We start from the raw sequence: 110494 nt of genomic DNA, 5'->3' as shown, positions 1-110494 counted from the left end.
GCCGGTGAAGCCGAAGGTCGCGCTGGAGCCCTACGGGTGCCGCTGGCTGCGCGCCTGGGCGGACGGGGCTCAGGTCAACCGGTAGCCGTGGGCGGGGCGGTTGGCCATCCCGTAGCGGGGTTGGACTTCCGCCTTGCCCACCGCCACCAGGTGTTCCAGGTAGCGGCGGGCGCTGACGCGGGACAACCCGGCCCGCTCCCCGACCTCCTGCGCCGACAGGTCCGTCGGGCTGTCCCGCAGCGCCTCGGTCACCAACCGCAGCGTCACCGCCGACAACCCCTTCGGCAGGCCCGACCGCGGCCGGTGCTGCAACAGTTGGTCCACCTCGTCCTGGTCCAGCCACTGCCCGAGCCGTTGCACCTCCAGCCGCCGCGCCAGGTACTCCCGCATCCGATCGAGGAAAGCCGTGCGGGTGAACGGCTTGACCAGGTAGTGGTCCACGCCCCGGGACATGGCCTGCCGCACGGTCTCCCGCTCCCGCGCCGCCGTCACCGCGATGACGTCCACCGGCGGCCCCGACCGCGACCGCAGCCGCGCCAGCACCTCCAAGCCCGAGATGTCGGGCAGGTGGATGTCCAGCAGCACCAGGTCCGGCCGCAACGACTCCACCGCCCGCAGCGCCTCACCGCCGCCGTGCGCCTCGCCCACGACCGTGAACTCCGGCAGCGCCTCCAGGAACGCCCGGTGCACGGCGGCCACCGCGAAGTCGTCGTCCACCACCAACGTCCGCACGGTCATCGGACACCTCCATCCGGCAGCCACACGTCGAACGACGCGCCGCCCAGCTCCGAGTCGGAGATCTCCACCCGACCACTGCGCCGCGTGACCACCCGGGACACCAACGCCAACCCGATCCCCCGCCCGTGCGCGCCCTCCGGCGCCTTCGAACTCACGCCCAACGTGAAGATCCGCCCCCGCTGCGAGTGCTCGACCCCCGGGCCGTCGTCGTCCACGACCATCCGCACCCCGTCCGACGACGACCGCACCAGCACCCGCACCGTCCCGCCCGGGTCCACCGCGTCGACCGCGTTGTCCACCAGGTTGCCCAGCACCGTCAACGCGTCGTCACCGGTGCGGGCCGCGACCGCCGAGGACGGGTCCAGCCGCAGCGCCACGCCCCGCTCGTGCGCGGTGGACGACTTGGCCAGCAGCAGCGCCGCCAGCGCCGGGTCGGCGACCGCGCCGGAGATGATGTCCGAGGTCAGCGAGCCCGTCCCGCCGACGCGTTCGATGTAGGCCACCGCCTCCGCCCGCCGGTCCAGCTCGACCAGGCCGCCGATCACGTGCAGGTGGTTGGAGAACTCGTGCGCCTGCGCGCGCAGCACCTCGGTGACCGTCCGCTGCCCGTCGAGCTGCCGCAACGCGTCGTGCAGCTCGGTCCGGTCGCGCAACGTCAGCACCACGCCCACCGGGCGGCCGTGGGTCTTGGCGGTCATGCGGTTGGCGACCAGGACCCGTTCGCCGGCCAGCACCAACCGGTCGGCCACGTCGTCCACGCCGCGGGCCAGGTCGAGCAGGCCGCCGTCCTCCAGCACCTCGGCCGCGGGCCGGCCGGTCGGGTCCTCGGTCAGGCCGAGCAGGCGCACCGCCTCGTCGTTGACCAGCGCCAACCGCTCCCGGTCGTCCACGGCGACCACGCCCTCGCGGATGCCGTGCAGCATCGCGTCGCGGGTCTCCAGCAACTGCGCGATCTCGGCCGGTTCCAACTTGAACGTCCGCCGCCGCACCAACTGGGTCACCAGCGCCGCGCCCAGCACGCCCACCAGCGCCGCGGCGGCCAGCCAGCCGATCAGCTCGGGCAGGTCCTCGGCCAGGTCCGCGGACAGCTCGCTCTCCAGGATGCCGACCGACGCCATGCCGATGATCTGCCCGTCGGCGGCGCGGATCGGCACCTTCGCCCGCAGCGACGTGCCCAGCGTGCCGGTCTCGGTCCCGACGAACACGTTGCCCGACAACGCCGAACTCGGATCGGTGGAGACGCGTTCCCCTATCCGCCGCGGGTCCGGGTGGGCGTAGCGGACCCCGTTGCGGTCGGTGACGACCACGTAGGTCACGCCGGAGGCCTTGCGGATCAGCTCCGCCAACGGCTGGATGGTGGCCGACGGCTCGGGCGCGCCGAAGGCCTCCACGACCGTGGGCAGCCGCGCCACGCTCTCCGCGACCGACAGCATCCGGTCCTTGTAGGCCTCCCGGATCCGGTCGGACTGCAACTTCGCCGCCAGCAGACCCGCCGCGCACGTCGTCACCAGCACGATGACCACCTGCAACACGAGCAGGGACCACCCGAGGGGGACGGTGCGGCGACGCATGGCAGGCATTCTGGCGCACGCCGTGTGAGACCGGCCACGACCTAAACGACCAATACGGCCCTTACGACCGATGCCTTACCGCGCCGGCGCGCCGCTCCTACCGTTCCCGCCCAACCAGGGCGACGACGCCCCGGTGGGAACGTGGAGGCATTCGATGGCAGCACAGCACACCCGACTGGTCGCGGCGGTCGTCGCCGCGGGCCTGGTGCTCGCGGGGTGTGGGGGAGGCGCGAAGTCGGCGAGCGGGGAGATCACCAAGCTGGAGATCATGGCCCCGGCCGACCCGGGCGGCGGCTGGGACCAGACCGCCCGCGCCATCCAGGCCGCGGTCACCGGCGGCGGGCTGGTCAAGTCGGCGCAGGTCAGCAACGTCGGCGGGGCGGGCGGCACGGTCGGTCTGCAGAAGCTGGCCACCGAGAAGTCCGAGTCCTACCTGATGGTCACCGGCCTGGTCATGGTCGGCGCGGTGGAGACCAACGGCGTGGACAAGCGGCTGGAGGACACCACCCCGATCGCGCGGCTGACCGCCGAGGAGGAGGTGGTCGTCGTCCCGGCCGACTCGCCGCACCAGAGCATCGAGGACCTGCTCAAGGCCGTCGAGGAGAAGGGCCAGGGCGTGTCGATCACCGGCGGCTCGGCCGGCGGCACCGACCACATCCTCGCCGCGATGCTGCTCAAGGCCAAGGGCATCGACCCGGCCAAGCTCAACTACGTGCCCTACTCCGGCGGCGGCGAGTCGCTCGCGGCGCTGCTGGGCAAGAAGGTGGACGCGGGCATCTCCGGCGTCGGCGAGTACAAGGAGCAGATCAAGGCGGGCAAGCTGCGCGCCCTGGGCACCTCCGGCGCGAACCCGCACCCGGACCTGAACGTGCCGACGTTCAAGAACCTGGGCACCGGCGTGGAGCTGATCAACTGGCGCGGCGTGGTGGCGCCCGGCTCGATCTCGCCGGCGGCCAAGGAGCGGCTGGTCAAGCTGATCACCGACATGCACGCAGGCCCCCAGTGGCAGGAGGAGCTGAAGAAGAAGGGCTGGACCGACACGTTCCTGACCGGCCACGAGTTCTCCAAGTTCCTCACCGTGGAGATCGGCCGCATCAAGCCGGTCCTCCAGGACATCGGCCTGGTCAAGTGACCACCGGCACCGCACCGCGGGAGGCCTCGGCGAAGGTCGAGGAGTACGTCTTCGGCGGCCTGGTCGCGGCGCTGGGCGTGTTCACCCTGGTGGACGCGGGCACCATCGCCTCGACCCGCGACGCCGTGGGCGCCCGCGCGTTCCCGTACGCGGTGGGGGTGTTGTTGCTGGTCACGGGCGTGGCGGCGATCGTGGCCACGGCCCGGGGCCGGCTGGGCGAGGCAGAGGAGGGCGAGGACGTCGACACCGCCGTGCGCACCGACTGGCTGACCGTGGCCAAGCTGGTGGCCCTGCTGGTGGCGCACCTGGTGCTGATCGACGTGGTCGGCTGGCCGGTCGCGGCGGCCGTGCTGTTCTGCGGGGCGGCGTGGGCGTTGGGCGCGGTGTGGTGGAAGGCGCTGGCGGTGGCCGTGGTGCTGGCGCTGGTGGTGCAGGTGGTGTTCGCGTCCGGGCTGGGCCTGTCGCTGCCGGCGGGCGTGTTCGAGGGGGTGCCGCTGCTCGATGGGTAGCCTCACCGCCCTGCTGGAGGGCTTCGCGACCGCCGCGCAGCCCGAGTACCTGCTCTACGCCCTGCTGGGCGTCACCCTCGGCACCGCCGTGGGCGTGCTGCCGGGCATCGGCCCGGCGATGACGGTGGCGCTGCTGCTGCCGCTGACCTACTCGCTGGAGCCGACCGCCGCGTTGATCATCTTCGCGGGCATCTACTACGGCGGCATGTACGGCGGGTCGACGACCTCGATCCTGCTGAACACGCCCGGCGAGTCGTCCTCCATCGTCACCGCCCTGGAGGGCAACCGGATGGCCCGCGCCGGCCGGGGCGCGGCGGCGCTGGCCACGGCGGCGATCGGGTCGTTCGTGGCGGGCACCATCGCGACGGTGCTGCTCACGGCGTTGGCGCCGACCATCGCCGACGTCGCGGTGACGCTGGGCCCGGCGGACTACGTGGCGCTGATGGTGGTGGCGTTCGCGACGGTCGCGGCGCTGCTGGGCTCCTCGCCGGCGCGCGGGCTGGCGTCGCTGGGCGTCGGCCTGTTCCTGGGCCTGGTCGGGACGGACACGTTGTCCGGTCAGTCGCGGTTCACCCTCGGGGTGCCGACACTGGCCGACGGGATCGACGTCGTGGTCGTCGCGGTCGGCGTGTTCGCGGTCGGTGAGGCGCTCCACGTGGCCTCCCGGCTGCGGCACGGCCCGGTCGAGGTGGTGCCGGTGGGCGGGAAGTGGAACACCGGCGAGTTCTGGCGGCGGTCGTGGAGGCCGTGGCTGCGCGGCACGTTCATCGGGTTCCCGGTCGGCACGGTGCCGGCGGGCGGCGCGGACGTCTCGACGTTCCTGTCCTACGCGGCGGAGAAGAAGCTGTCCAAGCGGTCCGACGAGTTCGGCAAGGGCGCGATCGAGGGCGTGGCCGGGCCGGAGGCGGCGAACAACGCGGCGGCGGCGGGCGTGCTGGTGCCGCTGCTGACGCTGGGGCTGCCGACGACGGCGACGGCGGCGGTGATCGTGGCGGCGTTCCAGAGCTACGGCATCCAGCCCGGCCCGCTGCTGTTCACCACCAACTCGGCGATGGTGTGGGCGCTGATCGCGTCGCTCTACATCGGCAACGTGATGCTGCTGGTGCTCAACCTGCCGCTGGTGAAGATCTGGGTGAAGGTCCTGCAGATCCCGCGCCCGTACCTGTACGCGGGGATCCTGCTGTTCGCCGCGCTGGGCACCTACGCGGTGAACTTCGTGGTGGACGACCTGGTGGTCCTGTTGATCATCGGTGTGGTCGGGTTCTTCATGCGCCGGCACGGCTACCCCGTGGCGCCGCTGGTGGTGGGCCTGATCCTGGGGCCGATGGCGGAGGAGCAGGTGCGCCGGACGCTGCAGATCAGCGAAGGCGACCCGACCGCCCTGGTGACCAGCCCGTTCGCGGCGGCGGCCTACGTGCTGCTCGCCGCGGCGCTCACCGTGGCGGCGGTGCTGCGCCGACGCCGGCCGCGCGTGCCGGCGACGACGGGCTGACCGTTCCGCCGCCGGGCGTGCAGGCGCGTGCGCCTGGCGGCGGAGCGGGTCCGGCGTGTGCGCCCGGCGGCGGAGCGCGGTGCGGCGTGTGCGCCTGATGGCGGAGCGGGTCCGGCGTGTGCGCCTGGCGGCGGAGCGCGGTGTTCGGCGTGTGGGCCCGCCGGCGGGGCGTGGTGTCGATCGCTCGATCGGTTGGTTTGCCGGGCCGGCCGGTGCGCGCATGGCGGCGTTGCTCCCAGGATGGGTCTTCCCGCATCCACGAGCACCCGGAGGACCCTCGTGTCCACGTCGTTCCTCGACCGCAAGATCCGCCACGGCTTCGACCGCTTCGACGGCGACCGGGACGGCCGGCTCACCTGGCACGACCACGTCGTGATGGGGGAGCGGACGGCGGCGGGGCTGGGGCACGAGCCGGGGTCGCCGGTGGGGCACCGGATCATCGAGGCCTACTGCCGGATCTGGGAACGGGTGCACCGGCCGCACGACCTGGACGGCGACGGCAGCCTCACCCGCGAGGAGTTCGCGGCGGCGGTCGCCGGGGCGGCGGGGCGGGCCGGGGCGATCGCGGACCTGGCGGTGACGGTGTTCGAGGTGGCCGACGCCGACCGGGACGGCCGGATCGGGTTCACCGAGTACCTGGCGTTCCTGCGCGGCCACCAGCCCGACGTGTCGGAGGCGGAGGCGGCGGAGGCGTTCGCCCACCTGGACCGGGACGGCGACGGGTGGGTGGCGCGGGCGGAGGTGGCCACGGCGATCGTGGAGTACTGGACCAGCGACGACCCGGCGGTGCCGGGCAACTGGTTCTACGGCCGCCTGCCCCGGGCCTGACGCCGGTTGACAAGTGGTGGCGGCTCGACGCGGTCGAGGCGGGGTTCGCGTGACCGGCTTCCCGAGGTGCACCGCCCGGCCGGGGCCGCCGACCCGTGACTCGTCCCGCTGTCCGCGGCCTGAGCGACTGATACTTGCGCAATCTTGACGTGCCACGTGAAGATATTCGCGTCCAGCAGTCGCCCAGCCGAAGGATTTCCATGACGTCGCCGTTCGGTCTGCACCGTGTCGTCGAGCCGGCGGGTGTCCTGCCGCAGCAGGCCCGGCGGTTGGACCCCACTCCGCGGTGCGGTGCGGACGAGGTCGTCGTGGACGTCGAGCGGCTCAACCTGGACGCCGCGTCCTTCCGGCAGCTGCGCGAGGAGCACGGCGACGGGATCAAGGCCGCCGTGCTGGACATCGTCGCCGAGCGCGGCAAGATGCAGAACCCCGTCACCGGCTCGGGCGGCATGCTGCTGGGCACCGTCCGCGAGGTCGGCCCGGACTCGCCGCTGAACCTCAAGCCCGGCGACCGGATCGCCACCCTGGTCTCGCTCACCCTGACCCCGCTGCGCATCACCGACGGCCTGGCGGACTGGGACGGCGCCACCGAGCAGGTCCCGTGCGCGGGCACCGCGGTGCTGTTCGGCCGGTCCATCGCCGCCGTGCTGCCCGCCGACCTGCCCGACGAGCTGGCGCTGTCCATGCTGGACGTGTGCGGCGCGCCCGCGCTGACCGACCGGGTCGTGCGGCGCAAGAACGCCGGGTCCGTGCTGGTGCTGGGCGGCGGCGGCAAGTCCGGGTCGCTGTCGCTGGCCGCCGCCCGCCGCGCCGGCGCGACCCGGCTCGTGGCGCTCGTGCCGACCGAGGCGGAAGCGCGGCGGGTGCGGGCGTCCGGGCTGGCCGACGAGGTGGTCGTCGCCGACGCCCGCAACCCGGTCGCCGTCCTGGAGGCGGTGGGCAAGCCCGCCGACGTGACCGTGGTGTGCGTGGACGTCCCGGGCTGCGAGCACGGCGCGATCCTGGCCACCGCCGACGGCGGCACGGTCGTGTTCTTCTCCATGGCCACCTCCTTCTCCGCCGCCGCCCTGGGCGCGGAGGGCCTCGCGGCGGACGTGGAGATGCTGGTCGGCAACGGCTACGTGCCCGGTCACGCCGAGTTCGCCCTGGACCTGCTGCGCGCCGAGCCTGCCGTGCGGGCGCTGTTCGACCACCGGCAGACTGCACAGGCGTGACTACCGTGAACAGGACCCAGCTGCTGGTGGGTGGCCGGGTGCACTCCCCGACCTCGCCGGACGCCACCGCGATGGCGATCACCGACGGCACCGTGGTGTGGCTGGGCCAGGACTCCGCGGGCCGCGCCCTGCACCCCGACGCCGAGGTCGTCGACCTGGCCGGCGCGTGGGTCGCGCCCGCGTTCGTGGACGCCCACGTCCACGCCACCTCCGCGGGCCTGCTGCGCACCGGCCTGGACCTGACCCGCTGCCGGTCGCTGACCGAGCTGCTCGACGCCGTGCGCGCCGCCGAGGGCCCGCTGGTCTGGGGCCACGGCTGGGACGAGACCCGCTGGCCGGAGCACCGCCCGCCCACGCGCGCCGAGCTGGACGACGCCGCCCGCGGCAAGACCGTGTACCTCTCCCGCATCGACGTGCACTCCGCGCTGGTGTCCACCGCCCTGGTGGACCTCGCCCCGACCGCCCGCGCCGCCGACGGCTGGTCCCCGGACGGCCCGCTGTCACGCGCCGCGCACCACCTCGTGCGGGGTGCGGCCAAGGACGCCATCCCCGCCGAGCAGCGCCGCGCCGCCCAGAGGGCTTTCCTGGACCACGCCGCCTCGATGGGCATCGCCTCGGTGCACGAGTGCGCGGGCCCGGACATCTCCAGCCGCGACGACCTGGCCGACCTGCTCGCGAGCACCGACGGCCCCGAGGTCGTGGGCTACTGGGGTGCGCGCGAGCCGATCGACCTGCCCGTGCGCGGCCTGGCCGGCGACCTGTTCGTGGACGGCGCGCTGGGGTCCCGCACCGCCGCGCTGTGCGACCGCTACGCCGACGCCGACACCTCCGGCGCGCTGTACCTGTCCGCCGACGAGATCGCCGCGCACCTGGTCGCGTGCACGCGGGCGGGGTTGCAGGGCGGGTTCCACGTCATCGGCGACGCCGCGATGGCCGCCGTGGTCGAGGGCTTCGAGAAGGCCGCCGCGACCGTGGGCGCGCCCGCCCTGGCCGCGCGCCGGCACCGCTTGGAGCACGTCGAGATGATCACCGCCGAGCAGGCCGCGAAGCTCGGCTCGTGGGGCGTGGTGGCGTCGGTGCAGCCGCTGTTCGACCACGAGTGGGGCGGCCCCGAGGGCATGTACGCGCAGCGCCTCGGGGTCGAACGCGGCACCGCGCTCAACCCGTTCGCGCGGCTCGCGTCCGCCGGCCTGGTGCTGGCGCTCGGCTCGGACGCCCCCGTGACCGCGGTGGACCCGTGGGCGGCGGTCCGCGCGGCCGTGCACCACCGCACCGACGGGTTCGGCATCTCCCCGCGGGCCGCGTTCAACGCCCACACCCGCGGCGGGTGGCGCGCGGCCGGCGTGGACGACGGCATCACCGGCACCCTCCAGCCCGGCGCGCCCGCCACCTACGCGGTGTGGGAGGCGGGGGAGTTGGAGGTCACCACCCCGGACTCCCGCGTGCAGCGCTGGTCCACCGACCCGCGCTCGCGCGTGCCCGGCCTGCCGTCCCTGGACTCCACCCCGACCTGCCTGCGGACCGTGTTGCGCGGCAAGACCATCTTCGAAAGGGAGTGACAATGGCGTTGCTCGACCTCGACCCCGGTGTGGTCGCCACGGCGCGCGGGCTCGCCGCCAAGGCGGCCGAGCCCGTGGTGGCGATCGCCAAGGCCCACACCACGGTGGCGGTCGAGCGCGCCACGCTGCGGCTGGCCGGGATCACCGGCGCCGACTCCACCCACCGCGCGGGCGACGTGCCGTGGGTGAACCGGGTGATCGACACCGTGCGCGAGCACTGCGGCCTCGAACACGGTGTCGCCCTCCCCGCTTTCCACGCCCTCAAAGAGCACAACCTGGGCACGCTGACCGAGCTGGCCGAGGCCACCGCCGCCGGGCAGGTCCGGTTCACCGTGCCGACCGGCCGCGACCGCACCCGCGCCGAGAAGGCCGCCCGCACCGCGATCGCCCGCGGCGTCAAGACCGTCGACAAGAACAAGGCGCAGCGCGAGAAGCTGGTCGCCAAGTGGGGCGACCCGGCGCAGCGGCCGTGGATCTACCTCATCGTCGCCACCGGCGACATCGACGAGGACGTGGTCCAGGCGCAGAACGCCGCCCGCGCGGGCGCGGACATCATCGCCGTGATCCGCTCCACCGGGCAGTCGCTGCTGGACTACGTGCCCGAAGGCGCGACCCACCACGGGTTCGCCGGCACCTACGCCACGCAGGAGAACTTCCGCATCATGCGGGCCGCGCTGGACGAGGTGTCCAAGGAGGTCGGCCGGTACGTGCGGCTGACCAACTACGCCTCGGGCCTGTGCATGCCCGAGATCGCGGTGCTGGCCGGGTTGCAGCGGCTGGACATGATGCTCAACGACTCCATGTACGGCATCCTGTTCCGCGACATCAACCCCATCCGCACGTTCGTGGACCAGCGGTTCTCCCGCCAGGTCCACGCCCGCGCCGGCATCATCATCAACACCGGCGAGGACAACTACCTCACCACCGCCGACGCCGTGGACGCCGCCCACACCGTCACCGTGTCGCAGCTGCTCAACGAGCACTTCGCGCACGAGGCCGGGCTGCCCGACCACCTGCTGGGCCTCGGGCACGCGTTCGAGATCAACCCGAAGGTGCCCGAGTCGTTCCGGCTGGAGCTGGCGCACGCCCTGCTGGCGCGCGAGCTGTTCCCCGACGCGCCGCTGAAGTGGATGCCGCCGACCAAGCACATGACCGGTGACGTGTTCAACGGCTACCTGCTCGACGGGTTCTTCAACCTCGCCGGCGTCCTGACCGGCCAGTCGATCCTGCTGGTCGGCATGATGACCGAGGCCGTGGTGACGCCGTTCCTGTCCGACCGGGACCTGGCGCTGGCCAACGTCCGCTACGTCCTTAACGCCGCCGGCGGGCTGGCGGAGGACTTCCGGCCCGCGCCCGACGGGTTCATCGTCAAGCGCGCCCACCAGGTGCTGGGCGAGGCCGTGGACCTGCTGGAGCGCATCGTGGACGACGGGCTGCTCAACGCCATCGCCGACGGCACGTTCGGCCTGATGAAGCGGCCCGCCGACGGCGGCAAGGGCGCGGACGGCGTGGTGGAGAAGGCCGACGGGTACTGCAACCCGGCCTCGGAACTGCTGGAATCCGGGCTGCTGGAGGTGGGGGCGTGACCAAGCGGCACGTGCGTCCATACGGTGACACCACCGGCGACGGGATGGTGCAGACGTCGTTCACGCTGCCCGTGCCGTTCGGGCCCAAGGCCGACGGGGCGGCGCAACAGCTGGCGAACAAGATGGGCATCGACCCGGCGATGGTCGTGCACTCGCACCCCATCGGCGAGGACTTCACGTTCTTCGTCGTCTACGGCTCGGTCAAGCACATCGTGGACCTCGACGAGGTGCGGGTGGTGGAGCGGGAGTACCCGCTGCTCTCGCCCGCCGAGGTCAACACGACGGTGAAGAAGTTGTTGCGGCGCAAGCTGGTCGTGGTCGGCGGGTGCATCGGCACCGACGCGCACACGGTCGGCATCGACGCCATCCTCAACATCAAGGGCTTCGCCGGCGAGAAGGGCCTGGAGTACTACCGCGAGCTGAAGGTCGTGAACCTCGGCGCGCAGGTGTCGGTGCCCGAGCTGGTGCGGCGGGCGCGGGCGGAGAAGGCCGACGCGGTGCTGGTGTCGCAGGTCGTCACCCAGCGGGACGCGCACATCCTCAACACCCAGGAGATGTCCGCGGCGTTCCGCGAGGCGATGGGCGAGCGCCGCCCGCTGCTGATCGCCGGCGGCCCCCGCTTCGACCCGCTGATGGCGGGGGAGCTGGGCGTGGACCGGGTGTTCAGCCGCGGCACCACGCCCGGCGAGGTCGCCAGCTACCTGGTGCACGCGATGCAGGAGAGGAAAGGGGCAGCGTGAGCCTGACCGAGGGTTTCTCCGTGACACACCGCCGCTACGTGCCGCACTCGCACGCCCACTACGGGGGCAACCTCGTGGACGGCGCGTACGGGCTGGGCATGTTCGGCGACGTGGCGACCGAGCTGCTCATCCGCACCGACGCCGACGAGGGCCTGTTCGCGGGCTACTCGAACGTCGAGTTCGCGGCCCCGATCCAGGCCGGCGACGTCATCGAGGCGACCGCGACCCTGGTCCGCGTCGGCACCCGCTCCCGCGAGATCGAGTTCGAGGCCCGCGTGGTGTGCCGGTCGGCCCCGGACCGGGGCCCGTCGGCGGCGGACGTGCTGGACCCGCCGATCGTGGTCACCCGCGCCCGGGGCACGGTGGTGGCGCCCAAGAAGGGCTAGAGAGCCTCAGGCGGGTTCGCGCAGCAGCTCCACCAGCGCGGCGATGCTGTGGTCGCGGTGGCCCCGCGCCACGGCCCGCCGCAGCAGGTCGTGCATGGGCTCGTGCCACGCGACATCCAGGCCGGCCTCGGCGGTGACCTCGTGGTCGTACGGGACGGCGTCGTGGAACAGCCCGATCGAGGACTGCGGGTCGGTGTACTCGCCCCGGTCGATCTCGTCGGCCAGCGTCGGCAGCACCGAGGCGATCATGGCCAGCCACTTCGCCGTGTGCGGCACCAGGGATGCGGCCGTGCGGCCCCGGGCGGTGACCAGGGCCGCGCCCTGGAAGAAGCCGAGCAGGGCGGGCAGCAGGGTGCCGCCGACCGCGTACTCGTGGAGCTTGGCCAGGTCGACCTCCGCGCCGAGCCACGACGTGTCGCCGCCCAGGACCCGCAGCGTCGCCTCGTGCTCGGCGTACACGGTCTCGTCGCCGCTGTAGTAGAGCTGCGTGTCGGCGGCCCCGATGGCAGCCGGGACGTTCTTGATCGCCCCGTCCAGGTGCCGCGCGCCGCGCGCGGTCGCCCAGGCCGCCGTCGAGCGCGCCCCGGACGGGGTGCCGCTGTTGAGCGTGACCAGCGACCGGCCGGTCAGGTCCGCGTCGGCCAACGCCTCGGTGGTGGCGTCGTAGTGCGCCAGGCAGGCGACGACCAGCGGGCCGGCCGCGACGGCGTCGGCGGCGGTGTCGGCGTGCGCCGCGCCGGGCACGACGGCCCGGCCGGGCGTGCGGTTCCACACGGTGGTCGGGTGGCCGGCGGCGACGAACGCCGCCGCCAGGGCCCGGCCCATCGCGCCGAGTCCGATCACCGTGACCGGTGTGCGGTTCATGGGTCCCCCTTGGAGTGTTCGGTTCACGACCGTGCTCGCCAGGACGCCGGCAGTTGATCAAGTACCGTCATTTTTGTCGGGTACTGACCAATTTGTCGGGGGGTGGGCGTGAAGCACCGGACGTACACGTGCGGGCTGGACGCGGCGATCGACGTGATGGGCGGCAAGTGGAAGCCGCTGGTGCTGTGGGAGCTGCACGGCGCGACGCTGCGCTTCGGCGAGCTGCGCCGGGCGGTGCCCGGGATCAGCGAGCGGGTGCTGATCAACCAGTTGCGCGAGCTGGAGGCCAGCGGCCTGGTGCACCGCGAGCTGCACCACGAGGTGCCGCCGAAGGTCGAGTACTCGCTGACCGACTTCGGCCGGTCCCTGCTGGCCGCGCTGCTGCCGCTGGGGGAGTGGGGCGAGCGGCACAAGTCGCGCATCGAGGCGATCCCGCGCTGAAGCGCCCGGCTGGGTACGCGGGTCTTCCGGCGTCTGCCACCATCAACGCGTGATCAGCCTCGACCCGGCCTCCTCGGTACCCCCGTTCGAGCAGGTGCGGTCCCAGTTCGCCCGCAAGATCACCGAGCGCGAGCTGGCCGTGGGCACCCGCTTGCCCACCGTGCGGGCACTCGCCGCCGAGCTGGGCATCGCGGTCAACACCGTGGCCCGCGCCTACCGGGAGCTGGAGGAGGCGGGTCTCATCGAGACCCGGGGCAGAGCGGGCACGGTGGTCAGCGCGGCGGGGGAGCGCAGCCGGGAACGGGTGCTGCGCGCCGCCCGCGGGTACGCCGCCACGGCGCGCGAGCAGGGGCTGACGCCGGAGGAGGCGCTGGAGATCGTGCGCGCCGCGCTCGCCGACTGACCCGCCCGACCGGATCGGGGCCGGGCGTGGGCGGATCCGATCAGTAGGGTGACCGGGTGGCGAGCGAACGCAGTGACCCGGCGCGCACCCTCGCGGTGCTGTGGCGCACCTCCACGCCCGCGCCGCGCAAGGGCCTCGGCCTGGACCGGATCGTCACCGCCGCGGTCGAGCTGGCCGACGCCGAAGGGCTGGCGGCCCTGTCCATGCGGCGCGTCGCGGACAAGCTCGGCGTGGGCGCGATGTCGCTCTACACCTACGTGCCCGGCAAGGCCGAGCTGGTGGACGTCATGGTCGACTCGGTCAGCGGCGAGACCGCCCGCGACCACGTGCCCGGCGGGTGGCGGGCCCGGCTCGCGCACGTGGCCCGGGAGAACTGGGCGCTGTGCCTGCGCCACCCGTGGCTGCTCGACGTCGCCGGCAACCGGGCGGTGCTCGGCCCGAACGTCGCCGCCAAGTACGACCACGAGCTGCGCGCGGTCGACGGGATCGGGCTGACCGACGTGGAGATGGACGCCGTGCTCACCCTCGTGCTCGGCCACGTCCACGCGGCGGCCCGGCTCGCCGTCGAGTCCGCGCGCCTCGAACAGCGCACCGGGTTGAGCGACGAGCAGTGGTGGGCCGCCGCCGCGCCGGTGCTGGCGAGCGTGTTCGACCCGGCGCGGTTCCCCGTCGCGGCCCGGGTGGGCGCGGCGGCGGGGGCGGCGCACGGCGCGGCGTACTCGGGGGAGCACGCGTTCGAGTTCGGCCTGGAACGCGTGCTCGACGGCGTCGAGGCGCTGGTGCGCGGCCGTCAGTAGGGGCGCTTGGGCATCATCACCCACAGCACGATGTAAATGACGAACTGCGGTCCGGGCAGCAGGCAGGACAGCAGGAACAGCAGCCGCACCGTGTTCGGCTTCCAACCGAACCGGGCGGCCAGTCCCGCGCACACGCCGGCGATCACGCGCTGGTTCTGGGGCCTGGTCAACGTGGTCATGCCTCCACCATCCGCCCGCCGGCGCGTTCCCGCATCGGTGGGAACCCTGAGCCGCACCCCGGGACGCGTGCGACCGGGTCCGGGACCGGTGGTCCCGCTCACCCGCGCGCAACCCGGGCGACGCCCGCGCGTCGGGTGGGGGTGATCTCGCATGGCGGGTGTCGGCGCAGGCCGGCGGCCTCGTAGGCTGGTCGGTGTGGTCGCGACCCCCGTGGCGCCGGGACAGCCGGACGCCGTCACACCCCCTGCCCGCCGTCGGGACGTGAAGGGCACGCTGCTGCGGCTCGCGTTCGCGGCCGGGGGCGGCGGGCTGGTGTTCCTGAGCTTCCCGCCGCGCACCCTGTGGTGGCTCGCGCCGCTGGGGTTCGCGGTGCTGGGCGTGCTGCTGCACGGCCGCCGGATGCGCGCGGGCTTCGGGCTGGGCGTGGTGTGGGGGCTGGGCTTCACGGTGCCGCTGCTGCGCTGGACCGGCGAGTTCGTCGGCCTGATCGCGTGGCTGCCGCTGGCGCTGGTGTGCGCGGTGCTGATCGGCGTGGGCACGGCCCTGATGGCGCGGGTCTCGACGCTGCCCGGCGGGCCGGTGTGGATGGCGCTGCTGTGGATGGCCGGCGAGCTGTTCCGCGGCGTGTTCCCGTTCGGCGGGTTCCCGTGGGGCAAGATCGCCTTCGGCCAGCCCGAGGGCTGGTACCTGCCGCTGGCCGCGCTGGGCGGCGCGCCGCTGGTCGGGTTCGCCGTCGCGCTGACCGGCTTCGGCCTGGCCCACGTGGGCCGCAACTGGAAGCTCGGCGCGCCGCTGGTGGTGCTGCCGCTGGTGGCGGGCCTGGCCGCGATCGGGCTGGTGGGCACCGCGCCGGACCAGGGCACGGCCGTGGTCGCCGCGATCCAGGGCAACGTGCCGCGCGCCGGCCTGGACTTCAACTCCCAGCGCCGCGCCGTGCTGGACAACCACGTCAAGCGCACGGTCGAGCTGGCCGACGCGGTGCGCGCGGGCCGGGCCAAGCAGCCGGACCTGGTGATCTGGCCGGAGAACTCCTCCGACATCGACCCGTTCCGCAACGTCGACGCCGCCGCCCAGATCGACCGCGCCGCCAAGGCCATCAAGGCCCCCATCGCCGTGGGCGCGGTGGTCGTCGACCGCACGGACAACCTGCCGCGCAACACCGTCGTGCTGTGGGACCCCGAGCGCGGCCCGATCGACACCTACACCAAGCGGCAGTTGCAGCCCTTCGGCGAGACCATGCCGTTCCGCAGCTTCTTCCGGATCTTCACCAAGACCGTGGACCGGGCCGGGGTGTTCCAGCCGGGCTCGGACCCGGAGGGTTTCGCGATGGGACCGGCGAAGGTGGCGATCGACACGTGCTACGAGGTCGCGTTCGACGGCGTGGTGCGCGACTCGATCACGGCGGGCGCGAACCTGATCGCGATCCCGACCAACAACGCCACGTTCGGCTTCACCGAGATGACCTACCAGCAGCTGGCGATGTCGCGGGTGCGGGCCGTCGAGCACGGCAAAGCGGTGGTCGTGGCGGCCACCAGCGGCGTGAGCGCGATCGTGGCCCCGGACGGCTCGGTCACCCAGCGGACTGGTTTGTTCACCCCCGACGCACTGGTGGCGGAACTGCCGCTGCGCGGGGAGGCTACGCTTGCCACCCGGCTCGGCGCGTGGCCCGAGTGGGTGATGACCGCGCTGGGCCTTCTGGCCGTGGCGTTCGGCTTGACAGTGCAACGACGAGGATCGCGTCCGACCCCTGGTGCGGGTGTCGGCGAGGAGGAAACGGATGGCGGACCAGCAGGCGCAGCCTGACCGCGAGCTCGGGCCGGTGCTGGTGGTGATCCCGACCTACAACGAGCGGGACAACATCGGGAAGATCGTGAAGCGGTTGCACGCGGCGCTGCCGAAGGTGCACACGCTCGTGGTCGACGACGGCAGCCCGGACGGCACGGGGCAGCTGGCCGACGAGATGGCCGCCGCGGACGACCGGGTGCACGTGCTGCACCGCACGCAGAAGGCCGGTCTCGGCGCCGCCTACGTGGCGGGCTTCCACTGGGCGCTGGAGCACGGCTACGAGGTCGTGGTGGAGATGGACGCCGACGGCTCGCACGCGCCGGAGGACCTGCCGCGGCTGCTGGACGCGTTGCGCGACGCGGACCTGGTGCTGGGCTCCCGGTACGTGCCGGGCGGCTCCACGGTGAACTGGCCGTGGCTCCGGCAGCTGATCTCGCGCGGCGGGAACGTGTACTCGCAGATCGCGCTGGGGACGTCGGTCCGGGACATCACCGGCGGCTTCCGGGCGTTCCGGGCGGAGGTGCTGCGCCGGCTCAAGCTGGACACGGTCGCCTCGCAGGGCTACTGCTTCCAGATCGACCTGGCGTGGCGGACCATCGAGCTGGGCCACCGGGTGGTGGAGGTGCCGATCACGTTCACCGAGCGCGAGCTGGGCGAGTCGAAGATGAGCGGCAACATCGTGCGCGAGGCGTTGCTGCGGGTGACCAAGTGGGGCCTGCGCCGCCGCTACACCCAGCTGCGCGACTTCTTCGCGCCGAAGACGAAGGCCGGCGCGCGCCGCTAGCTCGTGCCGCGCGAAAGGGGGCCCGCCGGAGAACTCCGGCGGGCCCCTCGTCGTGTGTGGGGGGGTGTCAGGCGGTGCGGGTGCGCCGACCCCTCAGCTCCTCCAGCCGCTCGTCCAGCAGCTCCTCCAGCTCGGGGATGGAGCGGCGCTCCAGGAGCATGTCCCAGTGCGTGCGCGGCGGCTTGACCTTCTTCGCCTCCGGCTCGACGCCGTCGATGATCTTGGACTCCTGGCCGTGCAGGCGGCACTCCCAGGTGTGCGGGATCTCGGCGTCGTCGGAGAAGGGCACCTCGAAGTCGTGGCCCTTGGGGCAGGCGTACCGCACCGACCGGCGCGGGGCGAGGTCGTGATTGCGGTCGGTCTCGTAGCTGACTGCTCCGAGCCGGCTACCCCGTAGAACGCGGTCGGCCATGGCGGTTCCTTTCGCTCGGCTCAGGGCCGGGGCCCAGGCGGTGTTGCTCACCGAGTGCAACGATCGGACTGCTCCGTTCGTTCCCGGCGTCACGGTCATGGTCGCCCACAGTGACGTCTTTCACTCGTCAACGAAGGCTTCCTCCTAAGGGATGCAATCGCGGCGAGATCGTGACGCGTTATCAAGCTGTCGGGCTACTTCATCACACTGATGGAGTAGTTCCGGCAGAAAGTGTGCGGCTGCGACAGCTTAGACCGACCACGCAGGGCGATGTTAACTCGGGCTTAACTCGCTTGTAGTGACGGGAAGGCTCCCGTCCGGTTACGGAGTGTCATTTCGGCGGTCTTCGTGGAGTCGGCGACGCTGCGTGTCGTTGTAGGTGTGCTCCGTGGCGGCTGCCGAACAAGGGTCACCCGGTCGGCTCGCACCCAAACGTTGGGCGCGGAATTTATTCCACGTAATGATTTCAGTGTGGACTTAAAGATCAGTCTCCGGGTGGTCCAGCCGGTCGAGGAACTCACGCTGAGCCGAGACGAGCTTGGGGCGGGCCTCGGCGAGCGGGAACCAGGCGACGCGGTCGACCTCGGGGTACTCGCGGAAGGTGCCCTTGGGGTGTTCGAGGGTGAAGGTGCCGGGGACGACCCGGTCGGGGTCGAGGTCGCCCTCCAGGGCCCAGACGTGGACGGTCTTGCCGCCGGACTGGCGGACGTGGCCCAGGGGGCGCAGCTCGCCGTCGGGGACGGGCAGGCCGAGTTCCTCGGTGAACTCGCGGCGGGCGGTGTCCTCCAGCGGCTCGTCGCCGTCGGGCTCGCCCTTGGGGATCGACCAGGCGCCGTCGTCCTTGCGCGCCCAGAACGGGCCGCCCATGTGTCCGATGAGCACTTCGAGGCCGTCTGCGGTGGCGCGGTACAGCAGGATGCCCGCGCTGATCTTCCCGGTCACGGTGATCAGTGTGCCGGGTGCCGGCCGCGGGCGCGGCCGGCCGTGGAGTTCGACCTCGTGCGGCCGGCCGGGGCCGCGGGGGTCGGCGGCGCCCGTCCGTGTCAGGTGAGGCTGAGTTGGCGGCTGTCGACGGCGGTGGGGCCGAGGTCTCCGGTGCGGTAGTGGCGGCGGCACAGGACCTGGTAGCGGACTTCCTCGGTCGTGGCCGCCGTGTCGGCCACCAGGACGGTGTCGCCGGCGCGGATGACGTCGCCGTCGTGGACGCGGGCGTTGAACCGGCCGGGGTGGCCGCACCAGCACAGGACCTCGACCTGGATGGCGTTGAGCTCGTCGGCCAGTTCGAACAATCGGGAGGAGCCGGGGAACAGGGTGCTGCGGAAGTCGGTGGCCAGGCCGAAGCAGTAGACGTCGAGTTGGGCGTCGTCGGCGAGTTCGGCGAGTTGGTCGACCTGGGCGGGGTGGAGGAACTGGGCTTCGTCGACGATCAGGTAGTCCACGCGGGTGCCCTGCGACCAGTGGGCGCGTACGAGGCCGCACAGGTCCATGTCCTCGTGGACCTCGATGGCGTGGCGCGCCAGGCCCATGCGGCTGGTGATGCTGGGGGTGCCGGAGCGGTCGTGGCGGACCAGCAGGAGGCCGCTGCGGCCCTGGCGGGCCTGGTTGTGGTCGATCTGCAGGGCCAGGGTGGACTTGCCGCAGTCCATGGGGCCGAAGAAGAACCGGAGCCTGCCGGTGGGGGTGACGCCGCGGCGCGCGCCGGCGGCGGGCACCGAGGACAGGGCGTCGGTGGGGTCTGTGCGGGGGTTCGTCGGCTCCACGGCGGGCCACCTTAGTGCCATCACCGCGCCCGGCGGGTGTTGTTGGTGTTGTGCCTGATCACGTCCTATGAAGAGCAGCATTTGTGTTGTCAATATCTTCAGTGTCACCCGAAAGAGTGACTCTGACCGGACTTGGTTCCGTACTCGACCTTTGGGGCCAGACCACGGCAGAGGAAGCAGAGAACCTTTCGCTGGCCGACATATACCGCTTTGCGATATAACCTGCGGTGTGAGAGGTATGTCGGAGCAGGCGTTCCTGGTGCTGACCGCGTTGGCGGAGGAGCCGTTGCACGGGTACGCGATCGTGCAGTCGGTGGAGACGCTGTCGGAGGGCCGGACCCGGTTGCGGGTCGGGACGCTGTACGGGGTGTTGGACCGGCTGGTCGCCGAGGGGTTGGCGGAGCGGGACCGCGAGGAGGTGCACCAGGGTCGGCTGCGGCGCTACTACCGGTTGACCGACGCCGGGGTGCGGGCGTTGAGCGCGGAGGTGGCGCGGATGGCGGCGAACGTGCGGGCGGCGTCGGCGGTGTTGCGGGCGAGGGAGGCGCGGTGAGCCGGGACGGAGCGGTGAGCCCGGGCGGGGTGTCGGTGCTGGAGGGGCGTTACCGGCGGCTGTTGCGGGTGTTGCCGGCCTGGTACCGGGCCGAGCGCGAGGAGGAGATGGTTGGGATCTTCCTGGCCGAGCGCGCCGAGGGGCCGGACGCGGACCTCGACCTGGAGCACGGGTGGCCGGGGTGGGGTGAGGCGTGGGCGACGGTGGACCTGGCCGTGCGGGTGCGGTTCGGGGCGGCGCGGCGGGCCGGGGTTCTCGCGCGGGTGGTGGCGTTGGCGGGGGTGCTGGGGCACGTGGTGGCGGCCGGGCAGGGGCTCGGGTCGGTGGTGCGGTTCGGCGGGGGCTGGGTGTGGTGGTTCGACGCGCTGGTCGCCGTGGCGGTGGCGGGGGTGGCGTGGCGGCAGTGGGCGGCGGTGAAGGCCGCGATCGGGGTGTTGGGCGTGCACGGGCTGTTGGTGGCGCAGGAGCCGTGGGCGTTGGTGCCGGTGGTGTTGTCGTGGGTGACGGTGGTGGCGTTGGTGTTGGGGTGGCACCGGGAGGCCCCGTCGGTACCACGGGCGCGGTGGTGCGCGGCGGTGGTGGCGGGGCTGGTCCCGGGTGCGGCGTGGGGGTTGGTGGTGCCGTTGTCGCCGGTGGCGTTCGGGGTGGCGGCGGCGGTCACCACGGGTGTGGTGGTCGTGGTCAGACCTTGGCGGGCAGCGGGTTCCCCGCCGCGGTGATGGCCCTGCGGACCGGGACGAAGATCATCAGGACGAAGCCGATGACGAAGAAGATCACCAGGCTGATGATGGCGAGCCGGAAGGAGCCGGTGGCCTGGCCGACGCCGGCGAACACCAGCGGGCCCAGCCAGGAGGTGGACCGCTCGCCGACCTCGTAGAGGGAGAAGTACTGGGCTTCGCGGCCGGGCGGGATCATCTGGGAGAACAGGGAGCGGGACAGGGCGTTGGTGCCGCCGAGCACGATGCCGATGCCGACGGCGAGGGCGTAGAACTGGAACTGCTGGCCCCGTTGGACGAAGTAGGCGGCGGCCAGGACGACGATCCACACGACCAGGCTGATCATGATGGTGCGCTTGGCGCCCCAGCGCTTGGCCATCCAGCCGTGCAGCATCGCGCCGCCGAAGGCGACGAACTGGACGATGAGGATGGTGGCGATCAGGACGGTCTCGTCGAGCTTGAGTTCTTCGCGGCCGTACTGGGCGGAGACGTTGGCGACGGTGGCGATGCCGTCGGTGTAGATGAGGTAGGTGCCCAGGAACGCGAGGGTGAGCGGGAAGCCCAGGGCCAGGCGCATGGTCTGGCGCAGTTCCTTGAACCCGGCGGTGATGACCGAGGCGCCGGATTCGCCGCCGTGGGGTTGTTGGTGGCGCTTGAGGCGGCCCAGCGGGATGAAGGTGAAGGCGGCCCACCAGATGCCGGACAGGACGAAGGCGACGCGGACGGCGGCGGATTCGGACAGGCCCAGGGCGTCGTGGCCGAGGAACAGTCCGAGGTGGACGGCGAGGGCGAGGCCGCCGCCGAGGTAGCCGAAGGCCCAGCCGCGGCTGGAGACGGCGTCGCGTTCGTCGGGGGTGGCGATCTCGGGCAGGAAGGCGTAGTAGACGACGATCGAGGCGCCGTAGCAGATGTTGGCGAGGATGAACAGGACGACGCCGAGTTGCCAGTTGCTGCCGGCGACGAAGGCGAGGGCGGCGGTGGCGGCGGCGCCGGTGAAGGCGAGGCCGCCGAGCATGGCGCGTTTGTTCTGGGTGCGGTCGGCGATGGCGCCCATGATCGGCAGGACGACGACCTGGACGACGGTGGCGATGGAGAGCAGGAAGCCCCACAGGGAGCCGGCGGGGAAGTGGGCGCCGAAGGCGGAGATGTCGCACTGTTGCAGTGAGCTGGTGGCGCAGGCGTCGGGTCCGTTGTGGGCGGTGTCCTCGCGGGCGGCCTGCTTGGCCACGGCCGTGAGGTAGCCGGAGAGGAACACCGTGGTGACGGAGGTCGTGAACACCTGGTTGGCCCAGTCGTACCAGACCCATCCGCGTTGTTCCCGCTTGCGGTCGAGTGCGGGTGCTGGGGTGTCGGCCACGCTCATGGGGGCGGAGCGTACTTCCCCGCCCGGCCGGTTGTGGTGATCATGTCCCAACCTGTTGTGAACTTCAGTGGGCGGGCCACTGGTCGCGGGCTTTGAGGACGTTGCGCAGCCGGTCGGGGCGGTCGGTGACCAGGCCGTCGACGCCCATGTCGAGCAGGCGGGTCATGTCGGTTTCGTCGTCGATGGTCCACACGTGGACTTCGAGGCCGCGGCGGTGGGCGGCGCGGACGAAGCGGGGGTCCACGACGGTGAGGCGGCCCTGGGTGGCGGGGACCTGGGCGATGAGGCCGGCGACGGGCAGGCCGAGCAGGGGGACGCGGCCGGCGGCCCACAGGGCGCCGGCGGAGCGGGGTCCCATGCTGGTCATCAGGTCGGGTCCGGCGAGGCGGCGCAGGCGGGCGAGGCGTTTTTCGCTGAAGGAGGCGAGGCAGACGCGGTGCAGGGCCTTGGTGCGGCGCAGGAGGGTGATGACGGGGTCGACGGCCTGGTCGGACTTGACGTCGATGTTGACGCGGGCGTCGGGGAGTTCTTCGAGGAGGTCTTCCAGGCGGGTGATGGGTTCGCGTCCGCCGACGTTGGCGTTCTTCACGACCGACCAGGGTTGGGTGGCGACGGGGCCGGTGGCGTCGGTGGTGCGGTCGAGGACGTCGTCGTGGTGGACCACGACCACCCCGTCGGAGGTGGCGTGCACGTCGGTTTCGAGGTACCGGAAGCCTTCGGCGGTGGCGCGGCGGAAGGCGGCCAGGGAGTTCTCCATGCCCGTGAGGTCGTCCAGGTGCCAGCCGCGGTGGGCGAAGGCGCGGGGGTGGGGTCCGGAGAGGTAGGGGTGGTTCGTGGTCACAGCGGGAGAGTCTGCCTTGGCGGCGTGGCGTGGGGGTGACCGGTGGGTAGCCGGATACGGTCGCGCGTCATGGAGCTGGTGACCGGGGAGGCTGTGGTGCCGCGCCGGGAGGAGGCCAGGCATTGCGCCTGGTGTGGTCGTCGTCTGCCCGACAGCGGTCGGATCGGCCGGCCGCGGCGGTATTGCGCGCAGCCGTGCCGGCAGCGCGCGTACGAGCGGCGGGCGGCGGTGCAGCGGGGTGGGTTGCCCGAGGACGCGGTGGTGTTGTCCTCGGGTGAGCTGGCCGATCTGCAGGACCGGTTGTTCCAGGTGCGGTGCGCGGCGGAGGACGTGGTGACGGCGGCGTCGGACGGTGCGGGGCGGGCGGAGTTGCGGCGGTTGGCGGAGGAGTTGGTGGAGGCGGCGCGCAGCCTGGAGCGCATCCGCTAGTCGCGGGGCGGTTCGCCGGTGGTGACGGTGTTGTGGTCGAGGTGGACGGTGACGCCCAGCGGGATGGTGCGTTGGGCGGCGCAGTGGCCGAAGGGGATGTCGGCGACGATCGGGACGCCGAGGCCGGCGAGGCGGTCGTGCAGGACGGCGTGGACGTCGGTGAGGTCGCCGCAGCCGGTGAAGGAGCCCAGGGCGATGCCGGCGACGTCGTGGAACCAGCCGCGGCGCAGCAGTGCGGTGAGCATGCGGTCGAGGCGGTAGGGCGGTTCGTCGACGTCTTCGAGCCACACGACGGCGCCGGGTGGTGGTGGGGTGTCCAGGAGGGTGAGGGTGCCGCCGGTGGCGGGTCCGGTGGCGGTGCCGGGGACCAGGACGGTGCCGCGGTAGGGGCCGGGGTCGCCGGTGAACAGGGCGCGGCGCAGGTGGTCGCGGGCGGGTCCGTCGTGGACGAACGCCGGGGTGGCGGGCATGGGGCCGAACCAGGTGCGGCGGCCCAGGCGGGTGAGCGGGTCGTGCAGGACGGTGGTGTCGCTGGAGCCGACGAACACCTTGGGCGGGGCGTTCTCGACGGCGGTCCAGTCGACCAGGTCCAGCACGCGTTGGCAGCCGTAGCCGCCGCGGGCGCAGAACACGGCGGTGGTGGCGGGGTCGGTGAGGGCTTCGGTGAGGTCGGCGGCGCGGTCGGCGTCGGTGCCGGCCAGGTGCGGCAGGGTGGGGTGGGTGTCGGTGAGGTGCTTGCCGGGCACGACTTCCAGGCCCCAGGCCTCCAGCCAGGCGGTGCCGGCGCGGAGCATGCCGGGGGCGGCGGGTCCGGCGGGGGCGATGAGGGCGACGCGGTCGCCGGCGCGCAGCAGCCCGTCGCCGGAGCGGCCGGGCCTGCTCTCGTGGTCGGTGCGGCTGGCGGGTGCGGAGTGGACCAGTCGCAGGGCGCGGGGGCCCGGGGGTTCGGCGGCCCGGACGGTGGTGGTCGGCGCGGTGGTGGTCGGGACGGTGAGAGGCCGGGCCGTGCCCGCCGGGGTGGGGCCGGCGGGCACGGGGTGGCGTGGTGGGGTCACCGGCGCAGCGGCAGGACGGGGACGTCGGGCGGGGTGAACCCGAAGACCTGGCCGTAGAAGGACAGTTCGGCCTCCAGCGCGGCGACGATCGACTCGGCTTTGCGGAAGCCGTGCTGCTCGCCCTCGAAGGTCAGGTAGGCGTGCGGGATACCGGTGCCGTCCAGGGCCGCGACGAACCGGTCGGCCTGGTCGGGCGGGCAGATCTCGTCCTCCAGGCCCTGCAGCAGCAGCACGGGCCCGGCGAGCCGGTCCACGCGGTGGGAGGGGGAGCGTTCGGCGTAGAGGTCGGCGGCCTGCGGCCACGGTCCGACCAGTCCCTCGACGTAGCGGGACTCGAAGTCGTGGGTCTCGCCGCCGTCGCCGGTCCAGCCCCGCAGGTCCAGGATGGGGAAGGCGACCATGCCGCACCGGTAGGTCTTGACGGTGGTCATCGACGCGGCGGAGGTCCAGCCGCCGGCGCTGCCGCCGCGGATGCCCAGCCGGGCGCCGTCGGCGGTGCCCTCGTCGGCCAGGGCCTGGGCGACGGCGGCGCAGTCGTTGACGTCGACCACGCCCCACTGGCCGCGCAGCCGTTCGCGGAAGGCGCGGCCGTAGCCGGTGGAGCCGCCGTAGTTGACCGCGACGACGCCGATGCCGCGGCTGGTGAAGTAGGCGATGTCGATGTCCAGGACGGGCGCGCTGCGGCCGGTGGGTCCGCCGTGGACGTGCACGACGTAGGGCGGGCGCTCGTCGTCGGGGCCCGCGTGGTCGGGGTTGGTGGGCGGGTAGACGTAGGCGGGCACGTCCTGCCCGTCGGGGCCGGTGAAGACGCGTTCGGCGGGCACCGGCAGGTAGTCGGCGTCGGGCAGCGCGGCGGGCGGCTGCGTGAGGCGGGTCAGCTCGCCGGTGGACAGGTCCAGCCGCACCACGGCGGCTTCCTCGCGCGGCCCGGCGGCGCTGCTGACCACGACCCCGTCGTGCGCGGCGAGGTGCGCGCCCCACACGGGCAGGTCGTTGTCGACGTCGGTGACGGTGCCGGAGCGCTCGTCGAGCACCGCCAGCGCGCCGGAGCGCAGCACGAGGTGCCGGCCGCCGCCCAGGGTGGCGAACCAGCGGTTGCCCAGCCGCCACATCGGGCCGCCGAGCTCCTCGGCGCAGGGGGCGAGGTTGGTGCGGGTGCCGTCGGGGGTGATGCGGAACAGGTTCCACCAGCCGTCGGGGTCGGTGAGGGCGAGCAGGTCGGGCCCGTCCCACTCGACCTGGCACACGGCCTCCTCCGGGCCGCCGGCGACGACGCGGTGCCCGGTGGAGCCGACCTCGGCCACGCACAGCTCGGTGCCGTCCCACGGCATGTTCGGGTGGTCCCAGCCGATCCAGGCGAACCGGGTGCCGTCGGGCGACAGGCGCGGCCCGGTCATGAAGTGGTGGGTGGCGGCGAGCACGCGCGGGGCGGAGCCGTCGAGGGGGACGGCGACCAGGTCGCGGCGGATGTCGGTGCGGGCGTCGCCGGTGACGGTCTCGCGCACGCACCACACCTCCGTGCCGCCGGGCCCGGCGGTCAGGTCGGCGTAGCGCACGCCGTGGTGGCGCTGCGGCGCGTCGGTGATGGGCGCCGGGGCGACGGGGTCGGCGTCGGGGTCGAACAGGTAGATCCGCTGGTCGTCCCAGTTGGTGAAGGCCACCCGGGTCCCGTCGGGGGTGTCGAGCACCACCCACGGCCGCCCGCCGTACTCGTGGACGCGGTTGCGCACGTTCCACGGCGGCGGCAGCAGGTCCCGCCCCTCGCGCACCAGCGCCACCCGCCCGGCCTGCGCCGGTCGTCCCTCCGCCCACCACGCCGAACCCGCGTGCAGGTCCACCCAGTGCAGGCCGCCCCCGGCCGCGGCGGCGTCGGCCGCGGCGATGGGCGATGTCCACGTTCCGTACGGTGCGATCTTCACCACGCCCGCGACCCTATAGCGGTGGTGGTCGGGCCGGTCAGCACCGATCGGGCGCGCCGCGGGCTCCACAGATGACGGAAAAGCCGGGGGAGTGTGCCGATCTTGGCGCGGTGGCCTAGGGTCGTTGGTGTCATGGCACGCGTCATCCACGTATTCCGCCAACCCGACCGGTTCGTAGCCGGGACCGTCGGGCAGCCTGGCGAGCGCACGTTCTACCTGCAGGCCGCCGAGGAGGCGCGCCTGGTGAGCGTGGCGCTGGAGAAGCAACAGGTCGCCGTCCTCGCCGAGCGCATCGGGTCGCTGCTGGAGGAGGTGCACCGGCGGTTCGGGGCGGAAGTGCCCGAGTCGGTGCCCGAGGACCTCCGGGACACCGAACCGCTGTCGGTGCCGGTGGAGGAGGAGTTCAAGGTCGGCACGATGGGGCTGGGCTGGGACGCCGAGTCCAGCGCGGTGGTCATCGAGCTGCTGGCGATGACCGAGGAGGAGGTCGACGAGGCGGTGGTCCTCGACGACACCGAGGAGGGCCCGGACGCGGTGAGGGTGTTCCTGAGCCCGCTGGAGGCGCGGGCGTTCGCCGAGCGCGCCGACCGGGTGGTGCGGGCCGGGCGCAAGCCGTGCCCGCTGTGCTCGGAGCCGCTGGACCCCGACGGGCACGTGTGCCCGCGGCAGAACGGCTACCGGCGTTCGGACGAAGGCTGACCGGCTGCCGTGCGGCCCGGTGACGACGGAGTGCTCGACCTGCTTTCCCGCGGCCGGATCGAGGTCGAGGGCAGGCTGGTGGACGCCTCGAACGCGACCCTGTTCTGCGCGATCAGCGCCGACGGGGTGAACGCGCAGTGCGTGTACAAGCCGGTGCGCGGCGAACGGCCGCTGTGGGACTTCCCCGACGGCACCCTGGCCGGGCGTGAGGTGGCGACCTACCTGGTGTCGCAGGCGGCCGGGTTCGGGTTGGTGCCGCCGACGGTGCTGCGGCCGGGCCCGTTCGGGCCGGGCATGGTGCAGCTGTGGGTGGACACCCGCGAGGACGACGACCTGGTCGACATCGTCCCGGTGGACCAGGTGCGGCCGGGGTGGCGGGCGGTGCTGCACGCCCACGACCGGCACGGCGACCCGGCGGTGCTGGCGCACGCCGACCACCCGCAGGTGCGGTTGATGGCGGCGTTCGACGCGGTGGTCAACAACGCCGACCGCAAGGGCGGGCACGTGCTGCACGCCCGCGACGGCGGCGTCTACGGGGTGGACCACGGGATCTGCCTGCACAGCGACGACAAGCTGCGCACGGTGCTGTGGGGGTTCCTGGGCGAGCCGCTGCCCGAGCAGGCGGTGGAGGGGTTGGGGCGGGTGCGGGCGGAGCTGTCCGGCGCGCTGGGCGAGGCGCTGGCCGAGCACCTGACCCGCGCCGAGGTCGCCGCGCTGGCCGAACGCGCCGACAAGCTGCTGGCCGCCGGGGTGTACCCGGAGCCCTCCGACGACTGGCCCGCGATCCCCTGGCCCGCGTTCTGACGTCGTCGCCCCGCGCCGGGCGGTTTCGTGCTGCCGGCGCGACCGCCGATGGGGTGTAATCGGCGGGGTGAGCGGTGTTCAGCTTCGCGACGTGACCGAGGCCGACGTGCTGGTGTTCTTCGAGCACCAGCTGGACCCGGACGCCAACCGCATGGCGGCCTTCGTCGCGGCCGACCCGACCGACCGGGCCGCGTTCCTGGTCAAGTGGGCGCGGATCCTGGCCGACGACAGCATCGTCACCAAGACCGTCGAGTTCGACGGCCGCGTCGTCGGCCACATCTCCCGGTTCACCCAGTTCGGTGAACCGGAGGTGACGTACTGGATCGACCGCGAGTACTGGGGCCTGGGCCTGGCGACCGCCGCCCTGACCCAGTTCCTCAAGCTGGACCGCACCCGCCCGCTCTACGCCCGCGCCGCGGTGGACAACCTCGGGTCGCTGCGTGTGCTGGACAAGTGCGGGTTCGTCGCGGTCGGCGAGGACGTCGGCTACGCGGAGGGCCGGGGCGAGGACGTCGAGGAATTCATTTTGCGGCTCGACGCCTGAGCCGGGCACGCTGGCCGGCGTGACCGCGAAGCTGATCACCCGGTTCGGGCCGGGCGTGCGGGTCTGGATCGACGCGCTGCCCGCCCTGGTCGCCGCCCTGTCCGCCCGCTGGGACCTCGTCCCGGTGCGGCCGATGACCGGCGGCACCTCCCACACCCTGCTGTGCCGCCGCGCGGGCGTGCCCGTGGTGCTGAAACTGACCCCGGAGCCGGAGATCGCGCGGCAGGAGCTGGCCGCGCTGACCGCGTGGGAGCCCTCGCCGCGCATGGTCCGGGTGCTGGAGTCCGACGTGGCGGCGGGGGCCCTGCTGCTGGAAGGCCTCGAACCCGGCACCCCCGCGCGGTGGGACCCGCCCGCCATGTCCGCGCTGCTCGACGCGCTGCACGTGCCGCCGCGCGACGGGTTCCCGACGCTGGCCGCCCGGGTGGACTTCGTGTTCGAGCTGCTGGCCCGCCGACGTCCGGGCGACTACTCCGCGGGCCACGCGGCGGCGGCGCGCCTGGCCCGCGACGGTGTCCCGCCGGCCCTGCTGCACGGCGACCTGCACCTGGACAACGTCCTGGACGCGGGCGCGCGCGGCCTGGTCGCCATCGACCCGCGGCCGTGCGTCGGGGACCCCGCAAGCGACGCCGCGGACTTCGCCTACGCCGCCCCCGACCTGCGCACCGGCGTGGAAGCGCTGTCGGGCGTGGTCGACGGTGACCGGCTGGCCGCGTGGTGCCGCGCGTTCGCCGACTTCTTCCCCGACCGCCGCGAGGAAGCCCTCACCCTGGGGTGACCCGGCGTGGCAGGCGCTCATCCGATGGGGTGAGCCGCTAGCGTCGCGGGTCGTGCGATCACAGGACTACGGGCGGGACGTGCTGGCGGGACCCAAGCGGCGGAAGGTGCGCGAGGTGGCCGCCGAACCCGGGCTGGTCGTGGAGGACCCCGCCGGGTTCTGCGGCGCCGTCGTGCGCTTCGAGCACGGCGGGGTGGTGCTGGAGGACCGGAACGGCCGCGAACGGCTGTTCCCGCTGCGCCCCGCCGGGTTCCTGCTCGACGGGCAGCCCGTCACCCTCGTCCGCCCCGCGCCGGGGGCCGCCGCGCCGACCCGGTCGGCCTCCGGGTCGGTCCGCGTCGAGGGCCTCAAGGCCCGCACCGCGCGCGACTCCCGCATCTGGGTGGAGGGCCTGCACGACGCCGAGCTGGTCGAACGGGTCTGGGGCCACGACCTGCGCGTGGAAGGCGTCGTGGTCGAACCCCTGGACGGGGTGGACGTGCTGGCCGACCGGATCGCCGGGTTCGGCACCGGCCCCGGCCGCCGCCTGGGCGTGCTGGTCGACCACCTCGTGCCGGGCAGCAAGGAGTCCCGGCTGGTCGAGGGCGTCCGCGACGAGCACGTCCTGGTCACCGGTCACCCGTACGTGGACGTGTGGCAGGCGGTGAAACCGGCGTCGGTGGGCATCGCGGCGTGGCCGGTGGTGCCGCGGGGCGTGCCGTGGAAGGAAGGCGTGTGCGCCGCGCTGGGCTGGGGCGAGCCGGCGGCCGGGTGGCGGCGCGTGCTCGCCGGTGTGCGCGGCTTCCGGGACCTGGAGACGCCGCTGATCGGCGCGGTCGAGCGGCTGATCGACTTCGTCACCGACGGGCAACCCGACGGGCAGGACGGGTGAACCGGTCACGCGCCGTGCCCGTTGGTGCGAGGATGGCAGCGTGGCCGCGTTGATCTGGTTGATCGTCGGTGTCGCCCTGGTGGCCGCCGAGATCCTCTCCGGCGAGTTCGTCCTGGTCATGCTCGGCGTCGCGGCGCTGGGCGCGGCCGGGGTGGCGGCGTTGGGCGCGGGCGAGCTGGTCAGCGCGGCGGCGTTCGCCGCGCTGGCGCTCGGGTTGGTGTTCGGCGCGCGGCCGGCGCTCAAGCGCAAGCTCACCGCCGGGCAGGACCACCGCTCCGGGGTGGAGGCGCTGCTGGGCGGCACCGCCGTCGTGGTGTCCACGGTGGACGCCCACGGCGGGCGGGTGCGCATCGGCGGCGAGGTGTGGTCGGCGCGGTCGCTGGACCACAGCGTGCTCGAACCCGGCGCGGAGGTCACCGTGGTGGAGATCCAGGGCGCGACCGCTGTCGTGCTGGGCGTCTAGGAGGGGAGAGCCGTGACCACGACGTTGATCGTCATCGCGGTCCTGGTGTTGTTCGTGCTCATCGTCGCGGTCAAGTCGGTGCTGGTGATCCCGCAGGCCACCGCCGCGGTCATCGAACGGCTGGGCCGCTACCGCACCACCGCCGCGCCCGGCCTGAACATCCTGGTGCCCTTCTTCGACCGCGTCCGCGCCCGCATCGACCTGCGCGAGCAGGTCGTGTCGTTCCCGCCGCAGCCGGTGATCACCCAGGACAACCTGACCGTGTCGATCGACACGGTCGTGTACTTCCAGGTCACCGACCCGCGCGCGGCGGTCTACGAGATCTCCAACTACATCGTCGGTGTCGAGCAGCTGACCACCACGACGCTGCGCAACCTGGTCGGCGGCATGAGCCTGGAGGAGACCCTGACCTCCCGCGACCAGATCAACAACCAGTTGCGCGGGGTGCTGGACGAGGCGACCGGCCGGTGGGGCATCCGGGTCGCGCGGGTGGAGCTCAAGGCGATCGACCCGCCGCCGTCGATCCAGGACTCGATGGAGAAGCAGATGCGCGCCGACCGGGAGAAGCGCGCCATGATCCTCACCGCCGAGGGCCAGCGGGAGTCGGCGATCAAGTCCGCCGAGGGCCAGAAGCAGGCCGCGATCCTGTCCGCGGAAGGCGCCAAGCAGGCCGCGATCCTCGCCGCCGAGGCCGAACGCCAGTCCCGCATCCTCAAGGCCCAGGGTGAGCGCGCCGCCCGCTACCTGCAGGCCCAGGGCCAGGCCAAGGCCATCGAGAAGGTGTTCGCCGCGATCAAGGCCGGCAAGCCCACCCCGGAGGTGCTGGCCTACCAGTACCTGCAGACCCTGCCGCAGATGGCGCAGGGCGACGCGAACAAGGTGTGGCTGGTGCCCTCGGACTACGGCAAGGCCCTGGAGGGCTTCGCCCGCATGCTCGGCGCCCCCGGCGAGGACGGCGTCTTCCGCTACGAGCCGCCCGCCGACGAACCCGCCCGCAGCACCCCGGAGGAAGACGACCCGTCGGTGGCCGACTGGTTCGACACGGCCCCGGACCCGGCCGTCGCCGAAGCCGTCCGCGCGGCGGAGGCGGTGGCCCGCAAGGAGGTCCCGGGCCCGCTGGAGTCCTCCCGCACGTCCCTGACCGAAGCCGCGCCGGACACGACCGCGGCGCTCGGCCCGGGCACGTCCGCACCGGAGGACACCGAACCGCCGCGCTCACTGCACGAGTAGGACCGCCCGGCTTCGGGTCTGGTGGCGGTGTGGCGCTGACGAGACGCGCGTACCGGGTGGCATGGTGCGTGGACGCGGCGATGATCACAGTCGTGGCCACCGAGTGGAGCATCGTCACGTAGGGGTCCGTGCGGTTGGATGTGCCGGTGCCCGAATTACCCGATCGAGTGAAGGCCTGGTTGGGTCGGCCGGACCTGGCGTGGCCGCGGCGGTGGGACGGGTTGGCCGCTGTCGTGGCCGAGCTGTCGGCGCGGGTGCTGGCGGGGCCCGGCGGGCGGGATGCCGCCGAAGGGGTGACCGAGGCGCTGGTGGCCGCGATCGGCGAGCACCAGGCGCACCGGGCGGAGTTGGCCGGGCTGGTCGACCGGGTGCTGGACCTGCACGCCGTGGCGTGTGCCGCCGACCCGCCCGATCCCGACCGCCTCGCCGGGTGGCTGCTGCACCTGCAGACCGGGTTCCCCGAACCGCCCGAGGTCCGGCTCGCGCCCTACGCGGCGGCGCTGGGCGAGCGGGGGTTGGCGCGCTACCGGCAGGAGGCGGTGGCGCGGTTCGAGCGGTTGCCGGTGATCGGGTTCGGGCAGACCGGGCGGTACGACCGCGAGCGGTGGGCGTTGCTGCGGGTGATGGAGGAGTTGGCCGAGTACACCGGCGACGTCGACCTCCAGGTGCTGGTGCTGGCCCGGGACCTGTCCTCGGGGTGGCACTACCTGCAGGTCGCGACCGTGCTGCGGGACGCGGGGCGGTCGGCGCAGGCCCTGGACTGGGTGGCGCGCGGGCTGGCCGCCACCGGTGGGCGCGGCGCGGCCGGGCGGCTGGTGGACCTGGCGGTGGACGAGTGCCTGCGGCTGGGATCGCCGGCGCGGGCGGTGCGGTGGCGGCGGGAGGCGTTCCTGGCGTCGCCGACCCCGGAGAACTACTCCCGGCTGCGCGGGCTGGCCCGCGCGCACGGCGTGTGGGACGCGGTGCGCGACGAAGTGCTGGCCGCGGTCACCGACACCGCGTTGCGCGACGACCTGGCCCGCCTGGGCTGACCGGGGTCTCAGCTGTAGGCGGGCGGGCGGCGGTCGGTCCACGGGCGGGCGCGTTCCAGGTGGCCGGCGGCGGCCAGCACGGTGTTCTCGCCGTGCGGCGGACCGACCAGCTGCACCGCCAGCGGCAGACCGGACGCGGTGTGCCCGGCGGGGACGGCCGCCGCCGGGTTGCCGGCGATGTTCCACAGCGGCAGGAACGTCGTCATGCGCGCCGCCGCCAGCAGCGCCGCCACGGTCGGGCGGCGACGCCACTCCGCGACCCGCAGCGGCGGGCGGGTCAGCACCGGGGTGAGCAGCAGGTCGTGGTCGGCGAAGATCCGGTTGGCGTGGCCGGTCAGCGCCGCGCCCTGCTCCAGCGCCGCGCGGACCGCCTGGCGCGGCAGGGCCCGGCCCAGCGCCGCCACGCGGCGGGTGCGGGGGTCCAGCCGGTCGGGGCGGTCCAGGGTGGCCTCGGTGACGGCCGCGCAGTGCAGGTAGCGGGCGGCGAAGGCGGCCGAGCCGGACACGTCGCGCATCTCCGGGTCCAGGCGCACCACGTCGTGGCCGAGGTCGGCCAGCAGGCTCGCGGTGTCCAGGACGGCGTCGCGGACCTCCGCGCCGATCGGGATGCCCGGCCCCCAGGTGCGCAGCGACACCGCGACGCGCAGCGGTCGGGGGTCCCTGGTGGCGGCGGCGGTGTGGTCGTGGCCGGGGGCCAGGACGTCCAGCAGCAGCGCGGCGTCGCGGACGTGCCGGGTGATCGGGCCCGCCGCGACCAGCCCGGTCCACACCTGCTCGTCCAGCGGCACGTGGTCGCGGTGCGGTTTGAGGCCGAACAGGCCCGTGCACGCCGACGGGATGCGCACCGACCCCGCGCCGTCCGTGCCCACCGCGGCCCCCACCAGCCCGGCCGCGACGGCGGCGGCCGACCCGCCGCTGGACCCGCCCGGCGAGTGCTCCGGCGACCACGGGTTGCGCGTCGCGCCCGCCCAGCTGCTCTCGGTGTAGGGCCACAGGCCCAGCTCCGGCATCCGGGTCCGGCCCACGACCACGGCCCCGGCCGCGCGCAGCCGCCGCACGATCTCGGAGTCGGCGGCGGCGGTCGCCTCGACGCCGGCGGTGCCGTTGGTGGTGGGCAGACCCGCGACGGCCAGGTCCTCCTTGACCGCGACCGGCACCCCCAGCAGCGGCGCGTCCTCGCCCCGGGCGCGGCGGGCGTCGGCCTCGGCGGCGTCGGCGCGGGCCCGGTCGGCGAACACCAGCCGGAACGCGTTGAGGCGGCGGTCGTGGGTGTCGATGCGGCGCAGGCACTCGGCGACCAGGTCGCGGGAGGTCAGCTCGCCCGCCCGCAGCAGCTCGGCTTGCCGGGCGGCGCCCGCGAAGCACGCGTCGGTCAGGTCCATGTCCGAACCCTAGGGCAGGAAGCGGCTCACGTCGGCCGGTGACGCGCGCGGTGGCGCAGCACGAGGTACGCGACCAGCAGCAACGGCCACGGGAACGGCAGCGGCGACGCGATCCACGCCACGACCGCGATCACGGCGACCACCGCGGCGACCGGCGGCCGGCCCCGCCCGACCAGGTGCGCCCGCCCGTGCGGGGTGCCGACCAACCCGGACTGGCCGGCGAGGTGAGGCGGTCCGGCCGCGCCAGGGGGACCGGCCGCACCGGAAGGGCCGGCGAGTGGCGGCAGGTCGGCGGTGAGCGGCGCGAGTTCGGCGCGGTGGACGGCCGTGTAGGCGGCGGTGATGCGGTCCTCGGCTTCGGCCAGGGTGAGCCGGCCCTCGCCGACCGCGTCGCGCAGCCGGGCCGCGACGGCGTCCCGTTCGGTGTCGGAGGCCCGGACGGCGTCCGGCGGGATGGGCTGTGGGGTGGGTTGCGGCATGGGTCGATGGTCGGCGCGGGGCGCGGGTCTCCGCATCGGTCGAGGGGCGGTGACGCGGACTACGTCCACCGACGTACGCGGTGCGGGCATGATCGGTGTCATGCCGACGTGGGTGCTGTGGCTGGCGGTTGCGCTGGTGCTGGTCGTGATCGTCGCGCGGCACCGGCGGCGCGCGCGGGCCGAGGTGCTGCTGGACGAACACGCCCGCCGCCGCACCCAACGGGAGACGCCGTCGCCGGTGTCGGTGTGGCGGGAGGCCAACCGCCTGTTCCGCGCCGGCGACCGGGAGGGGTTGCTGCTGCTGGCCGAGATCGGCCGGGAGCTGCCCGCGCGGCGGCAGGACGTGGTGGACACGTGGCTGGCGGCGTTGCGCGGCGGGGTCAGCCGGGGCCTGGACGCGCGCTGGCGCACGGCGGTGCAGAGCGAGCTGGTCGCCCACCTGCGGCCCGGCGCGGACTACTGGCCGGGCATGGACGTGCGGGCGGCCGGGGCGATCCTGGTGGAGGTGGACCTGTCCGGGTGCCGGGTGGGGCGGGTGGACTTCACCGGTGCGGTGTTCGTCGGCGACGCCCGGTTCGAGGCGATGACGGTGACCGGGGCGGCGGTGTTCGACGGGGCGCGGTTCCTGCGGCACGGGCTGTTCACCGACACGCTGTTCGCGCGGTCGCTGTCGATGGCGGCGGCGGTGTTCACCGGCAACCTGGCGCTGTCGGGGGTGCAGGTGGCCGACGCGGCGCAGCTGTCGGGGGCGAAGGTGTCGGGGCGGGCGGACCTGCGGCGCGCGGAGTTCGGCGGGCCGGCCGGGTTCGAGTCGGTGTTCTTCGGCGGGCGGGCGCTGTTCGGCGAGGTCGTGTTCCACCGGGACGCGCTGTTCACCGGGGCGTGGTTCCGGGGGCGCACGGACGTGACCTCGGCGCTGATCGGCGAGACGGCCGACTTCGCCGGGGCCCGCTTCGGCCGCCGCGTCATGCGCTGACCCACCGTCCCGCGCGGTCGGGTGTCACGCGCTCGGGTGTCACGCGGTGCGGCGGCGGTGGCGGGCCACCTGTTCCCGGTTGGCGCAGCGGGTGGTGCAGTAGCGGCGGCGGCCGTTGCGGGAGGTGTCCACGTAGACCGTGCCGCACCCCGGGCGGGCGCAGTGCCCCAGGCGGCCCGGGTCCTCGCACAGCACGTGCGCCAGGCCCGCGGCGGTGAAGGCGCGCACCCGGTCGGGGGTGGGGGCGTGCTCGGGGGCGAAGTGCAGGTGGGGCGCGCGGCCGTCGTGGGTGGAGACGTACGGGCGGGCCGCGGCTTCGGCGAGCAGCTCGTTGACGTGCGCGACGTGGTCGGCTCCGCCGGTGAACACCGGTTCCAGGCGGCGCGCCCACGCGACCAGCTCGCGGGCCTGCGCGTCGGTCAGGGTGCCCAGGGGCTTGTAGCCGTGGTCGCGCAACAGGTCGAGCAGGTGCGCGGCGGTGGCCGCGCGGTCGGCGTTGACCAGGGACGCGGCCAGCTGCGCCGCCGCCCCTCCGTAAGGGTTGAAATGCACTGAACCATGACACCACGCTGGGTGGCGTGACGACCAGATGCCCTTCCTGCGGGTGGCCCACCACCGACCACGCCCACCCGGCGTCCGTGCACGGCCGCACGGCCTACCTCCGCTGCGTGTGCGGCCTGTGGCTGGTGCTGGACTCCGGGCAGGTGGTGGCCACGGCCGGCGGCGCGAGATCGGCTATCGTCCCGTCCCCGTGACCACCCGCCGCGAGCTGCTGTGCGACACCGTGATCTCCGTGCTGGCCGCCGAGGGCGGCCGGGGGCTCACCCACCGCGCCGTGGACCGCGCCGCCGGCGTCCCGCTGGGCACCACCAAGAACTACTTCCCCACGCGGGAGGCGCTGCTGCGGGCGGCGGCCGAGCGGATGACCCGGCTGCACGCCGAGGCGGTGGCCCGGCTGCGCGACACCACCCCCGCCGACGTCACCCCGACCCGGGTGGCCGAGCTGTACCCGGCGCTGCTGCGCCGCGCGGTGCTGGAGGACCCCGCCCACCTGCTCGCGATGGCCGAGCTGTACCTGGAGGCGGTGCGGCGGCCCGCCGTGCGCGAGGCGCTGGGCCGCATGGTCGTCTCCAACGCCGAGGCGGGCGCGTCGCTGCACCGCGCCGCCGGGCTGCCCTCCACCGCCCGGGACGCGGGCCTGCTCGACGCCTACTTCCTCGGGGTGGCGGTGTCGCTGCTCGCGCTGCCCGCCGACGCCCTGCGCGCCACTGGCCTGGACGACCCCTACGCGCTGGGCCTGGGCCTGTTCCGGGCCGCCGTGCCGCCCACCACCGACTCAGGCCACCGGGACCAGCCGCTGCACGCCGGTCGCGACGAGCCGGGTGGGCACGACGGGGACCGCCCCGCAGCTTCCGGGACGTGCCGGCGGTAGGTCGCGGCTCTCCACCGCCACCCGCCACACCCGCCCGTCGGCGTGCCGCACGGTGGTGCCGTGCACGGTCAGCACGTCCCGGTCTTCGCCGAGGCGTTCCCGCACCGCCAGCTCCGCGACCTGCCCCTGCTTGTCGAACGCCGACCGGCCCCGGCACCGCCGCGTCACCACCCGCCCGTGCGCGGCCTCGTGCAGCAGGTGCTCGGCGAACCCGACGTCCAGCCGCCCGTACAGGTAGCCGGTGGGCAGCAGCACGCCGGTGGGGGAGAAGCGGTGACCGCCGGTGTGCGTGCACTCCCACACCGCCTCCGGGTGACTGGCCGAAAGCGCCGCGACCAGCGGCCGGCCCCACAGGGCGCAGCACACGTCCCGCCGGCTGTTCGTGCACACCATCAGCAGCGGCTCACCGCTCACCTCGCCCAGACCGGGCCGCCGCCCGGCGGCCAGCGCGGCGAAGTCCAGCTCCAGCAGCCGCCGCGGGTCGGTGTCGGCGCGTTCCAGCCAGGACGCGCCCGGCGCCGTGGACGCCACGTACACCCGGCGCGGCGCGGGCCGGTGGGTGTCGGCGTGGTGGCCGGGGCGGCGGATCAGCAGCACCCGCACCCCGGCGGCCTCCGCGCGGCGGCCCAGTTCCGCGCCCAGCTCCGGGTCCAGGTGGCTGCCGGTCAGCGCGTCGCGGCCCCACGGACCCGGCTGTTCCAGGCAGATCCACGCGGCGGCGGTGGCGGCGGTGCCCGCCTGCGGCTCGTGCAGGTCCGCCGACACGGCGGCACAGCGTGGCTCGGTCACCACACCAGAGTGCACCCGTACGGCCGTTCGGGTGACTTCAGGGTTGCCGAACAGCGCGTTTTGCTCACAGCGGAACCCCCGACGGGGCCGCCGGCGCGCCCCGTACGGTGGGCGGCATGATCACCGGAACCGCGGCCGGCGTGCCGTACGTGGCCCTCCCGCCCCGCACCGGCCGGCGACTGGTCCTCGTGTGGCACCTGCTCGGCGAGCCCGGCACCCCGGAGGACATGGCGGCCACCCTGCCGCTGCCCGACCTCGACGCCTGGCGCGTCTACCCGGCCCTGCCGCTGCGCGACCCCGGACCGGACTTCCTGCTCGACGGCTACGCGCCCCTGGTCACCGAGGCCGCCGACGCCGTGCCCGACCTGGTCACCGCGCTGCGCGGCGAACTGGGCTGCGCCGGACCGGTCGACGTCGTCGGCGGCTCCGCGGGCGGGCACGTCGCGCTGCTGACCGCCGTGCGCGGCGAGGTCCCGGTGCGGCGGGTGGCCGTGGTCAACCCCGCCGTGACCGCCGAGTCGGTGGTGGAGGCGTCCGTGGCCGCCGCGTCCCTGCCCGGCTACGACTGGACGCCCGCCGCCCGCGCCGCGGCCGAACCCCTGGACGTCCTGGCCGCCGCCGACCGGCTCACCGCGCCCCTGCTGGTGGTGCGCGGGGCCGACGAGTACCCGGCGTTCCGGCCCGTGCAGGAACAGCTGTGCGACTCGGTGCCCGGTGCCAAGATCGTCGACGTGCCCGGGCTGGCGCACATGCTGGTGACCCGGGTGGACGAGGTGCGGGCGGAGGTGTCGGCGTGGCTGAGCGACTGACCCCGGGCGACCCATCGACCCCGAACGACCGGCCGGCCCCGGACGACCGATCGACCGCAGACGACCGGCCGGCCCCGGGCGACCGGCTGACCGTGGTGACCGGTGGCAGCCGGGGGATCGGCGCGGCGACCGTGCGCCGGCTGGCCGCCGACGGCCACCGCGTCGTGCTCGGCTACCGCGCCGCCCGCGAGGAGGCCGAGCAACTCGCCCGCGAGGTCGGCGGCCTGGCCGTGCGCTGCGAGGTGTCCGACCCCGACGACGTGGACGCCCTGTTCACCGCCGCCGCCCGCCTCGGCCGCGTCACCGGCGTCGTGATCAACGCCGGCGTCACCAGCCCCGCCGGGCCGCTGGCCGACACCGAGGTCGCCGACCTGCGCCGCGTGCTCGACGTCAACGTCCTGGGCGCCCTGCTGTGCGCCCGCCGCGCCGCCCGCGACCTCACCGAGGGCGGCGCGATCGTCTCGGTGTCCTCGGCCGCGGCCACCCTGGGCAGCCCGGGGGAGTACGTCCACTACGCCGCCAGCAAGGCCGCCGTGGACGCCATGACCATCGGCCTCGCGAAGGAACTGGGCCCGCGCGGCATCCGGGTCAACGCCGTCGCCGCCGGCACCGTCCACACCGACATCCACCGGCTCACCGGCGTCCCCGACCGCCCGGACCGCGTCGCCCCGCTCATCCCGCTGCGCCGCGCCGGACAGCCCGAGGAGATCGCCGCCGCCGTCGCCTGGCTGCTCGGCGACGACGCCTCCTTCACCACCGGCGCGATCCTCCGCGTCGCCGGCGGCCTCTGACCAACGCCACCACCCCGCCTCCGACCAACGCCCGCGGCGGCCCCTGACGCGGGGGTCACGCGCCGGCGGCCACCGGCACGCGGGGAGCGGTCAGCACCCGCGGACCCGACTCGGTGATCGCCACCGTGTGCTCGACGTGCGCCGCGCGGCTGCCGTCCACCGTGCGCAACGCCCACCCGTCCGGGTCGGTGGTGTAGGCGTCCCGGCCGCCCGCGTGGAACATCGGCTCGATCGCCAGCGCCATGCCCGCCCGCAGCGTCAACCCCCGCCCCGGCCGGCCCTCGTTGGGCACGCCCGGCGACTCGTGCATCGCCCGGCCGATGCCGTGCCCGCCGAAGTCCTCCGGGATGCCGTACCCGGCCGCGCGCCCGATCCGGCCGATCGCGGCGGACACGTCACCCATCCGCGCGCCCGGCACCGCCGCGGCGATCGCCGCGGCCAACGCCCGCTCGGCGGTCTCGATCAGCGCCACGTCCGCCGGGTCGGCCCGCCCGACGACGAAGCTGATCGCCGAGTCGCCGTGCCAGCCGTCCACGTGCGCGCCGCAGTCGATGCTCACCAGGTCGCCCTCGCGCAGCCGGTAGCCGGCGGGGATGCCGTGCACGATCACGTCGTTGACCGAGGCGCAGATGTGGCCCGGGAACGGCGTCGGCGCGAACGACGGCCGGTAGTGCAGGAACGACGACCCCGCGCCCGCCGCCCGCACCACCTCCGCGGCCACCTCGTCCAGCTCCAGCAGCGACACCCCGACCCGGGCGTGGGCACGCACCGCCGCCAGCGCGTCGGCCACCACCAGGCCCGCCACGCGCATCGCGTCGAACTCGCCGGGGGACTTCAACTCGATCACCGACACCAACTCCCTACCGTGATAACAATACCGGTATAGATATCACAGCAGCGCCGGTATTACCATCACGCCCATGGTGCGACAGCCGCTCACCCAGTCCGACCGCGACCGCGGCGAACGCCTCGGCGACGCCCTGCGCCGCGCCCGCGGCGAGCGCAGCATGGTCCAGGTCGCCACCGCCGCCGGCATCTCCGTGGAAACCCTGCGCAAGATCGAACGCGGACGCATCCCCACCCCCGCCTTCTTCACCGTCGCCGCCCTCGCCGACGCCGTCGGGCTCTCCCTGGACGACCTGTGCCGCCAACTCACCGACGAGCGCCCCGCCGCCTAGATGCCCCGGCTGCCCGACCACACCACCCCCGAGCCCGTCCCGCTCGTCCCCGAGATCACCCTGCACACCGCCACCGACATCACCGCCCTCTGGGAAAGCACCGGCACCCCCGACCCGCCCTTCTGGGCCTTCCCGTGGGCCGGGGGACAGGCACTGGCCCGCCACCTGCTCGACCACCCCCACCTCACCGCCGGCCAGCGCGTCCTCGACCTCGCCACCGGCTCCGGCCTGGTCGCCATCGCCGCCGCCCGCACCGGCGCCCACGTCACCGCCAACGACATCGACCCCCTCGCCGGCGACGCCGCCACCCGCAACGCCCACGCCAACCACGTCACCATCACCGTCGAGATCACCGACCTGCTCGACACCGACACCGACCACGACGCGATCCTCGCCGGAGACGTCTTCTACGACCGCGACATGGCCGCCCGCGTCCTGCCCTTCCTGCACCGCGCCCACCACCGCGGCGCACTCGTCCTCATCGGCGACCCGCAACGCGCCCACCTGCCCCGCACCGGCCTCACCCGCGTCGCCACCCACGACGTCCCCGTCCCACACGACCTCGAAGGCACCACCCGACGCACCACCCACGTCTGGCGCCTCTAGCGCGAACCGCTACCACCGCTCGTGACGGTCAGCGCCGGTGGGCGAACTTGTCCGTCGCCGCCACCACCGCCTCCGTCATCCCCGGGTCCTGCGCGCTGTGCGACGCGCCGGACACCACCACCAACTCCGCGTCCGGCCACGCCCGCGCCACCTCCCACGCCGTCGCCACCGGACCCTGCATGTCCCACCGGCCGTGCACCAACACCGCCGGGATCCCGCGCAACCGCGGCATCTCCCGCAACACCTGCCCGTCCGCCAACCACGCCCCGTGCCGGAAGTAGCGGGCCGTGATCCGCGCGAACGCCGTCCGCCACCGCGGGTCCGACTCACGCGGCGACGGCTTGCGGTCCGGGTTCAACGTCAGGACCGACGACTCCCACGCCACCCAGTCGTCCGCCGCCTTGCGCCGCACCGCCGGGTCCGGGTCGTTCAACAACTCGTCGTAGGCCGCCACCAGGTCCACCGCCCCCTCCGGCGCACCCGCCCGGAACCGGTGCCACTGCTCGGGGAAGAACCGCCGCAACCCGCCGTAGAGCCACTCCAGCTCCTCGCGCCGACTCGTCGTCACCGCCACCAGCACGACCTCGGTCACCCGCTCCGGGAACGTCTGCGCGTAGTGCAACCCCAGCGTCGAACCCCACGACCCGCCGAACACCATCCACCGGTCCACACCCCGGTCCACCCGCAACCGCTCGATGTCCGCCACCAGGTGCGCCGTCGTGTTCACCGACAGGTCGGTCCCGTAGTCCGCCGCGTGCGGCGTCGACCGCCCCGAACCCCGCTGGTCGAACAGGATGATCCGGTAGGCGGCCGGGTCGAACTGGCGGCGCATGTCGGGGGAGCAGCCCGTCCCCGGACCACCGTGCAGGCCCACCACCGGCTTGCCGTCGGGGTTGCCGCACTCCTCCCAGTACACGAGGTTCCCGTCACCGACGTCGAGCATCCCGTGCGCGTACGGCTCGATCTCCGGGTACAGCACGCCGAACCCCCTCCAGAAGCAACAGTGCTGTTACATTAGGGGAGTGGACGACAACCCCACCACCGATTACCTCGGCACCCGCCTGCGCCACCTGCTCGACCTGCTCGACGACGGCGTGGCCCACGCCTACACCCGACTCGGCCTCGCCGGCTTCCGCCCCCGCTACAACCCGATCATCCGCATCGTCCACGCCCACGGACCCCGCTCCATCCGCGACCTGGCCGCCACCATCGGCGTCACCCACTCCGCCGTCAGCCAGACCGTCAACCAGATGCACCGCGACGGCCTGGTCGAACTCCACCCCGGCACCGACGCCCGCCAACGCATCGTCCACCTCACCCCCCGCGCCGAAGAACTCCTACCCGTCCTCGACGCCGAGTGGCACGCCACCACCACCGCCGCCCGCGAACTCGACGCCGAACTCCCGTACCCCCTCAGCGACCTCGTCGAACACGCCCTGCGAGCACTGGGGGAGCGCCCCATGCGCGACCGCGTCCACCCCCACCTGCGCGACGCGTAGCCACCACCCGCAACCGGCCTCACCCGTACCGGGCCACCAACTCCGCCCCCAACCGGGCCAACTCCGCCCGCACCGCGTCCGACTCCACCACCTCCACCAACGCACCCCACCCCGCCAGGTGCTGCGCGACCATCAGGGGAGTGGGAGCGGAAACCCGCACCCGCGCCACACCACCCTCGACACCCTCCACCACGCAGTGCCGCCCGAACTGGCCCCGCAACACCCGCACGTGCCGCTCCCGCACCAGCACCGTCGCGGCCGTCAACGTCTGCCACCCCTCGACCTTCGCCACGACGCCCTCCCACGCGTCCGCCAGGTCGAACCCCTCCGGCCGCACCGCCTCCTCGTCGGTCACCACCGCGTCCACCACGCGATCCACCCGGAACGTCCGCTGCCCGTCCGCCGTGCCCGCGACCAGGTACCAGACGTCGTCCTTGTCCACCAGCCCCAACGGATCCACCACCCGCTCGGACCGCTCACCGGACTTCTTGGCGTACCCCAACCGGACCTTCCGCCGCCGCACCACCGCCCCCTGCAACAACTCCACCAGCCGAGGCCGCTCGTGCAGCTCCTGCCCCCACCGAGCCGAATCCACCACCACCGCGCCCGCAGCCGCCTCGGCCGCCTCCCGGAACGTCTCCGGCAACGCCCGAACCAACTTCCGCAACGCCGCCTTGGCCTCCGCGTTGCCCGCCGCCGCCGGCCCCACCAACACGAACAACGCCTGCGCCTCGGCAGCACTCAACCCGCTCAGATCCGTCCGCGCGCGGCCGACCAGCTCCCAGCCGCCGTTGCGACCGGGCTGCGGGTAGACGGGGATGCCGGCCGTCGAGAGCGCCTCCAGGTCGCGACGAGCGGTCGCCACGGAGACTTCGAGCTCGGTCGCCAACTCGGCAGCCGTCACCCGCCCACGGGCCTGCATCAGGAGCAGGGCCGCCACCAACCGGTCCGCACGCATGGTGAGCAGTGTGCGGGGTTAAGTGCGCACCTGGTGAGCACTTTCGCGCGATTCGAACACCGGTTCGAACGGCGTGGGGGAGAGGTGGAGCGAACGGGCCGGGCGCGCTGGAGCCGAGCCGGCTGCGGCCTCCGGCCCCCGGAACGATCATCTCACGAGACACCGACAATCCCGGCGACCAACCGTCGACTTGGGCCAACGCGCGGCGCTGTGCGGCAACCGACGCCGGCGAAACAACGAATCCAGCGACGGAACGCCGTGGATCGCCCAGTGCGAGCGCAGCGGGATTCGGGGTGCAGGCTCGCGCGGTGCGGAGTGCGGGGCGGCGGCGCGAGGGGCGGTGGGCGCGCGGGCAGGCGTCGAGGCCCGTGGGAGTGGGTGCCGAATCCGCTTACTTAACATAATGTAGATTATCGGCGTTCCGGCGAGGCCTGGTTATCGGGGCGGACATACGTCACGTGACGTATCTGCGGTGGTGTCGCCGGATGGTCGGTTCGGCGGCGTTCGGCCCGGCGTCGGGTCGATGATCAAGCCTTCCCGGCCGTCCCGGGTGGCGTCTCGTTGGTCCGCCGGGTTCGCCGTCGCGTCGCGCGCTGCGGCTGTGCCACGTGACGTGTGCGAGGTGGTTCGGGGCTCCGAGGGGCGTCGGGCGGGAATGTCGGAAGCGGCATCCCCCGGTTGGTGCGGCGACCGGTCCACGGCCCTGTTTCATGGATAATCGCCATTATCCATGTGATCAACACTGCTGCTGCGCGCTTGGGGGTCTGACTGGCCGGCGATCGGCGTGGGCGCGGAATTGTCGGTGGCGTGCGCTAGGAAGATCACATGCTCGTCCTCGACGCCCAGGAGTCGTTCTTCCTCGCCCGCCGTCCGCGCAAGGACTCCCCCCACACCACGGCGGCCTACCGGCGCGACCTCGCCGGGGTCACCGCGCTGCTCTCCGACGTCGTCGGCACTCCCCCGGACCGGTTGCTGGTCGTCGACCTGACCGCCGGCAACCTGCGCAAGGCCTTCGGGGTCTTCGCCGACACGCACGCCAAGTCCTCCGTCCTGCGCGCGTGGTCGACGTGGAACCAGTTCCTGACCTTCTGCGTGGCCGAGGACCTGTTGCCGGGCAACCCGATGGGCGCTGTGGCGCGGCCGAAGACGCCGCCGTTGGTGCCCAAGCCGTTGCGGGGTGAGGACACACCGGAGCGGTTGTTGGCGGCGGCGGCGGAGGGGGCGCGCAAGGCGCGGGACCCGTGGCCGGAGCGGGACGTCCTGGTGTTGGCGTTGGGGTTGGTCGCGGGTTTGCGGTCGGCGGAGATGCGGACGTTGACGTTGGCCTCGGTGGTGGGGCGGCCCGGTGAGCGGCGGTTGCACGTGGCGGGCAAGGGCAACCGGGACCGGTCGGTGCCGATCGAGCCGGCGATGGACCGGATCATCGAGCAGTACCTGGAGTCGTGTCGGGCGCGGTTCCCGCAGGGGCGGTTCGACCGGGGGTCGGCGTTGTTGCGCGACCGGCACGGTGAGCCGATCGGGCGTGGTGGGTTGGAGTACCTGGTGCGGTCGTGCTTCCGGTGGGCGGGGTTGCACGACCGGGTGCCGTCGGGGGCGAACCTGCACGCGTTGCGGCACACGTTCGCGACGCGGTTGGCCGAGGACGGCGCGTCGGCGTCGGAGATCATGGCGTTGTTGGGGCACGCGTCGTTGGCGACGTCGCAGAACTACATCGAGGCGACGGCGCGGGAGCGGCGGGCGGCGGTGGCGGGGAACCGGACGTACGTGTCGTTGGCGAACCTGCCGTCGGCGCGGCGGGGTGACGGGGCGTGAGGCTGTTCGGGTGATGCCTGGGTGACCTTGTTCGAACGGGTGTGCGCGGGTGTCATGAGGGTGGCGTGGCGTGGCGTGGGGGTGCGTCTGCGGTGGAGGGCGAAACTGGTCCGATCGAGTGATGCCCTGGTGCGGGAACCGCGGTTGGCGGGTACTCACGTGGAATGAGGTCCGTGTGGCGTGGGGCGATCTCCTTCGGTCTGGTGACGATCGGTGTCCGGTTGTACACCGCGACGGAGGAGCACGACTTCCGGTTCCACCAGGTGCACCGGGAGGACGGTGGGCGGATCCGCTACAAGCGGGTGTGCCAGGTGTGCGGCGAGGAGGTTGCCTACGCCGACATCGCCAAGGGTTACGAGCTGGACGACGGCCGTGTGGTGGTGATGGACAGCGAGGACTTCGACAAGTTGCCGATCAACACCGATCACGCGATCGACGTGCTGGAGTTCGTGCCGGCGGAGGAGATCGATCCGATCTACTTCCAGAAGTCCTACTACCTGGAGCCGGACAAGGCGGCGACGCGGCCGTACGTGTTGTTGCGGACAGCGTTGGAGCGCAGTGGGCAGTTGGCGGTCGTGAAGATCACGATCCGGCAGCGGGAGACGTTGGCGATGCTGCGGGCCCGTGAGGACCTGTTGGTGATGCACACGATGTTGTGGCCCGATGAGGTGCGCAAGCCGGACTTCGACTTCCTGGACGGTGACGTTGAGGTGCGTCCGCAGGAGTTGAAGATGGCGTCGTCGCTGGTGGAGAGCATGGCGGGGTCGTTCGACCCGGGTGATTTCACCGACGACTACACCGAGGCGATGCAGAAGTTGATCGAGGCGAAGGCGGAGGGCGCGGAGTTGCCCGAGCAGCCGGAGGCCGAGGAGACCGGTGAGGTCATCGACTTGATGACGGCGTTGGAGCGCAGTGTGGAGCAGGCGCGGTCGGCGCGGGGTGAGGCGAAGCCGGCGGAGAAGAAGCCGGCGGCGCGGTCGTCGCGGTCGGGTGGGTCCGCGCGGTCGTCTGGGGCGTCGCGGTCGAAGGCGGCGGCGTCGAAGGCGAAGGAGACCAAGGAGAAGGCGCCGGCGAAGAAGAAGGCCAAGCCCGCCTGATGGGTGGGGACCTGTCGGAGTACCGGCGCAAGCGGGACGCCGGGCGGACGCCGGAGCCGGTGCCGGGTGCGGACGTGCCGTTGCCGCGCGGTGACGACGACACGTTCGTGATCCAGGAGCACCACGCGTCGCGGCTGCACTGGGACGTGCGGTTGGAACGGGGTGGGGTGCTGGTGTCGTGGGCGGTGCCGAAGGGGTTGCCGCCGGAGCCGGGGACGATCCGGTTGGCGGTGCGCACGGAGGATCACCCGTTGGAGTACGCGTCGTTCGAGGGGACGATCCCGAAGGGCGAGTACGGCGCGGGCGAGATGCTGATCTGGGACCGGGGCCGGTACGAGACGGTGAAGTGGAGCGACCGCGAGGTGGACGTGGTGCTGCGCGGGTCCCGGGTGGAGGGTGAGTTCGTGTTCTTCCGCCGTTCCTCGGGTGGGGACGGCAAGGACTGGATGGTGCGGCGGCGGCACGAGGCGGTGCGGCCGGACTGGGTGCCGTTGCCGGAGTCGATCGCGCCGATGTTGGCGACGGCGGCGGAGGGGTTGCCGGAGCGCAACGGGGACTACGCCTACGAGTTCAAGTGGGACGGGGTGCGGGCGGTCGCGCGGGTGGAGGGCGGCCGGGTGCGGTTGGTGTCGCGGTTGGGCAACGACGTGACCGCCACGTACCCGGAGTTGCAGGCGTTGGGCGAGTCGTTGGGCTCGACGCAGGTGTTGTTGGACGGGGAGGTCGTCGCGTTGCGGGGCGGTCGGCCCAGTTTCGGGGCGTTGCAGCAGCGGATGCACGCGTCGGGGGCGGCGGCGCGGCGGTTGGTGTCGAAGGTGCCGGTGACGTACCTGGTGTTCGACGTGCTGCACCTGGACGGGTCGTCGTTGTTGAACGTGCCGTACGCGCGGCGGCGGGAGTTGTTGGACGGGTTGGACCTGCGGGGGCCGTGTTGGGCGACGCCGCGGGCGTACCCGGGTGCGGGGCCGGAGGTGTTGGCGGCGTCGCGGGAGCAGGGGTTGGAGGGGGTGGTGGCGAAGCGGCTGGATTCGCCGTACACGCCGGGGATGCGGTCGCCGCACTGGGTGAAGGTGACGCGGGTGGCGACGCAGGAGGTGGTGGTCGGCGGGTGGCGGCCGGGTGAGGGCAAGCGCAAGGGAGTGGTGGGCGCGTTGCTGCTGGGGATCCCGGAGGGTGACGGGTTGGCGTTCGTGGGGTCGGTGGGGACGGGGTTCGGCGAGGCGGAGCTGCGGTTGTTGACCGAGCGGTTGGAGGGGTTGGCGGCGAAGCGGTCGCCGTTCGTGACGGAGGTGCCGCGGGAGCGGGAGCGGGGTGCGCGGTGGGTGCGGCCGGAGTTGGTGGGCGAGGTGGTGCACCGGCAGTGGACGGCGGACGGGCGGATGCGGTTCCCGACGTGGCGGGGGTTGCGGCCGGACCGGTCGCCTTCGGAGGTGCGGCGCGGTGGTTGAGTCGGCGGTGGTGCGGGTCGGTGAGCGGCGGCTGAAGCTGTCGAACCTGGGGAAGGTGCTGTACCCGGAGGTGGGGTTCACCAAGGCCGAGGTGATCGACTACTACACGCGGATCGCGCCGGTGCTGCTGCCGCACCTGGCGGGGCGGCCGTTGACGGTGCGGCGGTTCCCGGACGGGGTGGACGGGGAGTCGTTCTTCGAGAAGAACGCGCCGTCGCACGCGCCGGAGTGGGTGCGGCGGGTGCGGGTGGAGACGCCGGGGTCGTCGCGGGGGTCGGAGTACCTGGACTTCGTGGTGGTGGACGACCTGGCGACGTTGGTGTGGTTGGCGAACCTGGCGGCGTTGGAGCTGCACGTGCCGCAGTGGGCGGTGGGGCCGCGGGGTGGTCGCCGCTCCCCCGACCTGGTGGTGTTCGACCTGGACCCGGGGCCGCCGGCGACGGTGGTGGAGTGCGCGCGGGTGGCGCTGGTGCTGCGGGAGGTGCTGGTCGGCGACGGGTTGGCGCCGGTGGTGAAGACCAGCGGGTCCAAGGGGTTGCAGGTGTACGCGGCGGTGGAGGTGACCGATCCGTTGCGGCCGTCGGCGTACGCGAAGGCGGTGGCGCAGCGGTTGACGCGGGAGTTGCCGGACGAGGTGGTGTGGCAGATGACCAAGTCGGTGCGCACGGGGAAGGTGCTGATCGACTGGTCGCAGAACAACCCGGCGAAGACGACGGTGGCGCCGTACTCGTTGCGGGCGCGGCCGGTGCCGTCGGTGTCCACGCCGGTGGCGTGGGATGAGGTGGTGGCGTGCCGGTCGGTGTCGGACCTGGTGTTCACCGCGGACGAGGTGCGGGAGCGGGTGGGTCGGGTGGGTGACCTGTTCGCGGTGGAAAAGGCGTCGCCGCTGCCTGGGTGATCGTCTTGTCCTGGCCGGCTGCGCGTGGGCTGGCCGGCTCGGGGCGCAGTGGGCGGTCGGGGTGTGGCCTCCGGCCCCCGGGTCGATCGTCTCACGCGGCACCGACAATTTTCCGGCGGTCCGGCAGTTTCGGCAGGCCGGCGGTTCGGCAGGCCGGCGGTGAGGGGCGGGTTGGTGGGTCGGGTGTGGGTTGGTGGCAACTCGCCTCGGGGGGTGGGGGCGGTGCGGGAGAATGGCGGGTCGTGAGGTTCGGGGTGCTCGGCCCGGTGGTGGCGCGGCGTGTCGACGGGTCGGAGATCCGGGTCGGCGGGGTCGGGTTGCGGGCGTTGTTGGCGGTGCTCGCGGTGGACGCCGGGCGGGTCGTGGGGGTTGACCGGCTGGTGGACGCGTTGTACGGGGAGCGTCCGCCGGTCGGGGTCGTGAACGCGGTGCAGTCGCAGGTGTCGCGGCTGCGGTCGTTGTTGGACGTGGGGGTCGAGCGGTCGGCGGCCGGGTACCGGCTGGTGGTGGACCCGTGGGACGTCGACGCGTTGCGGTTCGAGGAGTTGGTGGCGCGCGGGTTGCCGGGTGAGGCGTTGGCGTTGTGGCGGGGGCCGGCGTTGGCCGATGTCCGGGACGCGCCGTTCGCGGCGGTGTTGGCGGCGCGGTGGGAGGAGTTGCGGCTCAAGGCCGTGGAGGACCACGACGTGGCGCCGGTGGCGGTGCTGCGGGAGCTGGTGGCGGCGCACCCGTTGCGGGAGCGGTTGGTGGCGCGGCTGGTGCGGGCCCTGCACGGTGAGGGGCGGCAGGCCGAGGCGTTGGCGCTGGTGGATCGGACGCGGCGGGCGTTGGCCGAGGAGTTGGGCGCGGATCCGTCGCCGGAGTTGGCCGCCGCGCACGGCGAGGTGTTGCGGGGTGAGCGGCCGGCGGGCCGGCACGTGCTGCCCGCGCAGCTGACCAGTTTCGTCGGGCGCGGCGAGGAGGTGCGGCTGGTCGGGGAGGCGTTGGACCGGGCGCGGCTGGTGACGTTGCTGGGGCCCGGTGGCGCGGGCAAGACGCGGTTGGCGGTGGAGGTCGCCGCGACGCGGCCGGGTGACGTGTTCTTCGTGGACCTGGCGCCGTTGGGGGCGGGCGGGGACGTGCCGCAGGCCGTGGTGACGGCGTTGGGGTTGCGGGAGGACGGGCTGCGCGTGGCGCGGGCGGCGCGGGAGCGGCTGGTGGCGGCGCTGGCCGGGCGGGACGTGCTGCTGGTGCTGGACAACTGCGAGCACGTGGTGGAGGACGCGGCGGCGTTGGCGGGCGCGTTGCTGGTGGCGTGCCCGGGGTTGCGGGTGTTGGCGACGAGCCGGGAGGCGTTGGGCGTCACCGGGGAGACGGTGCGGCCGGTGCCGCCGCTGCCCGCGGTGGACGGCTCCTCCCCCGCTGTCGCGCTGTTCGCCGACCGGGCGGTGGCGGCGGACCCGTCGTTCCGGCTGGACGCGGGGACGGTGCCGCTGGTGGTGGCGATCTGCCGGGCGTTGGACGGGATGCCGTTGGCGATCGAGCTGGCGGCGGCGCGGGTGCGGTCGCTGCCCCTGGCGGAGGTCGCGGCGCGGTTGGACGACCGGTTCCGGTTGCTCTCGCGCGGCAACCGGGCCGCCGCGCCGCGGCACCGGACGCTGCACGCGGTGGTCGAGTGGAGCTGGGACCTGCTCTCGGCCGAGGAGCGGGTGGTGGCGCGGCGGCTGACGGTGTTCTCCGACGGGGCGACGCTGGAGTCCGCGGCGGCGGTGTGCGGGGCGGGGGCGGACGACGTGCTGCCGATGCTGGTGGACAAGTCGCTGGTGGAGGTGTCGGGCGGCCGGTACCGGATGTTGGACACGATCCGGGCGTTCGGGGCGGCGCGGCTGGCGGAGGCCGGTGAGCGGGATGCGGTGCGGCGGGCGCACGCGCGGTGGTTCCTGCGGGTGGCGGTCCGGGCGACGCCGCACCTGTTGCGCGGTGAGCAGTTGGAGTGGCTGGCGGTGTTGGCCGCGGAGCACGAGAACCTGAAGTCGGCGATCCGGTGGGCGGCCGGGCACGCCGGCGAGCTGGCGTTGCGGCTGGTGGCGGAGCTGGGCTGGTACTTCTGGCTGCGCGGGCTGCGGTCGGAGGGGTCGGCGCTGGCGGCGGAGGTGGTGCGGGCGGTGGGCCCGGTGGCGCCGGCCGGGTTGATCGAGGAGCACCTGCTGTGCGTGTTGGCGGCGTCGGCGGCCGGTGAGGTGGTGCCGGGGGCGCTCTCGCCGCGGCAGGACGTGCCGGAGGGGTTCGTGGGGCCGCCGACGCGGCCGTTCCTGACGATGTTGTGGGGCATGGCCTACGGGGTGCCGGACCTGGGTGAGCCGACGTTGGACGCCCGGCGGGGTCACCTGGTCGGGGCGGACCCGTGGTCACGGTCGCTGGCGTTGGCCGGGTTGGGGATGCAGTACCAGTACGCGGGCCGGTTGGGTGAGGCGCGGGAGGCGCACGAGTCGGCGTTGGCCGGGTTCCGCGGGTTGGGCGAGCGGTGGGGCATGTCGATGGTGCTGGCGCAACTGGCGGAACTGTCGCGCGCCGCCGGTGACCTGTCCTGCGCGTTGGCGTACCTGGACGAGGCGTTGGCGTTGGGCGAGCAGTTCGGCGCGACCGAGCACACGGCGAGCATGTTGGCGCGGCGCGCGGAGTGGCACTGCCACCGCGGGTCGTTCGACGCGGCGTGGGCGGACCTGGAGCGGGCGGCGGTGATGGCCCGGTCGCAGGGGTCGGTGGAGACGTTGGCCGAGGTGCGGCTGGGGATGGCGGAGGTGGCGCGGCACCGGGGCGAGTTGGTCGTGGCGCGCGGGTGGTGCGAGGAGGCGCTGCGGGTGTGCCCGCGGGGCTGGTTCGGTCCGGAGGAGGTGCGCTCGCACCTCCACGTCGCGGTGGGGCGGCTGGAGCTGGCGGGCGGGGACGTGGCGGCGGCGCGGGCGGTGTGGGGGCTGGTCGTGGAGTCGGCGGCGGAGTGGGGCAACCCGATGGTGCTGGCCAAGGTCGCCGAGGCGTGGGCGCAGTCGTGCCTGGCGGAGGGGGACGCGGTGGGCGCGGCGGAGCTGTTGGGCGCGGCGCGGGGGTTGCGGGGCGCGGTGGCGCCGGTGGACCCCGACGTGCTGGCGGCCGAGAGCGCGGCGAGGACCGCGCTGGGGGCCGAGGGGTTCGCGGCGGCGTCGGCCCGGGGCGCGGGGTTCGGGCGGGACGGGGTGCTGGCCGCGCTGCGCGGGTGAGGCCCGGCGGGGCGGGTGCGGGTGAGGCCCGGCGGGTCAGGCCAGGAACTCGGCCAGGCGTTTGACCATGGACTCCGCGTCGTCGATCCACGGGTAGTGCCCCGCTCCGGGCTGTTCGGCGTACTGCGCGCCCGGGATCAGCTCGGCGAGCTGCCGCACCAGGTGCGGCGGGGCGACCGGGTCCGCGCCGCCCGCGTAGACCAGGACCGGGATGGACAGGTCGGCCAGCGCGCGGCGGGTGTGGCCGGGGCTGAACGCCCCGTCGGCCGAGTAGCCGCGTTGGGCCTCGGTGGAGCGTTCGGCGTCCTCGGCGGCGGCGTGGGCCCGGGCGGCGGGGGTCCAGGAGCCGTAGAACAGCGGGGCGGCGGTGAGGCGGTTGTGCAGGGAGTCGTCGCCGGCGACCCAGGCGCGCAGCGCCGCCACCGCCTCGGCGTGCCAGGGCTGGTCGGCGTGCCGCGCCAGGTGGTCGGCCCAGTCCGCCTCGGTCGGGGTCAGGCCCACCGCGCGCAGCGCCGGGGTCAGCAGCACCAGGCTCGACAGGTTGTGCGGGAAGTGCTCGGCGTAGGCCATCGCGATCCCGGAGCCCGCCGAGTGGCCCAGCAGGTCCAACCGTTCCAGCCCCAGGTGCTGCCGCAGCGCCTCCACGTTCAGCGCCAGCCGGTCGCGGCGGTAGGTGTCGGCGGACGCGGGCACGTCCGAGTCGCCGGTGCCGCGGTTGTCCAGCAGCACCAGCGAGCGGTGCGCGCCCAGGCCGCCCAGGTCGCCCAGGTAGGACACGGCCCGGCCGGCGCCGCCGGGCAGGCACACCAGCGGCTCGCCGGAACCGGCCACGCGGTAGGCCAACCCGGTGCCGTCGTAGGAGGAGAAGCGGGGCATGGCCACATCCTCTCCTACGCTGGCCCGATGCCGAAGATCGCCACCGCGCGCACCCCCGACCGGGCCGGGCTGCTGGAGTTCCTGCGCCCCCGCCACCGCGCCCTGCTGATCACCACCCGCCGCGACGGCCGCCCCCAGACCTCGCCGGTCACCTGCGGCGTCGACGACCGCGGCCGGATCGTCGTCTCCACCTACCCGCAGCGCGCCAAGTCCCGCAACGCCCGCCGCGACCCGCGCGTGGCCGTGTGCGTCCTGTCCGACGACTGGGACGGCCCCTACGTGCAGGTCGACGGGCACGCCGAGGTGTTGGACCTGCCCGACGCGCTGGAACCGCTGGTCGACTACTACCGGTCGGTCTCCGGCGAGCACCCCGACTGGGACGACTACCGCGCCGCCATGACCCGCCAGGGCAAGGTGCTGCTGCGCGTCACCATCGACTCCTGGGGACCCATCGCCACCGGCGGCTTCCCACCCGAACTGGGTTAGGCGGACGCCCAGGTCCCGCCCCACCCGGCCGGGTCCTGCAGCACCGCGAACACCGCGCCGGACGGGTCGGCGATCGACGCCACCACCCCGGTGGGCACCTCGGTCGGCCCGGTCAGCACCGCGCCGCCCATCTCCGCCGCCGCCTCGCACGCCTTGGCCACGTCGGGCACCGCGAAGTAGCACACCCACCGCTGCCGCTCGTCCGTGACCAGCCGGCCCGCCACCGCCCGCGACTCGCTGTCGTAGACGGTGAACGGCTCGTCCGGCGTGCGCGCCGCCCACCCCAGCTCACCGGTCCAGAACGCGTCGTCCGCCGCGCCCATGAACTCCACCCAGCACGGCTCCCCGGCGCGCGGCTCCGGCGCCCACGGCCCGTGCAGCACCCGGCCCGAGTCCACCGCCGCGCCCTCGCGCAGCTCCCGCGGGTCACCGCCCGCGAACACCACCCGGAACCCGTCCTCGCCCGGCCGCACCCGCAGCGCGAGCCGGTCACCCACCCAGCCGCTGAACACGCCGTCCGGCTCGGGGATCACCACCCAGCCCAGCAGGTGGGCGTAGAAGTCGGCGATCGGCTCGGGATCGGGCGCGCCCAGCTCGACGCGGCGCACACCGCGTGAGGGGGTCGGGGAAACTCCGGTCACGTCGGCGGGTCCCATCGGAGGGGGGTGTGATCAGGAACGCGCCCCATCCTCCGCACCCACCCGGGGTGACGACAATGCTCCGTCCGGACTCACACCATCACCCGAAAGGAGGGTCGTCAGCGGGATCGGTCGACCCAGGTGGAAACCCTGGCCGACCCGCACCCCCAACCGGGTCAACGTCTCCACCTGGGCGGGCCGCTCCACCCACTCCGCCACCGCCGACAGGCCCAGGCCGCGGGCGATCTCCACGATCCCCGACACCAGCACCGCGTCGGTGGAGCGCTCGTCGATCCCGCGCACGAACTCGCCGTCGATCTTGATCCCGGTGATCGGCAGGTGCTTGAGGTGCACGAACGAGCCGAACCCGCTGCCGAAGTCGTCCAGGGTGATCCGGCAGCCGAACCCGCGCAGCTGCAACGCCAACGCCCGCGCCGCGTCCAGGTTGGTCACCGCCGCCGTCTCGGTGATCTCCAACCCCAACCGGCCCGGCGCGACCCCGGCCGTGGCCAGCCGGTCCAGCACGAACCCGCCGAAGTCCTCGTCCTCCAGCGTCCGGCCGGAGATGTTGACGTTGAACCTCAGGTCCAGGCCCGGGTGCGCGACCAGCGCGTCGATCGCCGTGGACAGCACCCACCGGTCGATGTCGAGCACCAGGTCCGACCGCTCCGCCTCGGCCAGGAACTCCGCCGGGCCCAGCGGCGGGTCCTGGTGGTCCTCCAGGCGCAGCAGCAGCTCGTGGCCCAGCGTGCGGCCCGACGCCAACTGCACCATCGGCATCGCGTGCAGCGCGAACCCGCCGTTCTCCAGCGCCGCGCGCAGCCGGTCCATCACCGACACCCGCTTCGCGGTGTCCGCGTAGTGCCCCGGCTCGTACACCGTCACCCGGTTGCGGCCCGCCGCCTTCGACGCGTACAGCGCCAGGTCGGCGTTGGCCAGCACCAGCTCCCACGTGTCACCCGCGCCGTACTCGGCGACCCCGGTGGACACCGTGACCCGCGCCGACACCGCCACCGGCGGCAACGCCGCCACCGCGTCGCGCAGGCCCTCCGCGACCAGCCGCGCCTTCTCCGGCGGGCAGTCCGGCAGCACCACCGCGAACTCGTCCCCGCCCAGCCGGCCGATCAGCCCCGACCCCGACGGGCCCGACCCGGACAGCCGCGACCGCAGCGTCCCCGCCAGCGCCTTCATCAACCGGTCGCCCACCGCGTGCCCGCGCAGGTCGTTGACGTCCTTGAAGTTGTCCAGGTCCAGCAGCAGCAACGACCCCTGGCCGCCGGAGGCCAGCCGCCGCTCCAGCTCCCGGGTCACCGCGCGCCGGTTCGCCAGGCCCGTCAACGGGTCCTGCTCGGCCAGCGCCAGCAGCTCGTCGTGCACCCGGCGGGCGCGGGTGATGTCGTGCGCGGTGCCCAGCGCGCGCAGCGGCGTGCCGTCCTCGGCGGTGACGACCTCGCCGAAGCACTCGAACCACCGCTCGGTGCGCCGGTCGGCCAGCATCATGCGGTGGGTGTAGGAGAAGCCCGCGCCGGTGCGCATGGCCTGCTCCAGCGTCGCCTGGATCATCGACAGGTCGTCGGGGTGCACCAGGTCGGCGTAGGCGTCGAAGTCCAGCTCGGTGTCGGGCGGGAACCCGAACATCTCCAGCAGCGTGTCCGACCACACCACCCGGTCCTCGGCGATGTGCCACTCCCACGTGCCCATCCGCCCCAGCACCTGCGCGCGGCGCAACGCGTCCGCCTCGTGCGTGGCCTCCAGCTCCCGGTCCCGCCACGCCGTCACGTCCACCACGCGGTAGAGCAGCTCGTCCTCGGTCCCCAGCGGCTGGCAGGCCACCTCCAGCCAGCGGTGGCCCCTGCGGTAGGCCGACGGGGTCAGCAGCGCCAGCCCCGACCGCGGCCGTTCCGGGGCGCCCGGCAGCAGCGCGGGCAGCGACCTGCCCGCCACCCGGTCCACCGCGACCCCGAGGATCTCCGCCAACGCCGGGTTCACCCAGCGCAACACGCCCTGCCCGTCGGTCACACCGAAACCGACATCGGCCCGGTCCAGCACCTCCCGGTGCAACGCGCCGTTGCCGCTCACGCGCCCTCCTCGCCACCCCGCGCGCAATGATGGTGGAGCCCGCGCACGCCGGGCAAGCCGGCCCCTTCACCCCGTGCGGACGAGCCGCCACCCCCGGTCCCCGGACCGCACCCCTGCGGACACCCCCGGAAACCCGTGGCGACCGACGCGGACCTCCCGGGACACTGCCCGGCCATGCGCCCCGCTCCCGGCGAACTCCTGCACTTCTCCGAAGACCCCGCCATCACCGCCTTCGTCCCCCACGTCGCCGCCACCGCCCGCCAACCCGAGGCCTACGTGTGGACCGTCGACCACGACCAGGCCCCGGCCTACTGGTTCCCCCGCCAGTGCCCCCGCGCGATGGCCTGGACCGGCCCCGACACCCCGCCCGCCGACGCCGGGTGGCTCGGCCCGCACCGCGTCCACGCCGTCGAGTACGGGTGGCTGGAGGCCATGCGCACGGTCCGCCTCTACGCCTACCGCTTCGCCGCCGAGCACTTCCGGCCCTTCGGCGACAACGCCCACGTCGCCACCACCCCGGTCACCCCGCTCGGCCCGCCCGAACGCGTCCCGGACCTGTTCGCGCTGCACGAGCAAGCCGGCATCGAACTGCGGGTGCTGCCGACGCTGTGGCCGTTCTGGCACCAGGTCACCGCCCGGGAACTGCGGTTCAGCGGCATCCGACTGCGCAACGCCAGGCCGTAGCGGGCCGCGTCCGCCGGCCGGCCATTGCCTACATACCGACCGGTCGGTACCCTCGCGGCGTGGCTGAAACGGACCGACGCGTCGACGCGGTGGTGCTGGACTGGGGCGGCGTGCTCACCGTGTCCGTCCCCGCGTTCATCGAGGACTGGCTGACCCGCGAGAACATCGACCGCGAGCGCTACGGCGCGACCATGCGCGGCTGGATGGGGCGCGACGCAGCCCCCGACAACCCGGTGTTCCGGCTGGAGACCGGCGAGCTGTCCGCCGACGAGTTCGAGGCGCTGCTGGCCGCCGAACTGGTCACCCTCGACGGTCGCGAGATCGCCGCCCAGGGCCTGCTGCGCCGCATGTTCGGCAGCGCCATCCCCGACCCCGCGATGGTCGAACTGGTCCGCGGCGTCCGCGCCGCCGGCGTCCCCACCGTGCTGCTGTCCAACAGCTGGGGCGAGGGCTACCCCGAGGACCTGCTGCTGGAGCTGTTCGACACGATCGTGATCAGCGGGCGCATCGGGCTGCGCAAACCCGACCCCGCCATCTTCACCCACACCCTCGACCTCATCGGCGTGCCCGCCCACCGCTGCGTGTTCCTCGACGACGCCCCGGTCAACGTCGAGGGCGCCCGCGCCGTGGGCCTGCACGCCCACCGGCACACCGACGCCGAGTCCAGCCGCGCCGTCCTGGCCGACCTGCTCGGGCACGACCTCCCGGGAGCCGACCTGTGAGCAGCCCCGCCACCGACCTGCCCGGCCTGGACCTGCACCGCCTCGCCGCCCACCTCGGCACCCCGCCGCTGACCGGCGAACTCATCCCCGGCGGCCGGTCCAACCTCACCTACCGCGTCACCGACGGCGAGCACCGGTGGGTGCTGCGCCGCCCGCCGCTGGGCCACGTCCTGGCCACCGCCCACGACATGGCCCGCGAGCACCGCGTCATCGCCGCGCTGGCCGGCACCGACGTCCCCGTGCCGGGGGTCGAGCACCTGTGCGAGGACCCCGACGTGCTCGGCGCGCCGTTCTACCTCATGCAGGAGGTGCCCGGCACCGCCCTGCGCCACCGCGACCAGTGCCCGTGGCTGACCCCCGACGCGGCCCGCGCCCTATCCCACCGCCTGGTCGACGTGCTGGCCGACCTGCACGCCGTGGACCCCGCCGCGGTCGGCCTGGCCGACTTCGGCCGCCCCGACGGGTTCCTGCGCCGCCAGGTCACCCGCTGGGGCAAGCAGCTCGACGCCTCCCGCAGCCGCGACCTGCCCGGCATCGACGAGCTGCGCGCCCGGCTGGCCGACACCGTCCCCGACTCGCCACGCGCCACGATCGTGCACGGCGACTACCGCCTGGACAACGTCCTGGTCACCGCCGACCCCGTGGACATCAGCGCCGTCCTGGACTGGGAGATGGCCACCCTCGGCGACCCGCTGGCCGACCTCGGTCTGCTGCGCGTCTACTGGACCGGCGTCGGCCTGGACGACGACCCCGTCACCGGCACCGTGCTGGGCCTGCCCGGCTTCGCCACCGCCGACGAGCTGACCGAGCGCTACGCCGCCCGCAGCGGCGCGGACGTGTCCGGTCTGGGCTGGTACACCGCGTTCGCCTACTTCAAGCTCGCCGTGATCCTCGAAGGCATCCACTTCCGCTTCACCACCGGCAAGACGGTCGGGGCGGGATTCGACCAGATCGGGAACCTCACCCTGCCGCTGGTCCGGCAGGGGCTCGCCGCCACCGGAGGAGTGCGCTGATGGACTTCGCCTACGACGCCAAGACCGAAGAGCTGCGGCAGAAGCTGCTGCGGTTCATGGACGAGCACGTCCACCCGGCCGAGGAGGTCGCCCACCGCCAACTCGCGCAGGCGGCCGACCCGTGGGCCCGCCCGCCGGTGATCGAGGACCTCAAGGCCGAAGCCCGCCGCCAGGGCCTGTGGAACCTGTTCCTGCCCGACACCGAGCACGGCGCGGGCCTGACCAACCTGCAGTACGCGCCGCTGGCCGAGATCACCGGCCGCAGCCCGCACCTGGCCCCGGAGGCGCTCAACTGCGCCGCGCCCGACACCGGGAACATGGAGGTGCTGGCCATGTTCGGCACCGAGCAGCAGAAGAAGCAGTGGCTGCGGCCCCTGCTCGACGGCGAGATCCGCTCCGCGTTCTGCATGACCGAACCCGAGGTCGCCTCCTCCGACGCCACCAACATCGCCACCCGCATCGAACGCGACGGCGACCACTACGTCATCAACGGCACCAAGTGGTGGTCCTCGGGCGCGATGGCCCCCAACTGCGCCATCTTCATCGTGATGGGCAAGACCGACCCCGACGCCGAACGCCACCGCCAACAGGCCATGATCCTGGTGCCGCGCGACACCCCGGGCGTGCACGTCAAGCGCGGCATGCACGTCTTCGGCTACACCGACGCCTCCCACGGCGGCCACGCCGAGATCGTCTTCGACAACGTCCGCGTCCCCGCGGAGAACCTCATCGCCGGCGAGGGCGAGGGCTTCGCCATCGCCCAGGCCCGCCTCGGACCCGGCCGCATCCACCACTGCATGCGCCTGATCGGCATCGCCGAACGCGCCCTGGAACTGATGTGCCGCCGCGCGGTCTCGCGGGTGGCGTTCGGGCAGCCCATCGCCCGGCAGGGCGTGGTGCAGGAGTGGATCGCCGAATCGAGGGTCCGCATCGAACAGGCGCGCCTGCTCGTGCTCAAGACGGCGTGGCTGATGGACACCGTCGGCAACAAGGGCGCGCACACGGAGATCCAGGCCATCAAGATCGCCACCCCGCTGATGGCCGAGTGGGTGCTCGATAAGGCCATCCAGACCCACGGCGCGGGCGGCGTCTCCCAGGACTTCCCCCTGGCCGACCTGTGGGCCCAGGCCCGCACCCTGCGCCTGGCCGACGGCCCCGACGAGGTCCACCGCATGTCCCTGGCCAAGCGGGAACTGAAGAAGTACCTGTAGGCCACGCCCTTGGTGTGCCCGGCACGTCTTCACCGGGCACACCAAGAGAACCTCAGCGAGGCACGGCCTTCCGCGTTGTCGAGGCCGCCGCTCCACCGAGCATCGAGAAGTACCTGCGGCCGACCGCGACGCCCTTGGCGGTTCGTCTCGCCATCAACCACTGCCAGCCGACGGTGGTCACGGCCGTCGCAAGGCCCGCGGTAGCGCTGAACGCCGGGCCAAGGGGGGGACAGCATCAGCGTCCCCGCAGCGCCGATCGCCGCGGGCACCGACGAATCCCGCACACGAGTGCGGAACGACGTCTTCTGTACGCGACGCGCGAGGTCATCGGATGCCGCACGCATCCGCTCCTCGAACGCCGCCTGTGCCGCGTAGGCTTGCTTGTCGGTGGAGAGACCCTGGTCCAACTGGTCCACCGCCGACCGCAGCTCGGTGCGAAACGCCTCGAACGCGTCGTCCTGTCTGATCGCTATCGCATCGGCGATGCTGAGCGACTCCGTCGACAGGTTCGGCACGTTCCCCACCTCGAACCGGGCGAGATGTCGCGTTTTCCCCATCATTCGAGCGGCAGTGCCGGGGTTCGGCGCGGCGAGCCGGCTTGCCGGCAATTGCTCGGCCAAGCGCAGTTCAACGGCACCGCTCAACGCAAGATCGCTGCTCGGCTCCTGCGCGCAGACGGCGAACTGCCAGGAAACCTCGATCATCGCCGCGGCCAGACGACGCACCGCTTCGGCGGACGTCGGGCAGCGCTGCCACCGGTGAACCGAAACGGTGGAACAACTCGACGACTTGCGGGCGGTACTCGCGCTCGAAGCTGCCGGGAAGGCTGCCCGCGGTGCTCGCCGCTTCGAGGAAGTTCGTGAACACGGTCAGGCGCTCGTCGACACCGAACTCGGCCAGCACAGCCAACCGGTTGGCGTCGGTCAACGTCGGACGAAGACCGGTGATCCGGAGGATCCCCCGTGCGAGCAGCGGCTCGACCGACGCGAGGCTCGCGACCACACCCGACAACGCCGTCACCGCCTCGTCCACTCGACCGAGGTCGGCCAGACGAACGACCTCGACCACCGGGTCGGCCGCCACGATCCCGTCATGAGTCAGCAGCAACGTCAGCACCCGTGGGACGATCCCCGAGGGGGAGGTGCCCGCGAAGAGGTTCCGGTCGCGGTGGACGTGGTGGCTGATCAGCGGCCAGATCTCGTGCGCGCTCACCTCGGGGTGCGTCACGTGCAGGGCCCGCCCATGCGCCTCCACGAGCCGCTTGAGGTCGGCTCGGCCCACGACCCTCCCCGCAGCGGTCCACTTGCCGGGCCGTTGCCCCCAAGCGGATTCGAACACGCCCAACAAGTCGATCACGAGCAGCTGCCTGTCCTGTGGAGGAACGGGAACGCACCGCACGCCGGCTCAAGAACTCGCATGGGCGCAAGTCGCGTCGCCCCGCTGATGTCGTGGTCTTCGTTCAACCCGAACAGTCGCCGACCCATGCGGCGCTGTTACACCCCGTCACCCGGTGGTGCGGGCGGTCCGGTGGGCCCTAGGTTGGCCGTATGCGGATCCTGGTGTCGGCCGACATGGAAGGGGCCACCGGGGTCACCTGGACCGACGACGTCCTGCCCGGCACCGAGCCGTGGCGGCGGTGGCGGCGGGTGTTCACCGGGGACGTCAACGCCTGCGTCGAAGGGCTCGTCGCCGGCGGCGCGCAGGACGTGCTGGTCAACGAAGCGCACAACGACCAGCGCAACCTCCTGCTGGAGGACCTCGACCCCCGCGCCCGCATGCTCACCGGCCGCCACAAACCCCTGTCGATGATGCAGGGCATCGACTCCGGCGTGGACGGCGTGGTCTTCCTCGGCTACCACGCCGGCGCGGGCGAGGAGGGCGTGCTGGCCCACACCTACCTGGAGAACCAGGTCACCGGCGTGTGGCTGGACGGCGTCCCCGCGAGCGAAGGCCGCCTCAACGCCGCCCTGGCCGCCGAGCACGGCGTCCCCGTCATCATGGTCACCGGCGACGACCGCACCTGCGCCGACGCCGCCACCTGGGCCCCGGACGCCCGGCTCGTCCCCGTCAAGGAGTGCGTCAGCCGCTACGCCGCCATCTGCCGGCCGCCGGCCGTCACCCACCCCCTGATCACCACCGCGGCCCGCGAAGCCACCGCCCGCGCCACCCGCCACGAACCCCGCACCGGCCCGCACCGCGTCGAGGTCGAGTTCGACGCCACCCACCTGGCCGCAGCCGCCGCCGTCGTCCCCACCGTCGAGCTGCTCGCCCCGCGCCGGGTCGGCTTCGACGCCGACTCCATGACCCTGGCCATGCAGGCGTTCAAGGTCGTCACCGCCATCGCCGCCGGCGCCGTCGAAGGCGTCTACGGCTGACGCCGACGGCCCAACCGGACCATCTTCAACGCCAGGTGCAGCTCCAGCCGCGCCCGCCCGTCCGCCAGGTCACGCCCGGTCGCCTCCGCGATGCGCCCCAACCGGTAGTACAGCGACGTCCGGTGCAGGTGCAGCGCCGCCGCCGTCGCCCGCGCGTCGCACCCCGAGTCCAGGTAGGCCTCCAGCGTGGAAAGCAACGTCGGCGACAACCCCGCCAACACCTCCCGCGCCGACCCGCCCAACAGCAACCGGTACGCGCCCAGCTCCGACCACCGCACCACCCGCGGCAACCCCGGGTCCAGCGCCGACAGCTCCGCCGCCGCCAACGCCTGCTGGTAGGCCGCCCCGGCCCGCTCCGGCGGGTGCGGCTCGCTCACCCCCACGTGACCCGGCAGCGCGGGCAGCGGCGCGCCCGGCTCCACCGTCCGCACCACCCGCGGCTCCCACCCGACCACCACCCGCACCGGCGAGGAGTCCCCGACCCGCACCGCCGCCGCCACCGCGGGCAGGTAACCGGCCACCACCCCGACGTCCACCTCCGCCCCCAGCACCCACAGGAACCCGACCAGCGCCCCGCCCCGCCGCAACGGGAACCCCACCCGCTCGGCGAACCCCAGCTCCGCGTTCGCCGGCACCCGCACCGGCCCGGCCGCCTCCGCCACCCCGTGCCGGTCCTGCCACGCCGCGACCTCCGGCGGCACCCGCCGCGACAGGATCGCCCGCACCCGCGCCGGGTCCACCTCGTCGGTCTGGGCGCTGTGCCCGACCACCCGGCCGGACACGTCGTCCACCGACACCCCGCGCCCCAGCGCCCGCGACAGCTCGTCCAACAGTTCCTGCACTCGACAAATGTAGGAAAACTCCGCGACCCGCGGCGCACACCCGCCCGCCTACCGTCGAGGACGTGACCACCAGCCGGATCGCCCCGTGGGCCTCGCCGCGCGCCCAGGCCCGACTCGCCGAGGTCGAGGCCGCCGTCTCCGCCGACCTGTCCCCGGCGGGCGTGGCCGACACCGTCCGCAAGGCCCTCGACGCCCACGCCGCCCAAGTGGACGACGACGGCATCGTGCTCTACGCGGGCACCAACGTGCTCAGCCCCGCCGCCGCGTCCGCCACCCTGGCGACCCTGTCCAACCGGCCCAGCATGGGCTGGCCCGGCGAGAAGTACCAGGTCGGCCTCGACCACCTCGACACCCTGGAAGTGCTGGCCCCGCTGCTGGTCGCCGACGTCATGGAAGGCGCGCACGCCGAGGTCCGGCTGCAAAGCGCCACGCTGGCGAACCTCGCCGTCTACACCGCCTTCGCCGAGCCCGGCGACACCATCGCCGTGCTGCCCGAAGCCGCCAGCGGGCACGCCAGCCACCACGCCCAGGGCGTCCCGGGGGTGCGCGGCCTGACCGTGGTCGACCTGCCCTACGACCCCGCCCGCCTCGACCTCGACTACGACCGCCTGCCCGGGTTCCTGCGCGAGCACCGGCCGAAGATCGTCGTCATCGGCGCGAGCATGATGCTGTTCCCGCACGACGTCGCCGCCGTCCGCGCCGCCGCCGACCAGGTCGGCGCGATCCTGCTCTACGACGCCTCCCACATGGCCGGGCTCGTCGCCGGCAAGGTGTTCCAACGCCCCCTGCACGAAGGCGCGCACGTCCTGACCTTCTCCACCTACAAGTCCTTCGGCGGACCCTCCGGCGGCTGCGTCGTCACCCGCGACCCCGCGCTCGCGCAACGCGTCTCCACCGTCGCCTACCCCGGCATGCTCGCCAACTACGACGCCGGCCGCCTGGGCGCGCTCGCCGTCACCGCCGCCGAACTCGCCGCCCACGGCCCCGCCTACGCCCGGGCCTGCGTCCGCAACGCCCAGACCCTCGCGGCGGCGCTGGCCGACGAGGGGTTCACCGTGGTCGGCCGCGACGGCGAGCACACCCGCTCCCACCACCTCGCAATCGACGCCCACGACCTCGGCGGCGGCGAGACCGCGGGCCTGCTGCTCGGCGAAGCCGGGATCTACCTGTCCGGCATCGGCCTGCCCTGGCAGCACCCCGACGAGCCGATGCGCGGCCTGCGCATCGGCACCCAGGAGATCACCCGCCGCGGCTTCACCCCCGCCGACCAGCCCGCGATCGCCGACCTCATGCGCCGCGCCCTGCTCGACCGCGAAACCCCCCAACGGGTCCGCGCCGACGCCATCGCCCTGCGCCGCGAGGTCAACGCCCGCGAGGCCGACCCCCACGACGCGGACTAGACGCCGCCGGCCAGGAAGCACCGCCGGGCCGCACCGCCCGCGCGAACCGGTCCGCCAGCGCCGCCACCCGCTCCACCAGCTCCGGCGGACCGGTCACGTGGAAGTCCGCGTCCAGCATCCCCAGGTACACCGCCAGCAACCCCGGCGTGTCCGACCCGACGCTGAGCACGCACCGCTCGTCGTCCACGGCCTCCACCGCCGCCTCCGGGACCTTCGCCGCCACCTCCTGCGCCGGCGCGTGCACCAGCACGTCCGCCCGGAACTTCCACGTCGCCGTCACCAGCCCCCGCGACACGTACGCCGCCAGGTCGGGGGAGGGCAGCTCCCGCGGCGTGAACCGCGGCCCGGTCGGCACCCGCGGCCTCACCCGGTCGGCCCGGAAGGTCCGCCAGTCGCCGCGCTCCAGGTCCCACGCCACCAGGTACCAGCGGCCCCGCGCGTGCACCAGCCGGTACGGCTCGACCCGCCGCGACGACACCCCGCCGTCGTGGGAGGAGTAGTCGAACCGCAGCACCTCCCGCGCCCGGCACGCCGCCCCCAACGCCGTCAGCACCTCCGCCGCCACCGCCGCACCCGACGGCGCGGCCGGCACCGTCACCCCGACCAGCCCGTTCACCCGGTGCCGCAGCCGCGCCGGCAACACCTGCTCCAGCTTGGCCAACGCCCGCGCCGAGGTTTCCTCGATCCCCGACACGCCGCGCGCGGTGCGCAGCCCGATCGCCACCGCCACCGCCTCCTCGTCGTCCAGCAGCAACGGCGGCAGCGCCGCACCCGCCCCCAACCGGTAGCCACCCGCCCGGCCCGGCGTCGCGTGCACCGGATAACCCAGGCCGCGCAACCGTTCCACGTCGTTGCGCACGGTCCGCGTGGTCACCGCCAACCGCTCCGCCAACTCCGGCCCCGACCAGTCCCGCGGGGTCTGCAACAACGACAGGAGCCGCAACAGCCGCGCCGAGGTGTCCGTCATGAACCGGATTCTGCCGGAAAACGCGGAACGTTCCTTTCCGCAATGCCTCCTACCGTGGTCACCATGACGATCACCGAGTTCCGCATCGAGATCCCGCAGACCGACCTGGACGACCTGCGCCACCGCCTCACCCGCACCCGCTGGCCCGTCCAGACCACCACCGGCTGGGAACGCGGCGTCCCCGTCGAGTGGCTGCGCGGGATCACCGACTACTGGGCGCACGAGTACGACTGGCGCGCCCGCGAAGCCGAACTCAACGCCTTCCCGCAGTTCACCACCGACGTCGACGGCCGCCGCGTGCACTTCCTGCACGTCCGCTCCGCCGACCCCGACGCCCCCGCGCTGCTGCTGGTCCACGGCTGGCCCGGCTCGCCGGTGGACTTCACCCGCCTGATCCCGCTGCTGCCCGACTTCCACCTGGTCGTGCCGTCCCTGCCCGGCTTCGGGTTCTCCGACCCCGGCGGCGGCGTCGCCCAGGCCGCCCACGCCCTCGGCGTCGTCATGCAGCGCCTGGGCTACGACCGCTACTTCGCCCAGGCCGGCGACGCGGGCGCGGGCGTCATCGGCGCGCTGAGCAACCTGCACCCCGACCGGGTGACCGCCCTGCACGTCAACGGCCCCAGCCCCATGCCGTTCGGGCCGCCGCTTTCCCCCGAGCGGTTCACCGGCCGCGACCGCGACCGCGCGCGGCGGTTCAACGAACTGCGCCGGACCGGCCTGGGCTACCTCCAGCTCCAGACCACCCGCCCGCACACCCTCGGCTACGGCCTGCACGACTCCCCGGTCGCCCAACTGGCGTGGATCGCCGAGAAGTACGGCGAGTGGACCGACCCCGCCCACCCGCTGCCCGACGCCGCGATCGACCGCGACCTGCTGCTGACCAGCGTCAGCGTCCACTGGTTCACCGGCACCGGCGCGACCTCCGCCCAGTTCCTCCACGAGAGCATGAACTCCGCCGACCCGTGGGCCACCCCCGCCGCGCCCACCGGGTTCGCCGTGTTCGCGGGCGACCTCGGCATCCGCGGCCTCTACGACCCCGAGGGCGTGCTGCCGCACTGGACCGAGTACGACCGCGGCGGGCACTTCCCCGCCATGGAGACCCCGGAGCTGTTGGCGGAGGATGTGCGACTGTGGCTCGGGAACTTCAAGTGATCACGCGACGCGGTCTCAACCGCACCCTCCTGCACCGGCAGTCCCTGCTGGAGCGCTCCGACCCGCCGGTCACCGCCATGGTGGAACGGCTGGTCGGGTTGCAGGCCCAGGAACCCTTCTCCGCCTACTACGGCCTGTGGTCCCGGCTGCGCGACTTCGCGCCCGACGACCTGGGCGACCTGCTCACCGACCGGACCGTCGTGCGCGCCCCGCTGCACCGCGCCACGATCCACCTGGTCACCGCCGCCGACCACGCCCGGATCGAACCGCTGCTGCGCGACATGCTGCGCCGCCGGTTCACCTCCTCGCCGTTCAAAGCGGTCCTGCCCGGCCTGGACCTGGAGGAGTTCACCGCCACCGCGCGCGGCCTGCTCGTCGAGCAGCCGCGCACCCGCGCCGACCTCGGCCGCGCCCTGGCCGAGCGGTGGCCCGACCGGGACCCGGACTCGCTGGGCGCCGCCGCGTCCTACCTGCTGGCCGTCGTCCAGATCCCGCCCCGCGGGGTGTGGGGGCGCTCGGGGCGGGCGACGTGGGCGGCGGCCGACGACTGGCTGGGCGCCCTGGGGTCCGAGGGCGACCTGGAGGAGTTCCTGCGCCGCTACCTGGCCGCGTTCGGCCCCGCCACGGTCAAGGACATGACCCTGTGGTCCGGACTGACCCGCCTCAAGGACGTCGTGCGCGGCATGGACCTCGCGGTCGTGCACGACGACCAGGGCCGCGAGCTGGTCGACCTGCCCGGCGCGCCGCTGATCGACCCCGACACGCCCGCGCCCGTCCGGTTCCTGCCCGAGTTCGACAACCTCCTGATCGGCCACGACGACCGCACCCGCGTGATCTCCGACGAGGACTACCGGCGGGGCATCGTCATCGGCGGCAAGCCGACCCTGCTGGTCGACGGGTTCGTCCACGGCGTCTGGAGCCTCAAGGACGGCCTGGACGTTCAGATCTTCCGGCCGTTGACCGACGCGCAGCGCGAGGACGTGCTGGAGGAGGGCACCCGGCTGCTCAAGTTCGCCGGCGGCTCGCAGGACGTGCGGATCACCCCCGCCTGACCCCGTTTGGACGATCGTCCAGTACGATCGTCCAAACGACATCGGAGGTGGGGATGACCGTCCGGGACCGGCTGCTCGCGGCAGCCGCCGAACTCATCGCGGAGAAGGGCTGGGGCGCGGTCAGCACGCGGGTGCTGGCCGACCGGGCCGGCGTGGGGTCTGGGGTGGTGCACTACCACTTCGACTCCACGCGAGCCGTGCTCGTGCAGGCCTCGGTCGGGGCGCTGCGCGCGGCCCTGTCCGGGCTGCCCGCGCTGCTGGAGTCCGCCGCCGACCCCGAAGCCGCCGTGGACGCGCTGCTCGGCGCGCTGGACGAGGCCGGCGGGCAGGAGCTGTTCATCGAGACCTTCCTGGCCGCCACCCGCGACGACGAGCTGCGCACGGCCGTCGCCGACGTGCTGGCGGAGTTCCGGGCGACGCTGGCCGCGTGGCTGGCCGAGCGCGGCGTGCCGACACCGGCGGAGACCGCGGCCGTGCTCGCGGCGGCCGTGGACGGCGTCCTGCTGCACCGCGCGCTGGACCCGGACCTGTCCCGCGCGGTCGTCGTGCCGGTGCTGGGGAGGGTGCTGCGGTGAAGGTCGTCGTCAGCGGAGCCGGGATCGCCGGCCTCACCCTCGCCCGCCGCCTCGGCGCGGCCGGGCACACCGTCGTCGTCGCCGAACGCGCACCCGGCCCGCGCCCCGAGGGCTACATGATCGACTTCTTCGGCCCCGGCTACGACGTCGCCGACCGACTCGGCCTGCTGCCGCGCGTGCACGAACTGGGCTACCGGTTCATCGAGGCGGGCTACCACGACGAGACCGGCCGCCGCCGCGCCGGCCTGAACTTCGAACGCTTCGCCCAAACCCTCGACGGCCGCATGACCAGCATCATGCGCCCCGACGTCGAACGCGTCCTGCGCGAAGACCTGCCACCCTCGGTGCGGCTGCGCTACGCCGCCGCCGTGCGGGCGGTGGACAACCGCGCCGACGGCGTGTCGGTGGCGTTGGCCGACGGCAGCACGGAGGAGGCGGACCTGCTCGTCGGTGCCGACGGCATCCACTCGACCGTGCGGCGGCTGGTGTTCGGCGAGGGACACGTCCGCCACCTCGGCTTCCACACCGCGGCGTTCACCTTCACCGACCCGCAGGTGCACGCGCTGGTCGAGGGCCGGTTCTGCCTGACCGACACCGTGGGCCGCCAGGTCGGCTGCTACGGCCTGCGCGACGGCCGGGTGGCGGCGTTCACCGTGCACCGCACCGACGACCCGACCCTGCCCGCCGACCCGCAAGCCGCCGTCCGCGAGGCTTACGCGGGGATGGGCTGGATCGTGCCCCGAGTCCTGTCCCACTGCCCACCGCAGCTCTACTACGACCAGGTCGCCCAGGTGGTCCTGCCACGCTGGCACAAGGATCGAGTGGTGCTCGTGGGCGACGCCTGCGGCGCGGTCTCCCTGCTGGCGGGCCAAGGCGCGTCCCTCGGTATGGGCGGCGCGTTCGTCCTGGCAGACCACCTGGACGACCTTTCGGCCTACGAACGCCGCTGGCGCCCGGTCGTGGAGGACAAACAACAGGTCGCCCGCAACGGCGCACGCTGGTTCCTGCCCTCCACCACCACGAGACTGCGCGCCCGCCGAGTCGCGATGCGCCTGGCCGGACTCCCGTGGATCGACCGCCGCATAGCCGTCAGCCTGGTGGGCAAACCCACCGCCCTGATCTCCTGACTACTCCCGCCCACCGCTCTGCTCACTCCGCCTGCGAAGCGCGGCCAGCTCGGCTGAGGCCCGATCCCACTGGGCCTCAGCCCGCTCGGCCCGAGCCAGCGTCTGCGCCCGAGCCTCCTCCAACGCCGCGACCCGCTGCGCGGTAACCCGCTCAACCTGCTCCACCCGCTCCCGCAACACCTGCCGCTCAGCCACCAACTCAGCCCGAGCCCACTCAGCCTCCCGCTCAGCCCGCCCCACCGCCGCCACCGCCCGCTCCACGCTTTCGGCCGCCTCGACCCGCGCCTTCTCACTCGCGGCTTCGGCCTCGCCGCGCACCCGCTCCACCAGCGCCGCCGCCTCGGCCCGCGCCCTTTCCACCGCCGCCTCGGCTTCGGCGCGCACCCTCGCCTCCGTCGCCTCGGCCTCGGCGCGTACGCGTTCCACCTCGGCCCGCGCTTCCGCCCGAGCGCGCTCCACTTCGGCGTGCGCCTCCGCCTGGGCGCGCTCCACGTCCAGCCGCGCGAGTTCGCGGACCTGCTCGACCTCCTTCACCGCCTGCCGCCGCGCCTGCTCGGCCACCCGCACCGCGTCCGCCTGCGCCTGTTCGACCCGCGCCTCGGCATCCCGCCTGATCTCCTCGACCGCCGCGGCGGCTTCGGTCCGGGCGGCGGCGATGGCGGCCTCCGCCTGCTGCACGGCGGCGGTGGCTTCCGAGCGGGCGGCGTCGCGTTGTTCGAAGGCCAGGGCCGCGTCCCGTTCCGCCTGTTCGGCCGCGCGGACGGCGTCCTCGGTGGTGTCCTCGGCCGCGCGGCGCGCCTGTTCGGCGTCCCGGCGGCGGCGTTCGGCCTTCGCCGCGACACCTTCGGCCTCGGCGACCTTCCGCGCGGCTTCCGCATCGGCCGCCTGCACCTGCGCTTCGGCGACCGCCGGGTCGGCGATGGCCGACAACTCCGTCACGGCCGATCCCAGCGTGGCCGACATCTGCTCGGCCAACACCCGGAACCGCTCCAGCAGTTCTTCAGCCCTGATCTTGCCCGCGATCATCCCCTGCGGGCCTTTCGTCACGGTGACGGTTGTTTCGGCACCGGACTCCTCCTGCTGCGCCAACCGCTGCCGCTCCCGCCACGCCCGCCACCGAGTGTGCTCCGGCAGGTCGCAGTACTCCGAGGGCCGCCCAGGCCCGCCGCCCCGCAGTACCGGCCGCGTGCATCCGGGGTAGTTGCAGGTCGCTGCGAGGCTTTCCGTCGTCGTCACGGCGATATCGTAGCGCTATTTCGTCATTTCAAACGTTAAGACACGCTACGCAACGATAAGCGGGTGCGAGAGGGTGACTTCCGATAAGTGAACCTTATCGGAAGTCAGCGCTGCGGCCGGAGACACGGGCGACGGAGGTGGCCGATGGCGAGGGCTTGGGGCGTGGCTCATTCGCGCCGCAGCTCCGTGAGGATGCTGCACCTGGTCGCCTTCGCGCCGCTGACGACCCGTCCGAAATTCGCTGTCGACGCGGGGCCCGTCGCGGCTAGCGTGCCGCCGCGTGCCTGCGAACACCACGACCCTCACCTGGCGGCCACTGTCACGTGACGACGCCAAGGCGTCGGCCGACCTGCTCAACGCCATCGAGGCGGTCGACCGGATCGGTGAGAACTACACCGAGGCCGACACCCTCACCGAACTCGTCGACCCCTACGCCGACCTGGAGCGCGGCAGCCTCGCGGCCTTCGACGGGGACGTGATGGTCGGCTACATGAAGGTCCGCTTCAAGCCGTTCGCCGACGCCGACGAGGTCCACCGCGTCTTCCTCGACGGCGGCGTCCACCCCGACCACCGCCGTCAGGGCGTGGGCACCAGGCTCGTGCGCGCCGGGGTCGAGGCGGCCAAGGTGCTGCACGACCTGCACCACCCGGGCCGGAAGCTGGTCATCGACGTCCACAAGGCCGAGCACATCGCGGGCCTGGCCGAACTGGTCCGCGCCCACGGGTTCTCCCCCGCCCGCTACTTCCAGCACCTGAAGCACCCGCTCGGCGGCGACAGCACGGCCGTGCGACCGCCCGACGGGCTGGGCCTCGAAGCCTGGTCACCCGACAACGACGACGACTTCCGCCATGTCCGCAACGAGGCCTACCGCGACTTCTGGGGCGCGTCCCCCATGCCCGCGGACCACTGGCGGAACAAGATCACCAACCAGACGTTCCGCCCCGAGCTGAGCTTCCTGCTCCGCGACACCGCCACCGGAGCCCCGGTCGCCCTGCTCGTGACCATGTACTGGGAGGCCGACACCGCCGCCACCGGCATCCGCGACGCCCACTTCATGGTCATCGGCACCGTCCGCACCCACCGCCGGCGCGGCGCGGCGACCGCCCTGATCACCCACGCCCTGGCCACCGCCGCCGCGCACCGCTACGACCGCGCGAGTCTCAGCGTGGACTCGGCCAGCCCCACCGGGGCGTCCGGGCTGTTCGAGCGGACCGGCTTCACGCCGACGATGCGCTACGTGCGCTGGGCGCTCGAAGTGGGCTGACCGCCGCGTGTCGGGCTGCGAGCTGCGGGTCAGGCCGACTGCCGCGAGTCGGCCCGGCAACTGGGAGTCAGGCGGGTGTGAGCAGGCAGAACTCGTTGCCCTCCGGGTCGAGCAGGACCGTCCACGGGATGTCGGACTGGTCGATGTCGGGGTCGCGGGCCCCCAGCGCGCGCAGCCGGGCCGCCTCCGCCTCCATGTCGTCCCCAGGATAGGGGCGCACGTCGAGGTGGACGCGGTTCCAGCCGGTCTTGGTGTGGGGGCTGCGGCGGAACACCAGGTACGGGCCGACGTCCTCGGCCGAGCGCAGGGTCGCGTGGTCGTCGGCGACCTCGTGCGGCGCCCAGTCCATCGCCTCGTCCCAGAACCGGGCGATCGCCGCCGGGTCGGCGCAGTCGACCACCACGGCGGCGATCGGCCCGGTGTCGCCGTGTTCCGGGCGGGGGTCCAGGACGCAGAACTCGTTGCCCTCCGGGTCGGCCATGACCGTCCACGGCACGTCGCCCTGCCCCACGTCGGCGAGCGTCGCGCCCAGGTCCCGCAAGCGGGCGACCAGCTCGGTCTGGTGGGCGGTTGAGGTGGTGGCCAGGTCCAGGTGCACCCGGTTCTTCACGGTCTTCGGTTCCGGGTGGGCGATGATGTCGATGCAGACCGCCGTCGGGTCGGGGTAGCTGAAACCCGCGGGTTCGAGGTTGGTCACGCCGGGGCCCTCGCTGTCCACGCCCCAGCCCAGCGCTTGCGCCCAGAACCGGCCGAGCGCGGAGTCGTCGCGGGCCTTCATGTTGATCTGCACGAGTCGGGTCGCCACGCGCGAGATCCTAAGAGGCCTCCCGGCACACCTCGGTGACGGCGGTGCGCAGCCAGTGGTGGGCCGGGTCGGCGTCGAGGCGGGTGTGCCAGAGCAGCGAGACCGTCACCTCCGGGGCGGGGAAGGGCAGCGCGAAGGTGTGCAGGTGCTCGCGCAGCGGCGCGGTGTGGCGGGACGGCACGCTCGCCACCAGGTCCGACGCCCTGGCCAGCGCCAGCGCCGCGCCGAAGCCGTCCACCACGGTCACCACGTCCCGGTGGTGGCCGGTCGGGTGCAGCGCCTCGTCCACCAGGCCCTCGGTCGAACCCCGGCGGGAGACGTTGACGTGGCGGGCCCGCGCGTAGCGCTCGACGGTGACCGGGCCGCCGGCCAGCGGGTGTTCCGGGCGCACCACGCCCACGAACGTGTCGGAGAACAGCGGCGTGTCGAGGACGTCCGGCGGTAGCGGGCCCTCGATCACCGCCGTGTCCAGGTCGATCGTGTCGCGCAGTGGCGCGGTGTCCTTGCCGGCCTTGCGCAGGAACCGCAGCCGCACGCCGGGGGCCGCCGCACCCACCCGGGCCACCAGCGGCGGGCCGAACGCCTCCACGAACCCGTCGCTGCCGCGGATGGTGAACGTGCGCGACAGGGTGGCCAGGTCCAGGCGGTGCGCGGGGCTGAGCACCGATTCCGCCTCCCGCACCAGCGCCCGGACGCGGTCGCGCAGCTCCAGCGCCCGGGGCGTCGGGACCAGGCCCCGCCCGGCCTTGACCAGCAACGGGTCTCCGGTCGCGCGGCGCAGCCGGGCCAGCGCGCGGCTCATCGCCGACGGGCTCAGTGCCAGCCGCCGGCCGGCCCCGGTCACGCTGCCCTCCTCCAGCAGGACGTCGAGGGTGGTCAACAGGTTCAGGTCGGGGCGCGCCACGGTCACCGACGATACCTGGCGTCGCGTGCACAGGTGCGTTGACATCTTTGCGTCTTCCGGCAGGCCCGGGCCGGACCTACGTTCCGGGGCATGAGATCAACCGCTGCCGCGCTCACCGCGCTCTCGCTGTCGATGTTGTTGCCGTCGCTGGGGATCAGCATCGCCAACGTCGCCCTGCCCACCCTGTCCACGGCGTTCGACGCGTCCTTCCCGGCCGTGCAGTGGGTGGTGGTCGCCTACCTGCTGACGATCACCGTGCTGGTGGTGGCGCTGGGCCGGCTCGGGGACGTGGTCGGGCGGCGGCGGTTGCTGGTCGGCGGCATCGGGGTGTTCACCGCGGCCACGCTGGGGTGCGGGCTCGCGCCGAGCCTGCCGCTGCTGATCGCCGGTCGCGCGTTCCAGGGCGTCGGGGCGGCGTGCATGATGGCGCTGACGGTGGCGTTCGTCGGCGAGACCGTGCCCCGGGGCCGCACGGGCAGCGCGATGGGGCTGCTGGGGACGATGTCGGCGGTCGGCACCGCGACCGGTCCGGCGTTGGGCGGCTTGCTGATCGCGGTGTCCGGCTGGCGGGCGGTCTTCCTGGCCGTCGTGCCGCTCGGGGTCGTCGCGCTGGTGCTGGCGGCGCGGGTGCTGCCGGCCGTGCCGCCGCGTCCGGCCGAGCGGACCGGCGCGGTGCTGCGGGAGGTGGTGCGCGACCGGGCGCTGGTGGCCGGGTTGACCGCGAGCGCGCTGGTGTCGGCGGTCATGATGACCACCCTGGTGGTGGGGCCGTTTCACCTGTCCGGGGTGCTGGGTCTGGCGCCGGCGCTGGTTGGGCTGGTGATGTCGGCGGGTCCGGCGGTGTCCGCGCTGACCGGGGTCCCGGCGGGGCGGGCGACCGACCGGTTCGGCAGCCGCACGATGGTCGTGGCCGGGTTGGGCGGGATCGTCGGCGGCGCTCTGGTGCTGGCGTTCACGCCGCCGTCGTTCGGGGTCGTCGGGTACGTGCTGCCGCTGGTCGTGGTGACCGCCTCCTACGCGGTGTTCCAGGCGGCCAACAACACCGGCGTGATGAAGGACGTGCCCGCGCGCGACCGCGGCCTGGTGTCGGGGATGTTGACGCTGTCGCGCAACGTCGGGCTGATGGGCGGCGCGTCGGCCATGGGCGCGGTGTTCGCCTTCGCGGCAGGGACCGGGGATGTGACGTCGGCGGCGGCGTGGGAGGTGGCGCGCGGGACGCGGTGGACGTTCGTGGTGGCGGCGGCCCTGGTCGCGGTCGGCCTGGCGGTCGTGCTGCGGGCCGCGGTCAGGGCGAGCGCAGCACCCGGCGCCAGCGAGCCAGCGCGCGCCGGGTCGTGACGGTGTGCGGGTGCTCGCTGCCCAACACCCGCGACCGGTCGGCGAGCAGCTGCTCCAACGCGGCCACGGCGGCGGTCGGGTCGCCCGCGTCGCCGCGCCAGTAGGCGATGTTGTGGCGGGTGGTGAAGGTGTGCGGGTGGTCGGCGCCCAGCACGCGCAGGCGGTCGTCGAGCAGTTCCTCCAGCGCGGCCACCGCGCCGACGTGGTCCCCGGCCCGGCCGCGCCAGTAGGCGAGTTCGTGCCGCGAGGTCAGGGTGAGCGGGTGGTCGGGGCCCAGCAGCCGTTGCCGCACGGCCAGCAGTTCGGCGAACTCGGCGACGGCCTGCGCCGGGCCGCCGGCCGCGCCCCGGCGCCGCGCGATGTTGTGCCGGGTCCGCAACGTGCTCGGGTGCTCGCGGCCCAGCACGCGGCACTGGTCGGCCAGCACGTCCTCCAGGCCGCGCAGGGCGCCGCGGGTGTCGCCGGCCTCGCCCTGCCAGTAGGCGGTGTGGTAGCGGACGGCGAGCGCGTCGGGGTGGTCGGGGCCCAGGTGGTCGGCGATGGCGGGGTGCAGGGCGCGGTAGTAGTGGTGCGCGGCGGTGACCTGGCCGCTGTCGCCGAGGCTGTTGCCGTTGCGGAACACCAGGTGGTGGCACTCCCCCGGCCACAGCGCCGGTCCGGCCAGGTCGATCAGGGTCGTCGCGTTGGCGCGCAGCGTCTTGGCCGAGGTGGCGTCGTGCTCGATCCCGGGCCAGGCGTGCAGCAGGGCTTCGGCGACCACGGGGGCCAGCGCGTCGCCGAACCCGGCGGGTCGCTCGTCGCGGACCGCCCGCTGGACCAGGGCGTGCACGGCGACGCGGGCGCGGCCGGGGTCGAAGGTGACCAGGCTCAGGCGGTGCAGGCAGGTCAACGCGTCGCGGGCGCGTTCGGCGTCGACCGGGCCGCCGCTGACCCGGCGCAGGTGGGCCAGCAGGGGCGGGGTGGTCAGGACGTCCAGCGGCACGCCGTTCGGGTCGAGCAGGGCCAGGGCGTCCAGCAGCGGCGCGGCCAGGCCCGCCGGTTCCAGGCGGTCGGCCAGTTCGACGGTCAGCGACCAGGTGGCCGCCACGGTGCTGCGGTGCCGGTCGGGCAGCGACGCCGGTTCGGGCAGCACGGAGGCCAGGGTGCGCCGCCGGTCGGTGAACCGCGCCAGGTACTGCGCGCAGGTCAGGTGGCGGTCGGCCAGGTACGCGGCGGCCTGGGCGAGCGCGAGCGGCAGGTGCCCCAGCGCGTCGGCCAGCGCGGCGCGGCCGGGGTCGGCGGGTTCGGCGCGGCCCGGTCCGGCGGCGAGCTTGCGCCCGAGGTAGGCGACCGACTCCTCGGGGTGGAACAGGCCCACGTCCCACACCCGGCAGCTCCCGCGCCGCAGGGCGGCGTCGCGGCGGCGGGTGGTGACGACGGTCTGGCCGGAGGGCGTCTCGGGCGGCCACAGGTCGTGCAGGTCGGCGGGGCGGTGGACGTCGTCGAGCACCACCAGCCAGCGGGCGGGGGTGGTGGCGAGCCAGTCGAGGAAGCGGCGCGCGCGGGTCTCGTCGGAACCGGTGTCGATCCCGGTCAGGTCGGTGCCCAGGCGCGCGTAGTCGGTGACGACCTCCTCGCGGGAGGCGGCCGTGGTCCACACCAGGAGGTCGAGGTTTCCGGCGTGCCACGCCCGTTCCGCGTGCTCGGCGGCGAGCTGGGTCTTGCCCACGCCGCCCAGGCCGGACAGCACGGCGGTGTGGATGCGGTCCGGTGGTCGGGCGGCCAGCGCCCGGCTGAGTTCCGCGCCGACCGCCCGGTGCTGGAACGCCTCGGCGCGCGGCGGCACGCAGGCCGTGCGGAAGGGCAGCGGGTGGTGCGTGGTCGAGTGGCCGCTTTGGACGACGTCGCCGTAGATCGCGCCGGCTTGCAGGACCGGGGCGCGGGGCGTGCCGCGGGCCGTGTTGGCGATGGCGTGGTCGTGGCCCGGCGGTGGCCGGCGCCGGCGGCTCCAGTCGCGCGGCGGGGTGGCCCGCCACCGGTCGGTCATGTCGGTGTGGGGGCGGGCGCCGCCGCGCGCGGTGCCGGGACTTCGGGCTCCGCTCCCGGGGCGGTTCCGGGGTCGTTTCTCGGGTCGGTCTCAGGGGCGGTTGCGCGGTCGGTGCTCGGGTCGTTTCTCGGGTCGGTTTCGGGGTCCGGCCAGCCCAGCACCGCGGCGACGACCTCGACCACCGTCCCGGAGACCTCGCGCTGCGGCTCGACCTGCCCCAGCGAGTCGTCGGCGCGGTAGGCCTCGGCGTCGTCCTCAGCGCGGACCAGGACCACGTCGGCGCCGCCGGCCCAGCCGTGGCGGTAGCGGACCTCGGCCAGGCCGTGGGCGTCCCCGATGCCCAGGCCCCGGAAACCCTTGTCGTGCAACGCCTTGAGCGCTTCGGCGGGATCGGTGTCCGACGGCATCGCGCAACCTCCTGCTCACACCCGAGACAGTGTGCTCGCCGTGCTCAGCAGTGCAGCCGGCCGCAAGAGCACACACAGCGAGAACGCGGCCTGCGTCGTCGTGGTGGCCGCGCCGCACTCCCCGTGGGTTGGTGTCCGCGATTCCAAGCTGGCCGACGCGGACAGCGGGGCGAACACGGTCGTGGTGCCGCTGGACGGTTTCCGACGGTTCGTGAACGCCCTGCGCTGACGACCTGGCGGGTGAACCCGCTTGGTGCGGCACAGGCATCGGAGGTCTGACCGGCACCAAGCGGTCCCGGCACGATGGGATCATGAGCATCAGGACGGTGTCCTCGAAGGTCGTCTACGAGAACCGGTGGTTGGCGGTGCGGGAGGACCGCACCGAACTGCCGGACGGGTCGCCCGGCCTCTACGCCGTGGTCGAGAAGCCGGATTTCGCGTTGGTGATCCCGTTCGAGGACGACGGGTTTCACCTGGTCGAGCAGTACCGGTACCCGACCGGGGTGCGGTCGTGGGAGTTTCCGTCCGGGTCGTTTCCCGACGGCGTCACCGGTTCGCCCGAACAGATGGCGGCGGCCGAGTTGGTCGAGGAGACGGGGATCCGGGCCGGGCGGTGGGAGAAGCTCGGGTTCGCCCACTGTGCCAACGGGTTCTCCACGATCGGCGTGCACGTCTTCCTGGCCACCGACCTCACCCGGGGCGAGACCGCCCGCGAGATCACCGAGCAGGACATGACGCAGCGCTGGTTCCCGCGCGCCGAATTCGAACGCATGGCGCGCGACGGTCTCATCACCGACGCCCCGACCCTCACCGCCTACCTCCTGCTCGCCCTCCACGAAAGATCGTTGCGGGACGCGAACGGGTGACGCTAAGGTCCCTCCCGTGACTGCCGGGTCGGCCATGGGCCACTACCGAGACGGGCACCCGGCTCAGGGTTGAGCACCGGGCGGGCCAGGGGTCCGCCGCACCTTCCGGGAAGTAGACGACCGTCCGCTTGAGCACCGTCATCCCGGAGAGAAACCCTTCCATGTCACTTGATTTCAACCAGCAGGTCATCGACGAGTTCCGCGCCAACCGGGGCCGCGTCGGCGGCTTCTTCGAGGGCGCGCGCCTGATCCTGCTCACCACCACGGGCGCGCGGTCCGGCCGCCCGCACACCGTGCCGCTGGCCTACCTGCCCGACGGCGACCGCATCCTGGTCATCGGGTCGGCGGCCGGCGCGGACCGGCACCCCGCCTGGTACCACAACCTGCTCGCCGACCCGAAGGCCACCGTCGAGGACGGCGTCTTCACCTACGAGGCCAAGGCGACCGTGCTGCGCGGGCCGGAGCGCGACGCGGTGTTCGCCCGCGCGGTCGAGGCCGACGCCGGGTGGGGCGAGTACCAGGCCAAGACCAGCCGCGTCATCCCCGTGGTCGCGTTGGAGCAGGTCGCGGGCGGACCGCCGAACGCCTCGTCGTTCGGTGAGGCGCTCAAGGCGCTGCACGACGCGTTCCGCCGCGAACTCGCCCTGATCCGGGCGGAGGCCGCGAAGTCCGGGCCGCGGATCGGGGCGCAGCTGCGGGTCAACTGCCTGACCCTGTGCCAGGGCCTGGAGTTCCACCACCGCTCGGAGGACACCGGCATGTTCCCCGCGCTGGCCGACCGCTACCCGGAACTCGAACCGGTCATGGCCCGGCTGCGCGAGGAGCACGCCACCGTCGCCCGGCTGCTGGGGGAACTGCGCGCGGCGCTGGACGGGGACAGCGTGCTGGCCGAGGTCGACCGGCTCGTCACCGAGCTGGAGAACCACCTCGCCTACGAGGAAGAACAGCTCATCCCCCTCCTGGACGGGTGACCCGTGCTCGACCTGGACCTCACCGACGACGCCACCGCCCGCGCCGTGCACCGCATCGGCCTGCGCGCCTACGCGGTGGAGGCGGCGTTGATCGGGTCGGACGCCATCCCGGCGTTGCACGAGACGATCGAGGACGTGCGCGCGTTGCCGCTGTGGTGGCTGGGCGCGCACGTCGACGGCGTGCTCGCCGGGTTCGTCGCCTGGACCCGGGAGGACGGCGTGGTCGACGTGGACCGGCTGTGCGTGGACCCGCGCTTCTTCCGGCGCGGCCTGGCGCGGCGGCTGGTGGGCGCGGTGCTGGACCTGGGCGACCCGGTGACCGTGTCCACGGGCGCGGACAACGCGCCGGCCGTCGCGCTCTACGAGGGGACGGGGTTCGCGCGGGTCGGGACGGTCGAGCCGGAGCCGGGGTTGCGGCTGGCCCTGTTCCGGCACCCGGGAAAGCGCTGATCCGGCACCCGGGTTAAGCGCTGATCCGGGTCGGGTGACCCGGGTGGGCGGTCAGGTTCTCAGGAACGCGCTGAGCATCGGTCGGAAGCCGGCGGCGAGCGGGTCGCCGGTGGGGGTGAACAGGTCGTGGTCGGCGTCGGGGAACACGGCCAGGCCGGTGGCGTGCGGGGCGAACACGGCGACGCTCTCCGGCACCGGCACCAGCTCGTCCGCGCCGCCGAACAGCGCCAGCAGCGGGCACGTCACGCGGGGCAGCAGCCCGGCCGGGTCCACGTCCATGTTCCGGACGAAGAACGCCACCCGTTCGGGCAGGTCGTAGACCAGGGACACCTGCGGGTACCAGGGCCGGTCGCGCAGCCGTTCCTGGTCGCGGATCACCGCCTCCACCGGCTCGCCCGCGCGCAGCCTCCGGGTGCGTTCGTCCACCCACGCCATCGCCTCGGCGACCGGCAGCCCGGCGTCCTCGACGGACCGCCGGATCCGCCACCGCTCCTGCGCGGCCATGGACACGCCGGGCCCGGACACCGTCACCACGTGGTCGACGGGCCCGGTGGCGGCGGCGAGCAGCGACACCCAGCCGCCCTGGCTCCAGCCGATCAGCCCGACCCGGTCCGGATCGACCCCGGGCCGGCCGCGCAGCACCTCCGCGGCGGCCAGCGCCTCGGCCGCGCGGTCGGTCAGCGACTGGTCCCGCCAGTTGCCCGGCGACGTGCCGCAGCCCGGCTTGTCGTGCCACAGCACGGCCGCGCCGCAGCCGCCGATCCACTCCGCCCACCGGGCCATGTCCTCGACGGCGGAGTTGCCGGAGCCGTCCACGAACACCAGACCCGGCAGGAGGCGGTCCGGGTCGGTCCGGACGCGGGCGCGCAAGCGGCCCACCGCGGTGTCTTCCTCGATCCACACGAGATCCACGGTAGCCCGAAGTCGATCTAGGACCGGTTCTGACCTACATCGTGCCTAGCGTCGTCGTCATGACCGAGATCCGAGAGTTCCGCATCGCCATCCCGCAGGCCGACCTGGACGACCTCGCCGACCGCCTGGACCGCACGCGGTGGGCGGCGCAGCTGCCCGGCGGCCGGGCCCGGGGGGTCGAGGTGGCGTGGCTGCGCGAGTGGGCCGCCTACTGGCGCGACGGGTTCGACTGGCGGGCGCAGGAGGCGCGGCTCAACGCGTTCCCGCAGTTCATGACCGAGATCGACGGGTTGGACGTGCACTTCCTGCACGTGCGGTCGCAGGACCCGGACGCCACGGCGTTGCTGCTGGTGCACGGCTGGCCGAACTCGTTCGTGGAGTTCGTGGCGGTGGTCGAGCACCTGCGGCACTTCCACCTGGTGATCCCGAGCATCCCCGGGTTCGCGTTCTCCGAGGCGCCGCGGGAGAGGTTCACCGTGGCCGACGCCGGGCGGATGTTCGCCACCCTGATGGACCGCCTCGGGTACGGCCGCTACGGCGTGCAGGGTGGTGACCTGGGCGCTTACCTCGCGCCGGAGGTTGCCAAGGCCGCGCCGGAGCACGTGGTCGGCGTGTACGTCAACGGCGGGCTCGGGTTTCCGACCGAGGACGACGACCTGACCGACGACGAGCGGCAGACGCTGTCGTGGATGGCGCAGTGGTCCTCGGGGTCGGTGGACCACCACTCCCTGCTGCGCGTCGCGCCGCAGACCTTCGCCCACGCGTGGAACGACTCGCCGGTGGGGCTGCTGGCGTGGATGCTGCAGAAGTTCCGGGAGTTCGCGGTGACCGTCGAGCTGCCCGAGCAGGCGATCGACCGGGACCTGCTGCTGGTCAACGCCGCGCTGTACTGGTTCACCGGCACGTCGGGGTCGTCCTCGTGGTTCATGTACGACAACGAGCGGTTCGCGTGGCCGATCGGGCAGGACCTGGTGCCGACCGGCGTCTACAGCGGACCGCCCGGGATCCGGCGGCTGGCCGAGCGGCACAACCGGGTGGTGCACTGGCCGGAGGACAACCCGGGCGGTCACTTCGTGGCGATGGAGGAGCCGGTCGTGTTCGCCAAGGACCTCTCGACGTTCCTCGGCGGCCTGCGGTGAGCGTCGTCGCACGGCGGATGGCCCGGCACCACCTGACGGCGCCGGGCACGTCCCCGGCCGGGGTGGTCCGGGCGATGTGCGGCGCGCACGCGCAGATCGCGTCGGCGGCGGAGCTGTCGATCGGCCTGCGCCTGCCGGGCACGACCCGCCGGGACGTCCGCGACGCGCTGTGGGTGGACCGGACCCTGGTCAAGACCCGGGGTCCGCGCGGCACGGTGCACCTGCTGCCGGCCGCGGACCTGCCGATGTGGCTGGGCGCGTTGGCGCGGCTGCCCGTCGACCCGGGCCTGCTGAGCCCGGCGCAGACCGACGAGGTGGTGGCGGCGATCGCGGACGCGTTGGCGACCGCCGAGCTGACCTCCGAGGAGTTGACGGCCGAGGTCGTGGCGCGGACCGGGCCGTGGGCGGGTGAGCGGGTGATGGACGCCTTCCAGGACAAGTGGCCGCGGTGGATGCAGGCGCTGGGTGTGGCGGCGTTCCGGGGCGCGCTGTGCCACGCCCCGAACAAGGGCCGCAAGACCGCCTACACCAGTCCCGCGCGGTGGCTGCCCGGGGTCGCGCCCGCGCCGGACGGGGCGGAGCGGCTGGTGGAGGCGTACCTGCGCTCGTACGGTCCGGCGCGGCCGGAGGACTTCGCGCGGTGGTTCGGCGCGCCCCGGCGGTGGGTGGACGGGGTGTTCGCGCGGGCGGACGTCGAGCGGTGCGGGGACGGGTTCGTGGTGCGGGGTGACGACGTGTTCCCGGCCGACCCGCCGCGCGGGGTGTGGTTGCTGCCGTACTTCGACGCGTTCGCGGTGGGGTGCCACCCGAGGGCGGAGCTGTTCCCGGGGCGGGCGGCGACGCGGGCGCTGGCGCGTGGCCAGGCGGGCAACTACCCGGTGGTGCTGGTGGACGGCGTGGTCGCCGGGGTGTGGCACCTGCGGCGGTCGGGGCGGCGGGTCGTGGTGACGGTGGAGGTGTGGGACGCGTTGTCGGCGCGGCGGCGGCGCAAGCTGGCGGACCGGGTGGACCGGGTCGGCGAGATCGTGGAGGGAAGTGCCGAACTGGTCCTCGCGCCCGTCACGGTCGGCCCCCACGCCTAGGCGGCGACCCGGCGGATGGCGTCGTCGGACAGGCGCAGGTCGGCCTGGAGGGTCGGTCCACAGCCAGACGATCGTTGGTCCGACCAACAAGTGGGTAGACTGCGGCGCATGGAGACGAGAGGTGCGCCCACCCGGCTGCGCGGCACGCCGAGCTGGCTGATCAACGAGGTCGCGGTGCACGCGACGCGCCTGGTGAACGAGGGTTTCGCCGCCGTCGACGCGCGCCGCTACCACTACAAGCTCCTGGCCACGCTGGAGGAGTTCGGGCCCGCCAGCCAGGCCGACCTGGGCCGCCGCGGCGGGGTCGACCGCAGCGACGTGGTGGCCACGGTCAACGAACTGGCCGACCGCGGCTTCGTCGAACGCGCCGTGGACCCCGCCGACCGGCGGCGCAACATCGTCACCATCACCGACGCGGGCGCCGCCCACCTGCGGCACCTGGACGACGTGCTGGCCCGCGCGCAGGACACCCTGCTCGCGCCGCTGTCCGCCGCCGACCGGGAAGACCTCGTGCGCATGCTGTCCCGACTCGCGGAGCACCACTCGTGAGGGCCGTCGTGCTCAGCGGCCCCGGGCCGGTGGAGAACCTGGCGCTCGCCGCGACCCGCGTGCACGGCACGGTGTGCTTCACCGGGATGCTGTCCGACCAGTGGCTGGTCCGCGACTTCCACCCCATCGGCTACCTGCCCAAGGGCGTGCGGCTGACCGCGTACGGCGGCGAGGCCGCCGACCTGCCCGCCGAGGTGCTCCAGCGCTACCTCGACCAGGTCGCCGCGGGCGAGGTGAACCCCGGCCCGACGACGGTGTACCGGCTGGAGGACATCCGCGCCGCCCCACGACGACCTGGAGCACAACCGGCGCGTCGGCAAGCTCGTCGTGGTGCTCTAGGGGGTCGTGGTGCTCCGGAGATGGTGCCGCGGAGGTGTCGATCCGGCGGCGGGCCGTTCGTGTAGTGGGTGACCCGAGTCCACAGGAGGACGTGATGGCCCACTACCTGATCAGCGTGATCGAGCCGACCGGCTACGACATCCCCGAGCCGGAGGTGCTGGAGAAGATCATGCGCGACGTGGAGGCCGTCGACCGCGCCATGCGCGAGCAGGGCGTGTGGGTGTTCGCGGGCGGCCTGCACGGGCCGGAGACCGCGACCACCCTGCGCCCGGACGGGGGCGAGGTGCTGGTCGGCGACGGGCCGTTCACCGAGGCCGAGGAGCACATCGGCGGGTTGTCCGTCATCGACGTGCCCGACCTGGACGCGGCCCTGGAGTGGGGGCGGCGGATGAGCGCGGCGTGCACGCTGCCGGTCGAGGTGCGCCCGTTCCACACCCTGCCCGGTTGACGGCGGGTCGCGGCGCCTGCCCGCGACCCGCTCTCATGGCCTGCGCGCCGTCTGACGTGGTGGCGCCGAGTAGGGCGGTCGCCGCGGCAGGGGTCGGCGGGCCGGCGGTCGCAGCGGGCCTTGTGGACGGGCCGTCCCCGGGTAGCTGCCACCACTTCCATGGTGTCCGGGCGGGACCACTGCGCAGACCGGGGCGCACGGACGAGGTGGCACGGGACGACCGGCGGGCGCGGGAGCCGGCCGGGAACGCGGCGGAACGATCATCGTTGGCACGGGCACTCAGCGAAGTCGGCGGAGCAGCTCCGCCACCTCCTCCGGCGTGAAGTCGAGCGCCAGGTGCCCGACGGTCAGCTCCAGCGCGCAGGTGCCCGGCGCGACCGACTTGGGGAACCGGGGCACCTCGATCCCGGTCTCCTCCAGCAGCCTCTCGGCGGCCGGGCGGACGGCCTCGCGCGGCACCGGCAGGTGGATGTGGAACAACGGTGTCTGCGGCACGTCCGGCACGGTACGCGCATAGCCGTCGGCGTTGACGGCCGCGGCTATCGCGCGGGCGTGCGCGAGGAACTCCGGCATGCGCGGCAGCGTCTCGGAAAGCCCCAGGTCGGCGGCCACCGCCAGCGGCCACAGGTCCGGCAGGTTGCCGCCCAGTCGCGTTCGCCACACCCCGGCCAGGTCGATGGTGTCCTGGTCACCGGCCAGGATCGCGCCCCGCACCCCCTCCAGGCCCTTGTAGAGCGACACGTACACGGTGTCGAACAGGGCGGCGATCTCGGCGTGCGGCCGGTCGTAGTAGGGCTGCGCCTCCCACAGGCGCGCGCCGTCGACGTGGGTGGCCGCGCCGCGCTCGGCGGCCCACTTGGTCTGGGTGACCAGGTCGTCCCACTCGGGCAGGAGACCGCCGATCTCCCGCTGCGGCAGCTCCAGGAGCAGGGTGGACACCGGTTCCCCGATCCCGTCGAGGTCCTCGGTGGTGATCAGGCCGTGGGGGTCGCCGACCGGGCGGTGCACGAGGTGGTGCACGGCGTTGTAGCCCTGCTGCTCCCACAGGGCGACGTGCGCGGTGGGGTGGGCGGCGAAGGTGCGGCGGCCGGTGCGGTCGGCGTGGATGCGCAGCGCGACCTGCTGCGCCATCGTGCCGGAGGGGAAGAACAGGGCGGCGGGCTTGCCGAGCAGGGCCGCGACCCGGGTCTCCAGGTCCTTGACCGGCTCGTCGGGGCGGGTGCCCGGGGGAACGCGGTCGAGCAGGCGGCGCAGCGTGGCGTGCGGGTCGCGGCGCAGCCGGGAGTGCTGGACGAGGGAACGGCGGATCTCGGGTGCCATGCGCGCGAGTCTCATCGGTGTCGCCACCACCTGGCAACACCGTTTCCAGTCGACTGACTGATTCGGCGGTGGGCGGGCGGTTCGTAGCGTGACCGGCATGAAACCCGATCTTGCTCGCGCCGACGCCGATGTCCTGCTGGTGGGCCCTCCCGACGACTTCGCCGACCACCCCGACGGCCTGGTGGCCGCGCACCGCCTGGTCGGCGAGGACGGCGACGAGGTGACCGTGTCGCAGTGGTCCGGACCCGCCCGGCGGGAGGGGTTCACCGCCTACCGCCGCCACCGGACGCTGTCGCGGCCCGGGGTGGAGGTCGGGTGCGTGGTGCTGGTGACCATCGACCTGGAGCCCGGCACCGCCGAGGAGTGGATCGACCTCGTGCTCACCGCGCTGGCCGCCGAGCAGGACCCGCACCCCGGCGGGATCTCCGCGCACTTCCACATCAGCGACGACGGTTCGAGGGTGCTCAACTACGCGGAGTGGGTGTCGGCGCAGGCGCACGTGGACGCCTTGAACCGGGGCGACGGGGCCGTGGGCGTCGGGGAACTGTGGCAGCGGGTGCGCGGGTTCCACGGGTTGAAAAGTTCTACCGTCCGGCGGTACCGGTACGCGGATACTGGCGATCATGGGCAAGGTCTATGAGCACATCACCGAACGGCTGCGGACGTTCATCGAGTCCCAACCGATGTTCTTCACCGCGACCGCGCCACTGTCGGCCGACGGCCACGTGAACCTGTCCCCCAAGGGCCGCGCGGGCACGTGGCGGGTGCTGGACGAGCGTCGCGTGGCGTACCTGGACTTCGGTGGTTCGCACGCCGAGACCATCGCCCACCTGCGGGAGAACGGGCGGATCACGCTCATGTGGTGCGCGTTCGAGGGGCCGCCGAACATCGTGCGGGTGCACGGCGTCGGCGAGCCGGTGTTCCGCGACGACCCGGGCTTCGCCGAACTGGTGGCCGGTTTCGGCGCGGCGGACGGGCCGGGCCTGCGAGCCGTGGTGGTGGTGACGGCGAAGCAGGTCAGCGACACCTGCGGCTTCGCGGTCCCTTTGATGGACTACCGCGCCGACCGCACCCTGCACACCGACCACTTCGGCCGGAAAACCGACGAGGAATTCCGCGCGTACTGCGAGACCAAGCCGTTCAACCACCAGAGCATAGACGGCCTACCCGCCCTCCCCCTCCCCTTGCCACCACGCCCGTAACCCACGGCGCGAAGCGCCAACCGGGCAGTCCACCGGAGGGGACACAACCCAAGCCGGGCTTCTTGCTTGTGTTATCTCCGTATGGCCCGCCCGAAGGGCTACCACATTTTCCCGGGGTTGGGCCAAAAAGTTTTGCGAGGAACGAGCAAAAGTTTTTCGACCAACCCCGGGAAAATGTGGTCGGCTTTGCCGGGTCATGCGGGGATGGCACAAGCAAGAAGCCCCCGCTTTGGCAGTTGTGTCCATCTTCGGTGGCTCGCCCGCCGGCGAGGCTCTTTTACGCTTTGAACTTGACGCTTCGCTGCTCAAGCCCACGCTTCGCGGGTCCTAACAGGACGCGCTCCGCGCTAACTAGGGATGAACGCGCTTCGCGCTTGAGAGCGCTTCGCGCGTTGCGCGAAGCGCTCTAAAGCTTAAAAGCGGCTGGGGAGGCCTCCAGTGGGGGGGAAGGGCCTGCGTGTTCCCCACCGCATGACCTGGCGGAGCCGACCACAGATTTCCCCGGGTGCCGCTGAAACTTTTGCTCGTTCCTCGCAAAACTTTCGGCGTCACCCGGGGAAATCTGTGGTAGCCCTTCGGGCAGGTCATACGGTGGGGAACACGAAGGCCCCTTGTGGCTGGGAGCCCAACCCAAAAGCACGCCGCTGCGCGGCGAAAAGCTTTGCCGTTCGGGTGCGGTGGGTCAGTCGATGGTGAGGACGATTTTTCCTCGGGTTCGGCCCGTTTCCAGGAGTTCGTGGGCCTTCGCGGCCCGTTCCAAGGGGAGGACTGTGTCCAGTTCGGTGCGCAGGAGTCCTTGGTCCACCAGGTCGGCCAGGGCGAGTAGGCCGTGGCGGTCCGGTTCGCACAGCACCGCCGCGGTTCGGACTCCGGTGCCCTTGGCTGCCGCCTTCAGGGTGTCCAGGGAACGGCCCAGGATGGTGACCACGATTCCACCGGGCTTGACCGTGGGCACGGACCTGGCGCCGATGTCCTCGCCCACGGTGTCGAAGGCGACGTCCATGTCCCGCACCACCTCGGCGAAGTCGACCGCCGTGTAGTCCACCACTTCGTCCGCGCCCAGCGACCGGACGAACTCGTGCTTGGCCGCGCTCGCCGTGGCGATGACGTGTGCGCCCCGAGCGGCAGCGATCTGGACGGCCACGTGTCCGACCCCACCCGCACCCGCGTGCACCAGGACCCGCTGGCCCGCGCGGACGTCAGCCGTCTCGACCAGGCTCTGCCAAGCCGTCAACCCGACCAGCGGCAGGGCCGCCCCGTGCTGGTGGTCCAGTGCGGCGGGCTTGTGCACGAAGTGGCGGGACGGTGCGACGACGTACTCCCCGTACGCGCCGGCCTCGCGCGGGAACAGGGGCATACCCACGACCTCGTCGCCCGGGGCGAACAGCGTCACCCCGACCCCGACCTCCTCCACGACCCCGGAGACGTCCCAGCCCAGCACGAACGGCGGGGTCAGGAAGCCGCCGTTGGCGCGGGTCTTCGCGTCCACCGGGTTGACGCCGGCGGCGCGCACCCGGACCAGGACCTCGGTCGGGCCCGGTTCCGGCTTGGGGAGGGTGACCTCGTGCAGCACGTCGGGGCCGCCGAGGCGGTCCTGGCTGATGGCGCGCATGGTGCTCATGGGATCGATCCTCATCGAACACCCCGGACCCGGCCAGCCGCGCGCGGGCCAAGGTCCGCAACGTTCAGGCCACGACCCGGTAGTGGGTGGTCAGGCGCCCGTCGTCGGACAGCACGTGGAACGCGATCGCGGGCGGCAGGTCCAGGTCGATGACCCGGTCGGACTCCCACGGCAGCAGCAGCGTGTTCACCACGCCGGGCGCGACGCGCAGCGGTTTGCCCGCGAACGTGGAGGCCGCGCCGGTGTGCGCGTGCCCGCACAGCACGCCGACGACGTTGTCGTGCCTGGTCAGCACCTCGGCCAGGCGGTCCTCGCCGAACTGGCGGATGGCGTCGATGCTCGGCTCGTGCACGGTCACCGGCGGGTGGTGGAAGCACACGAACGTCCGCGCGCCCTGGGCCAGCACGTCGTCCAGCCAGGCGAGGGTGTCGTCGTCGAGCAGGCCGTCTGAGCGGCCCGGGATGGACGAGTCGCACAGCGCGAAGACGACGTCGCCGATCTTCTCGACCTGGTTGACCGGGCCCTCGCGCACCGAGCCCTCGCGCACCGAGCCCTCGCGCACCGGGTCGCCGCTCGCGGGCGTGCCGAGGAGGGTTCGGCGGAAGTTTCCGCGGTCGTCGTGGTTGCCCGGCAGCACCAGGACGGGGAACTTCGAGGCCAGGTGCTCCCGCGCCTGTTCGTACTCGGAGGTGAGGCCGTGGTCGGCGATGTCGCCGCTGACGAGGACCGCGTCCAGCGGACCCGGCAGGCCGTTGAGGTGGTCCATGACCCGGCGTGCGCGGCCGGCGGCGCGGGGGCCGCCGTCGAAGTGGGTGTCGCTGAGGTGCGCGATGACCGTCACGGACCCGAGCGTAGTGACCGGCGGTCGCGAACAGCCCCCTTTCCGATCACGGCGGATCTACGCTAACGGTGCGGCGTGTGGCGCCGATCACCTCGGAAAGGGGGCGGTCGTGCTGGTCGAGGCTCAGCGGAACCCCGTGCGCCGGGTGACCGGGCTCGCGCGCAGCACGCCGGGCCGGTTGACCCTGCTGGCGTTGCTGCTGGTGGCGTCGACGCTGCTGGTCGGCGCGGTGACCGCGGCCTCGGTGCAGCGCCGTTCGGAGGCGCTGACCGCGTTGGCCGACCGCAGCGAGCCGCTGGCCTACGCCGCGCAGGAGGTCTACCGGGCGATGGCCGACGCCGACGCGACGGCGGCGAGCGCGTTCCTGTCCGGCGGGGTCGAGTCGGCGACGCTGCGGCGGCGCTACGAGCAGGACGTGGCCAAGGCCGCGGCGGCGCTGTCCACCGCGACCGGGGAGATCACGCGGTCGCCGGAGCTGGGCGGGGCGCTGTCCACGCTGTCCGGGCAACTGCCGGTCTACACGGGCCTGGTGGAGACGGCTCGGGCGCACAACCGGCAGGGCAACCCGGTGGGCGCGGCCTACCTGCGGGAGGCCTCGACGCTGATGCGCGGCCGGCTGCTGCCCGCCGCCCAGTCGCTTTATCAGGCCGAGACCGCGAACGTGGCGCGCGACCTGGGCGGGGCGACGACCCTGCCGTGGCTGGAGCTGCTGGTGGGCGCGTCGCTGCTGGCGGTGCTGGTGGCGGCGCAGCGGTACCTGACGCGCAGGACGAACCGGCTGCTCAACGTCGGGTTGGTGGCGGCCACGGCGGCGTCGGTGGTGTCGCTGCTGTGGGTGTTGGGCGCGTCGGTGGTGGCGGTGTCGAGCGCGTCGTCCAGCCAGGACGACGCCGAGGTGGTGGACGTGCTGGCCCGTGCGCGGATCGCGACGCTGGCCGCGCGTGGCGCCGAGACGTTGACGCTGGTGGCGCGGGGCAGCGGCGCGAAGTACGAGGAGCTTTACGTGACTCGGGCCGAGGAGTTGCAGGGTCTGCTGGCGCGGGCGGGGTCGGACCGGGCGCGGGAGCACTTCGTGCGCTGGCAGGACGCCCACCTGCGGCTGCGGGAGGCCGACGACCGGGGCGACTACACCGCGGCGGTCGGGTTGGCGCTGGGTCCTGGGCCGGAGGGGGCGACGGCGGCGTTCGACGCGTTGGACACCGACCTGGGGGAGTCGTTGGACGCGGCGCGGGCGCGGTTGACCGACACGATCGCGCGGGCGCGGGGCGCGTTGACGGGCGCGGTGCCGGCGGTGGTGTTGTTGGCGCTGGTGGCGGCGGTCGCGTCGGCGGCCGGGCTGTGGCAGCGGTTGAAGGAGTACCGATGACGGGCGTGCGGAAGCGGGGCGGGCTGGCGGCGGTGGTGGCCGCGCTGGTGGTGGCGTGCGCGCCGGTGCCCAGCGGCGCGCCGGACGTCGGCGGGGCGTCGGCGGTTCCGCCGCGCCCGGCGGACGCGGTGGAGCTGACGGCGCCGCCCAGTTCGGCGTCGGCGGCGGTGCCCTCGTGCGACGCCACGGCCAGCCTGCGCCCGCAGGGGCCGTTGCCGGCGGCGGGGCAGATGCCGGCCGGGTCGACGATGGAGCGGATCGTCCGCAACGGCCGGCTGCGGGTGGGGGTGGACCAGAACACCTACCTGATGGGGTTCCGCAACCCGTTCTCCGGGCAGCTGGAGGGCTTCGACGTCGACATGGCGCGGGAGGTCGCGCGGGCGCTGTTCGGCGACCCGGAGAAGATCCAGTTCAAGGTGTTGACCTCCGAGCAGCGCATCCCCGCGCTGGAGGAGGGCAGCGTGGACATCGTCGTGCGCACCATGACGGTCAACTGCGAGCGGTGGCAGAAGGTGAACTTCTCCACCGTCTACTACCAGGCCGGGCAGCGGGTGCTGGTGCCCTCCTCCTCCGACGCGACCGGGATCGAGTCGCTGGGCGGGAAGAAGGTGTGCGCGACCAGGGGGTCCTCGTCGCTGGTGAACGTGGCCAACGCGCCGTCGCGGCCGATCGCGGTGGAGGTGCCGAACTGGACCGACTGCCTGGTGATGCTGCAACAGGGCCAGGTGGACGCGATCTCCACCGACGACACGATCCTGGCCGGGTTCGCCGCCCAGGACCCGTACACGAAGATCGTCGGGCCGCAGTTCACCGCCGAGCCCTACGGGATGGCGGTGCCCAAGGCGTCGGAGGACTTCGTCCGGTTCGTCAACGCCCTGCTGGAGCGGCTGCGCGTGGACGGCACGTGGGCGCAGGTCCACCGGCGGTGGCTGGGCGAGCCGCCCGCGCCGCCGGTCGCGAAGTACCGGGACTGACCGTGGTGGACACCGGCGCGGAGGTGGCGCGGCTGCTGGCGGAGAGCGACCGGGTGGCGCAGGCGCTGCTGGCCATGGAGGACCACCCGGGGCACCTGCTGCTGCGCGGGTCGGGCGTGACCGGCGCGACGGCCGCGCGGTGGGCGGGGGCCGAGGCGGCGGTGGTCGTGCTGTGGGAGTGGTTCGACACCTACCGGTCGTTCCTGGACGACGTGCGCGCCACCAGCGACCAGGCGGTGCTGGCGCGGCTGTTGACCGGGCCGGAGGTGGTGTTGTCGGCGGCGGTGCCGGTGCGGACGTTGACCTCGCCGGCGGTGGCGGCCGAGCGGGTGACCGTGGCGGAGCTGGTGGCGCGGATGAAGGCGCACTACGCCGAGGTGACCGCGTTGTTCGAGGAGGTCCACGGGGCGTGGTCGGCGCGGCTGGCGGTGCTGGACCCGCTGGAGCGCCGCCTGGCGGGGCTGGGCGGGACGCGGGTCGAGCGGTTGCGCCGGGAGCTGGCCGCCGCGCACGACCGGGCGGTGTCCGACCCGCTGGAGCCCGACCCGGGCCTGGCCGACCTGGCGCGCCGGGTGGCGCAGGAGGCGGAGCTGCACGCGGGGTTCGCCGCGCGCATCGAGGCGGTGGAGCGGCGGTTGGCGGAGGCGGACGCGCTGCGCGGGGAGGCGCTCGCGGTGCGGCGGGAGGTGGTCGGCAAGATCGTCGGCGATCACCCGGACGTGCCGGAAGTTTCCGGGCCGCGCGGGGCACTGGAGGCGCTGCGGGTGCGTTTCCCTGAGGTACGCGAGGCGGAGGTGGTGCGGGTGGAGTCGGCGGCGCGGGCCGTGGCGGACCGGGTCCGGGCGGTGCTTGAGCACCTGTCCGGGTCGCTGGCGCGCCGCGCCGAGCTGCGCGGACGCCTGGACGCCTACCGCGCCAAGGCCGGCGCCCGGGGGCACGGGGAGGACGCGGAGCTGTCGGCGCTGCACCGGGCGGCGCGGGCGGCGCTGGACGGGACGCCGTGCGACCTGCGGGCGGGGACGGTGGCGGTGGCCCGCTACCAGCGCGCGGTGCTGGACCGGACGGAGGGGGCGCGATGAGCACGCTCGACGCCCCGGCGGCCGGTGGGGAGGGGGCGCGATGAGGACGTGTCCGCGGACCGGGTGCGGCGGGCGCATCGAGGACGACGGCTTCTGCGACCGCTGCGGCCTGGAGGCGCCCGTGCTGCCCGAGACCGCCCCGGCTCCCGTGCCGGCCGGCGCGCGTGGCGGGTCGGTGCGCGGCGGGTCGGTGCGCGGCGGGTCTGTCGGCGCGGGGTCGTCGGGGACCGCGGCTGCCGCGCCCGACTTCGACTCCGGGCCGGGGACCGCGCCCTGGTCGGCCTCGACGGCGTCGGCGGGGCGGTCGCGGCCGTTGTCCACCCGGTCGTCGGGACGCGGCAGGTTGGGCGCGGGGCTGGTGGAGGTGCCGCGGGTGCCCTACCGGGACCCGAAGACGGCCGTGCTGGACGACCCCGAGGTGCCCGAGGCGAAGCGGTTCTGCTCCTCCTGCGGCAAGGAGGTCGGGCGGGGCCGGGACGGGCGGCCGGGTCGGGTGGAGGGGTTCTGCCCGCACTGCGGCCACCACTTCTCCTTCACGCCCAAGCTCGAACCCGGCGAGGTGCTGCACGAGCAGTACGAGGTGCTGGGGTGCCTCGCCCACGGCGGGCTGGGCTGGATCTACCTGGCCGCCGACCACGCCGTGAGCGACCGGTGGGTGGTGCTCAAGGGCCTGCTGGACTCCGGGGACGCCGACGCGATGGCCGCCGCGATGGCCGAGCGCCGGTTCCTGGCCGAGGTCGAGCACCCGAACATCGTCAAGATCCACAACTTCGTGCGGCACGCCGACCGCGCCACCGGCGAGCTGGTCGACTACATCGTGATGGAGTACGTCGGCGGCACGTCGGTCAAGGACATGATCAAGTCCATGCGGGCGGCGGGCACCGGGTCGGAGTCGCTGCCGGTGGCGCAGGCGATCGCCTACGCGCTGGAGGTGCTGCCCGCGTTGGGCTACCTGCACGGCGTGGGCCTGCTGTACTGCGACTTCAAGCCGGACAACGTGATCCAGACCGAGGAGCAGCTCAAGCTGATCGACCTGGGCGCGGTGCGCCGCGTGGACGACCGCCACTCCCCCATCTACGGCACGATCGGCTACCAGGCCCCCGAGATCGGCACGATCGGCCCGTCGGTGGCCTCCGACCTCTACACGGTGGGCCGGGCGCTGGCGGTGATGAGCTTCCAGTTCGACTTCCGCGGCAGGTACAAGGAGTCGCTGCCCGAGGACCAGCCGGTGCTGCTCCGGCACGACTCGTTGCGCCGCTTCCTGCTGCGGGCCACGCACCGCGACCCGGAGCAGCGCTTCGCCTCCGCCGAGGACATGGCCGAGCAGCTGACCGGGGTGCTGCGGGAGGTGTTGGCGCAGCAGGACGAGGTGCCGCGGCCGGGGTTGTCGCGGCAGTTCACGCCGGAGCGGCGGGCGTTCGGCACCGAGGGCGCGCCGGGGGCGTGCGCGGTGGCGGGGTGCCTGCCGGTGCCGCAGGTGGACACCGCGGACCCGGCGGCGGGGTTCCTGGCCACCGCGACCACCGGCGACCCGGACCAGCTGGTCACGGCGCTGCGCGCGGCGCCGGTGACGACCGTGGAGGTGCGGTTGCAGGTGGTGCGGGCGTTGATCGAGGCCGACCGGGTGGCCGAGGCGGTGGCGGAGCTGGACGAGCTGGAGTCGCCGCCGCTGTTCGACCCCGACGACCCGCGGGCCCCGGCCCCGGGCGACTGGCGGCCGGGCTGGTACCGGGGGTTGGCGGCGCTGGTCGGCGGGGACGCCGCGGCGGCGCGGGAGCGGTTCGAGCAGGTGTGCGACGTGCTGCCGGGCGAGGCGGCGCCGAAGCTGGCGGTGGCGGTCGCGGCGGAGCTGGCCGGGGACCGGGCGGCGGCGCAGGCGTGCTACCGGGTGGTGTGGCGCACCGACCACGCCTACGTCAGCGCCGCGTTCGGGTTGGCGCGGGTGTTGTCGGCGGCCGGTGACCGGGAGTCCGCGGTGGCGGTGCTGCACTCGGTGCCGGAGACCTCCAGCCACCACGTGGCGGCGCAGGTGGCGGCGGTGCGGGCGCTGGCCGGGGGCGGGCCGGCCGACGTGGTCGCCGCGGGCGCCCGCCTGGCCGGGTTGGAGCTGGACGTGGCGCGCCGGGTCGGGCTGACCGCGGAGTTGCTGCGCACGGCGCTGGAGTCGTTGCCGCGCAACGGTGCCCGCCCGCCCGACGACCGGCTGCTGGGCTGCGAGTTCACCGAGCGGGGGCTGCGGCTGGGCCTGGAGCGGGCCTACCGGCAGCTCGCGCGGCTGGCCGACACGCCGGAGGAGCGGATCGCGCTGGTGGACCGCGCCAACGAGGTCAGACCCAGGACGCTCGTGTGACGCCCCCGGCGGCCCGCCCGTCCGAACCCGAACCGACCGATGATCCCCGAGATGAGCACCGAATGAGCATGGAGACCTGCCCGGAGTGCGCGGCGGCGGTGTCGCCGCAGGACCGCTTCTGCGAGGAGTGCGGGCGCAACCTGCGCGTGCAGCGCACCGTCGTGGGCGGCCCGGAGGCCGTGGCGCGGTGCGCGTGCGGCGGCGCCGCCGGGTTCGACGCGGACGGGTTCTGCGGCGACTGCGGCCGGGCGCGGCCGTCGGCGCGCGACCGGGTGGAGTTCGTGCTGCCCGGGCTGGCCGGGGTCAGCGACCGGGGCAGGCGGCGGCAGCGCAACGAGGACTCGATGGCGTTCGGCCGGGTCCGGGGGCGCGGGGTGGCGGCGGTGGTGTGCGACGGGGTGGCGTCCTCCGAACGCGCGGAGCAGGCGTCGCAGGTCGCGGTGGACACGGCGGTGGACGTGCTGCTGACCGCGGTGCAGTCGGGCACGGACCCGGAGGCGGCGACGCGGGACGCGGTGCTGGCGGCGGACGCGGCGGTGGCGCGGCTGGCGCGGCCGGGCGCGGAGGAGGTCGCGCCGTCGTGCACGTTCGTCTCGGCGGTGGTGGCCGACGACACCGCGACCGTGGGCTGGGTCGGCGACTCGCGCGCCTACCTGGTGGCCGAGGCGGGGGCGGCCCGGTTGACCACGGACGACACGTGGGCGGCGCAGCTGGTCGCCGAGGGGGTGCTGACCGAGGAGGAGGCGCTGACCGACCGGCGGGCGCACGTGCTGTCGCGGTGGCTGGGCGCGGACTCCGGGCTCGACGGCCCGCAGTCGGTGACCTTCCGGGTGGAGACGCCGGGGGTGCTGGTGCTGTGCAGCGACGGGCTGTGGAACTACCTGCCCGAGCCGGAGGACCTGCTGGCGGCGGTGCCGCGCGGGGTGCCGCCGGTGGAGGTGGCGCGGGAGCTGGTGGAGGTCGCGTTGAAGTCCGGTGGCCACGACAACATCACGGTCGTGGTCGTGACGCTGCGGGGTGGGCATGGCGCTTGATTTCGCCGTCGAGGTGTTCCAGAACGAGTACCTGCCCGAGGGGGCGGCCGAGGTCAACGCGATCCTGACGGTGTCGGCGACGGGGACCGCCGCGCCGGTCGCGGTGGGGGACGCGGCGGAGGTGCTGATCGTCGACACGTCCGGGTCGATGCGCTACCCGCCGACCAAGCTCGCGGCGGCGAAGCAGGCCACCGAGGTCGCGATCGACACGCTGCGCGACGGGGTGCTGTTCGCGGTGCTGCGCGGCACCGACGAGGCGGAGGTGGTCTACCCGCCGGGGGCGGGGCTGGTGGCGGCGTCGCCGCAGACGCGGAAGGCCGCCAGGCAGGCGGTGCAGCGGCTGCGCGCGGACGGCGGCACGGCGATGGGCCGGTGGCTGCTGCTGGCCGACCGGGTGCTGGCCGGGCACGCGGGGTTGCGGCACGCGATCCTGTTGACCGACGGGCAGAACCAGCACGAGACGCCCGAGCGGCTGACCCGCGCGCTGGACCGGGTCGCGGGCCGGTTCACCGTGGACTGCCGCGGCGTGGGCACGGACTGGGAGGTCGCGGAGCTGCGGCGGATCTCCGAGGCGATGCTGGGGACGGTGGACATCGTGGCCGACCCGGCGGGGCTGGCCGAGGACTTCCGGGCGATGACGGCGGCGGCGATGGGCAAGGCCGTGGCCGACGTGTCGCTGCGGCTGTGGACGCCGGAGGGCGCGGAGGTGGTGTTCCTCAAGCAGGCCGCGCCGGGGTTGCGGGACCTGACCGGCCGGCGCGCCGAGTCCGGGGTGCGCACCGGCGACTACCCGACGGGCGCGTGGGCCGGCGGCGAGAGCCGCGACTACCACCTGTGCGTGCGGGTGAGGCCCGCGAAGGTCGGCGACCGGATGCTGGCGGCGCGGGCGAGCCTGGTGTCGGCCGATGGTGACGTGCTGGGGCAGGGCCGGGTGCTGGCGGTGTGGACCGACGACACCGCGCTGTCCACGCGGATCAGCGCGGAGGTCGCGCACTACACCGGGCAGGCCGAGCTGGCGTCGGCGATCCGGGAGGGGTTGGAGGCGCGCAAGGCGGGCGACGCGGACACCGCGACCGCGCGGTTGGGGCGGGCGGTGAAGCTCGCGCACGAGTCGGGCAGCACGGACACCGCGAAGCTGCTGGCGAAGGTCGTGGACGTGCAGGACCCGGCGACGGGGACGGTGCGGCTGCGCTCGCGGGTGGCCGACGCGGACGAGATGACCCTGGACACCCGCTCGACGGTGACCCGCCGGGTCGGGAAGGGCTAGCGCGATGGCGACCTGCTCGTCCGGCCACACCTCGGCCACCGACGACTACTGCGACGTGTGCGGCGCGGCCATCGCCGAACCCGCGACGCCCGCGCCCGTCACGCCACCGGCACCGGCACCGGAGACCGAGGAGACGTGCGCGGCCTGCGGAGCGCCCCGGGTGGGCCGCTTCTGCGAGGATTGCGGCCACGACTCCCTGACCCCGCCGCCCACCCCGCCCCAGCCGGGGTCGGCGCGGGCGGGGTCGCCGGATTTGTCGTACCCCCGTGAGACCCTGGACGCGGGGGCCGGAGGCCGCACCCCTGGGCCCGCCACCAGCGCGAACGCGGCGGCGGCGCGGTGGCACGTCACCGTCGAGGCCGACCGCGCCCACTTCGACCGCGTGGTCGAGGAAGCCGGCCCGGACGCGACCGCCCTGGCGTTCCCCGAGTTCTGCCCGCCGCGCCGCTTCGACCTGGTCGGCCCGCAGGTCACGATCGGCCGCCGCAGCCGGTCGCGCGGCATCTTCCCCACCGTGGACCTGGTCGGCCCGCCCGAGGACCCCGGCGTCTCGCACAGCCACGCGCTGCTGGTCCCGACCGGCGACGGCTGGTCGGTGGTGGACCTCGGCTCGACCAACGGCACGACCGTGAACGACGAGCCGGACCCGTTGCGCCCCAACACCCCGCGCCCACTGGCCGACGGCGACCGGATCCACGTGGGCGCGTGGACCACGATCACCCTGCGCCGCACGCCCTGAACGCGACGAAGTCAGCGGGGGACGGCGTCCAGGGCCTTGTAGACGCGTTTGTCCGACACGCTGCCCCGGGTCGGGATGGTCTGGGCGAAGTAGCTCAGCCGCAGCTCCTCGATCATCCACCGCACCTCGTCCAGCTCCGGCTGCGGCTCGTCGGCGGGCAGGGCCGCGCGCAGGTCCCGGTACTCGGCGTGGACCTCGTGGACGCGGTCCATCCACTCCCGGTCGCGGGCGAGGTTGGTGGGCAGCTTCTCCAGGCGGCGGGAGATGCCCTGCAGGTAGCGGTGCGTGTCCGACAGGCGCGCCGCTCCCGCGGCGGTGACGAAACCCTTGTGCACCAGGCCCCTGAGCTGGGCGCGGACGTCGGCCAGGGAGTCCTCGTAGGCGCTGCCCTTGATGCCGGACAGGCGCAGTTCCGCGTCCTGGGCGGCGTCCAGGACGTTGCGGACCTCGCGGACCACCTCGAACACCGTCTCGCCCAGGTACTTGCGGACGTAGTCGGTCAGCCGGGCGAAGCCGCGCGCGTCCCACGCCGGGCCGCCGGCGGAGGTGACCAGGTGGTCCACGGCGGCGGAGATGCAGTCGGCGAGCAGGTTGGCCACGCCGCCGTGCGGGTTGCGGGTCAGCGTCAGCTTCTCGGCGTTGGTCAGGCCCCGCTGGAGCAGCTTCACCGGGGACGGCACGGTCAGCAGCAGCAACCGGCGGGTGCCGGCGCGCATGGCGTGGGCCTGGCGGCCGGGGGTGTCGAGGATCTCGATGGCGACGCTGTCGCCCTTGTCGACCAGCGCGGGGTAGGCGGTGACGGTGATGCCGGACTGCTGCTCCCGCACCGTCTTCGGCAGCGACTCGAAGTCCCAGCTGGTGATGCCGGTGCGGGTCAGGCTCGCCGCGGCGGCGGCCAGGGACTCGCGCAGCCGGCCGCGCAGTTGCCGCTTGAGCGCCGCGAGGTCCTTGCCCTGCGCGAGGGCGCGGTCCTGCTCGTCCACGACCTGGAAGGTGAGCTTGAGGTGTTCGGGCACCTGGTCGAGCTGCCAGTCCTCGCGCGCCACGATCACGCCGGTGAGCTTGGTGAGCTGGCGTTCCAGGGCCGGCAGCAGCGGTTCGTCGGGGTTGATGCCGGTCAGGGCGGCGGCGGCCACGTCGGGCACGGGCACGAAGTTGCGCCGGATGTTCTTGGGCAGCGACCGGATCAGCGCGACCACCAGGTCCGTGCGCATCCCCGGCACCTGCCAGGACAGCGAGTCGTCGGGCAGCGTGGTCAACGCGGGCAGCGGCAGCCGCACGGTGACGCCGTCCACGGCCGCGCCCGGCTCGAACCGGTAGGACAGCGGCAGCGTCAGCCCGCCTCGGGTGAGCTGGTCGGGGTAGGCGTCGGGTTCGACCTCGGCGCGGTCGTTGACCAGCATCGCCCTGTCGAAGGTCAACAGCTCCGGCTCGGCGGACCGGGTCTTCTTCCACCACGTGTCGAAGTGCCGCGCGGACACGACCTCCGCGCCGACGCGCTGGTCGTAGAAGTCGAACAGCACCTCGTCGTCCACGACGATGTCGCGCCGCCGCGCCCGGTTCTCCAGCTCGGCGACCTCCTCCAGCAACGCCCGGTTGCGGTGGAAGAACTTGTGGTTGGTCGTCCACTCCCCCTGCACCAGCGCGTGCCGGATGAACAGCTCGCGGGACGTCTCGGGGTCGATGCGCCCGTAGTTGACCCGCCGCCCGGCGACGATCGGCACCCCGTACAGCGTCACCTTCTCCAGCGCCATCACCGCGCCGCGCTTGGCGTCCCACGCCGGTTCGCTGTAGGTGCGCTTGACCAGGTGCTCGGCGAGCTTCTCGGCCCACTCGGGTTCGATGCGGGCGACGATGCGCCCCCACAGCCGGGAGGTCTCGACCAGTTCGGCGGCCATCACCCACTGGGGCGGTTTGCGGAACAGGGCGGAGCCGGGGAAGATCGCGAACTTCGCGTTGCGGGCGCCCAGGTACTCGGTGGCCTGCCGCTTGCCCGGTTCGCGCTTGAGCACGTCCTTGACGCCGATGTGGGACAGCAGACCCGACAGCAGCGAGACGTGGATGCCGCGCGGGTCGGCGGGCTGCTCGTTGACGTGCACGCCCAACGTCTTCGCGACCTGCCGCAGCTGCTGGTAGATGTCCTGCCACTCGCGCACGCGCAGGTAGTTGAGGAACTCGTTGCGGCACAGCTTGCGGAACTGGTTGGACGACAGCGCCTTCTGCTGTTCGCGCAGGTAGGTCCACAGGTTGAGGTAGGCCAGGAAGTCCGACTCGGGGTCCTTGAACCGGCCGTGCAGCTCGTCGGCGGCCTGCTGCTTGTCCGACGGGCGCTCCCGCGGGTCCTGGATGGACAGCGCGGCGGCGATGACCACGACCTCGCGGACGCAGCCGTTGCGGTCGGCTTCCAGCACCATCCGCGCCAGGCGCGGGTCCACCGGCAGCTGGGCGAGCTTGCGGCCCAGCGGGGTGAGCTTCTGCTCGCCGGGCACGATCGCGCCCAGCTCCTGGAGCAGCTGCACGCCGTCGTTGATGTTGCGCGCGTCGGGCGGGTCGATGAACGGGAACGCCGCGATGTCGCCCAGCCCGATCGCGGTCATCTGCAGGATGACCGAGGCGAGGTTGGTGCGCAGGATCTCCGGGTCGGTGAACTCCGGGCGGGCGTCGAAGTCGTCCTCGCTGTAGAGGCGGACGCAGATGCCCTCCGACACGCGCCCGCAGCGGCCCTTGCGCTGGTTGGCCGACGCCTGCGACACCGGTTCGATGGGCAGCCGCTGCACCTTGAGCCGGTTGCTGTAGCGGGAGATGCGCGCGGTGCCCGGGTCGACCACGTACTTGATGCCCGGCACGGTCAACGACGTCTCGGCGACGTTGGTCGCCAGCACCACCCGCCGGCCCCGGTGCGGCTGGAACACCCGGTGCTGCTCGCCGAAGGACAGCCGCGCGTACAGCGGCAGGATCTCGGTGGAGGGCAGGTCCAGCGCGGCGAGCGCGTCGGCGGTGTCGCGGATCTCCCGTTCGCCGGACAGGAACACCAGCACGTCGCCGGGCCCCTCGGCCTGCAACTCGCGCACCGCGTCGCAGATGGCCTGGGTCTGGTCGCGGTCCGGGTCGGCGTCGGGGTCGTCCGGGTCCACGACCGGGCGGTACCGGACCTCGACCGGGTAGGTGCGGCCGGAGACCTCGATGATCGGCGCGTCGCCGAAGTGCCGCGAGAACCGCTCCGGGTCGATCGTGGCGGAGGTGATCACGACCTTGAGGTCCGGGCGGCGGGGCAGCAGCTGCTTGAGGTACCCGAGCAGGAAGTCGACGTTGAGGCTGCGCTCGTGCGCCTCGTCGATGATGATCGTGTCGTAGCGGAGGAGCATCCGGTCGGTCTGGATCTCGGCCAGCAGGATGCCGTCGGTCATCAGCTTGACCAGCGTGTCGTCACCGGACTGGTCGGTGAACCGGACCTTGAACCCCACCGCCGAGCCCAGCTCGGTGCCCAGCTCCTGCGCCACCCGCTCGGCGACCGTGCGCGCCGCGAGCCGCCGCGGCTGGGTGTGGCCGATCTGCCCCAGCACGCCCCGCCCCAGCTCCAGGCAGATCTTCGGGATCTGGGTGGTCTTGCCCGACCCGGTCTCGCCCGCGACGATCACCACCTGGTGGTCGCGGATCAGCGCGGCGATGTCGTCCTTGCGCGCCGACACCGGCAGCTCGGCCGGGTAGGTGATCTTCGGCACGGCCTCGCGGCGCAGCGCCACGCGCAGCTCGGCCTGCTCGACCTCGGCGGCGATCTCGGCGTGCACGGCGGCGCGCGCCTTCTCGTCGCGGACCTTGCGCGCGCCCTCCAGCCTGCGGCGCAGCCGCCGCTGGTCCCGGGTCATCAGGTCGGACAGGCGTCGGTGCAGGTCGGGGTGCGCGGTGGTGTTCATGCTGCCGATCAGGATAGAGGTGCGGGTCCGGGCGGGTCTGCTCGATTATCCGCCCGGACCCCCGCCGCACCGGTGGCGCGCGCCCCTACCGCCGGTACGGCGAGCCCCCGTCGTGGACGACGTCCACCAGGGCTTCCAGCTTCGCCAGCAACACCCGTTGCAGGCCGGGCCCGAAGCTGACCCGCGCGACCCCCAGCCCGCCCAACTCCGCCGGCGTCGGCCCGTCGGGGGTGTGGGCGACGTTCACCGGCCCGCCCACCGCCCGGCAGAACTCCGCCACCCGGTCCGCGGGCAACCCGATCGGGTACACGCAGTCCGCGCCCGCCGCCAGGTACGCCCGCGCCCGCGCCACGCCCTCCTCCACGTCGCGGCTGCCGTGCACGAACACGTCCACGCGGGCGTTGAGCACCAGGTGCGGGTCGGCCGCGCGCACCGCGCCCAGGAACTCGACCTGCGCGGCCAGGTCGATCATCTCCTCGGTGGCGGGTTCGGAGTCCTCCAGGTTGCAGCCCACCGCGCCCGCGTCCGCCAGCCGTGCGGCGAGCCGCGCCGGGTCGAGCTTGTAGCCGCGTTCGACGTCCGCGGTGACCGGCACGTCCACCGCCCGCGCCACGCGCGCCACCGCCGCGAACGCCTCCTCGGCGGGCATGCCCTCGCCGTCGCCGTAGCCCAGCGCCGCCGACACCGCCGCGCTCGCCGTCGCGACCGCCGGGAACCGGGCCGCCACCACCTTCGCCGACGCGGCGTCCCACACGTTCGGCAGCACGACCGGCGTCCCGGGCACGTGCAGGGCGCGCAGCACCGACGCCTTCTCCTCGCGGGTGATCATGCGCGACACCCTAGGCACCCATTGGCACCTTGCTAAGGTCCAATCCCGTGTCACAACCGTGGGCCACTTCCGGCGTGGACCTCCACCTGGACCTCGACCCGGGCACCGGCCGCCGCACCGGCCTGGAGCACGCCCTGCGCGACGCCATCCGCGCCGGCCGCCTCGCTCCCGGCGCCCGCCTGCCCGCCACCCGCCGCCTCGCCGTCGAACTCGGCCTGGCCCGCAACACCGTCGCCGCCGCCTACGACCAACTGGTGGCCGAGGGCTACCTGACCGCCCGCCGCGGCGCCGGCACCCGCGTCGCCACCCTCCCCGAATCCGCGACCACCGGCCCCACCACCCCCGCCGGCTCCGACACCGCCGCGCCCCGCCTGGACCTGCGGCCCGGCTGCCCCGACGTCACCACCTTCCCCACCACCGCCTGGCTGCGCGCCACCCGCCGCGCCCTGCTCGCCGCCCCCGCCTCCGTCCACGGCTACGGCGACCCCCGCGGCCTGCCCGGCCTGCGCCACGCCCTCGCCGAGTACCTCGGCCGCACCCGAGGCGTGCACGCCGACCCCGCGAACATCGTCGTCACCTGCGGATACGTCCACGGCCTGGCGTTGCTGGCCAGCGTGCTGGACGGGCCGGTGGCCATGGAGGACCCCGGGCTGCCGTTCCACCGGGACGTCGTGCGCCGCGCCGGCCGCACCGTCGCAGCCCTGCCCGTGGACGACGACGGCGCGCACTCCTTCCCCGACGGCGTGGCCGCCGCCGTCGTCACCCCCGCCCACCAGTACCCCACCGGCGTCCCCCTGCACCCCGCCCGCCGCCACGCCCTGGTCGACTGGGCCCGCGACACCGGCGCGGTCGTGGTCGAGGACGACTACGACGGCGAGTTCCGCTACGACCGCCAACCCCTCGGCGCCGTCCAGGGCACCGCCCCCGACCACGTCGTCTACGCCGGCAGCGCCTCCAAGACCCTCGGCCCCGGCGTCCGGCTGGGCTGGCTGGTCCTGCCGCCGCGCCTGGTCGAACCCGTCGTCGAGGCCCGCCGCCACACCGACCTGATCACCGCCGCCCCCACCCAGCTCGCCCTGGCCGACCTGATCACCAGCCACGCCTACGACCGGCACATCCGCGCCTGCCGCCTGCGCTACCGCCGCCGCCGCGACCAACTGCTCGCCGCGCTGGACGGCCACACCGCGCTGGGCGTGTCCGCCGGCCTGCACGCCGTGGTCCCCCACCCCGACGAGACCGCCGTCCTGGCCGCCGCGACCGCCGAAGGCCTCGCCCTCGGCGGCCTGCGCGACCACTGGCACGACCCCGAAGGCCGCCCGGGCGGCGTCATCGTCGGCTACGGCACCCCCGCCGAACACGCCTGGCGACCCGCCCTGGCCGCCCTCACCCGCGCCCTCGCCACCCGCCGGATCACGGCGTGAGCCCCACCGCCGCCGAGAACGACCCGTCCATGTGGAACGGCACCGACGTGTGCTCGTGCGCGATCCGCCACACCCCCGCCACCCGCCGCAGGCACACCGTCGACCGGAACCACAGGACGAACCGCTCCGGGTGGCCACTCGGCAACGCCGACATCCGGTTGAGGCTGTGGCAGAACGCCACGTCCCCGCCCGCCACCACCTCCAGCTCCCGCACCTCGTAGTCCACCGCGCTCGCGAACGTCGCGAACCACGCCCGCAACGACCCCGGGTCGGTCAACCCGCGGTGCGCCAACGGCGGCGCCATCGTGAACGCCACCGCCCCCGGCAGGTAGTCCGCCGCCAACGCCTCCGCGTCCCCCGCCCGCACCGCCGCCGCGCGCCGCGCCACCAGTTCCTCGATCTCCCGCACGTCCCGCTCCCACCACGCACCGGCACCCCCGACGGGCACCGCTCACCCGGGACGTAGAAGCTGGACCCGCGTTCTCGACACGACCAGGGGAGGAAATCCGGTGAAGTACGTCATCCTCATCTACGGCAACCCCGAATCCCGCGCCATCTGGGACAACCTGCCCGCCGACGAACGCGCCCGCGGCCTGGAGGACTACCAGCGCCTGGACGAAGACCTCGCCGACTCCGGCGAACTCGTCGTCAGCGAAGCCCTCGCCGACCACGCCCAGACCAGGCGCCTGGTCGTCCGCGACGGCCAGAAGACCACCACCGACGGCCCCTTCGCCGAGGCCAAGGAACTGCTCGCCGGGTTCTACCTGGTCGACGTCGAGAACATCGACCGCGCCGTGGAGATCGCCTGGCGCGTCCCCGAAGCCCGGCTCGGCCTGGTCGAGGTCCGCCCCGTCATGACCCTCAACGACTTCCTCCAGTGACCCTCGAAACCCTCCTGCGCGACCTCGCGCCCCAAGTCCTCGCGATCCTCGTCCGCCACCACGGCGACTTCGCCGCCTGCGAGGACGCCGTCCAGGAAGCCCTGCTCGCCGCCGCCACCCAGTGGCCGACCAAGGGCGTCCCCGACAACCCCAAGGCCTGGCTGGTCACCGTCGCCTCCCGCCGCCGCATCGAAACCCTGCGCCAGGACACCGCCCGCACCCGCCGCGAACAGACCGCCGCCACCCTCACCCCACCCGACCCGGACCCACCCCTCGGCGTGGACGACACCCTCACCCTGTTCGAACTGTGCTGCCACCCCGCCCTGACCCCACCGTCCCGGGTCGCCCTCACCCTGCGCGCCGTCGGCGGCCTGACCACCGCCGAGATCGCCCGCGCCTTCCTGGTCCCCGAAGCCACCATCGCCCAACGCATCAGCCGCGCCAAAGCCAGGATCAAGGGCAGCAACTTCACCCGACCCGACGACCACGACGCCGTCCGCCACGTCCTCTACCTGATCTTCACCGAAGGCCACACCGCCACCTCCGGCACCAACCTCAACCGCGTCGACCTCACCACCGAAGCCATCCGCCTGACCCGCCTGCTGCCCCACGACGGCGAAACCGACGGCCTGCTCGCCCTCATGCTGCTCACCGACGCCCGACGCCCCGCCCGCACCACCCCCGACGGAGCCCTGGTCCCCCTGACCGACCAGGACCGCACCCGCTGGGACCACGACGCCATCACCGAGGGCACCGCCCTGGTCCGCCACGCCCTGGCCACCCACCCCATCGGCCCCTACCAACTCCAAGCCGCCATCGCCGCCGTGCACGCCGAAGCCCCCACCGCCGCCGACACCGACTGGCCCCAGATCCTCACCCTCTACGACCTGCTCAACAGCATCACCCCGGGCCCCATGGTCACCCTCAACCGCATCGTCGCCACCGCCATGGTCCACGGCCCCGACACCGCCCTGGACGCCCTCGACCAGGCCCGGCACGACCCCGCGCTGACCGACCACCACCGCGTCCACGCCGTCCGCGCCCACCTGCTCGACCTCGCCGGCCGCCACGACGAGGCCCGCACGCACTACGCACGGGCCGCCGCCCTCATCCGGAGCCTCCCCGAACGCCGCTACCTGGAAAGCCGCGCCCGGCAGGCCTGATCACGCCGCACCCGACCGCGCCGCGGCCGACCACCGCCGGCCCTGATCACCACCGGCCTGATCACCACTCGGCGGGCTGCCCCGGCCGGTGCGTCCCGAACGTCCACTCGAACCCCTCCGGGTCCACCACCCGGAACCGGTGGTTCCCCCACTCCGTGCCCGCCGGCTCCCACACCGGCACCGCACCCTCCGCCACCGCCCGCTCGAACAGCGCGTCCACCTCCCCGGCGTCCCCCACCGCCAGGTACACGCCCTGCCCCGACGTGTCCCCCCGCCGCGGCGCCCGCGAATACCCGTCGTGGTCGGAGAACACCATCAGCGCCGCCTCACCCAGCCTCAACTCCGCGTGCGCCACCCCGCCCCGCTCGTCCGGGAACCGCATCGTCGCCTCGAACCCGAACGCCCGCCCCAACCAGTCGATCGCCGCACCGGCGTCCCGGTACCCCAGGTACACGTGCAAAGAAGTCATGCCCGAAACCCTCCCGCGCAACCAGGACAACCACCGCCCTCGATCACCCCGCGGAGACCACAAACCGCCGTTCGGCGGATAGCGAACCGGTCTCACTCTCGGTGAGGTGGTCACGTCGATGCGTCGGGGGACCATCGAGGGGGAGACACGACTTTGTTCCGTCCCGTGCCGGTGCCCGCACTCCCACCCAGCACCGCACTGGCCGACCTGGCCATGACCCACGACGACCACGCCTGGCTCGCCGGCACCACCGGCGTGTTCACCAGCCGCCCCTCCACCCCGCTCGTCCTGCGCTGGACCGGCGTCGACTGGACCGAGGAACCCCTCCCCGAACTCCCCACCCCCGCCAGCCTCGCCGCCATCTCCGCCGCCGCCCCCGACGACGTCTGGGCCGTCGGCAACACCGCCGGCCACCCCCTGGTCCTGCACTACGACGGCACCCGCTGGCACACCGTCACCACACCCCGCATCCCCTGGGCCAAAGCCGTCACCGCCATCACCCCCGACGACGTCCACATCGTCGGCACCGGCGCCGACACCCTCCACTGGAACGGCGCCACCTGGACCCGCGACACCGTCCTGACCTCCGCCCGCGAAACCCTCCACACCATCACCGCCGGCGGACCCGACGACGTCTGGGCCGGCGGCGGCGGCCTCACCGGAGCCGGCCCCGCCACCTACGAGTACCCCGTCCTGGTCCACTGGGACGGCACCGCCTGGAACGACCTGCACGGCCCCCGCCTCGACCACGGCCACATCGCCGCCCTCGCCGCCGACGGACCCCACGACCTCTGGCTCGCCCACGCCCGCGACACCGACGGCCTCCAGATCCACCACTACGACGGCGACCGCTGGCACCCCGTCCCGGCGCCCAGCGACCCCGACCGCCTCAGCCTCCACGGCGTCGCCGCCCGCTGGACCTGGGGCGTGCGCGCCACCCGCGCCACCTTCGAGACCCGCCCCGCCTATCACCACTGGACCGGCGAGGACTGGGCCGAACACCCCCTGCCCGACGACCTCGCCCGCACCTCCGCCTCCCACGTCGGCCTCGCCACCGACGGCGCCACCACCTGGGCCTACCTCAAAACCGCGGCCGGCGTCCACGTCCTGCGCCACACCGCGCCCTGACCACCACAACCGCGCGAACCGCCCACGCACCCGCGACACTGGACGGGTGATCAAACTGACCGCGACCGTCCTGGACACCCCCGACCCGAAGGCGCTGGCCCGCTTCTACAGCGAACTGCTCGGCTGGCCCGTCGCCACCGACGAACCCGACTGGGTCACCGTCCGCCCACCCGACGGCGGCGCCGGCCTGTCCTTCCAGACCGAACGGGCACACACCCGCCCCACCTGGCCCGCCGGCGCCACCGACCAGCAGATGCAGCTGCACCTGGACATCGAGGTGGACGACCTGGACGCCGCCCGCCGACGCGCCGAGGAACTGGGCGCCACGCTCGCCGACTTCCAGCCCCAGGACGACGTCCGCGTGCTCCTGGACCCCGCCGGCCACCCGTTCTGCCTCTGGATCCGCACCTGACGTCAACCCCCACCCACCGGGGACGGCACAACCGAGCACGGGAGCACCGCACCGAACACCGCCGCGACCTCGACAACCCCGGCCGGCCCGTCGTTCCCCTACCGCCTCCACACCCACTGCGGCATCGACGAGGCCAAGATCGGCGACACCGGAGCCGTCTTCACCGACGCCAAGGGCCACCGACTTCAAACGGGTGTGCCGTTGACCGCCCGCGTGATGGAGTCCAACACCCCCGGGAAGCGCTGCTCCATCTCCTCGCGCCGCAGTTCGTGCACCCGGTAGCTGCCCTGCGGGGTCACGCGCAGCACGCCCGCCTCCCGCAGCACCTTCAAGTGGTGCGACAGCGTCGACATGCTCACCGGCACGTCGAACTGCCCGCACACGATCCCGCCCGACCGCGCCAACTCCGCCACGATCCGCAACCGCACGGGATCCGCCAGCGCGTTGAGCACCGTGGAGAGCTTCAGGTCTTCCACAGCGGGGTGTTCGAGCGCGCGCATGCCGGGGATCGTAACCGCCGATCAAGCATTCCATTTCTGTCTACACTGAAGGAATAAAGATTATTGACCTGGTAGCGTCACGCCCATGAGCCTGCCGGAGCCGGTCCGCGCCGAACTCGACCGCGTCACCCACCCGGTCCTGGTCGACCTCGCCGCCCTGGAGCAGGTCCGCCGCCGCTTCGACGACGAGCAGGCCGCCGCCCTCGCGGGCTACCTCAGCGCCGCCCAGTCCCCCAACACCCTGCGCGCCTACCGCTCGGACTGGGTCGCCTGGGCCGCGTGGTGCGAGCGGGAGAACCGCCAGGCGCTGCCCGCCGATCCGGTCGACGTCGCCGTCTACCTCGCCGTGGCCGCCGAGAGCGCCAAACCCGACGGCTCCCCCGCGTTCAGCCCCTCCACGCTGGAGCGCAAGGCCGCCGCCATCGCCGCCGTGCACGCCGCCGGCGGGCTCCCCTCCCCCACCAGGTCGGACGTCGTCCGCCTGACCCTGAGGGGCATCCGCCGCACCCGCCGCGACCAACCCCGCCGCAAGCGCCCGGTCCTGCTGGACACCCTGACCGACCTGCTCGCCGAACGCCCGCCGCCGGGCTGGCCCACCGGTGTCGCCCGCCGCCGCGACGCCCTGCTGCTCCTGGTCGGCTTCGCCGGCGCGCTGCGGCGCAGCGAACTGGCCAACCTGCGCCTGGAAGACGTCACCGCGGACGTCGACGCCCGCACGCAGGAACCCCTCCTGCTGGTGGACCTCGGCGTCACCAAGACCGACCAGACCGGCACGCACGCCCAGCGCGTGGTGCTCCCCCGCGGCGCGCGGCGCCCGACGTGCCCGGTGTGCGCGTTCGCGGACTGGGTGGACGTCCTGACCGCCGCCGACCCGCGCGGCCTGCTGGAGGACGAACCCGACCCCGAGCCCACCCACCGCTGCCACAGCTACCGGCCCCGGGCCCACCGGGGGCCGCTGTTCCCCGCGGTGAGCCGGTACGGCCGGATCGCCGCCAAGCCGATGTCGGACAAGGCGGTCTCGGACCTGGTGAAGCGGTACGCGCTCAAGGCCGGCCTGGACCCGGCGCTGTTCGGCGGGCACTCCCTGCGCGCCGGGTTCGCCACGCAGGCGGCGCTGGGCGGGGCCGGCGACCGGGAGATCATGCGGCAGGGCCGGTGGACCAATCCCCGCACCGTGCACCGCTACATCCGCACCGCCAACCCCCTCGAAGACAACGCGGTCACCCGTCTGGGCCTGTGAACGTGCGTCCGGGAGTGTGACGCAGAGCGCACGAACGGTTGTTAACTGTAAACAAGCCCCGTCCGGGCGGACTGGACCGAACGGGCCAGCGGAATGCGGCACAAGACCGCTTGCCACGATTTGTTTCCGTGGTGTTTCCATATAGTTTGAGCTGCGGTTTTGCCGGTTTTTCGCACGTCGTGCAAGGGACTGACCTGCACTGCTCGCAGACTCGTGAAAACGTCTCACGTTTTAAGAGGCCATTTACCCGCGCATTAACGGCAATACGATCAGTCCACCTTGGTCGACCCCGCCACGACCACCGGCTTTCCGCCGCCAGGCCGTGGCCCCCGGACTACCCTGCACTGTCCGGGGGCCACCGTCACCTCAAGACCGCGTCAGGTCGTCCCGCCGACGACGGCGTCCGAGGACGGCTCCTCGTCGCGCTTCTCCGGCGGCGGCACGACCCCGGACAGGTCGCCGCCGTTGTCGTTGACGCGCAGCACGAACGGCCGGGTCGGCGTGTAGGACACCACCGACACCGACGCCGGGTCCACCACGATGCGCTGGAAGCCGTCCAGGTGCACGCCCAGCGCGTCGGCCAGCACGGCTTTGATCACGTCGCCGTGGCTGCACGCCACCCACACCGCGCGCGGTCCGAACCGCTCGGTCACGCGGGCGTCGTGGGCCCGGATCGCGGCCACCGCGCGGGCCTGCACGGCCGCCAGGCCCTCGCCGCCGGGGAACACCGCGGCCGACGGGTGCTGCTGCACCACCTGCCACAGCGGTTCCTTGAGCAGCTCCCTGATCTCCTTGCCGGTCCAGTCGCCGTACTCGACCTCGGCCAGCTCCGGCTCGACCACCGGCTCCAACCCGCGCGCGGCCAGCAGCGGGGCCAAGGTCTGCGCGCAGCGCTCCATGGGCGAGCTGACCACGGCGTCGATCGGCACGCCGGCCAGTCGC

116 protein-coding genes (2 of these 116 cut by a window edge) are annotated in these 110494 nt (G+C 73.7%); 76 read left to right on the top strand and 40 right to left on the bottom strand.

Annotated features, from left to right (window positions below; translation table 11 throughout):
- Positions 1 to 85: the 3' portion of an alpha-amylase family protein gene (locus tag ABD126_RS10545; RefSeq protein ID WP_343933542.1), read on the top strand. Its footprint begins 1466 nt before the window's first position; 85 of the gene's 1551 nt are visible here — the last part of the coding sequence; its start codon lies beyond the left edge, outside the window; it ends in the stop codon at positions 83 to 85.
- Here ABD126_RS10545 and ABD126_RS10540 read toward each other — a convergent pair.
- Both ABD126_RS10540 and ABD126_RS10535 read right to left on the bottom strand, forming a co-directional pair.
- Positions 70 to 738 carry a response regulator gene (locus ABD126_RS10540; RefSeq protein ID WP_343933541.1) on the bottom strand — a complete coding sequence of 223 codons (669 nt, stop codon included), beginning with the start codon at positions 736 to 738 and terminating at the stop codon, positions 70 to 72. The genes ABD126_RS10545 and ABD126_RS10540 overlap by 16 nt on opposite strands.
- A complete protein-coding gene (locus tag ABD126_RS10535; protein ID WP_343933540.1) occupies positions 735 to 2309 on the bottom strand; it encodes an ATP-binding protein in 1575 nt (524 codons plus the stop codon). The genes ABD126_RS10540 and ABD126_RS10535 overlap by 4 nt, the downstream gene beginning before the upstream one ends.
- 154 nt (positions 2310 to 2463) lie before the next feature.
- Here ABD126_RS10535 and ABD126_RS10530 point away from each other — a divergent pair, with 154 nt between their 5' ends.
- The 9 genes from ABD126_RS10530 (at position 2464) to kal (ending at position 11755) form a co-directional block, all read left to right on the top strand.
- The gene (locus ABD126_RS10530; RefSeq protein ID WP_343933539.1) at positions 2464 to 3441 is read left to right on the top strand and encodes a Bug family tripartite tricarboxylate transporter substrate binding protein; all 978 of its coding nucleotides are present in this window, start codon (positions 2464 to 2466) and stop codon (positions 3439 to 3441) included.
- A complete protein-coding gene (locus tag ABD126_RS10525) occupies positions 3438 to 3950 on the top strand; it encodes a tripartite tricarboxylate transporter TctB family protein (protein WP_343933538.1) in 513 nt (170 codons plus the stop codon). Before ABD126_RS10530 ends, ABD126_RS10525 begins: the two co-directional genes overlap by 4 nt.
- Complete coding sequence (locus tag ABD126_RS10520) at positions 3943 to 5442, top strand: tripartite tricarboxylate transporter permease (RefSeq protein ID WP_343933536.1); 1500 nt, start codon at positions 3943 to 3945, stop codon at positions 5440 to 5442. The genes ABD126_RS10525 and ABD126_RS10520 overlap by 8 nt, the downstream gene beginning before the upstream one ends.
- A 279-nt stretch (positions 5443 to 5721) precedes the next feature.
- Positions 5722 to 6270, top strand: coding sequence for an EF-hand domain-containing protein (locus ABD126_RS10515; RefSeq protein WP_343933535.1), 549 nt, complete (start codon positions 5722 to 5724; stop codon positions 6268 to 6270).
- 200 nt (positions 6271 to 6470) lie between these two features.
- Positions 6471 to 7484 carry an L-erythro-3,5-diaminohexanoate dehydrogenase gene (gene kdd, locus ABD126_RS10510; RefSeq protein ID WP_343933534.1) on the top strand — a complete coding sequence of 338 codons (1014 nt, stop codon included), beginning with the start codon at positions 6471 to 6473 and terminating at the stop codon, positions 7482 to 7484.
- Entirely contained in the window at positions 7481 to 9043 is a 1563-nt protein-coding gene (locus tag ABD126_RS10505; protein ID WP_425542776.1) for an amidohydrolase, read from the top strand. Before kdd ends, ABD126_RS10505 begins: the two co-directional genes overlap by 4 nt.
- Before the next feature lie 2 nt (positions 9044 to 9045).
- The gene (gene kamD / locus ABD126_RS10500) at positions 9046 to 10629 is read left to right on the top strand and encodes a lysine 5,6-aminomutase subunit alpha (RefSeq protein WP_343933532.1); all 1584 of its coding nucleotides are present in this window, start codon (positions 9046 to 9048) and stop codon (positions 10627 to 10629) included.
- An 11-nt stretch (positions 10630 to 10640) separates the two neighbouring features.
- The gene (gene kamE, locus ABD126_RS10495; protein WP_343933531.1) at positions 10641 to 11369 is read left to right on the top strand and encodes a lysine 5,6-aminomutase subunit beta; all 729 of its coding nucleotides are present in this window, start codon (positions 10641 to 10643) and stop codon (positions 11367 to 11369) included.
- Between the two features lie 20 nt (positions 11370 to 11389).
- Positions 11390 to 11755, top strand: coding sequence for a 3-aminobutyryl-CoA ammonia lyase (gene kal, locus ABD126_RS10490; protein WP_343933530.1), 366 nt, complete (start codon positions 11390 to 11392; stop codon positions 11753 to 11755).
- Positions 11756 to 11761: 6 nt separating this feature from the next.
- On the opposite strand, the gene ABD126_RS10485 is transcribed toward kal, so the two are convergent.
- Positions 11762 to 12619 (bottom strand): imine reductase family protein, encoded by an 858-nt coding sequence (locus tag ABD126_RS10485; RefSeq protein WP_343933529.1) that lies wholly within the window; start codon positions 12617 to 12619, stop codon positions 11762 to 11764.
- A 156-nt stretch (positions 12620 to 12775) separates the two neighbouring features.
- Between ABD126_RS10485 and ABD126_RS10480 the strand changes: the two genes are divergently transcribed.
- Genes ABD126_RS10480 through ABD126_RS10470 form a run of 3 tightly spaced genes read left to right on the top strand, consistent with a single transcriptional unit; the run spans position 12776 to position 14260 of the window.
- Entirely contained in the window at positions 12776 to 13060 is a 285-nt protein-coding gene (locus ABD126_RS10480; RefSeq protein WP_343933634.1) for a winged helix-turn-helix transcriptional regulator, read from the top strand.
- A gap of 49 nt (positions 13061 to 13109) precedes the next feature.
- The gene (locus tag ABD126_RS10475) at positions 13110 to 13463 is read left to right on the top strand and encodes a GntR family transcriptional regulator (RefSeq protein WP_343933528.1); all 354 of its coding nucleotides are present in this window, start codon (positions 13110 to 13112) and stop codon (positions 13461 to 13463) included.
- Between the two features lie 56 nt (positions 13464 to 13519).
- Positions 13520 to 14260 (top strand): TetR/AcrR family transcriptional regulator, encoded by a 741-nt coding sequence (locus ABD126_RS10470; protein ID WP_343933527.1) that lies wholly within the window; start codon positions 13520 to 13522, stop codon positions 14258 to 14260.
- Here the strand turns inward: ABD126_RS10470 and ABD126_RS10465 are convergent.
- On the bottom strand, positions 14254 to 14439 hold the full coding sequence (locus ABD126_RS10465) for a PspC domain-containing protein (RefSeq protein ID WP_343933526.1): 186 nt from the start codon (positions 14437 to 14439) through the stop codon (positions 14254 to 14256). The genes ABD126_RS10470 and ABD126_RS10465 overlap by 7 nt on opposite strands.
- 196 nt (positions 14440 to 14635) lie before the next feature.
- Here ABD126_RS10465 and lnt point away from each other — a divergent pair, with 196 nt between their 5' ends.
- Positions 14636 to 16243, top strand: a complete 1608-nt coding sequence (lnt, locus tag ABD126_RS10460) for an apolipoprotein N-acyltransferase (RefSeq protein ID WP_343933525.1) — start codon at positions 14636 to 14638, stop codon at positions 16241 to 16243.
- The gene (locus ABD126_RS10455; RefSeq protein WP_343933524.1) at positions 16218 to 17009 is read left to right on the top strand and encodes a polyprenol monophosphomannose synthase; all 792 of its coding nucleotides are present in this window, start codon (positions 16218 to 16220) and stop codon (positions 17007 to 17009) included. Before lnt ends, ABD126_RS10455 begins: the two co-directional genes overlap by 26 nt.
- A 67-nt stretch (positions 17010 to 17076) precedes the next feature.
- Here ABD126_RS10455 and ABD126_RS10450 read toward each other — a convergent pair whose 3' ends face one another.
- From ABD126_RS10450 to ABD126_RS10440, 3 genes are all read right to left on the bottom strand, one after another.
- The gene (locus ABD126_RS10450; RefSeq protein ID WP_343933523.1) at positions 17077 to 17421 is read right to left on the bottom strand and encodes an RNA polymerase-binding protein RbpA; all 345 of its coding nucleotides are present in this window, start codon (positions 17419 to 17421) and stop codon (positions 17077 to 17079) included.
- Positions 17422 to 17898: 477 nt separating this feature from the next.
- The gene (locus ABD126_RS10445; RefSeq protein WP_343933522.1) at positions 17899 to 18363 is read right to left on the bottom strand and encodes an NUDIX hydrolase; all 465 of its coding nucleotides are present in this window, start codon (positions 18361 to 18363) and stop codon (positions 17899 to 17901) included.
- 101 nt (positions 18364 to 18464) lie between these two features.
- Positions 18465 to 19202, bottom strand: a complete 738-nt coding sequence (locus ABD126_RS10440; protein WP_343933521.1) for a thymidine kinase — start codon at positions 19200 to 19202, stop codon at positions 18465 to 18467.
- Positions 19203 to 19419: 217 nt separating this feature from the next.
- On the opposite strand from ABD126_RS10440, the gene ABD126_RS10435 reads away from it, so the two are divergent.
- Together ABD126_RS10435 and ABD126_RS10430 are read left to right on the top strand one after the other, a co-directional pair.
- A complete protein-coding gene (locus ABD126_RS10435) occupies positions 19420 to 19734 on the top strand; it encodes a PadR family transcriptional regulator (protein WP_343933633.1) in 315 nt (104 codons plus the stop codon).
- A complete protein-coding gene (locus tag ABD126_RS10430; RefSeq protein WP_343933520.1) occupies positions 19731 to 20453 on the top strand; it encodes a hypothetical protein in 723 nt (240 codons plus the stop codon). The genes ABD126_RS10435 and ABD126_RS10430 overlap by 4 nt, the downstream gene beginning before the upstream one ends.
- Here ABD126_RS10430 and ABD126_RS10425 read toward each other — a convergent pair.
- Together ABD126_RS10425 and ABD126_RS10420 are read right to left on the bottom strand one after the other, a co-directional pair.
- A complete protein-coding gene (locus ABD126_RS10425; RefSeq protein ID WP_343933519.1) occupies positions 20416 to 21813 on the bottom strand; it encodes an MFS transporter in 1398 nt (465 codons plus the stop codon). The genes ABD126_RS10430 and ABD126_RS10425 overlap by 38 nt on opposite strands.
- A 64-nt stretch (positions 21814 to 21877) precedes the next feature.
- Complete coding sequence (locus ABD126_RS10420; RefSeq protein WP_343933518.1) at positions 21878 to 22654, bottom strand: glycerophosphodiester phosphodiesterase family protein; 777 nt, start codon at positions 22652 to 22654, stop codon at positions 21878 to 21880.
- Between the two features lie 69 nt (positions 22655 to 22723).
- Here ABD126_RS10420 and ABD126_RS10415 point away from each other — a divergent pair, with 69 nt between their 5' ends.
- Positions 22724 to 23083 carry a hypothetical protein gene (locus ABD126_RS10415; protein ID WP_343933517.1) on the top strand — a complete coding sequence of 120 codons (360 nt, stop codon included), beginning with the start codon at positions 22724 to 22726 and terminating at the stop codon, positions 23081 to 23083.
- Here the strand turns inward: ABD126_RS10415 and ABD126_RS10410 are convergent.
- Together ABD126_RS10410 and ABD126_RS10405 are read right to left on the bottom strand one after the other, a co-directional pair.
- Positions 23080 to 24138: a S66 peptidase family protein gene (locus tag ABD126_RS10410; protein ID WP_343933516.1), complete on the bottom strand. Its 1059-nt coding sequence runs from the start codon at positions 24136 to 24138 to the stop codon at positions 23080 to 23082. The two genes, ABD126_RS10415 and ABD126_RS10410, sit on opposite strands and share 4 nt — an antisense overlap.
- Positions 24135 to 26060 carry a prolyl oligopeptidase family serine peptidase gene (locus ABD126_RS10405; protein ID WP_343933515.1) on the bottom strand — a complete coding sequence of 642 codons (1926 nt, stop codon included), beginning with the start codon at positions 26058 to 26060 and terminating at the stop codon, positions 24135 to 24137. Before ABD126_RS10405 ends, ABD126_RS10410 begins: the two co-directional genes overlap by 4 nt.
- A 129-nt stretch (positions 26061 to 26189) precedes the next feature.
- On the opposite strand from ABD126_RS10405, the gene ABD126_RS10400 reads away from it, so the two are divergent.
- From ABD126_RS10400 to ABD126_RS10365, 8 genes are all read left to right on the top strand, one after another.
- Positions 26190 to 26756, top strand: coding sequence for a DUF3090 domain-containing protein (locus ABD126_RS10400; protein ID WP_343933514.1), 567 nt, complete (start codon positions 26190 to 26192; stop codon positions 26754 to 26756).
- Between the two features lie 9 nt (positions 26757 to 26765).
- Entirely contained in the window at positions 26766 to 27560 is a 795-nt protein-coding gene (locus tag ABD126_RS10395) for an SCO1664 family protein (RefSeq protein ID WP_425542775.1), read from the top strand.
- A 91-nt stretch (positions 27561 to 27651) separates the two neighbouring features.
- On the top strand, positions 27652 to 28104 hold the full coding sequence (locus tag ABD126_RS10390; RefSeq protein WP_343933512.1) for a GNAT family N-acetyltransferase: 453 nt from the start codon (positions 27652 to 27654) through the stop codon (positions 28102 to 28104).
- Positions 28105 to 28123: 19 nt separating this feature from the next.
- Positions 28124 to 28882 (top strand): aminoglycoside phosphotransferase family protein, encoded by a 759-nt coding sequence (locus ABD126_RS10385; protein WP_343933511.1) that lies wholly within the window; start codon positions 28124 to 28126, stop codon positions 28880 to 28882.
- Between the two features lie 52 nt (positions 28883 to 28934).
- On the top strand, positions 28935 to 29753 hold the full coding sequence (locus tag ABD126_RS10380) for a DUF3097 domain-containing protein (RefSeq protein WP_343933510.1): 819 nt from the start codon (positions 28935 to 28937) through the stop codon (positions 29751 to 29753).
- 40 nt (positions 29754 to 29793) lie between these two features.
- A complete protein-coding gene (locus ABD126_RS10375) occupies positions 29794 to 30216 on the top strand; it encodes an NfeD family protein (RefSeq protein WP_343933509.1) in 423 nt (140 codons plus the stop codon).
- A 12-nt stretch (positions 30217 to 30228) separates the two neighbouring features.
- Positions 30229 to 31446 (top strand): SPFH domain-containing protein, encoded by a 1218-nt coding sequence (locus tag ABD126_RS10370; RefSeq protein WP_343933508.1) that lies wholly within the window; start codon positions 30229 to 30231, stop codon positions 31444 to 31446.
- A gap of 167 nt (positions 31447 to 31613) precedes the next feature.
- Entirely contained in the window at positions 31614 to 32477 is an 864-nt protein-coding gene (locus ABD126_RS10365) for a hypothetical protein (RefSeq protein WP_343933507.1), read from the top strand.
- A gap of 8 nt (positions 32478 to 32485) precedes the next feature.
- Here ABD126_RS10365 and ABD126_RS10360 read toward each other — a convergent pair whose 3' ends face one another.
- Together ABD126_RS10360 and ABD126_RS10355 are read right to left on the bottom strand one after the other, a co-directional pair.
- Entirely contained in the window at positions 32486 to 33859 is a 1374-nt protein-coding gene (locus ABD126_RS10360) for an amidase family protein (protein ID WP_343933506.1), read from the bottom strand.
- 26 nt (positions 33860 to 33885) lie between these two features.
- A complete protein-coding gene (locus ABD126_RS10355; protein ID WP_343933505.1) occupies positions 33886 to 34338 on the bottom strand; it encodes a DUF1707 SHOCT-like domain-containing protein in 453 nt (150 codons plus the stop codon).
- 88 nt (positions 34339 to 34426) lie between these two features.
- Here ABD126_RS10355 and ABD126_RS10350 point away from each other — a divergent pair, with 88 nt between their 5' ends.
- Positions 34427 to 35314 (top strand): pentapeptide repeat-containing protein, encoded by an 888-nt coding sequence (locus tag ABD126_RS10350; protein ID WP_343933504.1) that lies wholly within the window; start codon positions 34427 to 34429, stop codon positions 35312 to 35314.
- Positions 35315 to 35353: 39 nt separating this feature from the next.
- Here the strand turns inward: ABD126_RS10350 and ABD126_RS10345 are convergent, their stop codons facing one another.
- On the bottom strand, positions 35354 to 35866 hold the full coding sequence (locus ABD126_RS10345; protein ID WP_343933503.1) for a CGNR zinc finger domain-containing protein: 513 nt from the start codon (positions 35864 to 35866) through the stop codon (positions 35354 to 35356).
- 26 nt (positions 35867 to 35892) lie between these two features.
- Between ABD126_RS10345 and ABD126_RS10340 the strand changes: the two genes are divergently transcribed.
- Both ABD126_RS10340 and ABD126_RS10335 read left to right on the top strand, forming a co-directional pair.
- A complete protein-coding gene (locus ABD126_RS10340; RefSeq protein ID WP_343933502.1) occupies positions 35893 to 36069 on the top strand; it encodes a hypothetical protein in 177 nt (58 codons plus the stop codon).
- Positions 36066 to 36746, top strand: a complete 681-nt coding sequence (locus ABD126_RS10335; protein WP_343933501.1) for a TetR/AcrR family transcriptional regulator — start codon at positions 36066 to 36068, stop codon at positions 36744 to 36746. Before ABD126_RS10340 ends, ABD126_RS10335 begins: the two co-directional genes overlap by 4 nt.
- On the opposite strand, the gene ABD126_RS10330 is transcribed toward ABD126_RS10335, so the two are convergent.
- Positions 36651 to 37535 (bottom strand): ferredoxin family protein, encoded by an 885-nt coding sequence (locus ABD126_RS10330; protein ID WP_343933500.1) that lies wholly within the window; start codon positions 37533 to 37535, stop codon positions 36651 to 36653. The genes ABD126_RS10335 and ABD126_RS10330 overlap by 96 nt on opposite strands.
- Positions 37536 to 37651: 116 nt before the next feature.
- On the opposite strand from ABD126_RS10330, the gene ABD126_RS10325 reads away from it, so the two are divergent.
- Positions 37652 to 38344 (top strand): alpha/beta fold hydrolase, encoded by a 693-nt coding sequence (locus tag ABD126_RS10325; RefSeq protein WP_343933499.1) that lies wholly within the window; start codon positions 37652 to 37654, stop codon positions 38342 to 38344.
- 86 nt (positions 38345 to 38430) lie between these two features.
- Positions 38431 to 39135 (top strand): SDR family NAD(P)-dependent oxidoreductase, encoded by a 705-nt coding sequence (locus tag ABD126_RS10320; protein WP_343933632.1) that lies wholly within the window; start codon positions 38431 to 38433, stop codon positions 39133 to 39135.
- 55 nt (positions 39136 to 39190) lie between these two features.
- Here ABD126_RS10320 and map read toward each other — a convergent pair whose 3' ends face one another.
- Positions 39191 to 39982 carry a type I methionyl aminopeptidase gene (map, locus tag ABD126_RS10315; protein ID WP_343933498.1) on the bottom strand — a complete coding sequence of 264 codons (792 nt, stop codon included), beginning with the start codon at positions 39980 to 39982 and terminating at the stop codon, positions 39191 to 39193.
- 73 nt (positions 39983 to 40055) lie between these two features.
- Here map and ABD126_RS10310 point away from each other — a divergent pair, with 73 nt between their 5' ends.
- The gene (locus tag ABD126_RS10310; RefSeq protein WP_343933497.1) at positions 40056 to 40313 is read left to right on the top strand and encodes a helix-turn-helix domain-containing protein; all 258 of its coding nucleotides are present in this window, start codon (positions 40056 to 40058) and stop codon (positions 40311 to 40313) included.
- Complete coding sequence (locus ABD126_RS10305; protein ID WP_343933496.1) at positions 40314 to 40919, top strand: class I SAM-dependent methyltransferase; 606 nt, start codon at positions 40314 to 40316, stop codon at positions 40917 to 40919.
- A 28-nt stretch (positions 40920 to 40947) separates the two neighbouring features.
- Here the strand turns inward: ABD126_RS10305 and pip are convergent, their stop codons facing one another.
- Positions 40948 to 41895, bottom strand: a complete 948-nt coding sequence (gene pip, locus ABD126_RS10300) for a prolyl aminopeptidase (protein WP_343933631.1) — start codon at positions 41893 to 41895, stop codon at positions 40948 to 40950.
- Between the two features lie 46 nt (positions 41896 to 41941).
- Here pip and ABD126_RS10295 point away from each other — a divergent pair, with 46 nt between their 5' ends.
- Positions 41942 to 42418, top strand: coding sequence for a MarR family winged helix-turn-helix transcriptional regulator (locus tag ABD126_RS10295; protein WP_343933495.1), 477 nt, complete (start codon positions 41942 to 41944; stop codon positions 42416 to 42418).
- 19 nt (positions 42419 to 42437) lie between these two features.
- On the opposite strand, the gene ABD126_RS10290 is transcribed toward ABD126_RS10295, so the two are convergent.
- Positions 42438 to 43376 carry a helix-turn-helix transcriptional regulator gene (locus tag ABD126_RS10290; RefSeq protein ID WP_343933494.1) on the bottom strand — a complete coding sequence of 313 codons (939 nt, stop codon included), beginning with the start codon at positions 43374 to 43376 and terminating at the stop codon, positions 42438 to 42440.
- Between the two features lie 825 nt (positions 43377 to 44201).
- On the opposite strand from ABD126_RS10290, the gene ABD126_RS10285 reads away from it, so the two are divergent.
- The 5 genes from ABD126_RS10285 to ABD126_RS10265 all read left to right on the top strand — a co-directional run bounded on the left by ABD126_RS10285 (position 44202) and on the right by ABD126_RS10265 (position 51867).
- Positions 44202 to 45188, top strand: coding sequence for a tyrosine-type recombinase/integrase (locus ABD126_RS10285; RefSeq protein WP_343933493.1), 987 nt, complete (start codon positions 44202 to 44204; stop codon positions 45186 to 45188).
- 164 nt (positions 45189 to 45352) lie between these two features.
- The gene (gene ku, locus ABD126_RS10280; RefSeq protein WP_343933492.1) at positions 45353 to 46285 is read left to right on the top strand and encodes a non-homologous end joining protein Ku; all 933 of its coding nucleotides are present in this window, start codon (positions 45353 to 45355) and stop codon (positions 46283 to 46285) included.
- Positions 46285 to 47733, top strand: coding sequence for a non-homologous end-joining DNA ligase (gene ligD / locus ABD126_RS10275; protein WP_343933491.1), 1449 nt, complete (start codon positions 46285 to 46287; stop codon positions 47731 to 47733). The genes ku and ligD (ABD126_RS10275) overlap by 1 nt, the downstream gene beginning before the upstream one ends.
- The gene (ligD, locus tag ABD126_RS10270) at positions 47726 to 48631 is read left to right on the top strand and encodes a non-homologous end-joining DNA ligase (RefSeq protein WP_343933490.1); all 906 of its coding nucleotides are present in this window, start codon (positions 47726 to 47728) and stop codon (positions 48629 to 48631) included. Before ligD (ABD126_RS10275) ends, ligD (ABD126_RS10270) begins: the two co-directional genes overlap by 8 nt.
- 242 nt (positions 48632 to 48873) lie before the next feature.
- Positions 48874 to 51867: an AfsR/SARP family transcriptional regulator gene (locus ABD126_RS10265; RefSeq protein WP_343933489.1), complete on the top strand. Its 2994-nt coding sequence runs from the start codon at positions 48874 to 48876 to the stop codon at positions 51865 to 51867.
- Positions 51868 to 51903: 36 nt separating this feature from the next.
- Here ABD126_RS10265 and ABD126_RS10260 read toward each other — a convergent pair whose 3' ends face one another.
- The gene (locus ABD126_RS10260) at positions 51904 to 52743 is read right to left on the bottom strand and encodes an alpha/beta fold hydrolase (RefSeq protein ID WP_343933488.1); all 840 of its coding nucleotides are present in this window, start codon (positions 52741 to 52743) and stop codon (positions 51904 to 51906) included.
- Between the two features lie 27 nt (positions 52744 to 52770).
- Between ABD126_RS10260 and ABD126_RS10255 the strand changes: the two genes are divergently transcribed.
- The gene (locus tag ABD126_RS10255) at positions 52771 to 53229 is read left to right on the top strand and encodes a PPOX class F420-dependent oxidoreductase (protein WP_343933487.1); all 459 of its coding nucleotides are present in this window, start codon (positions 52771 to 52773) and stop codon (positions 53227 to 53229) included.
- Here the strand turns inward: ABD126_RS10255 and ABD126_RS10250 are convergent.
- Complete coding sequence (locus tag ABD126_RS10250; protein WP_343933486.1) at positions 53226 to 53837, bottom strand: VOC family protein; 612 nt, start codon at positions 53835 to 53837, stop codon at positions 53226 to 53228. The two genes, ABD126_RS10255 and ABD126_RS10250, sit on opposite strands and share 4 nt — an antisense overlap.
- A 63-nt stretch (positions 53838 to 53900) precedes the next feature.
- Positions 53901 to 55946 carry a putative bifunctional diguanylate cyclase/phosphodiesterase gene (locus ABD126_RS10245; protein ID WP_343933485.1) on the bottom strand — a complete coding sequence of 682 codons (2046 nt, stop codon included), beginning with the start codon at positions 55944 to 55946 and terminating at the stop codon, positions 53901 to 53903.
- 174 nt (positions 55947 to 56120) lie between these two features.
- On the opposite strand from ABD126_RS10245, the gene ABD126_RS10240 reads away from it, so the two are divergent.
- The 4 genes from ABD126_RS10240 to ABD126_RS10225 are packed head-to-tail and all read left to right on the top strand — an operon-like array spanning position 56121 to position 59576.
- A complete protein-coding gene (locus ABD126_RS10240; RefSeq protein ID WP_343933483.1) occupies positions 56121 to 56630 on the top strand; it encodes a DUF6886 family protein in 510 nt (169 codons plus the stop codon).
- 59 nt (positions 56631 to 56689) lie between these two features.
- Positions 56690 to 57352, top strand: coding sequence for an HAD family hydrolase (locus ABD126_RS10235; protein ID WP_343933482.1), 663 nt, complete (start codon positions 56690 to 56692; stop codon positions 57350 to 57352).
- Positions 57349 to 58365 (top strand): phosphotransferase family protein, encoded by a 1017-nt coding sequence (locus ABD126_RS10230; RefSeq protein WP_343933481.1) that lies wholly within the window; start codon positions 57349 to 57351, stop codon positions 58363 to 58365. Before ABD126_RS10235 ends, ABD126_RS10230 begins: the two co-directional genes overlap by 4 nt.
- Entirely contained in the window at positions 58365 to 59576 is a 1212-nt protein-coding gene (locus tag ABD126_RS10225) for an acyl-CoA dehydrogenase family protein (RefSeq protein WP_343933480.1), read from the top strand. The genes ABD126_RS10230 and ABD126_RS10225 overlap by 1 nt, the downstream gene beginning before the upstream one ends.
- Positions 59577 to 59605: 29 nt before the next feature.
- Here the strand turns inward: ABD126_RS10225 and ABD126_RS10220 are convergent, their stop codons facing one another.
- A complete protein-coding gene (locus ABD126_RS10220; protein WP_343933479.1) occupies positions 59606 to 60280 on the bottom strand; it encodes a hypothetical protein in 675 nt (224 codons plus the stop codon).
- On the bottom strand, positions 60204 to 60932 hold the full coding sequence (locus ABD126_RS10215) for a hypothetical protein (protein WP_343933478.1): 729 nt from the start codon (positions 60930 to 60932) through the stop codon (positions 60204 to 60206). Before ABD126_RS10215 ends, ABD126_RS10220 begins: the two co-directional genes overlap by 77 nt.
- A 191-nt stretch (positions 60933 to 61123) precedes the next feature.
- On the opposite strand from ABD126_RS10215, the gene ABD126_RS10210 reads away from it, so the two are divergent.
- Positions 61124 to 61951, top strand: a complete 828-nt coding sequence (locus tag ABD126_RS10210) for a M55 family metallopeptidase (RefSeq protein ID WP_343933477.1) — start codon at positions 61124 to 61126, stop codon at positions 61949 to 61951.
- Here the strand turns inward: ABD126_RS10210 and ABD126_RS10205 are convergent.
- The gene (locus ABD126_RS10205; protein WP_343933476.1) at positions 61942 to 62793 is read right to left on the bottom strand and encodes a PucR family transcriptional regulator; all 852 of its coding nucleotides are present in this window, start codon (positions 62791 to 62793) and stop codon (positions 61942 to 61944) included. The genes ABD126_RS10210 and ABD126_RS10205 overlap by 10 nt on opposite strands.
- Positions 62794 to 62855: 62 nt before the next feature.
- Here ABD126_RS10205 and ABD126_RS10200 point away from each other — a divergent pair, with 62 nt between their 5' ends.
- Positions 62856 to 64193, top strand: coding sequence for a serine hydroxymethyltransferase (locus ABD126_RS10200; protein WP_343933475.1), 1338 nt, complete (start codon positions 62856 to 62858; stop codon positions 64191 to 64193).
- Here ABD126_RS10200 and ABD126_RS10195 read toward each other — a convergent pair.
- A complete protein-coding gene (locus ABD126_RS10195; protein WP_343933474.1) occupies positions 64156 to 65160 on the bottom strand; it encodes a helix-turn-helix transcriptional regulator in 1005 nt (334 codons plus the stop codon). The genes ABD126_RS10200 and ABD126_RS10195 overlap by 38 nt on opposite strands.
- Before the next feature lie 63 nt (positions 65161 to 65223).
- Here ABD126_RS10195 and ABD126_RS10190 point away from each other — a divergent pair, with 63 nt between their 5' ends.
- From ABD126_RS10190 to ABD126_RS10175, 4 genes are read left to right on the top strand one after another with little or no spacing between them, the layout of a single operon-like run.
- Complete coding sequence (locus tag ABD126_RS10190; protein WP_343933473.1) at positions 65224 to 66312, top strand: epoxide hydrolase family protein; 1089 nt, start codon at positions 65224 to 65226, stop codon at positions 66310 to 66312.
- Positions 66309 to 67364 carry a winged helix DNA-binding domain-containing protein gene (locus tag ABD126_RS10185; RefSeq protein WP_343933472.1) on the top strand — a complete coding sequence of 352 codons (1056 nt, stop codon included), beginning with the start codon at positions 66309 to 66311 and terminating at the stop codon, positions 67362 to 67364. The genes ABD126_RS10190 and ABD126_RS10185 overlap by 4 nt, the downstream gene beginning before the upstream one ends.
- Before the next feature lie 53 nt (positions 67365 to 67417).
- Positions 67418 to 67939, top strand: coding sequence for a TetR/AcrR family transcriptional regulator (locus ABD126_RS10180; protein ID WP_343933471.1), 522 nt, complete (start codon positions 67418 to 67420; stop codon positions 67937 to 67939).
- Positions 67936 to 69066 carry an FAD-dependent monooxygenase gene (locus ABD126_RS10175; RefSeq protein WP_343933470.1) on the top strand — a complete coding sequence of 377 codons (1131 nt, stop codon included), beginning with the start codon at positions 67936 to 67938 and terminating at the stop codon, positions 69064 to 69066. Before ABD126_RS10180 ends, ABD126_RS10175 begins: the two co-directional genes overlap by 4 nt.
- Here the strand turns inward: ABD126_RS10175 and ABD126_RS10170 are convergent, their stop codons facing one another.
- Complete coding sequence (locus tag ABD126_RS10170; protein WP_343933469.1) at positions 69067 to 70302, bottom strand: hypothetical protein; 1236 nt, start codon at positions 70300 to 70302, stop codon at positions 69067 to 69069.
- 280 nt (positions 70303 to 70582) lie between these two features.
- Between ABD126_RS10170 and ABD126_RS10165 the strand changes: the two genes are divergently transcribed.
- Entirely contained in the window at positions 70583 to 71566 is a 984-nt protein-coding gene (locus ABD126_RS10165) for a GNAT family N-acetyltransferase (protein ID WP_343933468.1), read from the top strand.
- 67 nt (positions 71567 to 71633) lie between these two features.
- Here ABD126_RS10165 and ABD126_RS10160 read toward each other — a convergent pair whose 3' ends face one another.
- Both ABD126_RS10160 and ABD126_RS10155 read right to left on the bottom strand, forming a co-directional pair.
- On the bottom strand, positions 71634 to 72371 hold the full coding sequence (locus ABD126_RS10160) for a VOC family protein (protein WP_343933467.1): 738 nt from the start codon (positions 72369 to 72371) through the stop codon (positions 71634 to 71636).
- A gap of 10 nt (positions 72372 to 72381) precedes the next feature.
- Positions 72382 to 73281 carry a LysR family transcriptional regulator gene (locus tag ABD126_RS10155; RefSeq protein WP_343933466.1) on the bottom strand — a complete coding sequence of 300 codons (900 nt, stop codon included), beginning with the start codon at positions 73279 to 73281 and terminating at the stop codon, positions 72382 to 72384.
- 84 nt (positions 73282 to 73365) lie between these two features.
- On the opposite strand from ABD126_RS10155, the gene ABD126_RS10150 reads away from it, so the two are divergent.
- Positions 73366 to 74613 carry an MFS transporter gene (locus ABD126_RS10150; RefSeq protein ID WP_343933465.1) on the top strand — a complete coding sequence of 416 codons (1248 nt, stop codon included), beginning with the start codon at positions 73366 to 73368 and terminating at the stop codon, positions 74611 to 74613.
- Here the strand turns inward: ABD126_RS10150 and ABD126_RS10145 are convergent.
- Positions 74561 to 76639, bottom strand: a complete 2079-nt coding sequence (locus ABD126_RS10145) for a tetratricopeptide repeat protein (RefSeq protein WP_343933464.1) — start codon at positions 76637 to 76639, stop codon at positions 74561 to 74563. The two genes, ABD126_RS10150 and ABD126_RS10145, sit on opposite strands and share 53 nt — an antisense overlap.
- Complete coding sequence (locus ABD126_RS10140) at positions 76636 to 77046, bottom strand: hypothetical protein (RefSeq protein ID WP_343933463.1); 411 nt, start codon at positions 77044 to 77046, stop codon at positions 76636 to 76638. The genes ABD126_RS10145 and ABD126_RS10140 overlap by 4 nt, the downstream gene beginning before the upstream one ends.
- A 40-nt stretch (positions 77047 to 77086) precedes the next feature.
- Between ABD126_RS10140 and ABD126_RS10135 the strand changes: the two genes are divergently transcribed.
- The 4 genes from ABD126_RS10135 (at position 77087) to ABD126_RS10120 (ending at position 79333) form a co-directional block, all read left to right on the top strand.
- Positions 77087 to 77275: a DUF397 domain-containing protein gene (locus ABD126_RS10135; protein ID WP_343933462.1), complete on the top strand. Its 189-nt coding sequence runs from the start codon at positions 77087 to 77089 to the stop codon at positions 77273 to 77275.
- A gap of 82 nt (positions 77276 to 77357) precedes the next feature.
- On the top strand, positions 77358 to 77912 hold the full coding sequence (locus ABD126_RS10130; protein WP_343933461.1) for an NUDIX domain-containing protein: 555 nt from the start codon (positions 77358 to 77360) through the stop codon (positions 77910 to 77912).
- Between the two features lie 161 nt (positions 77913 to 78073).
- Positions 78074 to 78883 (top strand): nitroreductase/quinone reductase family protein, encoded by an 810-nt coding sequence (locus ABD126_RS10125; RefSeq protein WP_343933460.1) that lies wholly within the window; start codon positions 78074 to 78076, stop codon positions 78881 to 78883.
- A gap of 3 nt (positions 78884 to 78886) precedes the next feature.
- Entirely contained in the window at positions 78887 to 79333 is a 447-nt protein-coding gene (locus ABD126_RS10120; RefSeq protein WP_343933459.1) for a GNAT family N-acetyltransferase, read from the top strand.
- A gap of 51 nt (positions 79334 to 79384) precedes the next feature.
- On the opposite strand, the gene ABD126_RS10115 is transcribed toward ABD126_RS10120, so the two are convergent.
- Positions 79385 to 80236, bottom strand: a complete 852-nt coding sequence (locus ABD126_RS10115) for an alpha/beta hydrolase family protein (RefSeq protein WP_343933458.1) — start codon at positions 80234 to 80236, stop codon at positions 79385 to 79387.
- 68 nt (positions 80237 to 80304) lie between these two features.
- Between ABD126_RS10115 and ABD126_RS10110 the strand changes: the two genes are divergently transcribed.
- The 5 genes from ABD126_RS10110 to ABD126_RS10090 all read left to right on the top strand — a co-directional run bounded on the left by ABD126_RS10110 (position 80305) and on the right by ABD126_RS10090 (position 83802).
- On the top strand, positions 80305 to 81384 hold the full coding sequence (locus ABD126_RS10110; protein ID WP_343933457.1) for an epoxide hydrolase family protein: 1080 nt from the start codon (positions 80305 to 80307) through the stop codon (positions 81382 to 81384).
- Entirely contained in the window at positions 81381 to 82466 is a 1086-nt protein-coding gene (locus ABD126_RS10105; protein ID WP_343933456.1) for a winged helix DNA-binding domain-containing protein, read from the top strand. Before ABD126_RS10110 ends, ABD126_RS10105 begins: the two co-directional genes overlap by 4 nt.
- Positions 82467 to 82574: 108 nt before the next feature.
- Positions 82575 to 83015: a MarR family winged helix-turn-helix transcriptional regulator gene (locus tag ABD126_RS10100; RefSeq protein WP_343933455.1), complete on the top strand. Its 441-nt coding sequence runs from the start codon at positions 82575 to 82577 to the stop codon at positions 83013 to 83015.
- On the top strand, positions 83012 to 83419 hold the full coding sequence (locus ABD126_RS10095) for an MDR/zinc-dependent alcohol dehydrogenase-like family protein (protein WP_343933454.1): 408 nt from the start codon (positions 83012 to 83014) through the stop codon (positions 83417 to 83419). Before ABD126_RS10100 ends, ABD126_RS10095 begins: the two co-directional genes overlap by 4 nt.
- Positions 83420 to 83448: 29 nt before the next feature.
- Entirely contained in the window at positions 83449 to 83802 is a 354-nt protein-coding gene (locus tag ABD126_RS10090) for a YciI family protein (protein ID WP_343933453.1), read from the top strand.
- Positions 83803 to 84081: 279 nt separating this feature from the next.
- On the opposite strand, the gene ABD126_RS10085 is transcribed toward ABD126_RS10090, so the two are convergent.
- Positions 84082 to 85122, bottom strand: a complete 1041-nt coding sequence (locus ABD126_RS10085; protein WP_343933452.1) for a threonine aldolase family protein — start codon at positions 85120 to 85122, stop codon at positions 84082 to 84084.
- 97 nt (positions 85123 to 85219) lie between these two features.
- On the opposite strand from ABD126_RS10085, the gene ABD126_RS10080 reads away from it, so the two are divergent.
- Together ABD126_RS10080 and ABD126_RS10075 are read left to right on the top strand one after the other, a co-directional pair.
- Positions 85220 to 85762: an antibiotic biosynthesis monooxygenase gene (locus ABD126_RS10080; protein WP_343933451.1), complete on the top strand. Its 543-nt coding sequence runs from the start codon at positions 85220 to 85222 to the stop codon at positions 85760 to 85762.
- Positions 85746 to 86324, top strand: a complete 579-nt coding sequence (locus ABD126_RS10075; RefSeq protein WP_343933450.1) for a pyridoxamine 5'-phosphate oxidase family protein — start codon at positions 85746 to 85748, stop codon at positions 86322 to 86324. Before ABD126_RS10080 ends, ABD126_RS10075 begins: the two co-directional genes overlap by 17 nt.
- Positions 86325 to 87006: 682 nt before the next feature.
- On the opposite strand, the gene ABD126_RS10070 is transcribed toward ABD126_RS10075, so the two are convergent.
- Together ABD126_RS10070 and ABD126_RS10065 are read right to left on the bottom strand one after the other, a co-directional pair.
- Complete coding sequence (locus tag ABD126_RS10070) at positions 87007 to 87936, bottom strand: NADP-dependent oxidoreductase (RefSeq protein ID WP_343933630.1); 930 nt, start codon at positions 87934 to 87936, stop codon at positions 87007 to 87009.
- Between the two features lie 73 nt (positions 87937 to 88009).
- Positions 88010 to 88786, bottom strand: a complete 777-nt coding sequence (locus ABD126_RS10065; protein WP_343933449.1) for a metallophosphoesterase — start codon at positions 88784 to 88786, stop codon at positions 88010 to 88012.
- A gap of 109 nt (positions 88787 to 88895) precedes the next feature.
- Between ABD126_RS10065 and ABD126_RS10060 the strand changes: the two genes are divergently transcribed.
- The 7 genes from ABD126_RS10060 (at position 88896) to ABD126_RS10030 (ending at position 97595) form a co-directional block, all read left to right on the top strand.
- Positions 88896 to 90152: a hypothetical protein gene (locus ABD126_RS10060; RefSeq protein WP_343933448.1), complete on the top strand. Its 1257-nt coding sequence runs from the start codon at positions 88896 to 88898 to the stop codon at positions 90150 to 90152.
- Positions 90149 to 91126 carry a transporter substrate-binding domain-containing protein gene (locus ABD126_RS10055; protein WP_343933447.1) on the top strand — a complete coding sequence of 326 codons (978 nt, stop codon included), beginning with the start codon at positions 90149 to 90151 and terminating at the stop codon, positions 91124 to 91126. The genes ABD126_RS10060 and ABD126_RS10055 overlap by 4 nt, the downstream gene beginning before the upstream one ends.
- Positions 91078 to 92205 (top strand): hypothetical protein, encoded by a 1128-nt coding sequence (locus ABD126_RS10050; RefSeq protein ID WP_343933446.1) that lies wholly within the window; start codon positions 91078 to 91080, stop codon positions 92203 to 92205. The genes ABD126_RS10055 and ABD126_RS10050 overlap by 49 nt, the downstream gene beginning before the upstream one ends.
- Before the next feature lie 40 nt (positions 92206 to 92245).
- Positions 92246 to 94555, top strand: coding sequence for a tetratricopeptide repeat protein (locus ABD126_RS10045; RefSeq protein ID WP_343933445.1), 2310 nt, complete (start codon positions 92246 to 92248; stop codon positions 94553 to 94555).
- A gap of 62 nt (positions 94556 to 94617) precedes the next feature.
- On the top strand, positions 94618 to 95589 hold the full coding sequence (locus ABD126_RS10040) for a protein phosphatase 2C domain-containing protein (RefSeq protein WP_343933444.1): 972 nt from the start codon (positions 94618 to 94620) through the stop codon (positions 95587 to 95589).
- Entirely contained in the window at positions 95579 to 96856 is a 1278-nt protein-coding gene (locus tag ABD126_RS10035; RefSeq protein ID WP_343933443.1) for a vWA domain-containing protein, read from the top strand. The genes ABD126_RS10040 and ABD126_RS10035 overlap by 11 nt, the downstream gene beginning before the upstream one ends.
- 4 nt (positions 96857 to 96860) lie before the next feature.
- The gene (locus ABD126_RS10030; protein ID WP_343933442.1) at positions 96861 to 97595 is read left to right on the top strand and encodes an FHA domain-containing protein; all 735 of its coding nucleotides are present in this window, start codon (positions 96861 to 96863) and stop codon (positions 97593 to 97595) included.
- Between the two features lie 11 nt (positions 97596 to 97606).
- Here the strand turns inward: ABD126_RS10030 and hrpA are convergent, their stop codons facing one another.
- On the bottom strand, positions 97607 to 101509 hold the full coding sequence (hrpA, locus tag ABD126_RS10025) for an ATP-dependent RNA helicase HrpA (protein WP_343933441.1): 3903 nt from the start codon (positions 101507 to 101509) through the stop codon (positions 97607 to 97609).
- Between the two features lie 85 nt (positions 101510 to 101594).
- Positions 101595 to 102338: an isocitrate lyase/PEP mutase family protein gene (locus ABD126_RS10020; protein WP_343933629.1), complete on the bottom strand. Its 744-nt coding sequence runs from the start codon at positions 102336 to 102338 to the stop codon at positions 101595 to 101597.
- A 47-nt stretch (positions 102339 to 102385) separates the two neighbouring features.
- Here ABD126_RS10020 and pdxR point away from each other — a divergent pair, with 47 nt between their 5' ends.
- Complete coding sequence (gene pdxR, locus ABD126_RS10015; RefSeq protein ID WP_343933440.1) at positions 102386 to 103759, top strand: MocR-like pyridoxine biosynthesis transcription factor PdxR; 1374 nt, start codon at positions 102386 to 102388, stop codon at positions 103757 to 103759.
- On the opposite strand, the gene ABD126_RS10010 is transcribed toward pdxR, so the two are convergent.
- A complete protein-coding gene (locus ABD126_RS10010) occupies positions 103749 to 104168 on the bottom strand; it encodes a YybH family protein (protein WP_343933439.1) in 420 nt (139 codons plus the stop codon). The two genes, pdxR and ABD126_RS10010, sit on opposite strands and share 11 nt — an antisense overlap.
- Before the next feature lie 100 nt (positions 104169 to 104268).
- Between ABD126_RS10010 and ABD126_RS10005 the strand changes: the two genes are divergently transcribed.
- Positions 104269 to 104640, top strand: coding sequence for a YciI family protein (locus ABD126_RS10005; protein ID WP_343933438.1), 372 nt, complete (start codon positions 104269 to 104271; stop codon positions 104638 to 104640).
- A complete protein-coding gene (locus ABD126_RS10000; protein ID WP_343933437.1) occupies positions 104637 to 105803 on the top strand; it encodes an RNA polymerase sigma factor in 1167 nt (388 codons plus the stop codon). The genes ABD126_RS10005 and ABD126_RS10000 overlap by 4 nt, the downstream gene beginning before the upstream one ends.
- 61 nt (positions 105804 to 105864) lie before the next feature.
- Here the strand turns inward: ABD126_RS10000 and ABD126_RS09995 are convergent, their stop codons facing one another.
- A complete protein-coding gene (locus ABD126_RS09995; RefSeq protein WP_343933436.1) occupies positions 105865 to 106272 on the bottom strand; it encodes a VOC family protein in 408 nt (135 codons plus the stop codon).
- Between the two features lie 153 nt (positions 106273 to 106425).
- On the opposite strand from ABD126_RS09995, the gene ABD126_RS09990 reads away from it, so the two are divergent.
- Both ABD126_RS09990 and ABD126_RS09985 read left to right on the top strand, forming a co-directional pair.
- Positions 106426 to 107400 (top strand): hypothetical protein, encoded by a 975-nt coding sequence (locus ABD126_RS09990; RefSeq protein WP_343933435.1) that lies wholly within the window; start codon positions 106426 to 106428, stop codon positions 107398 to 107400.
- Between the two features lie 49 nt (positions 107401 to 107449).
- Positions 107450 to 107812 carry a VOC family protein gene (locus tag ABD126_RS09985; protein WP_343933628.1) on the top strand — a complete coding sequence of 121 codons (363 nt, stop codon included), beginning with the start codon at positions 107450 to 107452 and terminating at the stop codon, positions 107810 to 107812.
- Between the two features lie 185 nt (positions 107813 to 107997).
- Here ABD126_RS09985 and ABD126_RS09980 read toward each other — a convergent pair whose 3' ends face one another.
- Positions 107998 to 108312, bottom strand: a complete 315-nt coding sequence (locus tag ABD126_RS09980; RefSeq protein WP_343933434.1) for an ArsR/SmtB family transcription factor — start codon at positions 108310 to 108312, stop codon at positions 107998 to 108000.
- Between the two features lie 85 nt (positions 108313 to 108397).
- On the opposite strand from ABD126_RS09980, the gene ABD126_RS09975 reads away from it, so the two are divergent.
- Positions 108398 to 109552, top strand: coding sequence for a site-specific integrase (locus ABD126_RS09975; RefSeq protein ID WP_343933433.1), 1155 nt, complete (start codon positions 108398 to 108400; stop codon positions 109550 to 109552).
- Between the two features lie 377 nt (positions 109553 to 109929).
- Here ABD126_RS09975 and ABD126_RS09970 read toward each other — a convergent pair whose 3' ends face one another.
- Positions 109930 to 110494, bottom strand: the 3' portion of a protein-coding gene (locus tag ABD126_RS09970) for a histidine phosphatase family protein (protein ID WP_343933432.1). Its footprint extends 125 nt past the window's final position; the window shows 565 of its 690 coding nt (coding positions 126-690); its start codon lies beyond the right edge, outside the window — the gene reads right to left on this strand; it ends in the stop codon at positions 109930 to 109932.

It is taken from the genome of Saccharothrix mutabilis subsp. mutabilis (genome assembly GCF_039521145.1).
Classification (GTDB): Bacteria; Actinomycetota; Actinomycetes; order Mycobacteriales; family Pseudonocardiaceae; genus Actinosynnema; species Actinosynnema mutabilis.
Note: the sequence above shows the minus strand (reverse complement) of the source record. Positions and strands in the feature narration are given on the sequence as shown.

Excerpts from the sequence above, each read along its gene's own strand:
- ABD126_RS10070 (WP_343933630.1), bottom strand. The coding sequence starts at position 87,936 with ATGCGCGCCATCAGCCAGGACCGCCTCGGCGGCCCCGACGTGCTGCAC.
- ABD126_RS10085 (WP_343933452.1), bottom strand. The coding sequence starts at position 85,122 with ATGGCACCCGAGATCCGCCGTTCCCTCGTCCAGCACTCCCGGCTGCGC.
- ABD126_RS10140 (WP_343933463.1), bottom strand. The coding sequence starts at position 77,046 with ATGCCGTCGGACACCGATCCCGCCGAAGCGCTCAAGGCGTTGCACGAC.
- ABD126_RS10465 (WP_343933526.1), bottom strand. The coding sequence starts at position 14,439 with ATGACCACGTTGACCAGGCCCCAGAACCAGCGCGTGATCGCCGGCGTG.
- ABD126_RS10255 (WP_343933487.1), top strand. The coding sequence starts at position 52,771 with ATGCCGAAGATCGCCACCGCGCGCACCCCCGACCGGGCCGGGCTGCTG.
- ligD (WP_343933491.1), top strand. The coding sequence starts at position 46,285 with ATGGGTGGGGACCTGTCGGAGTACCGGCGCAAGCGGGACGCCGGGCGG.
- ABD126_RS10145 (WP_343933464.1), bottom strand. The coding sequence starts at position 76,639 with ATGACCGACCGGTGGCGGGCCACCCCGCCGCGCGACTGGAGCCGCCGG.
- ABD126_RS10530 (WP_343933539.1), top strand. The coding sequence starts at position 2,464 with ATGGCAGCACAGCACACCCGACTGGTCGCGGCGGTCGTCGCCGCGGGC.
- ABD126_RS10325 (WP_343933499.1), top strand. The coding sequence starts at position 37,652 with ATGATCACCGGAACCGCGGCCGGCGTGCCGTACGTGGCCCTCCCGCCC.
- ABD126_RS10535 (WP_343933540.1), bottom strand. The coding sequence starts at position 2,309 with ATGCGTCGCCGCACCGTCCCCCTCGGGTGGTCCCTGCTCGTGTTGCAG.
- hrpA (WP_343933441.1), bottom strand. The coding sequence starts at position 101,509 with ATGAACACCACCGCGCACCCCGACCTGCACCGACGCCTGTCCGACCTG.
- ABD126_RS10450 (WP_343933523.1), bottom strand. The coding sequence starts at position 17,421 with ATGGCCGACCGCGTTCTACGGGGTAGCCGGCTCGGAGCAGTCAGCTAC.
- ABD126_RS10090 (WP_343933453.1), top strand. The coding sequence starts at position 83,449 with ATGGCCCACTACCTGATCAGCGTGATCGAGCCGACCGGCTACGACATC.
- ABD126_RS10290 (WP_343933494.1), bottom strand. The coding sequence starts at position 43,376 with ATGCGTGCGGACCGGTTGGTGGCGGCCCTGCTCCTGATGCAGGCCCGT.
- ABD126_RS10455 (WP_343933524.1), top strand. The coding sequence starts at position 16,218 with ATGGCGGACCAGCAGGCGCAGCCTGACCGCGAGCTCGGGCCGGTGCTG.
- ABD126_RS10150 (WP_343933465.1), top strand. The coding sequence starts at position 73,366 with ATGAGATCAACCGCTGCCGCGCTCACCGCGCTCTCGCTGTCGATGTTG.
- ku (WP_343933492.1), top strand. The coding sequence starts at position 45,353 with ATGAGGTCCGTGTGGCGTGGGGCGATCTCCTTCGGTCTGGTGACGATC.
- ABD126_RS10045 (WP_343933445.1), top strand. The coding sequence starts at position 92,246 with ATGAGGACGTGTCCGCGGACCGGGTGCGGCGGGCGCATCGAGGACGAC.
- ABD126_RS10305 (WP_343933496.1), top strand. The coding sequence starts at position 40,314 with ATGCCCCGGCTGCCCGACCACACCACCCCCGAGCCCGTCCCGCTCGTC.
- ABD126_RS09975 (WP_343933433.1), top strand. The coding sequence starts at position 108,398 with ATGAGCCTGCCGGAGCCGGTCCGCGCCGAACTCGACCGCGTCACCCAC.
- ABD126_RS10310 (WP_343933497.1), top strand. The coding sequence starts at position 40,056 with ATGGTGCGACAGCCGCTCACCCAGTCCGACCGCGACCGCGGCGAACGC.
- ABD126_RS10125 (WP_343933460.1), top strand. The coding sequence starts at position 78,074 with ATGTCACTTGATTTCAACCAGCAGGTCATCGACGAGTTCCGCGCCAAC.
- kdd (WP_343933534.1), top strand. The coding sequence starts at position 6,471 with ATGACGTCGCCGTTCGGTCTGCACCGTGTCGTCGAGCCGGCGGGTGTC.
- ABD126_RS10020 (WP_343933629.1), bottom strand. The coding sequence starts at position 102,338 with ATGATCACCCGCGAGGAGAAGGCGTCGGTGCTGCGCGCCCTGCACGTG.
- ABD126_RS10040 (WP_343933444.1), top strand. The coding sequence starts at position 94,618 with ATGAGCATGGAGACCTGCCCGGAGTGCGCGGCGGCGGTGTCGCCGCAG.
- ABD126_RS10485 (WP_343933529.1), bottom strand. The coding sequence starts at position 12,619 with ATGAACCGCACACCGGTCACGGTGATCGGACTCGGCGCGATGGGCCGG.
- ABD126_RS10210 (WP_343933477.1), top strand. The coding sequence starts at position 61,124 with ATGCGGATCCTGGTGTCGGCCGACATGGAAGGGGCCACCGGGGTCACC.
- ABD126_RS10225 (WP_343933480.1), top strand. The coding sequence starts at position 58,365 with ATGGACTTCGCCTACGACGCCAAGACCGAAGAGCTGCGGCAGAAGCTG.
- ABD126_RS10220 (WP_343933479.1), bottom strand. The coding sequence starts at position 60,280 with ATGATCGAGGTTTCCTGGCAGTTCGCCGTCTGCGCGCAGGAGCCGAGC.
- ABD126_RS10080 (WP_343933451.1), top strand. The coding sequence starts at position 85,220 with ATGAAACCCGATCTTGCTCGCGCCGACGCCGATGTCCTGCTGGTGGGC.
- ABD126_RS10180 (WP_343933471.1), top strand. The coding sequence starts at position 67,418 with ATGACCGTCCGGGACCGGCTGCTCGCGGCAGCCGCCGAACTCATCGCG.
- ABD126_RS10285 (WP_343933493.1), top strand. The coding sequence starts at position 44,202 with ATGCTCGTCCTCGACGCCCAGGAGTCGTTCTTCCTCGCCCGCCGTCCG.
- ABD126_RS10540 (WP_343933541.1), bottom strand. The coding sequence starts at position 738 with ATGACCGTGCGGACGTTGGTGGTGGACGACGACTTCGCGGTGGCCGCC.
- ABD126_RS10075 (WP_343933450.1), top strand. The coding sequence starts at position 85,746 with ATGGGCAAGGTCTATGAGCACATCACCGAACGGCTGCGGACGTTCATC.
- ABD126_RS10425 (WP_343933519.1), bottom strand. The coding sequence starts at position 21,813 with ATGAGCGTGGCCGACACCCCAGCACCCGCACTCGACCGCAAGCGGGAA.
- ABD126_RS10110 (WP_343933457.1), top strand. The coding sequence starts at position 80,305 with ATGACCGAGATCCGAGAGTTCCGCATCGCCATCCCGCAGGCCGACCTG.
- ABD126_RS10400 (WP_343933514.1), top strand. The coding sequence starts at position 26,190 with ATGGCACGCGTCATCCACGTATTCCGCCAACCCGACCGGTTCGTAGCC.
- ABD126_RS10100 (WP_343933455.1), top strand. The coding sequence starts at position 82,575 with ATGGAGACGAGAGGTGCGCCCACCCGGCTGCGCGGCACGCCGAGCTGG.
- ABD126_RS10130 (WP_343933461.1), top strand. The coding sequence starts at position 77,358 with ATGAGCATCAGGACGGTGTCCTCGAAGGTCGTCTACGAGAACCGGTGG.
- ABD126_RS10520 (WP_343933536.1), top strand. The coding sequence starts at position 3,943 with ATGGGTAGCCTCACCGCCCTGCTGGAGGGCTTCGCGACCGCCGCGCAG.
- kamD (WP_343933532.1), top strand. The coding sequence starts at position 9,046 with ATGGCGTTGCTCGACCTCGACCCCGGTGTGGTCGCCACGGCGCGCGGG.
- ABD126_RS10190 (WP_343933473.1), top strand. The coding sequence starts at position 65,224 with ATGACGATCACCGAGTTCCGCATCGAGATCCCGCAGACCGACCTGGAC.
- ABD126_RS10480 (WP_343933634.1), top strand. The coding sequence starts at position 12,776 with ATGGGCGGCAAGTGGAAGCCGCTGGTGCTGTGGGAGCTGCACGGCGCG.
- ABD126_RS10055 (WP_343933447.1), top strand. The coding sequence starts at position 90,149 with ATGACGGGCGTGCGGAAGCGGGGCGGGCTGGCGGCGGTGGTGGCCGCG.
- ABD126_RS09995 (WP_343933436.1), bottom strand. The coding sequence starts at position 106,272 with ATGACTTCTTTGCACGTGTACCTGGGGTACCGGGACGCCGGTGCGGCG.
- ABD126_RS09980 (WP_343933434.1), bottom strand. The coding sequence starts at position 108,312 with ATGCGCGCGCTCGAACACCCCGCTGTGGAAGACCTGAAGCTCTCCACG.
- ABD126_RS10240 (WP_343933483.1), top strand. The coding sequence starts at position 56,121 with ATGCGCCCCGCTCCCGGCGAACTCCTGCACTTCTCCGAAGACCCCGCC.
- ABD126_RS10260 (WP_343933488.1), bottom strand. The coding sequence starts at position 52,743 with ATGCCCCGCTTCTCCTCCTACGACGGCACCGGGTTGGCCTACCGCGTG.
- ABD126_RS10355 (WP_343933505.1), bottom strand. The coding sequence starts at position 34,338 with ATGCCGCAACCCACCCCACAGCCCATCCCGCCGGACGCCGTCCGGGCC.
- ABD126_RS10035 (WP_343933443.1), top strand. The coding sequence starts at position 95,579 with ATGGCGCTTGATTTCGCCGTCGAGGTGTTCCAGAACGAGTACCTGCCC.
- ABD126_RS10360 (WP_343933506.1), bottom strand. The coding sequence starts at position 33,859 with ATGGACCTGACCGACGCGTGCTTCGCGGGCGCCGCCCGGCAAGCCGAG.
- ABD126_RS10350 (WP_343933504.1), top strand. The coding sequence starts at position 34,427 with ATGATCGGTGTCATGCCGACGTGGGTGCTGTGGCTGGCGGTTGCGCTG.
- ABD126_RS10415 (WP_343933517.1), top strand. The coding sequence starts at position 22,724 with ATGGAGCTGGTGACCGGGGAGGCTGTGGTGCCGCGCCGGGAGGAGGCC.
- ABD126_RS10435 (WP_343933633.1), top strand. The coding sequence starts at position 19,420 with ATGTCGGAGCAGGCGTTCCTGGTGCTGACCGCGTTGGCGGAGGAGCCG.
- ABD126_RS10440 (WP_343933521.1), bottom strand. The coding sequence starts at position 19,202 with ATGGCACTAAGGTGGCCCGCCGTGGAGCCGACGAACCCCCGCACAGAC.
- ABD126_RS10030 (WP_343933442.1), top strand. The coding sequence starts at position 96,861 with ATGGCGACCTGCTCGTCCGGCCACACCTCGGCCACCGACGACTACTGC.
- ABD126_RS10195 (WP_343933474.1), bottom strand. The coding sequence starts at position 65,160 with ATGACGGACACCTCGGCGCGGCTGTTGCGGCTCCTGTCGTTGTTGCAG.